Here is a 115,343-nt window from a genome sequence, read left to right on the forward strand (position 1 = left end):
TTCATCATTCCCCTTACTCGAATTCATCAAATCCAACGGATAACTTTGAATTATCTTCATTAATTCCGAAAAAAAGAGCAACCCGCCCACCGGATTGCTCTTCTCTCTCCCCGTCCCCCACTTATCCCCTACACCCGAAAATCCTTCCTCGGATGCTTAGCCATAAGTATATCCTTCTGCTTTTCCACCGCCACATGGGTATAAATCTCCGTAATATTAATAGAACTATGTCCCAGCATCTCCTGAATAAACCGTATATCAACATCCGCTTCCAACAAACTCGTCGCAAAGGTATGCCGGAACATATGAGGCGTAATATGTAATTCTATGGAGGCCAGTGCAGTATATTTATTAAGCATCCTCCGAACTGCCTGATCCGATAAAGCATTGCCGGCCTGATTGACGAAAAAGTTCCCGCAAGCCTGGATTTCTCTGAAAAAGCCATTTTTATACTTTTTCAAAATCTGAATCACAGACTCATTGCCGATCTGAATCCGCCGTTCCTTATGACCTTTTCCATAAATGAGTACTGTGCCGTCATGCAGATTCACATCAGTCACTTTCAGGGAACAGAGTTCCGATATTCTCATTCCGGTGGCAAATAACAATTCCACAACAGCGGCGTCCCGCAGGGCGTTTCTCTTTTGATATTCTGTTTTGGCGTGATGACACTGTTGATAAATGGCGGCCAGAAATAGTTCAACTGTGTGCAAGGGGATTGTTTTGGGTAAGATCATGGGTTCCCGAAAACGTATCTGCATTTTGCTAAAAGGATTTCTGTCAATAATTTCCTTGTATTCGAAATAATGGAACAGAGCCTTGACGGAGGCGATTTTACGTTTGGCAGTTCTGGGTTTATACTGTTTATGAAGTCCGGCAATATATTGTTCCAGTTCAGGCGGCGTAATTTCCGCCACTTCTGAGACAGTAAGGCCTTCAGAAAATTGCCTCAGATCAATCCCATAGGCTTTTAATGTTTTTTCATCCAAACGTTTCTGAGAATTGCAATAATTCAAGTAATTTTTGATGTGTGCTTGTAAATTGTGCATGGTATTTTCTCCTTTGTATGAATTTCCCTCTCAAGGATAATATTATACATAAATTTACCGATATGTCTGAAAATTTATTTCTGACTAAAATTGCTTGACTTCATCATCCTACAGATGTAATATTTAAAACAATAAAATCTTACATAAGTAATAATTTGAAACCATATAGAATTGAAAGGAACAGGTGATTGCCATGAAAAAAAGGAACAGCGTAAGCAAAATATTGTCTTTTGCAGTGTTTATTCTTCTGGCCGCTGGCTGCAAGGAGGAAGAACAGAAAATATCAAACCTTCCTCTTACAGTAGCAGAAACAGAGGAATCCGATTCTGATGAAATTGAGCATATAGCGGCAATTTACCGTGATATTTACACGGAGGCAGAAGAAACAGACACCATAGGTTCTTTGGATGCCATGCGCCGTATTCTTATACGGCTTGGAGAATACGGATATTCGGCTGTGGACAGTGAGAATCAGGTCAATATGACGAAACCGGAACAGGTGATGGATTTCTGTAAGGCGGCAGAAGAACAGAAATTTGCAGAGGTGACGATTCTTGTGGTTACTGATTCCGGATTGCGGAAATTTGATTTAAAAACAGAGGCGGGCAGGATCAATGTGTCCAGGGAATACTATCAATATGATGAAAACGGTTCTTTGCAAAGCATTGATACGGCAAGTTATCCTGCCGATATCTGGCAATTTACCGAAGAGGGATACTTCATTTTTGAAGGAAAATATTATTCAGATATCAATTATGTGCTTACCTTAAGCGATAAGCCGGAATATACGGTGCTGCGGGTATTGCCGTTGGATGAAGCATGCAGGGAATGGAATCGGAAATATATTTTGTCGGCAGGGTATGGGAAGAATAATATATTTCTTTCTGACTGGAGCGAAGAAGATTTCGGAGCTTTGGATTTGTATGATGTGTTTGATGTTTTTTATCCCAGTCTCTATCAGAAGCCGGTTCCCTATACTGCGGATGGGAATTTAAATGTGGGAGCAGTGTACCAGATACCGGAGGATGAATTTGAACCTGTTATTCTGGCCCATTTTAACATAGACAGAGAAATCCTTCGTACCAAAACCGTCTATCTTCCGGAAAATGCAGCTTATGAATACAGGCCCAGAGGATTTTATGAGGTTGATTATTCTGAACTTCCATATCCGGAGGTGGTGGACTATACGGAAAATCAGGACGGGACAATCACACTGCTTGTCAATGCAGTGTATCCCGATGGAAAAACGTCAAAATTATTTTCCCATCAAACGGTGATTCGCCCCTTCAGGAATGAGGGAGAGTTTGGAAGTGCAGATAATGCAGAAGTTTTACTGTCAGGTGAGGAACGCTTTTGTTATGTGTCAAATCAGGTGATTTTTTCCACCATGACGGAGGGAACAGGCAAAGGGCAGGAGAGGCTTTCCACAGAAAATGCTCATATTTTTTGGTGGCATTCCGATCGTTTGACTAAGGAAGAATGGGAAGAAATATACGGAGGAAAAGAGTAGGATAATGGAAAGAAAGGTACAGAAGAAAAGAACAGGAACTAAAAATATATGGGAGAAAAGAGCAGGAACAATGGAAAGAAAGGTACAAAAGAGAAAAATAAAAAGAGGCAGCCGAAAAAGAATAAAAGTGAAACGCCGCTTACTAATTGCTGGCGCATTGGCTGCGGCAATATTGCTGTTGATCAGCACAGGACGCATGTTTCAAATAAGTTCTGGCAGAATGGGGAAAGAAAAGCAAGTTTCAAAAATGCTTTGGGAACTTTCGGCGGAAATTTTAAGCAGCGCTTCCGCAAAAGAAGCTGCGTCAGAAAGCCAGACGGAAAGCAATATAGAAAGTCCGGCAGGCGGCCAACCAGAATCATCCTCCTGGCTGCTGCCTCAGGCGGCGCAATGCCTGTTTACCGAAGCGGAAAAGGAGAAATTGGAGAAAGACGCACTGGCGGCGGCAGAACAGGCGCAGGCAGTGTATCAAAACGTGGAATTTACCAATGATTCGCCCAACAGTTCCAAAATCAGAGATTTTACAAGAGAGAAGCGCAGACAAGCCGTGGCGCTTCTTGGAAAAGCAGGATTTGTCAGCGTCACAGAAAATACTAATATGGAAAATTACGGGGAAGTGGAGGAATTCTATGCCGCATATATGGAAAAGCGAGAGGCAATGGTAACTGTGTTTGAAGTGGATTTGGATGGAAGGATTGGAGCCACAACATTTCTCTGCAGAGACGGCAGCCTGCAGACATATTATGTTGGAATTGAGTGGCAGGCGGAAAATACGCCAGAGGATACTTTCAGGCCATATGGCAAAATTAGGGAAACCTCAGTGAGCAATATTGCGGAACTTAAGCTGACGGAAAAAGGATATTTGATTTATGCCTATGAAGATGTGATCGCCCATGCCAGTCTGCGCCAGTGCTGGCGGGTAAAACCTCTTTCTGACAAATGCAGGGAATTTACAGAGAAATTTATTTCCGGCTTAAGCTATGTGAATTACAATGTCCTTGTGACAAACTGGGACAGAAGCAACGCAGAAGATATTTTAATGCCGTGCATGTTTGAGGATATTTACCGCATGGATACCGGAGAAATCCTTAAGGCAGAAGACGGAAGGATACCGGCAGAATTATATGAGCGGATTATGACTGCTTATTTTCCGGTATCCAAAGAACAGGTGAGGGAAAAGTGCGGATATGAGGAAAGTTCCGGCAGTTATCCCTATGAGATGATTTATGCCGTTCCTTATCCGCCTTTTGGCGAGGTTGTGGATTATACGGAACATGAGGACGGAAGCATAACGCTGTTTGTGGACGGGGTATGGGCCGATTACAATTCGGATCTTGCATTTACAAATGAAATCCTTGTGGCGCCATTTTCTGACGGGATCTTTCGCTACCTTTCCAACCGGATCCAGCAAAAGGAATTGGAATTGCCGGCAGGAGGAAGCAAAATTCTGGGCAGCGGGCTCAGATTGATAGTATATTCAGACTTGTAGGTTTCCATATAATTGAAAAACGCTATATTCTCATAATGATGCGGCCGGAATATGATTTTCTGCGATCCAATTCCCGGTTGGGCAGCAGAATCATTTTGTTGGGTTTAGGAGGCAGTTACGCCTATGGGACAAGCAATGAAAACAGCGACATTGATTTCCGAGGAGTGACATTGCCGCTGCGTTCGGATTTGCTGGGGCTTACAGCCTTTGAACAATACGAGGATTCCGCTACCGATACGGTGATTTATTCTTTTAATAAAATGGTGAAGCTGTTGTTAGAGTGCAATCCCAATACCTGTGAAATTCTGGGGCTGGATGAGGAACAGTATCTGATTAAAACGTCCATTGGGCAGGAGTTAATTGACAACAGCAGCCTGTTTCTGTCACAGAGGGCTGCCAAGTCTTTTGGAGGATATGCCAGCGCACAGCTTCGCAGGCTTCAAAACGCCATTGCCGGGGAAGCTTTGCCTCAAGCGGAACGGGAGCGGCATATTTTAAATTCGGTTCAGAATACGCTGGAGGATTTTCAGAGCCGGTATGGAAATTTTGAATATGGAACGGTTCATCTCTATCTGGATCAGGCGGTAACTGCCGGGATGGACATGGAAATTTTTGTGGACGCCAGACAGACTCATATGCCTCTGCGGGATTTTTAGAAAATGTTCGGCGCATTGAATCATGTGGTTTGGGATTACGACAAGATTGGCAAACGCAATAAGAAAAAAGATGACAATCATCTGAATAAACACGCCATGCATTTGATACGCCTGTTTCTGATGGCAATTGATATTTTAGAGCAGGGGAAAATAAAAACCCATCGGGAGGATGATACGGAGCTTCTTTTGAAAATCCGATCCGGCGGTTTTTTAAAGGAAGGCGGAACCTTTGACGCAGAATTTTACCAGATTCTGGAGGACTATGAGGAGCGGCTGAAGCTGGCGGCGCAGCACAGCATTTTGCCCAAACAGCCGGATCTGGATCAAGTGGAGGCGTTTGTGGAGTCGGTAAATCAGCGGGCAATTGAGTTACAAAGCTGTTCCAATAACGGGAAAGGAGGCAGTCTGTGAGAAATATTTTAGAAGAAATTCAGGAGAAATTATCGGAAATAGAGAAAAAGAAAATGTGACGATTTTGCTTGCTGTGGAATCTGGCAGCAGGGCGTGGGGGTTTGCTTCTCCGGACAGTGATTATGATGTAAGGTTTATTTATGTCAGAAAGCCCAAGGATTATCTGAAGCTAAAGGAATTGAAGGATGTCATTGAATGGCAGCTGGATCATGTGTTGGATATCAACGGATGGGATTTGAAAAAAGCTTTGGTGCAGTTTCATCGGGGCAATGTGACGCTGTTTGAGTGGAGCAACTCACCGAACGTTTACAAAAAGACAGCTTTATGGGAAGAAATATATGAGAAAGCAAAGGCGTATTTTTCGAAAAAAGCAGCGGTATATCATTATTATGGAACAGCCCAAAGTACGTTCCAGGGATATCTGCAGGAAGAACAGGTCAGATATAAAAAATATTTTTATGCGCTGCGTCCTCTTCTGGCCTGCAGGTATGTGGAGGAGTACGGCACAGCGCCGCCGGTATTATTTGAGGATTTGCTGGGCCTTGCGCTGCCTGACGATTTGCGCCAAAGCATAGAGGAACTGTTGGAAATTAAGAAGAAAACAGACGAGAAGGAGCGTAAGCCCCAGATACCAGTGATTATAGAATTTATCCGGGAGGAAATAAAATGTCAGAAGCAAATTGCAGATGCAATGGAGGATGACAGAAGGATAGAGTAGGATACCCTGGATCGGATTTATCGGGAGCAGATTTTGTGTGACATGGCGTAATTTTGAATCTGTTCTGAAATCCAGCAGAGATTTTCGTGAATTCTCAACTATTTAGAAATTATTCAAAATGCTTATTGACTGTCAGAGAAAAAAGAAGTAAAATAGTATTTAGAAAATATTCTAAATACTGTGGGGTGATTTCTATGGGATTTGCAGAAACCTTTAAAGCGCTGTCAGACCCGGTCAGAAGGGACATTCTGACGCTTCTGAAGCAGAACCGCCTGTCTGCCGGTGAAATTGGCAGTAATTTCAATATGACAGGCGCAACCATTTCTTACCATCTGAATGTGTTAAAGAAGGCAGAACTGGTGTATGAGCAGCGGGAGAAGAATTATATCTACTATGAGTTGAATGCATCCGTGCTGGAAGAAATTCTAATGTGGCTGTCAGATCTGAAAGGAGAGAAGGATTATGAAGTTGTGGAAGGAAAATAAAGGATTTATTGTGATAACAAGCTTGATTACCTTACTTCCCATGGCAATAGGAATTCCGTTGTGGCAGGAGCTTCCGGATACGGTGGCTACTCATTTTGGATCAGGAAATGAACCAAATGGATGGAGCAGCAGGGAATTTGCTGTTTTTGGCCTGCCCTTGTTTTGCCTTGCGGCCCATTTAGTCAGTGCGGCTTTTACTGCAGTGGACCCGAAGAAGCAGGGAATCGGCAGGAAGGTATACCGTATGCTGATTCTTATATGTCCCGCCGCTTCTCTGGTGTGCGGGCTCAGCATTTACAGTTATGCTTTGTCCTGGGATATCAATATAGAATTTTGTGTGAAATTGTTTATGGGAATCCTGCTTATTATTGTGGGAAATTATCTTCCAAAAATCCGGCAGAATTATACCGTTGGATTAAAATTTCCGTGGGCGCTGCATAATGAAGAAAACTGGAATCGGACCCACAGGCTTGCCGGAGGGCTTTGGATGCTTGCCGGAGCGTTTTTTATCCTGGATGCCTGGTTGAACCTGAGAGGGATGTGGTTTATATTTGCAGGCATGGTTCTGGTTCCGGCAGTATATTCGCTGATTCTTTATCTCAGGAAACAAAGTCAGAGCAGCTAGAACAGACAGTCTGGTTTTCCTGTTGCCAGTCCCATTGTTTGGCGATATAATATACTTTGAAACATGCATATTTGCCAAATGATTTGCGATTTGTCCTGAAAGAATAAGGAGCTGCTGTCAATTCATTTGGTTCATGGGCATAACGACAGCTTTAAGGACAGGGAGCGCACAGGATGAACACTATTTACCGGGACATTTTCAGAGCTATTCATGAAGGAAAATGGCTCAGCATTGAATACCGCAATAAGGAAAACCAGATTTCAAAATACTGGATTGGCATTTACGACCTGAATCCGGCAAAACGCACGCTGAAAGTGGAAGGTCTGCACCTGGGCAGATACACCACGGAAACGTTTGATGTGATTTATATTGATTCCATTCTGTCTTCCAGCATTGTGGAAGGCTCTTATTGTCCTGTAAATCAGGAACTGGTCAAAGACATTTGTTTTAATCCCCATAAATATAAAGAACTGTTTGAGCATACGGTAAACCTGAAAATACTGAATTACCTGGAAATGTGCAACCGTATGGATACCGTTCCCTATCATTCGGATTTTGAACTGATCCGGCATTTGGATCGAGAGAGCTTCCACGGGGAGGATTATCCCCTGAACGAAGATCAGTTCCGTATGATTGTGAAGTATTTCCAGTATGGAACGAGAGAGAAAAAAGACGGTAAGCTGCGGCTGAAGCAGCTTGCCATGAATGTGCTCAGTATTCACACACCGAGAGGGTTGTATGTTTTGGCTTACCGGAATCTGCAGCTGGATGTGAAGCGCAGGCTTCTGCACCCTGAGGAGGACATAATCATCTGCACCGAATATACCCTGGAGGGCAGAAAGGAAAACATTCGGAAATATCTGGATGCAGAGGAATATGAGCTTTTGAAGGAGTTTGAACAGAACCAGGAACGGATCAAAGACTGCATTACAGATCATGGCAGACAGGATGTGGACGACATGCCTTATATGATTGGGCTGGGGATGGATATTCTGCTGGATCTGCATAAGGAATATGAGGCAATTATTGAGAGGTATCAGCAGGAGGAAGTAACTGCGCCTATCCGTGCTTTTTTCGGGGAAATGATAAGCCGGCCGGTGCGCAGGAAGGCATATCCCATTGTGCTGGCGGATCGGAAAGTGAATCTGGATCAGCTTCTGGCCATTAATAATGCCATGAAATATCCGGTGGCTTATATTCAGGGGCCGCCGGGAACCGGAAAGACCAGCACGATAATCAATACCATTATTACAGCCTTTTTTAATGAGAAAACGGTGCTGTTTGCATCTTATAATAATCACCCCATCAACGGCGTTGTGGAAAAGCTTCTGGGAATGCAATACCAAAAGAACAGTATTCCATTTCCGGTGCTGCGGTTAGGAAGTAATGAGAAGATGCAGGAAGCTTTGGAGCATATGAGAAATGCATACGAGCAAACCAGAAGAATCAAGGTCTATGAGTCCACGCTGGACAGGAACAGAGACGACAGGATCGAACGGGCAAAACGGTTGGCCGGCCTTCTGCGCAGATACGAAGAGCGGCTGGATCTGGAGGAACGTCAGGAAACAATCCACCGGGTGCTGGAGTATGAGAGCCAGCAGAAAATGTCTTTTCAAATGCTGCCTTTTCAGGCGGATTTGCAGGGAAGACAGATGGAGCAGGTGAAGCGCAGAATTGAAAAAACAGGTGATATTACAGAAGAAGAGGCGTTTTCTTTGTTGGATGACAATGTAGAAGAATTGAAAAAATACCTATATTATACATCAGCCCGTTATATTAAGAAAATTGATTTGCCCAGGCACGAGGAACTGAAAAATATCATATTTAACCAGAATAAAAAGGTGCAGCTGGAGGATTTTGCCAAATATCTCAGCAAAAAAGAAAATATCCGGAAGCTGCAGGAGATTTTTCCCATTGTGGCGACCACATGCATTTCCGCCCATAAGCTGGGAGAGCCGGCGCCTATGTTTGATATGGTGATTATGGATGAGGCCAGCCAGTGCAATCTGGCAGTTTCCTTAGTTCCCGTGATCCGGGGCAGCAGCCTGATGCTGGTAGGAGATCCCCAGCAATTAAATCCGGTGATTCAGTTAGAAGAAATGATCAATCAGAAATTAAGGAAAAAATACAATATTTCTGAGGAATACGATTACCGAAAAAATTCTATTTATAAAACATTTCTTGCCTGTGATGCGGTAAGCGATGAGATTCTTCTCCACTACCATTATCGCTGCCATGAGAAAATCATTGGGTTCAATAATAAGAAATACTACAATGAAAAGCTCTGTATCAAATCGAAAAGCGTGGAAGAAGAACCATTGCTGTACATGGATGTAAAAGACAGCCAGAGCAGCGGGAAAAATACTGCCCCTGCAGAGGTGGAGGCGATTATAAGCTATGCCGCTGCAAACAGAGATAAAACTATAGGAGTGATTACGCCTTTTGTCAATCAGCGAAGGCTGTTGGAGGAAGCTGTGAAGGAGGCGCGCCTGGCCAATGTAGACTGCGGAACTGTCCATGCATTTCAGGGAGATGAGAAGGATGTGGTGCTGTTTTCCACCGCCATTACCCAGCAAACCAGACAAGGCACTTATCAATGGCTGAAAAATAATAAAGAGCTGATTAACGTGGCCACCTCCCGGGCCAGGGACAAGCTGGTTGTGTTGGCTGATATGAAACATTTGGACAGGCTGCATCAGCAGGACAGAGAGGATGATTTTTATGAATTGGTGCAGTATACGAAACAAAACGGAATGTCCCAGGTGACTCAGAAAAAAGCCAATTCCAGAGCCCTTGGGGTAAAGCCCTTCAGTACGGAAACGGAGGAAGCTTTTCTGAAAAACTTAAATCATGCGCTGGAAAATATATGGCTGTCTCAAAACCGTTTTCAGGTGCAGGAAAAAGTGGATGTGGAAGAAATTTTTCCAGATGATTGGAGCCGAAGAGAATTATTTTACACAGATCAGTTTGATTTTGTGGTGTATGAGAAACAGGCGGCCGGGGAAGTTCCGGTGCTGGCAATTGAACTGGACGGCCGGGAACATCTGGAAGAGGAAATCCTGCAGCAGAGGGAGAAAAAGAGGCAGGAAATCTCCAGCGCCTTTGACCTGCAGGTGATCCGGGTGGAACATTCCTATGCCAGGCGATATAACCATATCAAAAAGATTTTGATGAATTTCTTTTCCAGGACACGTTAAGGGCAATTTAGTGTTGACAAGATGAAACTACTGTGATAGTCTAAAATCATAGACTACCACAGTAGTTTTTTGGAGGTTTGATATGGAGATTAAATTGTTTGATTCTGAATTAAAAGTCATGGATGTGCTTTGGAGAGAAGGGAACGCAACGGCCAAGTATATTTCAGATGTATTGAAGGAAGAGGTGGGATGGAACAAGAATACCACCTATACCTTAATCAAGAGATGCATGAAGAAGGGAGCTATTGAGCGTTCTGAGCCGAATTTTATGTGCCGTCCTCTGATCCCTAAGGAAAAGGTGCAGGAAGCGGAGACGGAGGAGCTGATCAATAAGATATACGATGGTTCTGCAGATAAATTGTTTGCCGCTTTGTTAAGCAGAAAGAATCTGTCTCCGGAGGAGATTCACAGGCTGAAGCGGTTGGTGGAAGAGTTGGAGTGAGGTGACGGCAGATGACATTGTGGGAGATGAGCATTTCCGGGGGAATTTTAATTTTGGTAATTCTGGTGGCCCGCAGGCTGTTTCAGAACAGGCTGCCCAGACGCACTTTTCTGGTATTGTGGGCGGTGGCTCTTTTGCGGCTTTTTATTCCCTGGACCATTGCGGCGCCTTTCAGCGTTTATTCGTTACTGGAGAGTTCTGGAATTACAGGCGGGATTGAGAAGATTGCAGGCAATACAGGATTAAAGAACAGGGTACAGAATGAAGAACAAAATAATGAAGAAACAAAGCATACCGCAAAAGAGGCTGGGAATGCAGCGATAAGCGAAGAACAGCTTTCTTTTAGCGGCAGTCCAGGGATTTCTCTGTGGAAGGTTCTTTATCTGTGCGGAGGATTGATTTGTGCAGGATTTCATTTGGCTGTATTCCTGAAATACCGCAGGATATTCCAGACTTCACTGCCGGCAGAAGATCCGGCTGCTTGGGAATGGGTGCGGTCTTTTCCGCTGATGCGTAAGGTACAGGTGCGCAGCCTGGATTTGATTGCAACACCCATGACTTACGGCGTGCTGCGCCCTGTGATTCTGCTTCCCAGAGGGATTCAATGGGAAGATTCCCGGCAGATGCAGTGTGTTTTGACCCACGAACTGATTCATGTCCGCCGGTTTGACACAGTCCGGAAGTTTTTGCTTATAATTGCCGTAAGTATCCACTGGTTCAATCCATTGGTGTGGGTAATGTATGTCCTGGCAAACCGGGATCTGGAACTGGCCTGTGATGAAAAGGTGATTGAATATTTCGGGCAGGATTCCAGAGCGGCCTATGCCATGTCTTTAATCAGCCTGGCAGAACAGAAAAGCAATTTGATTTCTTGGGGAAGCGGATTTAGTAAAGATGCAATGGAAGAAAGGATTGTTGCGATTATGAAAAAGAGAAAACCTACCATTGGCTCCCTGGCAGGAGCGGGAATCTTGGTGTTGCTTGCGGCTGTATTGTTTGCTGCCTCTGCGCTGCAGAAGGATACGGGAGAAAATGTTGCGGCAATGGAGGAAAATGGAACTGGGGCAGAACCAGAAGCGGCAGAAAATGATAACAGATTTCTGGCAGAAACGGAAACGGTGAACAATGATAAGGTGCCGGATTTGGAGCAATTCAATGATTCTGAAGGCATGGTTTTGCTTCCTCTGCCCAAGAAGAATCCGTCAGAGGTTTCAGAAGGAATGGATGCTGAGTCGGTATGGGAAGGAAATGCACAGGAAGAGGAACCATTTGTTCTTTTTCTTAGGAATGTTGCCCGAAGTGCAGAATTTTCGGATTATGAGAAATATGGTCTGTCTTATGAGAGTGAAAGCGCCCATTTTCTATACGATGGAGAAATTGTGGGATATTTCAAGGATGAAATGGGGCCGAATCTGTTTCGCAAATTTACAGATGAAGAGGGAACCATAGGGCTGACAGTGAAGCGGGACGCTTCCTGGAAGATGACTGGATTCACGGTAAAAAGTGTGGATGAAATGAAAAGGAGCGGACAGAATGAGACTGTGAGGGAAAGCGCAATTGATTGAAGCCAAGGCCTGGAATCAATGAAAGAACTGCTAATTCCGGGGTTTGTTTGAAAAATAATTTCAGCGGAATATGTTTTTGGGTTTGTAGGAAATTTAGCTGTATTGGTGGAAAAGGCTCCAGGTTTATGCTAGAATATGGAAAGCAAAAAATATTGTACCGGTTATTTTGGAAAGCTGAGCGCATAATAATATGGAGGAACGGCATATGGATAAAGTAATGGAGCATGAAATTTCGGAAGATAACGGAATTTCCATAGAAAATACAGAAGAATTGGACGAATTAAAATATTCCGGAGAAGAAGAAAAACCACTTTTTGAATCGGTCAGGGTAAGTAAAAAAGATTTTTCAATTTATGAACTTTACAGAAAATATCAAAAGGGGCAGTTAATTTTGGAAGTTTCCTTTCAACGGAAGGCAGTATGGGAAACAAAACAGAAATATGAATTGATCGAGAGTATTTTAATGGGGCTTCCGCTGCCAATTTTTTATTTCAAACAGCAGGACAACGCGACCTATGTGGTGGTGGATGGAAAACAAAGATTATCGGCATTGTTTGATTATTTGGATAATAAATTTGCCTTAAAATTTTTGAGAATATTACAATTTTTGAATGGGAAAAAATTTAAGGATTTAACAGGGGAATTGGGAATTTATCAATCCCAGTTAGAAGATTACCAGATTTATTCCCATGTGATTTTACCGCCGACTCCGGATAAAATTTTGTTTGATATTTTCGACAGGGTAAACAGAGGGGGAACTTTGCTGAATAAACAAGAAATCAGAAATGCGCTTATCTGATTACAAGATTTCTGGCTTTTTATTTGCTATTTCATGACAGGCTGAAGAAAGAGGGAAAGAAATTTGAGTATAATGGAGATATTGATGATTTGATTGAGACAACATTGCTGCAATTAAATCAGACTTCGGAAGAAGAACTGTCAAACTTGGGTGAAATGACAGTGGAGAGTCTGGAATTGGCAGAGAATATTTTGGGAGCGGGCGCATTTCGCAGGGAATTAAACAGATCTAAACCAATCAATATGAATATTTTTGAGGTAACATTGTATTTTATGTCACTGATATTGGAGAAAAATCAGTCAGTGGATGCACAGAAAATAGAAAGTGGTCTGCGGCGTGTAATCGTGAGCCCAGAGTTTTCAGATTACATTGGAAACAGCAGGGAGCAAAAAGAGAAAGTGTATGGGCGGTTTAATCTGATAGTAAGTTTATTTGAGGAGATTAGTAATGATTGAAAAGATTCACATAAGGGCGTTAAAATCTATTAAGGATTTAAGTGTGAAGTGTTCAGGGCTGAATTTGTTCGTTGGTACGAATTCTTCTGGTAAGTCAACTTTTTTGCAGGCGCTATTATTAATGGCACAGAATGGCAGGAGTGAAGATGGGCTGAATGGCAGGCTGGTTTCACTGGGAGAATTTCGTGAAGTTAGAAATCATTATATGCCCAAAGAGGCAATAAGGATAGAAATATGGGAAAAGGGAAGAGGAAAACCTGCCTGGATTGAATTTGAAGAGGATAAGGAGGAGGATGCTTACAAGGTAAATTCATATCAGCTACATAAAGAAGAGCTGCAGGCAGCTTGGGAAAACCTGCATGGAGCGGAAGAATCATGAATCAGATACTTATGATAATTATGGCAATCGGAGCCATAGTCGGCGGAATTGACAGAATTTTTGGGAATAAGCTGGGATATGGTGAAAAATTTGAGGAGGGATTTCATCTTTTAGGGTCAATGGCCTTATCTATGACGGGGATGATCTGCTTAGCCCCGGTGCTGGCAGACGCGTTGGGGCGGATAGTAATCCCTTTTTATCGGGTAATCGGCGCAGATCCCTCCATGTTCGGAAGCGTGCTTGCCATTGATATGGGCGGTTATCAGCTGGCAAAGGAATTGGCCGTAGACAGCAGGATCGGAAGTTATGCAGGAATCGTGGCGTCTGCGATTTTTGGATGTACATTAGTGTTTACGATTCCGGTAGGCATGGGAATGATAGAGCAGGAGGACCGGAAATTCTTTGCAAGAGGGATAATGCTGGGCCTGGCGGCCATGCCAGCCGGGCTTTTTGCCGGTGGACTTCTTTTGGGGTTATCTTTATGGGAATGCCTGCATCAGAATCTGCCTGTCTTTGCGGCGGCTCTGCTGCTGTTGGCGGGGTTGTGGAAAATGCCGGAGCAGATGGTGAAGGGATTTTATGTTTTGGCGGCAGGCATACGCAGCCTGGTTACAGCGGGACTGGTGCTGGCAGCCGCAGAATCTCTTTGCGGATGGCGCCTGCTGCCTGGGATGGCGCCTATTGAAGACGCCATGGAGGTGGTGTCTGCTATCGGTGTGGTGATGCTGGGGAGCCTTCCGGCAGCGAAGTTCTTAAGCCGTCTGCTGGAGAGGCCCTTTATTGGCCTGGGAGCAAAGATGGGAATGAAACCACAGGGCCTGACGGGAATGCTTTTAGGGCTGGTGAGCCCCGTTCCGGTTTTTGCCATGTATCGTGAGATGGACTCAAAAGGAAAAGTAGCTGTCGGGGCGTTTCTGGTAAGCGGTGCAAGCCTTTTGGCTGCCCATATGGGATTTACGATCAGTACAGAGCCGGAACTGCTTCCTGCGCTGATGGGAGGGAAGCTTTGCGGCGCGGCTGTTGCTGTTGCGCTGGTATTGTGTGTTCCAGAGAATAAGAAATCTTGAATTGCCGTAATTACGGTGATTAAGCTGAATTAGATATACTTTATAGCAAAACAAAGAAGGAGCGAATCTTTTCGAAGAAAATACAGAGAAAGGGGAGGAGCGTTACCGGAAATGGCTTTTTAGCCGATAATATATAAAATCAGAACAGAAAGGCAGGTATTCTTATGATTTCCATTGCGGTATGTGACGATGAAGTATTAGAGTGCAGCCAGATTGCAGGTACAATCAAATCAATATTGAATGAGATGCAGGTGCCGTGTATGGTGCGTCAATTTCACAGCGGAAAAGAGCTGCTCGGAGCCGCGAAGGAATTTGATCTTGTATTTTTGGATATTATTATGGAAGAGCTGGATGGAATGAAGACGGCAGAATTATTCCGGCAGAAAACAGCCGGGAAAATTCTTGTTTTTATTTCATCCAGTAAAGCATATGTATTTGACGCCTATGAGGTGGAGGCCTTCTGGTATTTGGTGAAGCCGATGGAGGAGGGAAAGCTGCAGAAGGTTCTGGAGCGGGCAGTCCGAAAGCTGGAGCGTCGGTCCGAAGAGTTTATTATAGTCAGCCGGCAGAGGGAGAAGAAAAAGCTGTTTCTGGCAGAGATCTCTTATTTTGAAATCAGAGGAAGGATGATTTACGCCCATCAGACGGAAGAAATATTTGATTTCTATGAACAAATTGGCATATTAGAGCAGAAGCTGCAGGGAAAAGGATTTTTCCGGTGCCACAAGAGTTATCTTGTGAATCTGAATTGTGTCAGAAGCTATAACAGACAGGAAGCAATGCTGGATTCCGGAGAGAAAATTCTGATTTCCAGGCGGAGGTATGAAGAGTTCTGTCAGGAAATGCTTCGGTTTATGAAAGAAAAGGGCGGAATGCGATAGAATCAGAATTATGGAAAAGAAGGGCAGGATATTGTGAAACAGGAAGCTTTGGAATTGTGGAGCATAGTGATATGCTCTGCAGGATTTACCGGTCTGGCACATTATTTCTGTAAAAGGTATCTGGCATGTGCCAAGAGAGCTGCTGTATTATTTGATATAGCAGTATTTTTCAATTATCTTATCGGAAATCTTATTTGCCAGAGAGGTTTTTATCTCGCCGGGGCAGCGCTGACACAGTTGGTTTTTGCAGGGGCGGTTGTGCTGCTGTTTCAGGCAGAATGGGAGAAAAAAATACTGGCTGCTGCAGTGTATCTATTCCTGACAAGACTTACCAGGAAGGCAGTTGGAAGCGTCTGTTCGATTCTGGCGCTGATATTTTTGAGACTGATAGGGCAGGAGCCATTGATCGTTCCGGGAAGCGGGGCAGAGCTTGGAATTATTTTTCTGGAATTTGCTGCGGCGACAGCAGCAGTGTGTCTGCTGGCGCAGCCGCTGCGTTCTGTTTTTGAATTAAAAATAAAAAGCTGGTATCGTTCTCTTTCATTTCCGCTGATTGTGCTGATTGTGCTGGAAGATATTCTGGAATGGGGCGCCACAAGGGGAATTTTGTTCCGGGGCGAGGAAAACCGGAGCCTGTATCAAAACCAGTTATTCAGTTTAGGCACAGATGCAGCGCTGGCGTTTTTGTGTATTTGCAGCGGAATTTTTTTTGTGTTCGGCATGGAGCGGATCTACCGGGAACAGAAGAAAAAAGAGCAGTATCAGGGACAGGTTGGGGCTTACCAAATGCTGGAAGAACAGTATGTGCGGATGGAGCGGCTCAGGCATGACATGAAGAATCACGTAATTAGCCTGCAGAGATTGCTGCAAAGCCGGGAATGGGAGAAGATGGAGCGGTATCTGCAGAAAATGACAGAAACCGGAGCGTTGGATGAGACAGAGGAAAATACGGGAAATCAGGTGGTGGATGCATTGCTTTACCAGAAACGGCAGAGGGCAGAGGAGGCAGGCATTTCCTGGAAATGCCAGATGCAGCTTGGGAAGCAATTGGAAGTGGAGGATTTTGATTTTTGTGTGATGCTTGGAAATATTCTGGATAACGCCATTGAAGCCTGTGAGAAATCAGAGGGAGAGCGGTGGATTGAGGTGCAGTCTGGAATCGTGAAGGATTTCTTTCTGATGGAAGTGAAAAACAGCACGGATGCAAAGGAGATTCCAGGCGTTTTAAAGGTGGTTCTGGAAGAACGGGGAATAGGGTTATATAATGTAAAGGAGACGGTAAAGAAGTACAATGGGGCAGTGAATATGGAAATTTTGGATCGGACATTTGCCATTTCGGTTCTGCTTCCAGCGCTGCGCCGGATATAACAGGCATTGAACCTCTTAAGACAAGATGCTAATACAGCCTTTTGCAGGCTCCGAGATAAGGAGTAGACACTGAATTCAGGATACAGAGACAGGAGGTTTGAATATGCATATTAAAACAATAGAAGGTCTAACCGGAGCCCATACGAATCATAATCTGCTGCAAACGCCCTTTAGAGTGTATAAGGACGCAAGGAGAAGGGGCGATATGGGAGTCATGGAACGGGCCATGGGCTACATGGAAGATTTTGAAGGAAAGGCCAAGGAATATCAGGTGGAAGCAGAAGAAGGCATGAAGGAAGATGCAAAAGAGGCGGCGGAGCGGGAACAGCGGGATCAGGAAAAGCTGATTGAGAAATGCCGGGAAGACCGGTTAGAACAGGAAGAAAGAATCCAGGAAGCTGCAAAGCAGACAGAGGAAGGAACAACAACGGAATGGGGAAGTCCGGGATCGGATACGCTGGAAATCAGCAAAGAAGGCCAGCAGCTTTCGGACGGCGGAATGAAACCGGTTCCGTTGAAGGGCACTGGAAATCATTCGGTATCAGAAGAAAAGCGCGGCCAGCTGCCAGAGCTGAAGCCAGTAGTTTATACCAGAGAAGGAAATTCCGGACTGGTGGTTTCCATGCAAGGAAATATCAATCTATCCGTATAAGAGGAGAATCCTGTACAGCAGGATTCTTTTTTCTTATTTTAAATGGATGAACAAACAGGTTGCGATATGAATTGAAATATGTTACAATAAAAACATTGATATTACAGAGAAAAAGGAGTTATTTTTATGAATCTACTTGATGAATTAAGAGAACTGGGCGTGAGCGTAGACGAGGGAGTAAAGCGTTTGGGAGGCAATACTGCCATTTATAAAAAGATGTTGGGAACTTTTACAAAAATGATGAAAAATTATTCTTTTGAGCCTGATTTTGATAACACAGACTATGAGGATATTATAGAAAAGGCGCATGCTATTAAGGGAGCTTCCGGGAATCTGTCTGTAACTCCGGTATATGAGGCGTACAGCGAGATTGTAAGGCTTTTGCGGAATGATCAGCCTGAGGAAGCCCGGGAGGTTCTTGTAAATGTATTGCCTGTCCAGGAGAAGATTATAAGCGCCATAGATAATTCATAATATGGAGGGGCCGATGGAGAAGAATATTAAGAACTTTTTAAGGAACAGCTTTGTCAGTGTAATCAGCGTATGCGTTGTAGTATTTATCGGGCTTGTTCTGATTATGGGCAAACGGACAGAAGATACGATTGATGAAATCAGCGAGATATATATGTCTGAGATGAATACGCAGCTGGGTCAGAAATTTACTACAGTGGTGGGACTCCGATTGGAACAGGTACAGGGGCTGATCCGGCAGGTGCCGCCGGAAACGGCAGCCTATGGGTCTGAGATGACAGAAGATCTTACCCTTTGCGGAGAAGTCAGGGAATTTAGCTTCCTTGGGCTGTATTCGGAAGACGGAACGCTGGAGACGATTTATGGAGAACCGGTGGAGGTTTCTCAGGAGGCTGTGCTTCGTTCCCTGAATAAAGATGGAAATATTGTGGCAATGGGAATGAACGAGAATGGCGAACGGATGCTCATCCTGGGAAAAAGAGCGGAATATCCCATGAAAGACGGCGGAACAAGCACTGCGTTGATTGCCGGAGTTCCCATGGAATATTTGAAAGAGGCTCTTTTTCTGGATTCTGAAGAGACGCTGGTCTATTCTCATATTATCGACGGTAATGGAAACTTTGTGATACGAAGCGGAGATGCGTTCCGGGAGAGTTATTTTGAACGGATTCTGGCAGAAGCGAAGGATCATAAGGGAAGCGCGGAGGAGTATGTGAAAGAGCTTAAGGAGGCAATGAAAACAGGAAGCTCTTATTCTAAGCTTGTAACCATTAATGGAGAGAAGCGGTATACTTACTGTACGCCTATTTCAGAAGCTCATGACTGGTATCTGGTTACCGTTATGAGAAGCGAAGCTATGGACGCGCCTATCAGCAGCCTGGATATTCAGCGCATCGGAATTATGGTTGGGTCTTCCGTTATGATTCTGGTGGCCATGTCCATTGTGTTTTTATTGTATTTCCGGTTCTCCATCCGTCAGATGGAAGAACTGAACGACGCTAAGCAGAAGGCTATTCAGTCGGATAAAGCGAAAAGTGAGTTCCTGTCCAGTATGAGCCATGATATTCGGACGCCTATGAATGCGATTATTGGAATGACGGAGATTGCATTGAAGAATATTAAGGACCCGGAGCGAGTGGTGGATTGTCTGAGTAAAGTCAAGCTGTCCAGTAAGCATTTGCTGGGATTGATTAATGATGTGCTTGACATGTCCAAGATTGAAAGCGGCAAGATGACGCTGAATATGAACCAGATGTCCCTGCGGGAAGCTATGGACGATATTGTAAATATTATGCAGCCTCAGGTGAAAGCCAAAAGTCAGTATTTCGATATTTTTATTCAGTCTATTTTGGCGGAAGATGTATTCTGTGATTCGGTACGTCTGAATCAGGTGCTTTTAAACCTTCTGTCAAACGCTGTGAAATTTACGCCGGAGGAAGGCAGGATTGATGTGCATTTGTATCAGGAGGAATCTCCGGAAGACGAAAATTACGTGCGCACCCATTTTATTGTGGAGGATACGGGAATTGGAATGTCTGAGGAATTCCAGAGGAAAATCTTCGACAGCTTTGAGCGGGAGAATTCCGATCAGGTGGCTAAGATTATGGGAACCGGATTGGGAATGTCTATTACTAAGGCCATTGTGGATTTGATGAAAGGCACCATTGTATTGACCAGTGAACAGGGGCGGGGAAGCAAATTCCATATCACTCTGGATTTGAAGAAGTCTGAGATAGATGAGAGGGATATGATGCTGCCGCATTGGGATGTGCTGGTGGTGGATGACAATGAACAGTTGTGTACCAGCGCAGTTGCCAATTTACAAGAGCTGGGCGTACATACAGAATGGTCGTTGGACGGCCGGCAGGCAGTCCGTATGATTGAGGATCGCCATTTGCAGAACAATGATTACGATTTTGTGCTGGTAGATTGGAAAATGCCGTATATGAACGGAATCGAAGTGATTCGTGAAATGCGGAACGTGACAGACGGCAATAAGATACCTGCATTTTTGATTTCTGCCTATGACTGGAGTGAGCTGAAGGAAGAGGTGGATGCATCAGAGATTGAAGGATTTATCTCCAAGCCGCTGTTTAAGTCTACGCTGTATCTGTATCTGAAGAAGTACATGGAAGGCGAAGCTTATGAGGATGAGAGCGAGGAAGCGGAAATAGATTTTGAAGGCAAGCATATTTTGCTGGCGGAAGATATTGATGTGAACTGGGAATTTATCAGCGAGATTTTAAGTTCTGTGGGACTGGTGCTGGAACGCGCCATCAATGGAAAGGAATGCCTGGAGAAATTTGAAGCTTCTGAGATTGGATTCTATGATGCAATTTTGATGGATATCCGTATGCCAGTGATGAACGGGTATGATGCTACAGTTGCTATCCGCAGCCTGGAGCGGAGCGATAACGGACTTCCGATTATCGCCATGACGGCGGATGCTTTTTCCGATGATGCACAGCATTGTCTGGAGGTAGGTATGGACGCGCATATTGCAAAACCAATTGATTTGAAAGAATGTATGCGGACGTTACAGAAGTATTTGAATGAATCATAAAAGATTGGCCGTATCGGAGATGAAAGTCGCCGATGCGGCCTTTTCTGTTACTAGGGGCACTGTGCCCGGCGCCTAAAGCAGCCAAGTCCCTGAGAATTGGGGAATTGAGGGAGCTGCTCCCGACTTGTCCGCTTTGTTTGATGGAACAGGCTTTCTGGGAATCCGGAAAAAATAATGTGAAAGTGATTGACAATTAGAAAATGCGGTAGTATAATCTAAAACATATTAATCCTAGTAGTAAAGTAGGAAATAAGAAAAAGATAATGGAGGCAGGAGTCATGAGTCAAATTAAAGAAAGCGCTTTGGAATTAATTGGAGGAACTCCGATACTGAAACTGAATGGATATATGAGAAAGGCAGGCATTACGGATGCAGTCGTACTTGCTAAGTTGGAATATCTCAATCCAGCCGGTTCCGTAAAAGACCGTATTGCGCTGGCAATGATAGAAGATGCTGAGAAGAAAGGGATCTTAAAAGAAGGAGCAACTATTATTGAGCCTACCAGCGGCAACACAGGCATTGGCCTTGCATCTGTGGCGGCATCTAAGGGATATCGGGCAATTCTGACCCTGCCGGAGACGATGAGCGTGGAACGGAGGAATCTGCTGAAAGCTTATGGAGCAGAGCTGGTGCTGACGGAAGGGTCCAAAGGCATGCAGGGGGCAGTCGACAAGGCAGAAGAACTGCGAAATGAAATCGAAGGTGCAGTGATTCTGGGTCAGTTTGTGAATCCGGCAAATCCGGCAGTTCACAAAGCCACAACGGGACCGGAAATCTGGCAGCAGACAGAGGGAAAGGTGGATATTTTTGTGGCAGGCGTCGGAACCGGAGGAACGATTACAGGCGTTGGGGGATATTTAAAGGAGCAAAATCCGAAGGTACAGGTTGTGGCAGTGGAACCTGCCGGAAGTCCAGTGCTTTCTAAAGGAAATTCAGGTCCGCACAAAATCCAGGGAATCGGCGCAGGATTTGTGCCGGAGGTTTTGAATACTGAGGTATATGATGAAGTGATTGCCATAGAGAACGAAGAGGCTTTTGCAGAGGGAAGGGCTTTTGCAGAAAGTGAAGGGATTCTGGTGGGCATCTCATCAGGAGCAGCTTTAAAAGCGGCGGCAATTTTAGCTGGAAGACCGGAAAATCATGGAAAGACAATCGTTGCATTGCTTCCGGATTCCGGAGACAGGTATTTATCTACTCCGTTGTTTCAAAATAGCTGATCAGCGCTTGTGCTGCAGCTGATGGCCAGCGTTCTGCTCGGGAGCATACTTATTTGTCCAATGATCTGCTGTTTTTCCTGAAACCTTGGGAATCGGTTGGCAAATCATTTGGCTCAAGGGCATAGTTCCATGTATCAGTATGGCTGTATCAGCATTGTTTAATATCTTTGTTTCCGGGCATGTCTGAGAATTGATTATGTAAAACGCCAGTTTTCTTCTTCAGATATGTCCGGTGAAACATCCCCCCAGGAGGCTTCCCTCCTTTTTTTTGTTGTGATAAAATATGAAATATTTTAAATGAAAGAAAAGAGCAAAAGAGAGGAAACTGAAAGATGAAGAGAAGCTGCGGAGTGTTTTGTGTGATAAATTTCTGGATGAAAAAAGCGTGTATTCTCTGCTGCCTTGCGCTGATATCGGCCGGAATGCTGGCAGGCTGCAATGGGAAAGGAAAAGAGAAAGAGAAAGAGAAAGATTCCGCTGACAGTATTGTGTGTTATGTGGGGCATGGATTCTGGGACAGCTCTCTGGACCCGGTGAAGGGCGGCTTTGCCTATGGATATGATTTCATTTACAACGCCCTGGTACGGGTAAATGCACAGTCGGAGTATGAAGGGGATCTGGCAGAAAGCTGGGAGATTTCTGAGGATGCGCTGACCTATACATACAAGCTGAAACAGGGAATCCATTTTCAGGACGGTTCTGGTTTGACGGCAGAGGATGTGGTGTTTACCTATGAAACGGTGATGGCAAATCAGGGACAAAATGAGAAGGTGGATTTGTCTCAGGTGGCTCAGGTGGAGGCTTTGGATGAGTATACGGTACAGTTTACCTTAAAGGAGCATTTTTCTCCATTTCTGGACAGTACCGCTCAGCTTGGGATTGTGCCTTCCGATGGGTATGACAGCGATTCCTACGACCGGACGCCGGTGGGAACAGGCCCTTTCCGAGTGGTTCAGTACGATATGGATCAGCAATTGATTGTGGAAGCAAACGAAGATTATTTTGAAGGGGCGCCGCAGATTCAAAGGGTGACTTTTGTGGATATGGACAATGAGGCTGCATTTTCCAATGCCAGATCCGGCCAATTGGATGTGGTAATGGTACAGCCTTCCTATGTAGCAGAAACAATAGAGGGAATGCATGCGGAGAGATTAGAGACTATGGATGTGAGGAATATAAGCCTTCCCTGCCGGGAGCCGGAGATGCTCACAGGGGCTGACGGAGAAGAGATAGCTGTTGGAAATCCAGTTACCTCTGATTTGTCAGTACGGAAAGCGTTATCTATTGGAGTGAACCGCCAGGAAGTCATTGACAATGCTTTTAACGGCGTAGGCAGGCCGGCAAAGGGATGGACGGATAATTTAATTTGGGGAAATACAAAAGAATATGAAGATTCCAAAACCGAAGAAGCCAGGCAAATCTTAGAAGAAAGCGGCTGGATTGACACGGATGGCGATGGAATCCGCGAAAAAGATGGAATACCATGCGCATTTGAGATTTACACGCCTTCAGACGAGCCGGATCGCTATCTGCTGGCAGCGGCAGTGGCGGAGGATGTACAGAAACTTGGGATTTCCATTGAGGTAAAGCAGACCACATGGGATGAGATTGCAGTGAAATCTTATACCCAGGGAGTGGTATGGGGGTTCGGCCAATACAGCCCCATGGTGATTGACAACCAGTTTCGGTCAGAGCATTTTATCACCCAAACTTATGGCAATCCCAGCGGCTATCAGAATGAAACAGCAGACAGGCTGATAGAAGAAGCCATTGCAGCCAATAGTCAGGCGGAAGCCGTTGCAGCATGGAAAGAAGTGCAGAATGTGTACGCCGGAGATTATCCTTATTTATATCTTGTGAATATTGAACATTGCTATTTCGTCAGTGACCGGCTGGATATTTCTGCGGATACTCAGATTCCCCATCCCCATGGACATGGGATACCGATTATCTGCAATCTGAAAGACTGGAAAATCAAAGAATAAAAGAAGGGAAATTCCATGAAGAAATTTATATTCCAGGCAGTCCGCATGGTTACTCTGCTGATTGCCATAAGCATCTTGTCATTTTTGATGATGGCAAAGTCGCCTGTGGACCCACTGACTGCTTATATCGGAACAAATTCCACAATTTCTGAAGAGGCGAAAGAAGAGATTGCAGAATATTGGGGCCTGAATGAACCGCCTCTGGAGCGGTTTCTGGCCTGGGCAGGCAATACTCTCAGGGGAGACTTTGGAGAATCCATTGTCTACAAACAGCCGGTGCTGACAGTAATCAAAGAAAGGTTTCGGTATTCCCTGGCCCTGATGCTGATTGCCTGGCTCAGTTCCGGGATTCTGGGATTTCTTTTGGGGATCGGGGCGGCCGTCTGTAAGGACAGCGTCTTAGATAAGACTTTGAAAATGGTCTGCCTGACGTTCCAGTCGGCTCCGACCTTTTGGGTGGGGCTTTTAATGCTCAGCATTTTTGCGGTAAATTTGGGCTGGTTTCCCATTGGACTGGCGGCGCCTATGGGAAAAGTAGCCTCCGAGGTAACGGTGGGAGAGCGGATTCACCATCTGGTGCTGCCTTCCGTTACCTTGAGTATTCTGGGAATTGGGAAAATAACATTGTATACAAGACAGAAATTGCTGGAGATTCTGGGCAGTGAATTTATTCTGTATGCCAGAGCCAGGGGAGAAAGTGTCTGGCAGATTGTGAAAGGCCATGGAATCAAAAATATTGCGATTCCTGCAATTACGGTGCAGTTTGCCTCCTTCAGTGAATTGTTCGGTGGAATTGCGTTGGCAGAGACGGTATTTTCCTATCCGGGAATCGGAAGTGCGGTGACTGCCGCAGGGCTTGGGGGAGATGTGCCGCTGCTTTTGGGAATTGCAATATTCAGCGCCATCTTTGTTTTTGCAGGAAATTTAATTGCAAATATCCTGTACGGCATCGTAGATCCCAGAATCAGGGAGGGAGTTTCTCATGAGTAGGAAATCAGTGAGTAGGAAACCAGAGATTTTTTGGAACCGGAGAAGAAAAATACTGTTTACTGTGGGAGCGGCATTTGTATATTTATTGGCGGTTCTGGCGGCGGGCATGCTGATGAGTCCGGAACGCTATGGAATTAATTACAGTGCGAAATTTACGGCGCCCTGTCTGGAGCATCCCTTTGGAACAGATTACATGGGCAGGGACATGTTTTTTAGAAGTATCAAAGGGCTCTCCAACAGTATAGCAGTGGGAGCTCTGGCTTCGGCAGTCAGTTCTTTGATTGCGCTGGCATTGGGGCTCACTGCAGCTTTAAAAGGAGGAATTGCAGATCGGTTTGTCAACTGGTGCGTGGATTTATGTATGGGGATCCCCCATTTGATTCTGCTGATTCTGATTTCTTTTATGATGGGAAGAGGAGGCAGGGGAGTCACCGCAGCGGTGGCTTTGACCCACTGGCCGGAATTAACCAGGCTGGTAAGGGCGGAGGCGCTTCAAATCCGCTCTGCCCGGTATGTGCAGGCATCTTACCGCATGGGAAAGACCTGGTTTCAGGTGGCCAAAGAGCATATGGTGCCTCAGGTGCTTCCCGTGTATCTGATTGGAGTGGTTCTTCTGTTTCCCCACGCCATTATGCATGAGGCGGCCGTTACCTTCCTGGGCTTCGGATTTCCAGCGGAGATTCCGGCAATCGGCGTGATTTTGTCAGAGTCCATGGATTATATCACCACCGGAAAATGGTGGATGGCGGTATTTCCAGGGCTGATGCTTCTGGCTGCAGTGATGCTGTTTGATGCGGCGGGAGAAAATCTGAAGCGGCTGCTGAATCCCAACAGCGGAAATGAATAATGGGGAAAAATAAAGATGGGTTCATGTGAAAGGCAGGAGACAGAGAATGAAAGACAAAGATAAGCCGGTGCTTGCAGTGAAGGATTTGAGTGTTTCTTTTACCATGTACGATGGCGGAATGCGAAGGCGCGAAAGGGAAATGGTGCATCAGCTTTCTCTTACGGTAAATGCCGGGGAGATTGTGGCGGTGGCAGGCTCCAGCGGTTCTGGGAAAAGCCTGCTGGCTCATGCAATTCTGGGAATTTTGCCGAAAAATGCGAATATGACGGGAACCCTGGAATTTTGCGGCCGGAGGCTGGATGAAAAGGCGCTGAAGCAATTGCGGGGGAAGGAGATTTCTTTTATCCCCCAGTCGGTGAAATATCTGGACCCGCTGATGAAGGTGGGCAGGCAGGTGATGGGCCCCTGCAGAAGGCGGGAAAGAAGGAGCAGGCAGGCGAAAATGAAACAGGCGTTTGCCCGTTACCAGCTGGAAGAATCTGTAGCAAAATTGTATCCTTACCAGCTCTCCGGCGGCATGGCAAGACGTGTGCTGATTTCCGGCGCAGTGATGAATCAGGCAAAATTGATTGTGGCAGATGAGCCTACGCCGGGGCTGCAGGAGACGCTGGCAAGGGAAACGATGAAGAATTTCCGGGAGCTGGCAGAGGAAGGCTGCGGCGTGCTTTTAATTACCCATGATATTGATCTGGCCCTTAAGATGGCGGATCGGATTGCTGTTTTTTATGAAGGGGACATACTGGAGACAGTTCCGGCAGAGGCATTTGCTGGAGATGGAGAGGCGCTTGGCCACCCTTACAGCAGGGCGTTTGTAAAGGCGCTGCCCCAAAATGAATTTTGCGCGCCGGAATCATTTGGCTCACGGGTATAAAAAGTGCAGATGACTGAAAAAAGGAAGAGGTGCATGTATGCAGAACAGAAAAGAAACGCCTGCGCTTTTGGCAGAACAGATTAGTTTTCGCTACCGAAAAAATTCTCCCTGGATCTTGCAGGGGGTTACTCTGCAGGTGAAGGCCAAAGAACGGGTGGCGCTGGTAGGTCCCTCCGGTTGTGGAAAAAGCACATTGGCAGGTGTTTTGGCGGGATATGAGATACCGGAGAGAGGAGAAGTTTTCTGGGAAGGAAAACCACTGCCGAGAAGCGGCTACTGCCCTGTCCAGATGATCGGACAGCATCCGGAGCAGGCAGTAAATCCCCGATGGAAGATGAATAAAATTCTTCGGGAATGCTGGAATCCAGAAGAAGGACTGCTTAAACGGATGGGAATCAAAGAGGAATGGATGACCCGGTGGCCCGTTGAATTGTCCGGCGGGGAGCTGCAGCGGTTTTGCATTGCACGGGTACTGGGGCCTGAGACGAAATTTTTGATTTGTGATGAAATCAGCACGATGCTGGATGTAATCACCCAGGCGCAGATTTGGCAGATTTTGTTGGAGGAAACCCAAAGCCGGGGAATGGGGCTCCTTGTTATTACCCATAACAGGGCGTTGGCAAAGCGGGTATGCACCAGGATTGTAGATTTGTCGGAGATTAATCAATGCTAGACTTGAAAAATGTTCCGGTTGATTCAGCAGGACTGTGGGCAATTGTTTTTCTCTCACAGGAAATGGGGAGCAGTTTTCTATAAGATAAAAAAATCCCTTGAAAACTTTCGTCTTCAAGGGATATTCTACGTGCGTGAGAAGATTCGAACTCCCGACACCTTGGTCCGTAGCCAAGTGCTCTATCCAGCTGAGCTACACACACATAACAAATGTTCGCTCGGAACGTTTATAATCTTACTCCAGTTTCCGGCATTTGTCAAGAGATTTTTTGAAAAAAATTTGGGAAATGTGGTGAAAAAAAGATCATAGTGTGATAGAATAACAGATAGTTGGAAAAATATCGGATAAAACAGAAAGCATACAGGTAGGAGAACGTCCATGACGAAAAAGGAATTTTTACATGAATTGCAGATTGCATTGCAAGGGGAGATGGATCAGGCGTCAGTAAATGAGAATCTGAGATTTTATGATAATTATATTATGGAAGAGTCCAGAAAAGGAAAGAGTGAGTCAGAAGTAACAGCTCAGCTGGGCAATCCCAGGCTGATAGCAAAGACACTGATTGATACCTCAGATAAGCCGGGAGCATCCCAGGGACAGTACTATTCGGAGGATTATAAGGCTGCAGGGCCGGGAACGGAGAAAGGATTCCGCGCAGACTATTCGGAACAGAATGGATGGGATGTGCGTTTGGGCAGGATGAAGCTGAACAGCTGGTATGGAAAATTACTCTTGATTCTGATTGCAGTTCTGGTGATTGTGATCGTGGCAAATGTGGTAGCTTTTCTGCTGCCGGTTATGGTGCCGATTATTTTGATATGGCTGTTGTATTCACTGTTTTTTGGGAATAGACGATAGATTGGAGCACAGGAGGAGACCATGGAAACGGTAAAAGTAAGTAAGGGACGACATTTTTTGAAAAAGGGAGACAGGCTTAAGGGTCTGTTTGTAATATTGCAGGGAAATGTCCGGGTAATTTCAGAGAATGATGAATTCCGCATGAATGCGGGGAGCATTGTGGGACTGGCGGAGAGCCTTTCGGACAGTTATGTATGTGATTATGTGGCGGAAACGGATTGTATGCTTTATGCATTTCCCTATCGGACGGTAGATGATTATAAGAGGATATTTACAGAGGAAGAGAAATATGTGGCGGTATTTGCCATGGGAGCGGTTCATCAGGCAGATATGATGATACGCCGGTATGATACATTTTATAAAAAGGCCAGAGAGTTCTATCGTTTTCTTGCAGAGAGCTTTGGAGAATATCAGAAGCTGTGCGGGGAGCTTGGAATGCCTCAGAAGCAGCTTGCAAGACTTAATTCTCTTGCCCCTGCTGACATCGAAGAACCGATACAACCCTGGGTGTGCGCATATTATGAACGTATGTCCGCCTTGCCTTTGCAGGCATTGGATCAGCAGCTTGCCAGAGATTATGTGCTGGGGACGGGGGCTGTTTCCAATGCAGTCTGCTGGATGAAGAAGTCTATGGAACTGGTGGGAGTGATAAAAGCTTATCTGAGGGAACATAAGGATCTTCTTTTGTCAGGAACTTCGGAAAACCTGTTCCGCATGTATTTTGAGCTGGCGAAAAAGGCGGCTTTTACCGGCGCTGATATCAGTGCTGTACAGCAGAAAATTGCTGAGTTAATGGAATTTGCACGGAAAATCGGTTTCTATCCGGAGCAGATGATAAACTCCAATTTGGCTGAATATGAGAATTATGATTTCACCCGGACTGTTCAGGCTGAAAACGGCGGCCAGGAGGAAGAAATTGCAGAGCCTTATGAAGAGGAAATTGATTATCTGTCACAGATTCTGGAATATTCTGAATATCAGGAAGAAAAAGCAAAGAGCTTCCGGTCTTCTCTCCAGGAATACAAAAATTTGCCGGATATCCTTGCCACGACAGATGATGTGCGCAGACTCCGCCGGAAGATTACGGATGATTTTTACGCTATATATGAATTGTGCTTTTTCCATTCGCTGAAGGGGGGATATATGCCCACTTCCGTGAAAATGTTCCTGAATTTTGGATTTATGGATGAAGAGATGGCGGGAAAGGAAAATACCCGCAGCCTGTTTGAAGCGGCAGGCCGAATAAGACGCTGCAAAGCGGCCAACGTGTATACCATATATGATTGGCTGCTGAGTGTTTATCGGGGAGAGAATGAACCCTCCAGAAATGAATTTGACATGGATTATACCGGTTATCTGAATGAGCAGAAAAAGACCGGAAAGATTACGGCCGCCCAGGTGCCGATTCTGGCAAAGGATAATCAGGAGAAATTAAAGTTCGAGCTGCAGAATATGTTCGTATCCACGAATCGCGCCACCTATGGAAAGATATCTACCTTCTGCCCGATTCTCTATAAAGACGATATTATCGGGTCGGTGGAGCATATGCTGATAACGGCAGAAAAGGCCAATGAAGCGTTAGATGAGATTCGTAAGATTGATTTCTCCCTGTTTTATCGGGAAGTTGGATTCTCAGATCCGGAGCATGAAGTCAATATGGAGATGATTCAGAAGGAAGTGATTCCTTATATTATTCTGATGCCCAATGCAGGAAGCAAGGCAATGATGTGGCAGGAGACGGCGGGAATCAAGAAGGATACCCAGGCAAGGTTTATTTTCCCCATACTGACTGTGACAGATGTAGGGGAACTGATGGTAGAGGTATGCGGCCGGTTCCGCTGGGAGATGTGCAGAAAGATTCAGGGCGTGCGCTGGAATGATATCACGGAGGCTTCTCTGACTTCCGAGTACAATGATTATATCCAGTATTATCGGAAGAATCATGACCTGTCTGCAGATGCAAAGGAAAAGGTGAAGAATGCCCTTTACAAGTCCAAGAATAATTATCGGGAGGTATTTGTAAAGGATTACCAGAGCTGGATTCGGTATGAATCTAAGGGAAGCTTCCGTCTGAATAAGGTATCAAGGGATATTATCTTCCGGTACTGCCCCTTTAATAAGGCAATCCGCACGGAATTGAAAGTAAATCCTATGTACCGTGAAATGTTTGAAAAATACGAGATATTAAAGGACAGGAAAGCCCGCCATATGCTGCTGTGGTATGACAGATATCAGAAGAAGGGCGGCACAATTACAGAAGAACTGCAGGCAAATAAAGATTTCTATGATCTATAAAGAAGAACTGTTATGGGGCTGTTATTTTCCGACAGCCCCATTGCTATGCTTCATTCTCTGAAAAACGTTTGAGATGAAGCAGTCTTTCTTCTGTCTCAGCCTCACCACAATGCTTCTTCCGTCTCAGAATCTGAAATTACGGTAACGCGTTCTGCCAGTCAAATTGTCATTAAGGTTAACGTGAAGGTAAGCGTAAGCTTATCAGAGGTTTTCTCGTCACAGAAGGCAGGAAAGGAGACGCCGGAGGCGTCAGGAATGCAGCTGGCAGTCAGAGAGCCTTTCATGGATTCGGCCAGAGATTTGGCAATGGCAAGGCCCAGCCCTGTGCCGCTTTTCGTCCTGGCAAAGTCCTGCATATAGAAACGTTCAAACAGATGGGGAACATCTTCCGGCCGAAGGGATTCGGCGCCGTTGGTAAATTGGATGCAGATGTTTCCCGGCTGTTCTTCCAATGAAATTTTCAAAAATCCAGTTCCATATCGTCCGGCGTTTTGAAACAGGTTGGCAAAGATCCGTTCCAGCGCCCAGGGATCTCCCAGCGCCATAACAGGATGTGTTGGCAGGGTGTGTTCTAAGACCATCTGTGAGCGCTCCAGAATCTGATAATGATCCAAAAGCGCTTCCCGAAGTATCCGGCCGGCGTCCACTTGCTGTAAGGTTATTTGGCAGTCGTGAGAGGACAGACGGGAGAAATCATAGAATTGAGATACCAGATGTTCCATGGCGTAGGTTTTTCTTTCGATGATTTCAAGAATTTCAGCGGCGTCAGAGCCATCTGCCTGTTTCAGGAATTTTAAGTAACCAAGAATTACGGTAAGAGGAGTCCGTAAGTCATGGCTGATTTGTTCTATCTGATGCTGGAATTGTTTTTCGCGTTTTTCATAATTCTGCCGTTCCCGGCGCAGATCTTCCAGCATACGGTTAGTGGCGCACAGAAGATGTTCCAAATCCTGATCCGGCGTAGCCAGGTGCAGGATTTGATTTTGGCTGAGATCTTTTTGGATTTCCTGCAATTCCCGGCAGGCTTCCTTCAGTGCGTGTTTGATGAGAAAGCAGCGGAGTGTGAAGTATCCGCCTGCAAAGAGCAGGACGGCAAAAAGCAAATAGATCATAACTCCTCCTTGCTGTGGATTTAAGTATCTTTTTTCCGAAGGGCAGCAATGGCCCAGAGACTAAACAGCAGAATTCCAATGCCTCCGGCAGTCAGGCATTTGCCCATACCGGCTCCGGTATCCCAGACGGTAATGCAGGTTTTTGTTGTGACCTGCATCCCAGGGTGCCCCAGATTTGTGAAAAAATTAGCAGGCATCCAAAGGGCGGCAGTTTGTAGAAACTCCAGCTTTATGCTCAAAAGAAAAATGATTTTCGGAATGCCGAACATAATGAAATACCATGCAAGAATGCTGTAAATGACCTGTCCAAACAGTTCCAGCATAAAAATTCCTAACACTACAGAAGAAGTGGCTACCAAAGAAACTGCGGGGATTTCCATGAATAGATCCCGCATAGTGACAGGGCCCTGCCGGGGCAGCAGCAGGGAAGCGCTGCTGGCATAAACGGCCATGGTGGGAATCAAAATTAAAAATGCGGTAAACAGGCTTATCAAGCATTTTCCCAGGAACAGGTTTGTGCGGCAAATTCCATAGGCGATGCTGTTTTTTCGGGTGCCGTTTCTATTTTCTCCTTCATATAAAATTGCTGCAATGAAAAAGGCGATCAGACAATACAGCATAGGCTGACTAACCAGATTGGAATAGGAAAAGGAAGTGGTGGCGTAGGAAAAGTCCGGGGCATAGCGGTGAAACAGCAAGAGAACCATATTAAACAAAAGGGTAAGGCCGGATAAAATCAGGGCGGTCAGGTATACGGGTTTGGTGTGGAAGACTCTGTAGCATTCGCTTTTGATGTAATTTGTCATTTGCTAACTCCTTTTAAATTAATGAAATATTCCTCCAGTGAAGCGTGACGCTGTTCTAAGCTTTTGATAAGAATTCCGTGTTCTGCGGCAAGCTGGCTGTAGAATTCTGGTTTTCTCATGGGATTGGTAATTTCAATGCTCTGATCCGGAAGTACCAGGCAGGAATCCTTTGGGGCGTGTTTTTCCAGCAGGACGGTATAGCTTTGAGGATCGGTTACTGTAATATTCAGATAATCATTGCATTGTTCCATTAGCTTTTCCGAAGATATTTCTTCCAGAATCCGTCCCTTGTGGAGGAATCCAAAGGTATCGGCAGTCTGCTGCAATTCTGTCAGGATGTGGCTGGAAAGCAGAATGGTGATATTTTTCTCCTGGTTCAGCCGATGGAACAGGTTTCTCAGTTCAATAATGCCGCTGGGGTCCAGCCCGTTGATAGGTTCATCCAGAATCAGAATCTGAGGTTCGCTGATTAGGGCAATGGCAAGGCCAAGTCGCTGTTTTTGCCCCAGGGAAAGGGTTTTGCACTTGCTTTTCCGTTTTTCCCAGATACCGGTAAGCTTTAAGATTTCTTCGATTTTTTCTTTGCCGGGCACGCCTTTTTGGATGCGGTAGTATTCCAGCATTTGCTCTGCGGTCATTCCTGGGAAAAATCCCGGCTGTTCAATGATGGTTCCTGTTTGCCTGCGGCAGCGTTCCAGCTCTTTTTCCCCAGTTTTTCCAAACAGCAGGATTTCACCGGAAGCTGCAAAGATATGGCCTGCCAGTAATTTTAAGAGGGTGGATTTACCGGCGCCGTTATCGCCGATCAGCCCGTAAATACTCCCTCGGGCTACATGGATGCTTACCCCATCCAGAGCCAGGAGAGAGCCGTAAGATTTTGTTACGGATTTTGTCTCTATGACGTATTCTCTGTTCATTGCATTTCCTCCCTGTTGGATTTGCTTATTAAATTGGTCTCCTGCACAGTCTGCCTTCCGGCGGGAGGAAGGCATGTCACTGCTGCGAAGGGCGAGGGTTTTTACCGTTATATCATAAGGGTTCAGGTTTTAATTAGTCATAAAGAACTTTTAAAGAAGTTATAAAGTTTCGCAAAGTTTAAAGCCGATTCCGTAGACTGTCTGGATGTATTCTTCTTTTGGGTCGGCGGACTTTAATTTTTTGCGCAGATTGCTGACATGGACGTTGACGGTGTTGTTTTCACCGTAATAACCGCCCTTCCAGACCAGTTCATAGAGGCGTTCTCTGGAATATACCTTTTCTGGCGTTTGCAGGAAGAGATGCAGCAGGTCAAATTCCCTTACGGTCAGAGAGAGCTCTGTGCCGTTGACCAGGACCTTCCGGGTATCAGGACAGAGGGTAAGGTTTTTGCAGGACAAAAGGGCGGGCGAATGTATGTTTCTTAAGGTTCGCCGGAGAGCAGCCTGAATTCGGGCGATAATCTCTTCTGGTTCAAAAGGTTTTGTGATGTAATCGTCAGCGCCGGATGTCAGCAGCGTTACTTTGTCATTCAAGGAGCTTTTGGCTGAGAGAACAAGCACGGGAATGCTGCTGCGCATGGTTTCCCGGATTTCAAACAACAGTTCTTGTCCGGACAGTCCCGGAAGCATAAGATCCAGCAGAATTAAATCCGGCTGTTCCCTTTCCAGCAAAAGCCTGGCCTCTGTGCCGGAATAAGCCTGGGCTGTGGTATAGCCGGCAGTTGTGAGGATTTTTGTTAGCAGGAGATTGATGTCCGGCTCATCTTCGATGATTAGTATGTTGTATGGCATAGCGACCTCCGTAATTGCAGAAATTATCCTTATTGGGAAGGATGGTGATAGGAAAGTTACGAACTTTAACATTTCACAGTAACACAGTCTTTCCCATAAGATAAAAATAGAAGAGACCAGCGGGGGAGCCACTGGTCTCTTCATGAGGGGAGTATAAATAATTAATAAGGGGTATAACTTAGTAAGAAAAATTTCAGAAGGTGAAATCCTCCTTACAAATGCTATTATAGTACAGCTTGTCATAAAATGCAAGAGGAAAATGAAAAAAATTTAAAAAAATTTTTGGCTTGAATTTTTGAATAAAAAAAGCGCCTTTATCAGATACTATGAAAGCAGTAAAGATTTAGGAGGAAAATAAAAATGGCAAAAAACAGCAATATGCAGAACAAAAGCACAAACGGAACCAATGAAGCCGGAAGCATGAAGAATACAACTTCTCAGAACAGCACAAAGAATGCATATTCTCAGAACAGCACAAAGAATGCATATTCTCAGAACAGCACAAAGAATTCTTCTTCTCAGAACAAGTCCAGCAATAAGGCAAGCAATGAGAGCGGCTCCAATTGCCATGATTCTTACGAGAGATAATTGACAAAAGGAAGAAAACTGCATAGTATAATAATGTAGAAACAGATTACCGGAAAGTGATTTCCGGTAATCTGTTTTATACTCTGTTTAAGGGGTGAGATTATGGAGTTTCAGACGATTGGTATCCGGGAATTTAATGAATACCGCAGACGTCCTGACGCCTGGGTGATAGATTTGCGCAGCAAAGAAGAATTTGAAGAGGTTCATGTGGAAGGAGCCAGAAATATACCTTATGAAGAACTGGAAATGTTTCGGAAATATCTGCCAAAAGATAAACTGTACCTCTTATATTGCGACAGGGGTTCCAGCAGCCTGATGGCGGCAAAGGAACTGAGCCGGGACGGCTACCGGACAGCAACGCTGGTAGGCGGAATGAATACTGTACTGCAAAAACAATAAAATGATTGACAGCCGGAAGGTGAGAAGATAATATATTCTTAGAACCTTCCGGCTATTTATTATGGAAGTGAAAGAAGCAAACGGAGACAGAAATGAAAACATTTGAATTGATTGCGCCCTGCCATTTTGGCCTGGAGGCGGTTTTAAAAAGAGAAATATATGATCTGGGATATGAAATTACTAAGGTAGAGGATGGAAGAGTGACTTTTGAGGGAGATGCGGAGGCCATATGCCGCGCCAATATTTTCCTTCGCACTGCAGAGCGGGTGCTGCTGAAGGTGGGGCAGTTCCATGCGGAAACATTTGAAGAGCTGTTTCAGGGAATCAAAAGCATCCCCTGGGAAGATTATATTCCGAAAGACGGCAGATTCTGGGTTGCCAAAGCGTCTTCCATTAAGAGTAAACTATTCAGTCCTTCTGACATACAGTCCATTGTGAAAAAGGCAATGGTGGAGCGGTTAAAGGGAAAATATCATGTGGAATGGTTTCCGGAGTCCGGTGCAGAATATCCACTGCGCCTGTTTCTGATGAAGAATGAAGTGACTCTGGGGATTGACGCCTCCGGGAACTCTCTCCACAAAAGAGGATACCGGCTTATGACAAGCAAAGCGCCTGTTGCGGAGACACTGGCGGCGGCATTAATTATGCTGACCCCCTGGAAGAAGGATCGGATTCTTGTAGATCCCTTTTGCGGCAGCGGAACTTTTCCCATCGAGGCGGCTATGATGGCGGCCAATATTGCGCCGGGAATGAACCGGGAGTTTAAAGCAGAGGGGTGGGAGAACCTGATACCGCATAAATTGTGGTATGAAGGAGTGGAAGAAGCAGAAGACCTGATCAACCGGCAAATCAAAGCGGATATTCAGGGATACGATATTGATAAGGAAGTGGTGAAAGCGGCCAGGGACAATGCCAGACGGGCAGGAGTGGAGGAATTGATACATTTTCAGCAACGTCCGGTTGACCAGCTGAACCATCCGAAAAAATATGGATTTGTCATCTGCAACCCGCCCTATGGAGAGCGGATGGAAGAGAAGGAGGCGCTTCCGGGACTTTACAGAGAAATCGGAGAAGCCGTTCGGCGGTTAGACAGCTGGTCCGCCTATCTGCTTACCAGTTATGAAGATACCGAGAAATGTATGGGAAGAAAAGCCGACAAGAACCGTAAAATTTATAATGGAATGCTGAAAACTTACTTTTACCAGTTCCAGGGACCCAAGCCGCCGAAACGAAACAGGCGTCCCCAGTCCGCAGAGGAAGAGGTGGACAGGTGAGAAAGTCAGGAAAATACATAGTGATGGCCGTAATTCTTATGCTTGCGGTGATTGTTCAGTTTGCCGGTTACAGCGGAAGGAGCGAGAAGGTGGAACGCTTTCGGGGCGCAAGGCTGGAGGAAGAAATATGGAACCCTCTGATTGCGGAAAGCATCAATAAGCAGACACTGACGCTTCTTGTGGATAACCGGGAACTGACCAATAAGGAGCATGGAATTTTTATGGATCAGAACCTGAACCTTATGCTCCCTCTTTCTGCCTTGGGAGACAGTTTTAACTGCAGCGCTCATTTATATGAGAAGCAGAAGCTGGTATTGGAGAAACGTTCCGATGTCATCGCTTTTCAGTTAGAAGATGAGAATGTAAAGGTGAATGGCAAAAAGGAAAAAATTGCATCGCCTATGATTTATGAGGATGGAGAATACTATGTAGCGGCAAAAACAGTGGCGGAAAAACTGAATTTTAATTATAATTGGAATATTGACAAAAACCAGGCTATAGCGATTGATACGGCAAAAGAAAGCGGCATCCTGCCTCTTCAGTATGATTTGCGGGACAGGCAGCGGGCGCCGAAAATAAAGAATCAGGGCCCTTATGGAACCTGCTGGGCTTTCGCGGCGCTATCCGCCATGGAGTCAATTCTGTTGCCTGAGGAAAACTGGGAGCTGTCGCCGGATCATATGACATTGCAGAACGGTTTTGTGCGCAAACAGGCGGAGGGCGGGGAATATACCATGGGAATGGCCTATCTTGCCGCCTGGCAGGGACCGGTAAATGAGAAGGATGATCCCTACGGGGACGGCATTTCAGCAGAAGGGCTTGAGCCGGTGAAGCATGTACAGGAAATCCAGCTTCTGGATGGTAAAGATTTTGAAAAGATCAAGGAATCTGTGTTTAAGTACGGTGGGGTGCAGACGGCTATTTACAGCGCCTTGGATGATTCCGGCTCCTATTCTCCTTATTATAACAGCGAAACCTATGCCTATTGCTATGCAGGTGCAGAGAAGCCCAACCATGAAATTATGATTATTGGCTGGGATGACACATATCCCAAAGAAAACTTTAATATGGAAGTGGAGGATGACGGAGCGTTTCTTTGCCAGAATAGCTGGGGAGAGGAATTTGGAGAGAAAGGCGTATTTTACGTTTCTTATTATGATGTAAACATCGGAACCCATGGCGTTATTTACACAGGAATTGAAGAGACAGATAATTATGACCAGATTTATCAGTCGGATTTATGCGGCTGGGTGGGGCAGCTGGGGTATAATAGAGAAAGTGTTTACGGGGCAAATGTATATACGGCCCGTTCAGCGGAAACGCTGCGTGCGGCAGGATTTTACGCTACCGGAAAAGAAACTTCTTATGAGCTGTATGTGGTAAATAATTTTGAAAATACAGATTCTTTGGAAGAACGAGTGAAGGTGGCAAGCGGAGTTCTGACAAATCCGGGTTATTATACGGTGAAATTTGAGAAGGAATGTCAGGTGGAACAGGGAGAAAAATTTGCGATAGTGCTCCGCATCACAACTCCAGGTTCGGTGCATCCCATGGCTATTGAATATGCAGCAGATGAAATGACAGAAAATGTGGATTTGTCAGACGGGCAGGGCTATATCAGTTCTGGAGGCAAGAAATGGGAAAGCGCAGAGGATAAGCAGGACTGTAATCTGTGCCTGAAGGTTTATTCCCAGAACGTCCAATAGCACTCATTGGTCTGTTTTACAGGGCGATGGAGATAACAGGCGGCGGGACCAGACAAAAGAGGCGATAAGAATAATGGAAGAAAAAATATGGAAGAAAAAATACTGAAGGCGTCATCAGCGGTTTTTACTCTGATGATAGCAGGAGCGGTTCTTATTTTAGGACAATTTTCTGTGGTGAATAAAAGAGAGGCGAAGCGGGAACAGATGTCAGAGCTTCAGATGCTTGCTTATTATACCGAGCAGGCGGAAGAAGAGGAGGACATTGCCTTCCGTCAGCAGCTTCGATTAGAGCTTCCGGCAGGAATGACGGAAGATAAGATTGTGATTGAAAATGATTATGTGAAGCAGCTGATCACCATTCAGATTCCGGAGGTGGAAAAAGATTATTTCCGGGAGCATCCTCTGTTGGGCAGAAGTGATTATATTAACGACCTGTATATGGAAAACGGTGTGATAGAGATTACTATGGATGCGGTTTATGAGGTGAATACTGTAGTGAAAAACGGCTATTTGTATGTGAATTTTCTGACGCCCAGACAGGTGTATGATAAGGTAGTGGTGATTGACGCCGGCCATGGCGGAGGCGCTCCAGGGGCAATCAAGCAGGGAATTATGGAGAAAGACATTAATTTGTCCATTGTGCTGGAACTGAAAAAGCTTCTGGACGAAAATGACAGGAACCTGGGCGTATATTATACCAGAACAGAAGACATTAATCCTACCTTTGAGCAGCGGGCGCAGCTTGGCGGGAAGGTCAGGGCAAATTTCTTCATCAGCGTTCACAGCAATTCTACCACAGACGGACAGATGTCTGATTATAATGGTACAGAGGTGATGTACGACGAGGAGAAAGACGGCGAGGGGTTCAGCAGCAAGCATCTTGCAGAGATCTGCCTTGAGGAAATTACTGGCTCTATGGGCAGCAAAAATAACGGGCTGACCCATGGCAACGGGATATATATTATCCGGAATAACGAAGTTCCGGCAGCCCTGATTGAAGTGGGATTTATGACAAATCAGGCGGAATTAAATAAGCTGAATTCCGCGGAGTATCAGAAACTTGCGGCTCAGGGAATCTACAATGCTATTATGCGGGCATTGGATGAAGGATATTAAGTGATGGAATAGAATCAGGGAGGAAAACGGAAGATGGAGAAAGTAATATTTGCTACAGGAAATCAGGAAAAAATACGGGAAATCCGGGAAATTTTGTCAGATTCCTGTATGGAAATTCTTTCTATGAAAGAAATAGGAATTGATCTTGACATTACAGAGGATGGAAATACCTTTGAGGAAAATGCTATGATTAAAGCCTCTGCGCTGGCAAAAGACCTTCAAGATGAAAATGCGGTGGTGCTGGCAGATGATTCCGGGCTGGAGGTGGACTATCTGAATAAAGAGCCAGGAATTTATTCCGCAAGGTATATGGGGGAAGACACCTCTTATGATATTAAAAATCAGAATATTATAGATCGGTTAGAAGGAGTGCCGAAGGAACAGCGGACTGCAAGGTTTGTCTGCGCAATTGCAGCAGTTTTTCCGGATGGATCTTCCTGCATTACCAGAGGAACCATAGAAGGATATATCGGTTGGGAGCCTGCCGGAAAAAATGGTTTCGGCTATGATCCTATTTTTTATGTAGATGAGTATCATTGTTCTACCGCTCAGTTGTCCAGGGAGAAAAAGAACCAGATGAGCCACCGGGGAAAAGCGCTTCGTGCCATGAGAGAAAAGTTAGCAGGCAGATAGGGATGGGTTATGAGAATATTGATTGTAAGCGACACACATAAGAAGCATGACAATTTGAAAAGAATTCTGGAACGGGAAACGGATATCGACCTGATGATACATTTGGGGGATTCTGAAGGATACGAAGACTATCTGGCAGAACTGGCAGGATGTCCTATGGAAATTGTTTTGGGAAATAATGATTTTTTTTCTGATCTGGATCGGGAAAAAGAGCTTCAGATCGGAAAGTATAAGGCGCTGATTACCCATGGGCATTATTATTATGTTTCTATGGGCGTGGAGGATCTGAAAAAAGAAGCTGTGGGAAGAGGAATGGATGTTGTGATGTTCGGGCATACACACCGTCCGCTTTTGGATTACAGCAGGGGAATTGTCACTTTAAATCCCGGAAGTGTGTCCTATCCAAGGCAGGAGGGCCGGCGCCCTTCTTATGCCATCATGGAGATTGATGGGAAAGGAGAGGCCCATTATTATATTGAATATCTGCAGTAAAGGGATTTTAGGGCAGCAGGCAGGAAATCAGATTTCAGGAAGGCGCTTTCCTGTATCGAATATCTGCAGTAAATTGGGTGTGAAAAACATTAATAGAAAAAAAGGGAAAAAAGTTGTTGACATTTGGAAATGTTTCGCATATAATATAACTTGCGTTACGGTTGACGCAGAGATTGACCGCCGGGGTGTGGCTCAGCTTGGCTAGAGCGCCTGGTTTGGGACCAGGAGGTCGCAGGTTCGAATCCTGTCACCCCGATCTCTGTGCGGGTGTAGTTCAATGGTAGAACACCAGCCTTCCAAGCTGGATACGTGGGTTCGATTCCCATCACCCGCTTCGTGTGTTCGTAGCTCAGCTGGATAGAGCAACGGCCTTCTAAGCCGTGGGTCGGGGGTTCGAATCCCTTCGAGCACATTTTACAGATTCTCAGATGAATCTGTTGAATATATGGTGGGTATAGCGCAGTTGGTTAGCGCGCCAGATTGTGGCTCTGGAGGCCCAGGGTTCGAATCCCTGTATCCACCTTTTCTTAATTTAGGGGCTGTCTGCAGAGTACGCGCCCAAATTGATGGGCTATCGCCAAGCGGTAAGGCACAGGACTTTGACTCCTGCATTCGCTGGTTCGAATCCAGCTAGCCCAGTTACATATGGGATATTAGCTCAGATGGTAGAGCACTTGACTTTTAATCAAGTTGTCCGGGGTTCGAATCCCCGATGTCTCATTGAACTATGAATGGGAATTCCTGTTTTCAGGGATTCCCGATTTTCTCTATGAATACAGGCGGATGTGGCGGAACTGGCAGACGCGCCAGACTTAGGATCTGGTGGGAGACCGTGCAGGTTCGATTCCTGTCATCCGCATGGAACCAGGGCTTCTGAGGGGTTAGGATACCTCGGAAGCCCTGGCTTTTTTGTGTTTGGCAGCAATTTTTACAGCAACGGGCAGAACTGTGGAAAAATCAGGTTGCTAAAATAATAGCTAAAGGATAATTTGCAGTTTTGCTAGAAATGATAGAGCGTTTCATGCAGCCTGAAACTGAAGAAAAAAGGGATTTTTTTAACCGTGGAGATGATGGGATTATGCTCAATATAAAAGGGCATGATATCTTACTGGTTATTAAGGAAGATTAGTGAATTCTTAGACACGAAATAACATAAAAGTAGCAGGAATATGGCCAGCAGTCCAAAAAGCATGCGTATCAATTTACGGGAAGTCAACGCGAGTGCACGTTTGTGCTGATGGGTTCTTACCTCAGCAAATTTCTTGTCATAAAAAGCTTTGTATTCCGGGCAGTGCTGTATCACGCTCCCGGCGGCTTCGAATGCTCTTCTTTGTCCAGCATGGCAAATTCACTGAACTTAAGGAAAATGTTGTTGAGCATGTAGGTCTTCTCCCTGGCTATACATTCCGTGATGTGGAGCCTGTGTCTGGTAAGCCGCTGAGGGCAAGGTATTGCGCGCCCCGCCAGGGTTCGGTATGTATATGCCCGACCCTTGCGAAATCAGCGATGATAAAGGAATCAATGCCATCGTTCTTGTCAAGGGAATTGAAGGATTTTTTGCACTGATTTACCTCATAGGGGTTGAGGCAGTAGACCTTTGTGGAAAAAGGGGCCAGCTTTTCGGAGATGGAGAGGTAATTGGCGATATGGACGCCGTAAAAACCTGTGGATTCCAGGCCGATGACAACAGCCCGGAATTCGTGGTGCTGTGAAAGCGCCTGGGCAATCATTTCCTTCATCTGCACTGCGCCGCCCTGTGCGTTAGCCACGGGAACCATCCTGATCAGGAAATCCTGGTCAAAGTTAAGTGCAGAGATAACGTTCGTGTGGGAACCGATATCAATCCCCACAAAAAGCGTTGACAGGTAATCGATTTTTATCTTCTTCATGTGTAATCACCACCTTTCCGGTAAGGATTGGGAACAGGGGCCAAAGCTTATCCCGGCCCGGGGCACCAGCTGCAACCTTGCGTTATCAGCGCTGGTCCAGGAGAAATACCCTGCTGGGGGCTAGACCTGGCGGTGCAGCATTTGTGTAAGCAGTCAAGGTGGCGGTGCGGGCTGCATGCTTTCTAAGCGATAGCGGATGCTTTGCAGGAGGGACGAAGCAGTGCCTTAGCCCAGGTTCCACTGGGAACCATTATAGCGCGGGACGCTCTGGTAAAAAGTAGTAAGTGACAAGCTTATAGATGAGACAGGATGCGCCAGCATTATGGGAGAAAGGGAGAACCCTTCCAGACCTCCATCAGAATATCCTCACATCTATGTAGAAAGAGCTGAGACTGGTGGCTATTAACTGTATAGATGGGAAGGGATGGGGAGGGAGTCCTCCTAGAAATCATCCTGCATCCATATCACAAAAAAAGAATAAGTCTATAGCCTGTCCTAACTGGCTATAAACTTATTATACGAGGATGGAAAGCTATGGATAAAATGGAAAGGGACAGATTTTACGATTGTTGTAATTTGCCGGATTACTGTGTATAATAGAACCAAAGAATGCTGCAGGGTTTACAGGATATGCAGGGCTTTCCAGCAAAAGTGGAAGAAGGCAGGTAAAAGGAGATAAAAAGTATGAGGACAGAACAAATAGGGAATATAGAAACAACACAAACAAATTGGGAAGAATTAAGCATATCTAATGATTTCCTGTTTGGGAAGGTCATGCAGAACCCGGAACTGTGCAAAGAATTATTGCAAAGGATTCTGCCAGGTTTGGAGATAGACCGCGTTGAATATCCAGAATTGCAGAAAAATATTAAGCCAAATATGGATGCCCATGGTGTTAGGCTGGATGTGTATGTAAAGGATGATAAAGAGGATAACAGCGTTTCAATGGGAGATAAAGCAGTAAAGATATTCCTGAATGCAAAAGGAACATTGGATGATGTCAGTAAAGAGTTAAAAGCATTTCTGGATTATGTGGCGGGAAAGGAAGCAGGAGATTCTTATGTAAAGAAATTGGAAGAAGCCGTAGAAGAAGCAAAGAAAAACAGGGGATGGAGGCATGAGTATATGACGTTACCAGGAGAACCAGAAAATTGGAGAAAAACGTGGAGAAGAAAAAATGATAGTCAATGCACTCAAAACTACAAAAAGCATTAAGCAAACATCAATTATTTTGCAGTTATCAGAACAGGAAGTTAGAGAAATTGCGGAAGAAAAGAATCTTTTGATAAATGATTAAGACTTATATAACAGGCAGAACATAACATGTGTTCTGTCTTATCTTTAAGGATGTAATATTTTGGGTAATTTACGCATTTAGGCATGTTATGGATAGCCATATCAAAAATGAATACGAGTGTTATTGACAAACCGATATAGGAATTCGCAGGATAGTGTATGAAAGACCATCCTGCGGATTTTTTATTGTAATGAAAATGCTCTAAATATTTTTATTTTTTAAAGTTCGTGATTTAGTGGATTTATTACGGTTTTGCATCTGTATGGGAGACAACGATAAAATATATGTCAAAGGGAAAATGGGGATTTGAAATGCAGCCCTTTGTGGCGGATGCAGATTGGGCTTTTTATGATGCCGGAAAGACAACGGCGGAAATTATCAGAGGATAGTGTGAAAGAGAGTAAATTAAGCCAAAAACGTGAAATAGACACAAAAACAAGGCTCACACCGTGAACCTAAATAAGAGTATTCCCACCTTGATAAAAGGGGCGCACCTGCACATCAACAACAAATGGGTGGGTGCATCTGACATTGATGCCGGGAATGCCTTATAAAATTGAATCTATTATAACACGAAAACTTGAAGGTGTGAACCACTTTCATTACTATTTGTGCCGCCAACTGAAAGGCGGCGGAATGGAGATTTTTTATGAAAGAATATATAGTGTGGCAAAAGAGTATGGATGTTTGATTTTGGGTTGTAATACAATTGGGCATCTTGGCGCAGGAATGATGCATTTGCATCGGACAGGAGACGATACAAGCGGATTGCATTGGGACTTAACAAGGCGCAATGGAGTAAACGCTTTAGCATTCCGGATGCCGCAGCATGGGATTTTCTTTGATATAGATGCGGATTGTGTTGGGTTCACGGAAAAGATAGGATGGAAATGGAACCGTCAGTGGACAAAATTGTTGGCACATAGCGGCACGTCGTTGTTTCTTTCTGTAGAGCCGGGACTTCCGTCAGAGGAGGAAGAGGAAGAATTAAAGTCTTATATGAAAACAGCCGCTGAATATCATGAACCGGCAAAACCATTAGACTGGGAAGATACGGCGTGTCCGGCATGCTGGGAAATTGATGGGGAACAAAAGAAGTTTGAGTGGTATACGCCAAAAGGCATTCTTTATGGAGATTTTTGACGGAGCGTTAGTACTCTAAGGAGAAAGATATGCATAAATTTAGATATGTGATTAAGGGGAAAAAGGGAATTCATTTGAAACCGGCAGGGCGTTTGGCAAAAGAAGCATGGAAATATGAAAGCGAAATCAAGATGGCAAAGGATTCGAAATCTGTGACAGTAACAGAGCCGCTGGCTGTTATTGGGCTTAGGGTGAAATGCGGTGATTCAGTGGAAATAGAAATAAATGGCGCGGATGAGGTGATTGCATGTGAAGGAATAAAAGATTTTTTTGAAAATAATTTGTAAATATATGAAAAGTTCTTGGGAGCTGAGGGAAGTGATTGTGCTTCCATTGTCCTATCAGAAAGGGGAAGAGAAGCAGAATTAATAGCATGAAAATTTTACGACTGTTATCTTTATGGAGCCAGGGTTTTTGAAAGTTTGAATCCTTTCAAAAGCCCTGGTTTTTTACTTGACACGAAAAATTGAAGAAAGTATACTAAAAATAAAGAAAAATGGCAAAGGAGCCATGGGGAAGGAGCAGAAGCTATGGAACAGGAGACGCTTCGGAAAGAGGATTCTTTTCGATTTGCAGATGTGGCTTTAGAGATCATATTGAAATTTGATCGGGATGGGAAGATATTGTACGGCAATAGTCGGGCTAAGACCGATTTGGGATATGGGGAAGAATTGACGCAGGTTAGCCTTCCTGCCCTGTTTCCCGCAGAATTGCAGCAGGAGAAGTACGAGGAAGGGATGCTGCTGGATGCAATGTCTGCCATGAGAGACGGCATGATGTACCGGAAGAACGGCACATGTTTTCCAGTACGTATGACCACAATTGTAGAAGGGGAGCAGAATCTGCTTTTTGCAATTAATATTGCCAAAAGGATTGAAACAGAGCGGAAGCTGGTTCGGATGAAAGAAGAGATGGAAGAAACCATCAAGGTACGGAATGAATTTGTGGCGAATGTTACCCATGAACTGCGCACGCCGGTGAACGGAATTCGAGGGCATGTGACGAATTTGCTGGAGGCGGGCGTTACCGGGGAGCAGAAGCGGACACTGGATATTATTCTTCGCTGCTGTGAGAATATGTCGGCCATTATCAATAATATTTTGGATTTTTCCAAGCTGGAGGCGGGAAAATTTACACTGGAGCAGAAGGAATTTAATTTTTACCAGATGATTAATCATACCGTAGAGACGAATATTACTGCAATTGATGCGAAAGGCTTACATATTATGGTAAATATTGATAAGTCAATTCCTGAATTTTTGATTGGAGATGAACTGCGCCTGACACAGATTCTCAACAATCTTTTATCTAATGCGGTAAAGTTTACCAGTGTAGGATACATTAATATAGAAGTAACGAAGACAGTGCAATTTGACGATGAAATCGAATTGTTCTTTGTGGTTTCCGATACAGGGATTGGAATTTCCCAAGAGGAAAAAGACAAGTTGTTTAAGAGTTTTTCTCAGGTGGACGCCTCGATAACCAGAAAATACGGCGGCACCGGATTGGGGCTTTCTATCACCAAGCAGCTGGTGGAATTGATGCAGGGCAGCATCCATCTGGACAGTGAGAAAGGGAAGGGAAGCAGCTTTTCGTACTCTGTGCGGCTTCATGTGGCTCAGAATAAGAAAGAAGAGCATAGTGTCCGAGAACAGTTTGAATTTATCAACCAGAATCAAGATATATCTCAGCCTGATGAAATTGGAGAGATCTTCCATTTCGGAACGGAGGAAAATGAAAAAGAACTGCGCAGCAAGATGGAGAAGCTGATTATCTGCATGGAGGTAGGGGCATGGGATAAGGCGGAAACTTTTTCGCATAATATCAAGGCGCTGCTGGAGGAAGCCCCTCAGGAGGTGAAAAAAGCAGCGTTTCGGCTTGAAATGAACGTCCGGAAGGAAAAATATGACAAGGCGGTAGAGCAATATAATAACCTGAAAAAGATATTTGAGGAAAACATCGGAGGAATGTGAGTATGGAAAGTATGGAAAGAGCCGGTACAGTGCCCCAGATTTTGATTGTGGATGATGTAGATGCAAATCTGATGATTCTGGAGAATATTATTTTGGAAATGGGATATGAACCAAGATGTGCAGGCAGCGCCGGTGAAGCTGCAAAGCTGATCACAGAGCGGCTGCCCCAGTTGATTCTTCTGGATGTGTTTATGCCGGAAATGGACGGATATGAATTCTGTGAACGGTTAAAGGAAAATCCCATTACCAGGGATATTCCAATTATTTTTATTTCAGCGGCCGATTCCAGTGAAGATAAGGTAAGGGGCTTTAAGCTGGGCGCAGTGGATTATATTGGAAAACCCTTTGAAGTAACGGAAGTTACCATGCGTGTAAAGAACCACTTGAAGCTTTATGAGATGCAGCAGGAACTGGAATTAAGCAACCGCCGGCTGCACAGTGTAATCAGCAGCCAGGCCAGAAGAATAGAGGAAGAACAGAAAAATATTCTTTACGCCCTGGCTGCTTTGAGTGAAGAAAAGGGAGCAAGTTCAGTCCATCATCTGGAAAATGTGGCGTATAATTGTCGTTTGCTGGCTCAAAGTCTTCAGTTTAGCCCGGGATATTCCGAAGAAATATCAGAGGCTTTTATTGATACCATTGAGGTGGCTTCCCGGCTGCACGATATTGGAAAGATTCAGACTCCCTGCAGGATTCAGGTGGAAGGAGATTCTTTCGAGCCTGAAAGAGCGGATATTTTAGAGCGTCATGTGCAGCAGGGAACGGCAATTTTAGAGAAAGTGTATGCCAGTACATCTGAAAACAGCTTTTTGCCTATGGCAATTGAAATTGCCCGTTTCCGTTATGCGAAATGGGATGGAACTGGATATCCGAAAGGAATTCATGGGAAAAATATACCATTATCGGCAAGAATTACCGCCATTGTAGATGTTTATGATGATTTGCTGGAAAAAAAACATGGAGAAGACAGCGGAAACAAGGCAGAAATTCTTAGAATTATGGAAGAAGGCAGCGGAACCTTTTTTGATCCGGAGATTGTAGATGTCTTTTTAAAGGTTCAGAAACAGCTTCATCATGAAGAAGGATAGCGGTAACGGAATTGACAAATAAAGGCGAATATAGTACCATAGATAATATGGAGTAAATATCTGATAGAAGTTTATGTGATAGGAGTAAGTTACTATGATTACGGAACAGGAATTTCATCGGATCGCAGTTTATGTAAAGCAAAAGTATGGAATAGATCTCAGCGGAAAGCAAATCCTGGTAAATGGGAGAATGGAAAATTATCTTTTGCGGAATGGCTACAGCGGATATGATGATTACATGACAAAGGTGGAGAATAATCCAAAAGGAGAGGAAGCGCGGAACCTGATTAATGTACTGACCACCAACCATACATATTTTATGCGTGAGTTTGAACATTTGGATTATATGAAGAAAGTGATACTTCCGCAGATTAAGGTGAAAGAGGCGTCTGCCAGGGACGTAAGAATTTGGTCGGCTGCGTCGTCCACAGGAGAAGAGCCATATACCATAGCCATGGTGCTGAGAGATTATTTTGGACCAGAACCCAATCGATGGGATACCAGAGTGCTTGCCACCGATATTTCCACCAAAGTTCTGGAAAAAGCCCAGCGAGGGAAATATTTGAAGGAACAGATAGAACCTTTGCCTGAGAGCTGGAAGAAGCGCTATTTTAAAAAGGTGAATGATCTGGAATATCAGGTCACGAAGGAATTAAGGGGGGAAGTGATTTTTCGGCAGTTTAATTTGATGAATAAATTTCCTTTCCATAAGAAATTTCATGTGGTTTTCATGAGAAATGTAATGATTTACTTTGATGAGGCCACCAAGCGCCAGCTTCTCTCCAGAGTGTATGATTTCCTGGAGCCGGGAGGATATCTGTTTGTGGGAACAACGGAAGCTGTTGATAGGAAAGGGTTGAAGTTTCAATATGTAGAGCCGTCTATCTATCGGAAATAAGTATGAAGAAAGCAGGTAAACAGGATGCGCAAAATCAGAGTGTTAGTGGTAGATGATTCATTGCTGTTTCGTAATCTGTTGGTGCAGAGCCTGAGTGAAGATCCAAGTATCGAAGTAGTTGCCCAGGCAGGAGACGCCTATGCAGCCCGGGATGCGATTTTGAAGTACCGTCCAGATGTAATGACCTTGGATGTGGAGATGCCCAGAATGGGCGGAATTGAATTTTTAAGAAAATTGCTGCCCCAGTATCCGCTGCCGGTGGTTGTAATCAGCGCAATGGATGAGAAAGTTTTTGACGCAATGGAAGCGGGCGCAGTGGATTTTGTATGTAAGCCCAATACAGTGGAACGGGACAAAGTCAGTTCTTTTTTGCGGAAGGAACTGGGAACAAAGATAAAGATTGCGTCAACGGTGAAGGTTGGAAGGCTGAAACGGGCGGAAGCATTTCCAGTAAACGGCGCGTCCAGCGTAAAGAGCAATATGGTGATTGCCATTGGGGCTTCTACTGGCGGAACGGAAGCCATATATGATGTGGTGCGCCAGTTCCGGAAAGATATTCCGGGAGTTGTGATTGTGCAGCATATGCCGCCGGGCTTCACACAGATGTATGCCAACAGGCTGAATAATCAGTGCCAGGTGGTAGTAAAGGAAGCGTCAACGGGAGACCGGGTTTTGCCGGGGCAGGTATTGATTGCGCCGGGGGATAAGCAGATGCGTCTGGTGAAAGTAAATGGAATGTATCAGGTAGAATGCAAGCATGGAGCGAAAGTCAGCGGGCATTGTCCGTCCGTGGATGTGCTGTTTCAGTCTGTGGCCAAAGCGGCCGGGAAAGAGGCAGTGGGCGTGATTCTGACCGGAATGGGCGGAGACGGCGCCAAAGGGCTTTTGGAGATGCGCAAAGCCGGAGCAATTACCATCGGCCAGGATGAAGCAAGCTGTGTTGTGTATGGTATGCCTAAAGTTGCGTTTGATATTGGAGCAGTGAAGTATCAGACGGAGCTTTCAAATATAGCAAATAAAGTATACAGTGTATTAAAGGCAAACTAGAAAGGAGAACAGGGATATGAAAATATTACTGGCAGAGGATGATTTCGCCAGCCGTAAATTTATGACAAATTATCTGGAGAAATACGGAGACTGTGACATAACCGTGGATGGAGAAGAAGCGGTGGATGCCTTTTTGATGGCATTGGAGGATGGAGAACCTTATGATTTGATTTGTCTGGATGTTATGATGCCGGTGCTGGATGGTTATCAGGCGCTGAAAGCAATCCGTGACATTGAGAAGGAACGGGGAATCCAGGGAAAAGACAGCGCAAAAATTATTATGACCACTGCATTGAATGAAGAAAGAAATGTGAAAAAAGCATTTGAAATGGGCTGTACGGTGTACTCCGGTAAACCGATAGACCTGGAAAAATTTGAAATGATTCTGAAGAAATTGGAATTGATATGATGACAATGGCTGAACATATTTACAAAAAGTACTACCAGGAAGAAGGGAGGCAGGAAAATGGCAGAAGATTTTAATACAGACAGTATGCTGGATATGTTTCTGTATGAGAGTGAACAGCTGCTTGAGACATTACAGAATACTGTGTTGGAAAAGAAAGATGAAGATTGCTTTGATGAAACCTCTATCAATGAAATCTTCCGTGTCATGCATACCATAAAGGGCTCTTCCGGGATTATGATGTATGAAAACATCACGAAGGTAGCCCACAAATTAGAAGACGTATTTTATTATTTAAGAGAGTCACATCCGGAGAATGTTCCGCATCTGGAACTGGTGGATCATGTCCTTGATGTAGCTGATTTTATTACAGGAGAGCTGGATAAGATTAAGGACGGTGAGACGCCGGACGGAGACGAGACGAAGATTGTGGAGGAAATTGATAAATTTCTGAAAAGAATCAAGTCAGGCATTGAAGAAAAGGGGAATGAGCTTCCGCCGGAAAATACTTATGTGGAGCCCAGTCAGTTCTATATTGCGCCTACCGGCAGCGAAAGCTATAAATATTATAAAGCGTCCATTTACTACAGAAGCGATACCCAGATGTGCAATATCCGGGCATATACAGCAGTATATTCTCTGAAAGAGATTACCGACGATATGGAATATATGCCGGACGACATTATTTCCAATGAGGACAGCGGAACAGTCATCCTGGAGGATGGGTTCCATATGCTGATTAAGTGCCAGTGCAGCAGAGAGGAAATTTTAAGTGCCATTGGCGATACTTCCGGCATGGAACGGGTGGAAATCAATGACTGCACCCAGCAGGAATTTGAAATGGGTTTCCATGATCACGGGCCGGAACCGATTATCATTGAAATGGATGATAAGGAGAAAAAGGACGCCGGCAAGAAGGAAGAGAAAAAGGAACCTGCGCCGGGAGATTATGTCATCAAAGGAAAAGAAACCGGCAAGGGAAAGAAACTGGTAAAAAATCAGCCCAAACCTTCTCCCAAGCAGACTTATATCAGTGTCAATGTGGAAAAAATGGATGCATTGATGGATATGATTGGAGAGCTTGTTATTTCCGAGGCGGTGGTGCTGCAGAATCCGGATTTGAAGGTTCCGGGACTGGATTTGACCAATTTCCAGAAGGCGTCCGGTCAGCTTGCCAAGATTACCACAGAGTTGCAGGACGTAATTATGTCCATGCGTATGATGCCGCTGACCAATACCTTCCAGAAAATGAACCGTATTGTATTCGATGTTTCCAGAAAGCTTGGAAAAGATATTGAACTGGAAGTGATCGGTGAGAATACGGAAGTGGATAAAAATATTATTGAACATATTTCCGATCCTCTGATGCATTTAATCCGTAATTCCGTGGATCATGGAATTGAAGAAAAAGAGGACCGTATTGCCGCAGGCAAGAATCCCCGGGGCAAAATTACTCTGGAAGCCAAGAATGAAGGCGGCAAGGTATATATTATCGTAAGAGACGACGGAAAAGGTCTGAATAAAGAAGTCCTTTATAACAAAGCCAGAAATAACGGGCTGATCGGCAATCGTCCCATGTCTGATTTTACAGATAAGGAGATCTATCAGTTCATCACGTTTGCAGGATTTTCCACCAAGGAGCAGGTGACGGAGTATTCCGGCCGCGGCGTGGGAATGGATGTGGTAGTGAAGAATATACAGGCAATCGGCGGCAAGCTGGAAATTGACAGTATGGAAGGCGCCGGTTCTGAAATGATTATGAAGATTCCTCTGACGCTGGCAATTATCAATGGAATTGTAATGCAGGTGGGGAATTCCACATTTGTGATTGAGACAAATGCGGTAAAAGAATTCGTAAGAATCAATAAAGATACAATCGTAAGAGAGCCGGACGGAGAAGAGTATGTGATGCTCCGGGGCGAGTGCTATCCGTTTATCAGGCTGAATGAAATGTATCATCTGCCAGGCTCCAATACAGATATTGAAGAAGGTATTGTAGTGGTACTGGAACATGAGAATAAATATATCGGTGTATTTATTGACCAGCTAATTGCAGAACAGGAGATTGTAGTAAAACCGATTCCTTCCTACATCAAAAAGGTGCAGGGACTTTCCGGATGCACCCAGCTTGGGGATGGAAGCATTGCGTTGATTCTGGATATTGCAGGGTTGATTGCCGGACAGGAAAGGAGTAGTTAGGCCATGGCAGAAGAATTGATGGATGTATTGGATGAACTGGATGATCTGGAAGAAGATGATTCACAAAAAGGTATGTTTATGACATTCCGGATTGGGGATGAGTGTTATGGGATTGCTATTGAGTATGTAAATGAGATTATCAGTACCCAGGTGATTACCCCGGTTCCGGAAGTGGAAGATTATATTAAAGGTCTGATTAATATCCGGGGAAAAATTATACCGGTAATTGACGTAAAAATACGTTTTAAGCAGGAGCCATTTGAGTACATGGACCGTACCTGCATTATTGTGATTGATGTAAAGGGAACAATGGTAGGACTGATCGTAGAGCAGATTGCGGATGTGATTACCATTGATGAGAAAGATATTATTCCGCCTCCATCGTTGAATCAAACCAGTTATGGAAAAGACAAATATGTGATCGGCCTGGTAAGGGTGGCAGATGAGGTGAAGTTATTATTAAGCCCGGAAAAACTTATCAGCGATGAAGAACCGGCTGCAATGGAATAAAATCTGTAACAGGTGGATACATGAAGGAGGACTTGAAGAATGAAAAATGTAAAAATAAGAACACGGCTGTATGTAGGATTTGGAATTATTTTCCTGCTGATTCTGACATTGGGAGTGATAAGCTACCGGCTTTTGGCCGGTATGGGTACTGGCACTGAGACGTTGATTCAGGAAGTGATTGTACTGGGGCTGACAGTGGTTTCACTGATTTTCAGTGTGACTATGTCTGTTACCATTATGCGGGATATCCGCAAATCTCTGGATCTTCTGATCAATGCGGCCAGAGAAATTGCGGCAGGAAATGCCAATTATACATTAACCAAATATAAAGACGATGAATTCGGCGAAGTAGTGGATGAATTCCAGAATATTATCGACAATATCAAATACCAGGGTGAAATTTCCAAGATGATTGCTCAGGGAGATTTGACAGCGGATGTGAAAGTTAATGGCGAAAAAGACGTACTGGGCAATGCATTGGATGATATTATCAGAGAAAACAACAGAATGCTTTCTGATATCCGGGAATCCACCATGCAGGTAACAGTAGGCTCTGAACAGGTATCGGATGCAAGCCAGGCTCTTGCGCAGGGAGCAACCGAGCAGGCAAGCGCTACCCAGGAAATTACGGCTTCCATGAATGAGATTGCAGAGAGAACCAAGGTAAATACCGAACAGATTAATGAAGCCAATGATTTGGTAGAGCACATGGGCAAAGAAGCTGTTGTCATCAATGACAGTATGACGGAAATGATGGGAGCGATGACAGATATCAACGAATCCTCCGAAAATATTTCCAAGATTATCAAGGTTATTGACGATATCGCATTCCAGACAAATATTCTTGCATTGAATGCAGCAGTTGAGGCGGCAAGAGCAGGTATCCACGGCAAAGGCTTTGCAGTAGTGGCAGAAGAAGTAAGAAATCTTGCAGGAAAGAGTGCATCTGCAGCCAGCGAAACAGCAGAAATGATTGAAGATTCTATTCATAAGGTTGTGCTTGGTTCAAAACTGGCAGAAGAGACCAGCGGTTCTCTGTCTGAAATTATGAACAAGATTGAGCAGGTGGTGGAATTAACCCACAGTATTGCAGTAGCTTCCAATGACCAGGCTACCGCGGTAACCCAGATTGATCAGGCGATTAACCAGGTATCCCAGGTAACCCAGACCAACTCAGCAACCAGTGAGGAATGTGCGGCTGCCAGCGAAGAATTGTCAAATCAGGCAGCGACATTGCGTCGTTTGGTAGGCAATTACAAGCTGAAGAATTCTGATAATTCATTTGGCAGCATGTCGGATGCCAATAGCTATCATGAGCCGGAAGAGAATGAGAAGATTATCTCTTTGGAAGGTGATTTTGGAAAATATTAAAAGAAGAATATCAGTGACGACAGAAAAACTGCCCCAGGAAGAAGATTTCTTTCCAGGGGCAGTTTTTTTATAAGGGGGTTGCCAGGAAATGAAATTTATACACAATATATGGTTGCGACCTAGAGAGAATCACAATATATATTGTGGAAAATCTTCCGTTTCCTGATTATACAGGAGTTCCAACTTCAATCAGATTACCATCCGGATCATAGAACCGAACCACCTTCTGACCCCAGCTGTGTTCCATCAGTTTATTGACATAGGTGACCGTTGGATAGAGTTCTTCCAGCTTTTGTACAAAAGCTTCAATATCACGTTCTTCGAAATACAATTCGCAGGAATTGTTCTGTGGGATAATTTCTTTTTCAATGAAATTTTTCCAGATAGATTCCTCCTGGAGGACAAGGCCCTCTGTCAGAATCATATTTCCATCATTGTCAAGGATAGGAGTAAGTCCGAACAGGTCATAATAAAATTGTTTTGATTTTTCTATATCTTTCACCACGATCAGGATATTTTTCAGTTTCATTTACATCCTCCTCAAGATTATTTGGCAGATCATCAGTTACTTCCTATGTATTGTTTGATAATTGAGCTTCTGAAAATTAATAATTAGTATTATATCAAAGGATGAGATAGGTGTAAAGATGAACTGTGGCATAAATCATGCATGCTTTTACAACTTTTATATAAAATTAATATTTTTTCCATTGTATACCAGCCGTACTTTGGATATAATGATATTCAGGGTTTAGAGGAGGAAAGAAGGAGACAAGATGACGCGAAGACTCAGCAGGGTACAGACCATTGCCCTGGGATTTTTATTGATTATTGCGGCGGGAACAATTTTGCTGCTGCTGCCGGCTGCTTCCAGAAACGGGGAAAGCGTAGGATTTTTAAATGCGCTGTTTACGGCCACCAGCAGCACCTGCGTAACGGGATTGGTGACAGTGGATACTTATACCAACTGGACGCTGTTTGGGCAGATAGTGATTCTTCTGCTGATACAGGTGGGCGGATTGGGGTTTATCAGTATCGGGGTGTTTTTCGCCATTTTTCTGAAGCGGAGAATCGGGCTGAAGGAACGGAATCTGATTCAGGAAAGCGTCAATACGCTTCAGATTGGCGGAACCGTGCGTCTGGTAAGGAAAATAGTCTGCTACAGTATCGTTATTGAGGGAACAGGCGCTTTGCTTTTAATGATACGTTTTATCCCGGAATTTGGTTGGGCAAAGGGAATCTGGTACGGAATTTTCCATTCGGTTTCCGCATTCTGCAACGCCGGATTTGATCTGATGGGGCAGTTTGAACCTTATGGTTCCCTGATCAGATATTATGATGACATGCTGGTAAATGTTGTAATCATGCTGTTGATTATTATCGGGGGAATCGGCTTTATTGTGTGGGATGATATTTCCGTTCATAAATGGAAAGTGAACAAATATTTGCTGCATACAAAGATTGTCCTTATGATGACGTTGGCGCTGATTCTGGGGGGAAGCCTATGCTTCTATCTGTTTGAGCGGGAAAATCTTCTGGCAGGCATGGATGCGAAAGGGCAGATCCTTTCCTCTGTTTTCGGTGCAGTAACTCCCCGGACGGCTGGGTTCAACACTGTGGATACCGGGGCGTATTCGGAAGGGACAAGGCTTTTGACAGTGGTTTTGATGTTTATCGGAGGAAGCCCGGGCTCCACAGCGGGAGGAGTGAAAACCACTACGATGATGGTGATACTTCTGTATATATGGTCTAATCTGAGGAATAAGCGGGGACTTAATATTTTTGGAAGAAGGCTGGATGAGGATTCCGTTAAAAAAGCCAGCACCGTATTTTTTATCAATTTGCTGCTGGCCGCTGTTTCAGCTTTACTGATGAGCGGATTGGAACAAAGCTTGCCGCTGTCAGATATTTTGATGGAGACGTTTTCCGCAATCGGGACAGTGGGAATTTCAACGGGAATTACCAGAGACATTACAATATGGTCCAAATATCTGCTGATTTTACTGATGTATAGCGGGAGAATTGGAAGTATGTCATTTGCCCTGTCATTTACGGAGAAAAAACAGGGGTCGCTGGTGCAATTACCCATAGAGCGGATTACAATCGGATAGGAGGAAGAGGATGAAATCAATTCTGGTAATCGGAATCGGAAGATTCGGGAAGCATTTATGTGAAAATCTGGTAAAAAACGGCAACGATGTGATGGCGGTAGATCAGGTGGAAGAAAAACTGGAGGATATTCTGCCCATTGTCACCAGTGCGAAAATTGCAGACTGTACCAAAGAAGAGGTATTGCGCAGCTTCGGCGTCGGCAACTTTGATATCTGCTTCGTGTGTATTGGGACGAATTTTCAGAGCAGCCTGGAAATTACCAGTTTGTTGAAAGAGTTAGGCGCAGCCTGTGTAATCAGCAAGGCCACCAGAGATATTCAGGCGAAATTCCTTCTGAGAAACGGAGCGGACGAGGTAGTTTATCCTGACAGAGATATTGCAAAGCGCATGGCAGTGAAGGTCAGCGCAAATCATGTGTATGATTATCTGGAGTTTGGAGAGTATTCCATTTATGAGATACAACCCTTGGATGAGTGGATTGGAAAATCTATCAAAGAAATGAATTTCCGCGTGAAATACAATGCCAATATTCTGAGCATTAAGCAGAATGGGAAGAGTAGTCTGCTCCCAAGTGCAGATCATGTGTTCCAGAAGGACGAACATTTGATGATCATTGGTGAGAATAAAGACATCAAAGGGATCTTGAAGCGTTTGTAAAGGACTAATCTGCCAGAATTTGTCATATAATATACGAAGGATAAAGGAAGAAAAAGGATGTTGCAATTTATTGCGGAGCTTGACGGCAGGATTTTGCTGTTTATCCAGGAATTTTTACGTTTTGAATGGCTGAACCCCATTGTTTTGTTTCTCACCAGCCTTGGAAATGCAGGAGCTGTATGGATACTGCTTACGGCGCTGCTTATGATACAGAAGAAATATCAGAAAGCCGGAATTTCCATGGCAATCTCGCTGCTGTTGGGATTTCTTTTGACAAACGTGCTGCTGAAGAACTGGGTATGCCGCCCAAGACCCTATGTTATGATACCAGAGCTGGATGCGCTGGTAACGGCTATGGATTGGTCGTTCCCCTCCGGACATTCCACCAGTTCCATGGCGGCTGCTGCAGTGATGTTTTGCAGGACGCCGCGGAAAATGGGGATTCCTGCAATGGCGCTGGCGGTGCTGATTTGCCTGTCCAGACTGTATGTGGGCGTCCACTATCCCTCGGATGTGATCTGCGGTGCAGGGATAGGGGTACTGGCTGCGGTCTGCGCTCTGCGGCTTACCAGGGATAAGAATGAGAAACTGACAATATCATAAGCGCAGCTGTTCTGATTTCAGAACAGCGATAGCGGAATTAAGAAAAGAGGAAAAGCTATGCCCCAGGGAAATCCCAGACCGGGAGAATTTTATTTACATTTTAAAGAGAAATTATATCAGGTGCTTACTGTTGCAAAGCACTCGGAAACAGGGGAGGAACTAGTCATTTATCAGGCACTGTACGGTGAATTCCAGACGTATGCAAGGCCCCTTGAAATGTTTGTCAGTCCGGTAGATAAAGAAAAGTATCCGGACGCCCGGCAGGATTACCGCTTTCAGCTGGCGGAACTGACTAAGACAAAGGCGCAGGAAAATGTCCCAAAAGAACAGAAAAAGTTTTTGGCGCCGGAGCGTACGGCGGAAGAGAAAATGATGGCCTTTTTTGACGCAGGAACCATGGAAGAAAAGTATGAGATTTTATTGGATATGCGTCAGGACGTTACAGATAGGATGATTAATAACATGGCGGTTGTGTTGGATGTGGTCATTGAAGAGGGGCCGTTAGATCAACGTTATGAGGAACTGAAAACCTGTGTGTGCACCTTTCAGAAATATGAGGTAGAACGAACGTCCCGATAACAAGAAAAGGAGGTTGCCCCTCCTTTTTTTCTATGCTAAAATAGAGATACAAAAGAAGGTTCAGATGAATTATAATTCAGAAAGGATTCGATACAGGTATGTTGCTTTTAATTAAAAATGGAACGGTAATTAATCCGGGAGACAGGACGGAAGTAAAAGCAGATGTTCTTGTGGAAGACGGAGTGATTAAAAAAATCGCTCCAAAGCAGACAATTAAGGCTGACCGCATGATTGATGCAAAGAATTGCTATGTAATGCCGGGATTTATAGATATGCACGTGCACCTGCGTGATCCGGGAATGGAGCATAAAGAGACCGTGGATACGGGCGTAAGGGCGGCAGTGCACGGCGGTTTTACCACTGTGGTGGCAATGCCAAATACCAAGCCCGTCGTGGATAATGCAGATGTGGTGAACTATGTGCATAATAAGGCGAAAAATATAGGACTGGCCCAGGTGCTTCAGGCAGGCGCTGTCACCAAAGGCCAGCGGGGGGAAGAACTGTCAGATATTGAGGGAATGGTGGAAGCAGGAATTCCTGCCATCAGTGAAGACGGGAAATCTGTGATGGACGCACAATTGTACCGGGAGGCAATGACCATTGCTGTGAAGTATGATATTCCGGTGCTTGCCCATTGTGAGGATATTAATCTGGTAAACGGCGGAGTGGTGAATGCGGATGATGTCACAGAGAAGATGCGGCTGAAAGGCATCAGCAATGCGGTGGAGGATACGATTGCAGCCAGGGATATTCTGCTGTCGAAGGAGACCGGCGCGGCCCTTCATCTGTGTCACTGTTCCACAAAGGACAGTGTGAAAATGGTGGAAATGGCGAAGAAAGCAGGAATCCGCGTGACGGCGGAGGTCTGTCCGCATCATTTTATATTGACAAGCAGCGATATGAAAGAAAATGACGCCAATTATAAAATGAATCCTCCTTTGCGCACCAGGGAGGATGTGGAAGCTTTACGAAAAGGGCTGAAAGCAGATATTATGGATGTGATTGCCACAGATCATGCCCCCCATACGGCCATTGAAAAAGGAGTGGGAATCAAAAAAGCGCCTTTTGGGATTGTGGGCCTGGAGACGGCAGCAGCGTTAACCATGACAGAGTTAGTGGACAAGGGATGGCTTACCATTATGCAGATGGCTGAGAAAATGAGTTATAATCCGGCTCAGATTCTGGGTCTTGACAAAGGCATGGTAGAAGAGGGAAAAGCAGCGGATCTTGTAATTTTTGATCCAAGCAGAGAATCCATGATTGACCCGGCAGATTTCCGTTCAAAAGGAAAAAACACGCCTTTTACAGGAATGAAAGTGAAAGGAATGGTTATGGCAACGATTGTGGCAGGCAAAATAGTATACGAAAAAACAGAAAAGTGATAATTTAATTCAAATAAAAGAGAGGACCGACATGATTAACAAATTAACAGTGAAGATTCAGAAAACGCATGCTCCCATTGTGGTAGGCTTGGACCCTATGTTGGATTATATTCCGGAGCATATTCAGAAAAAAGCATTTCAGGAGAAAGGAGAGACTCTGGAGGGAGCGGCAGAAGCGATCTGGCAGTTTAACAAAGAAATTGTGGATTATACCTGGGATTTGATTCCTGCCGTAAAGCCTCAAATTGCAATGTATGAGCAGTTTGGAATTCCCGGTCTTGCGGCTTTTAAAAAGACTGTGGATTACTGCCATGAAAAAGATCTGGTGGTAATCGGAGATGTAAAACGGGGAGATATCGGTTCCACTTCTGCAGCGTATGCCGCAGGGCATATCGGAACCGTAACAGTGGGAAGCCAGGCATATCATCCTTTTGATGAAGATTTTATTACGGTGAATCCTTATCTGGGAACAGATGGGGTGAAACCTTTTGCAGAAGTGTGCCGTAAGGAACAAAAGGGATTATTTATTCTGGTGAAAACCTCCAATCCTTCCAGTGGGGAATTTCAGGACAGGCTCATTGACGGAAGACCCTTGTATGAGCATGTAGGGGAAAAAGTAGCTCAGTGGAGTGCAGAGTGTATGGGAGAATCTTACAGTTATATAGGGGCTGTAGTAGGGGCGACTTATCCCGAAATGGGTAAAGTATTAAGAAAAATTATGCCGAAAAGTTATATTCTGGTGCCCGGATACGGTGCACAGGGCGGAAAAGGGGCTGATTTGGTGCACTTTTTTAATGAGGATGGTCTGGGAGCAATTGTAAATTCTTCCAGAGGAATCATTGCGGCCTATAAACAGGAAGCGTATGCCAAATTCGGGCCGGAACACTTTGGAGAAGCGTCCAGGGCGGCAGTGGAAGATATGAGAAAGGATATAGACGGAGCATTGCAGAGCGCACTTTGAGTTGTTTTGCAGCAGAATTAGATTCAGGAGAAGGTTATGGCAGACAAATTTAAAGAACAGGCAGTTATTATCCGTCAGGAAGAAATTTCCAGCGGAATTTACAGTATGTGGCTGAAAACAGATAAAATTGCAGGACAGGCAAAACCGGGGCAGTTTTTGTCTGTGTATTGCCGTGAAGGGAGCAGGCTTTTGCCACGTCCCATCAGTTTGTGTGAAATAGACCAAGAGGATCAGGCGGTTCGGATTGTATACCGTGTTGCAGGAAAAGGAACTGAGGAATTGTCAGAGATGAGAACCGGAGGAAGCTTGGAGGTGGTAGGGCCACTGGGCAACGGGTTTCCGCTAAAAGAGAAAAAAGCATTTTTGATTGGGGGCGGCATTGGGATTCCGCCTATGCTGCAATTGGCAAAAGAGCTGCAATGTGAGAAGCAGATAATTTTGGGATATCGGGATTCCCTGTTTTTGCAGAAGGAATTTAAAAGACAGGGAAAATTGTATGTGGCAACGGAAGACGGAAGCTTTGGCGTTGAGGGGAATGTGCTGGACGCCATTCGGGAAAACGGACTGGATGCGGAGATTATTTATGCCTGCGGGCCCGCGCCTATGTTGCGGGCAGTGAAAGCTTACGCCAGGGAAAAGAAAATCGAATGCTGGGTTTCTCTGGAAGAGCGGATGGCTTGCGGAATCGGCGCATGTCTGGGGTGCGTCTGTCAGTCCAGAGAAAAGGACAGCCATACCAATGTAAATAACAAAAGGATTTGCAAGGAAGGCCCGGTATTCCGTGCAGAGGAGGTGGAGTTTTAATGAACACAAAAGTGAATTTGGCAGGCGTTACATTGAAAAATCCCGTAATGACAGCTTCAGGAACTTTTGGATCCGGAGCGGAATATGCGGAATTTGTGGATTTGAATAAGCTGGGGGCGGTGGTGACAAAAGGTGTTGCCAATGTGCCCTGGGAGGGCAATCCCACGCCCAGGATTGCAGAGACCTACGGCGGAATGCTCAATGCAGTGGGACTTCAGAATCCGGGCATTGATATGTTTGTGGCGCGAGATATTCCTTTTTTGACCAAATATGACACAAAAATTATCGTAAATGTATGCGGCAGAACCGCGGAGGATTACTGCGAGGTGGTAAGGCGTCTGGCAGAACAGCCGGTGGATATGCTGGAAATCAATATTTCCTGCCCTAATGTGGAAGCGGGAGGCATTGCTTTTGGACAGAATCCGAAAACCGTAGAGGCTATCACAAAAGAAGTGAAAAAATATGCCAAACAGCCGATTATTATGAAATTAAGCCCCAATGTCACTGATATTACTGAGATGGCAAGGGCGGCGGAAGCAGGAGGGGCAGATGCGGTTTCCTTAATCAATACTATTACCGGCATGAAGATAGATATTCATCGAAGAACCTTTGCCCTTGCCAATAAGACCGGAGGGCTCTCCGGCCCTGCCATTCATCCTGTTGCGGTGCGTATGGTATACCAGACCGCCCAGGCAGTAAAGATTCCCATTATCGGCATGGGCGGAATTGCTGCGGCAGAAGATGCGCTGGAAATGATTCTGGCCGGGGCTACCGCTGTGTCTGTTGGAACAGCTAATTTCCATAATCCTTTGGTCACCATGGAGATTGTCAAAGGTATTCGGGATTATATGGAGCATTATGGGGTAAAGGATATTACGGAGCTGATTGGCGGTGTGAGGTAGAAAATTTTTTGGAAATATCAGAAAAAAAGCATAGGAATTATGGAAAGAGGATAAAATGATTGAAAATTTCAGGTATATCAGCCCATGGAATGATTTTGAAGATGCAATTAAGGAAATGAAAGATGTACTGAAAAAGAAGCAGGCATATTGGGCAGTTGGGTTTATAGATGAATTTGATTTGTATATTGATAATGCAGCGGCAGAAAAAATGGAAAAAAAAACATTGGACATTATATATGATGAAATTCTATATTTGCTGAAATGGAAGTTAGAAAAAAGAAAATTCAGGGAAGATGATATCCGTATGGCAATTTCTGCAGCAGATGATGAAATATCCGAAGAAGAAGAGGATTTACTGGTAAAGGCTGTATATAATAAATTTGAGCTGGTTCAGGATGCATTTGAGATAGATAGACTGATGGCGCGCTATAATCTGAAACAGAATACGGTAAGTCCCAAATTGTCTGATTTGAGATATGATATTGGCGCTTATTATATGCCAGATGGTTCCAGTGTTAATTGTGCACATGTAAATATGGCATGTAAGAAAAAGCTGAATGGAACTGACAGGGAAAATGGGGAAATTACATTTATCTGTGATGAGGAGGATATTGACTTCTGGATTGGGCATTTGGAAGAAATGAAACAGAAGATAAGGGAGTGTAAAAATGGAGATATCGCAAAACAAATTAAATAATACATATTTTGTAGATCAGGAAAGCTTTTTCAAAAGCGCTATTATGATGAAGATGGACAGCTTGGAAGAGCAGATTCTGGATTTGAACAATGAAATAAATAATATGAAGGATTTGGTTTTCTTGGAAAAGGGTGAAAAAAATAAACGTTTTTCTTTAGAAAACAAAAGAAAAAAGGAAAATAATATCATTTCCTGTGTACCAAATGATTGGAAGGAGGCACAGAAAATAGTCGCTCGCGCAATTGAGATATTATCAGAATGGGGAGAAACGGAAGATATGAGAATGCAGGTTCAGTATGCGGCGCTTGTTGTAGGAAAAATAGATAATTTAAAAAAATAGAAATCATACGTTTTGATGAGGTCAGAAATAAGGTTTGCACTTTGTTAAAAAATGTTATCCGATTGAATATTGCGGATAAAATGTTTTCAAGGGAGCAAGTACAGTTGTTAAAAGATGGATTTTTATTGATATCGGAAGAAAAGCTGCAGAAAGAGGATCTGCTTCAATTAAACAGAAAGCTGCGAACAGAAGGCTTGCAGACTATGCCTGCATGGGAATAGGTTATGGATTTACTATTGGATACAACGATACAAATTGATCGGATTACCGGCTCAAAAGAACGGAAAGAAGCAGTAGAGAAAATCTTGAAAGATAACAAACTATACTGTACTACTTATGTTTTAGGAGAGTATTATTCAAATATTGTCAATGATTTGGTGACGTTGTATAGTCTGTTCTTGGTGGATAAAGATATCGGAGAGACTGGTAAACGTATTACAGAAAAGGTGTTTGGGAGAAGTCAGTCGCGAGTGTCAAAATTGTATGCAAATATTTTGGATATGTGTAATTTTGATGTCGATGAAGTGGAAGATACATTTCAATTGTATATGGATTTGATACAGGATGAATTTTATCTAAATCTGGAAGAAGTGCTGAATAAAACGAAATGCGTACGTGCAGAAAGAAAAATTGCATATGAAGATGGAAGGCCTGTTCTTTCCAATGCCAGATGTAGGAAAGGTGAGGAAAATTGTGATATCTGTCTTTTGTGGAAAGAAGCAGAACAGGAGACAGAGCAGATTTTGATGTCGGAGGAAATGGATGAGAAGATTCTGAAAATACTTCGTGCCGCAAAAGAAAATTCTCGGGAATATCGGGGAAATAACTGTAAAACGTTAGGAGATACCGTTATTTCTCTGGAAGCGAAGAAAAGTGAATATGAATTGAGAATTTGCAGCAGTAACAGAAAGGATTTTCAGCCAATCTGCCAAGCAATAGGGTTACAGTTAGTGGCTCCGGATTATTCTGGTAACAAGTAATTTTAGATTGCAGATGATGTAAAGAAAAGGCATTTCATCAACGAACAAAAGGGGAGGAGTAAAATGGAAAAAATACGAGAAAAATTTAAGTTCAGGTTTCTAATATGGGCAGCAGTGGCATTACTGTCCGTCAGCGGCACAATCTATAGTGACGCCAGCATTGTGCAGGCAGAGACGATGGTGTATGTGACGCCCACAGGTTCCAAATATCATGCCTACAAATGCGGGAACGGCACTTATACGCTGACTACGCTTTCCAATGCGTTGTCCAGAGGGTTGACGCCCTGCAGTAAATGCTTTGGCAGTAATTATTCCCCGGCGCCGGAACCAGCGCCTGCACCAGAGCCAGCGCCTGCACCGGAACCGACTCCTGCACCAAAGCCGATGAAAATTAATAAAACGTCTATCATTCTGGTAAAAGGGCAGAGCTCCAAACTAAAGGTCAGCAATGCAGCAGGGCCGGTAACCTGGAGTTCTTCTAAGAAGTCAGTGGCATCTGTTTCCGGAAGCGGAAAAGTGACAGCAAAGAAAAAGGGCAGTGCAGTAATTACGGCGAAGGCAAATGCCGGGACGAAGAAATGCAAAGTGACCGTGGAAGAGCCCAGATTGAATGCAAAAAGCATTACCCTGGATTTAAAGCAAAGCAGAAAGCTTAAATTGTCCGGCTGTAAACACTCTGTCAAATGGACTTCCAGTAATTCTTCCGTAGCCAAAGTCAGCAAAGGAAAAGTAACCGCTAGGCGGGTGGGATCTGCTAAAATCACGGCAAAAGTCCATGGGAAAAAATTTACCTGCAAGGTTACAGTGAAGAAGCCTCAGGTACAGGAGATTGCGCTGAGCGCGTCTTCTTTGCAAATGGAATACGAAAGCGAAAAAGAGTTAAAAATCCGTACCGTGCCCTCAAATGTTACGGAATATTACGATATTTCTGTGAAATCTTCGGATACGTCTCTTGTGGATGTTTTTCTGGATGATTATGATAATACAATTTTATTGAGTAGCAAAGAAAAAGAAGGGAACGCTGAGATTTCTGTTTCCATTGGCGCTGTGACAGCGAAGTGTCGTGTGACAGTAACAAAACCTGCGGTAACAGAACTGACACTGGATGAAAGAAATTTAAGCTTGAAGCCGGATGAAAGTGCAACACTTTCTTATTATGTCAGCCCGAACGATGCGGGAAGATACTATGAAGCTATATGGAAAAGCGGCAATGAGCGGGTGGCGACAGTGGAAAGCTTTTCAACGGGAAGCGGATATGCCACAGTAGAAGCGGTAGGGGAAGGAGAAACCGACATTACATTGACATTAGGAGATAAGACAGTTACCTGCCACGTGATAGTACAGCGGTGAGGGAATGTTTACAATAAAAAATTACAATAAAAGATCAATTGACGAATCTGCTTGAATTTGTTAAGATGTTACCATATTTAATCAGGCGGAGGTATGCTATGGAAAATAATAAGAGACCAGAGAATATGGAGCGTATCACAACAACGACCCTGGCGGAGCCGTTTATTGAAGAGCAGGTAGCTGCAATCCGCAGGCAGGTGGGTGAGAAAAAGGTGCTGCTGGCATTGTCAGGCGGAGTGGATTCATCCGTTGTAGCGGCGCTTCTTATTAAAGCAATTGGAAAGCAGCTTGTCTGCGTGCATGTGAATCATGGTTTGCTGCGAAAGGGCGAGCCGGAGCAGGTAATAGAGGTGTTCCGCAATCAGATGGATGCAAATTTAATCTATGTGGATGCGGTTGACCGTTTTCTGGACAAGCTGGCAGATGTGGCTGAACCGGAGAAAAAGCGTAAGATTATCGGTGCGGAATTTATTCGTGTGTTTGAGGAAGAAGCCCGTAAGCAGGAAGGGATTGAATTCTTAGCGCAGGGAACCATCTATCCGGATATCATCGAAAGTGATGGCGTGAAGGCTCACCACAACGTGGGAGGATTGCCGGAGGATCTGAAGTTTGAGCTGGTGGAACCGCTGAAGTTTTTGTATAAAGATGAAGTGCGTGTGGTAGGGAAAGCCCTTGGACTGCCAGACGGCATGGTTTATCGTCAGCCGTTTCCAGGACCGGGACTGGGTGTGCGCTGCCTTGGCGCAATTACTCGTGAACGTTTGGAAATCGTACGTGAATCTGACGCAATATTGCGCGAGGAATTTGCGAAGAACGGGCTGGAAGGAAAAGTATGGCAGTACTTTACGGCAGTGCCGGATTTCCGTTCCGTTGGAGTGAAAGACGGTGCAAGAACCTTTGCCTATCCAGTAATCCTGCGTGCAGTGAATACAGTAGATGCAATGACAGCAACGGTGGAAAATGTACCCTTTGAGCTGTTGGAGCATATAACAGAGAGAATTACAGCAGAGGTGCCAGGTGTGAACCGTGTTTTGTATGATTTGACGCCGAAGCCTTGCGGAACAATTGAGTGGGAATAATTCGATGAATTAAGAAAACCCAGTATTTATGCTGATTGTAAACAAAATAGTTTAGTGACTGGCAACGATTTGGCAACACTTTTTTCTTATTCAGAGAATGATTTATATATTTCAATACAGCGCATGAGGAAACCTTACTGATTTTCAGAATTGAAAACTGAATATCAGCAAGGTTTTTCGTATTGCATTTTCTTCAATTTCTTTTCAAATTTCTTGACGAGGCAATCGCTCATTTCTTGGGAAGGCGTCTTTGTCTAATGCTGGCTGGTGTCCAGTTCGGGGTATCTCTGTTCGCCGAACTGTTTTTGCGTCAGGTTCTTCCTGTTGCGTCTGCATTGGAGAACTGCGACAAAGAGGAGCAGGGATTTGTGTATGACATCATCCGTCAGAATTTTCTTATAGGGAACAGTGGTTCCATGACAGAGGAGGACGGCAGGCGAATATCTTGCTCGGCATGAAGAAGGCAGAATATGCGGCGGAGAACTTTGTTCCGGAGGAAAGCAGGAAATCATTTCTGGAGGCAATGAACTCCATTGCGAAACTGGCAAGTGCGGGAAAAGCAGACAGCAGCGGCAATATGGGCTACGGAGTGGCGAAAGGAAGGTATTTAGGGCATGGAAGCGGACTTGTAAGGACTACGAGTGCGCTTGATATGATGCGGACCATGGATCAGGACGCATATGCAGAGTACCAAAAGATTGGGAAAAACGATGACGGCGGACTTAGTGCATTGAAATACCTTACAAACTGGTATGCAGATGCGGTAAAGAAGAATCCCTTGCTGGTCGACAATTATGAAAAGCAGTCGGAGAAATATGTGGAGAAAAACGTAAAAGATCAGAAGCTGGATAAGACTTTTGCGGATTTAAAGACGGGAAGCAAAGCGGCTTTCTTTGAAAGCCTGAAAAAGTTCCGGCTTTTCCTTGAATAATGTTTGACAATGTTCTCTCCAAAGTCCCGCCTTTGATTTTATAACTGTTTGCCTGGAGCAGCTCAAGCAGTCCTTGTAAGTTTTCCACGTTTTTCCCGCAGAAGCCTTAAATTATTTTTTTCGATATTCTCTGGGAAGAACTTTAAAATATGATTTAAATGCAGTGGCAAACTTACTTTGACTATCATAGCCGACAGCTTGTGCAATCTCTGCGATATTCCGATTAGATTCTATTAACATACGGGCAGCCTGCCGCATACGGTGTTCCTTGATATGTGCCGCAATGGAGGTTCCATAGACGGACTTAAAAGCATTTTTCAAAGTTGTTGGATTGATGAGGTATTGTTTGGAGAGCTCCTCTATGGTAATTCTCTGCTCCATGTGCTGCAAAAGCTGGTCATGAATTTTCCGGATCGTTTCCGTCAGCTCGAATTGATATTCCGCCAGCTTGTTTTGGGGAGTAAACTCCATTTTGGCAAGGTAAAGTAACAATTCCAAAATTTTGATTTTTTGGTATGGAAGCATAAGTGTTTCAGGCTGGTTATAAAATGCAGAAAAAATACTTTCTGTCTGTTCATTTCCGGCAAGAAAGGCAGGACTGTCATCTTTGCAGAATTTTTCAGGTAATATGGTTTCAAAAATACCAAAGTTTTTTATTAATTCGGGCGGATTGTCAGAGGCTTCCTGCAAGTCAATATAGATGCTGAGTCCCTGATACATACCATTTGGAAAAGTGAGTACAGAATCCGTACAGGCATTCATAGTATGCAGGGAGAAATCTCCCGGATTCAGGTAGATGCGGCTTCCGTTATTCATTTCCCAAATAATCTGTCCGGCTTTGCAGTAGTTAATCTGAATAATGTGTGAGATAGCCTTATGCTGCACAGAAAAAGAATCAGTCGAAAAAGCAAGATAACATAACTCTATACCAGGATAAAGGGGAATGACAGCATTTCCCGCTTTTTGATGAAATCTTTCCACATCTTTTTGTATTTTTATCAATTCCTCATTCATAAGACACACCTCACAATTTAGGGCAGGTGATTTCCATAACCTGCTCAATCATCTGATGCAGCAGACGTCCTTGTTCCGTATCTGCGGCACGGTAATATACTTCTTTTCCTTCACGTCGGCAAATAATCAGACCGCTGTTTTTCAATGGTCTGAGATGATGTGAAACGGCCGGGCTTGACATATGAAGCATGGCTGATATATTGAGGACACATTCTTCCTGGTGGCATAGGAGCCAGAAAATTCGGATTCTGGTGGTATCGCCAAGCTGTTTGAAGACTTCCGCTACGGTTTGAAAATAGTCTACCTGGTCTAATTGTTTCTGGATTCGTGCGGTTTGCGGTCCTTCTCCATGTTGGTGTGGTAATTTTATATTTTCCATATTGTTTTTCCTTTCTTTTTCATTCAATAAGCTGGCTTGCAAAGCGTGACAGCGTTTGATGTGCATTTCGCCCAAACGGAAATACTTTTCGCCCATTTGGGAAGGAATGCCCGAGGGGTATTGACGCGGGCCTTTCTCTGTATTATACTACGGCCATGATGATTAAACAAGTACTTAATCGCTGAATTTTAAAATAACAAGGAGGACGTTACAATGAAAAAGACTTACAAAATCGAGGTAGACTGTGCCAACTGTGCAAATCTGATGGAGGATGCAGCCCGTAAAACAGCGGGTGTCCAGAGCGCAACAGTCAATTTCATGACTCAGAAGATGATTGTGGAATTTGGCGAGGGGCGGGAGCCGAAAGACGTTATGAAGAACGTGCTGGATGCCTGCAAGAAAGTGGAGCCGGACTGTGAGATTTTCCTGTAAGCCAGAGCTGCCCAGACACATTGACACCCTGAAAATGCTCAGCTGCAGTTTTGGGGTGTCTTTTTTAACAGAAAGGATTAAACAATTAAGTATATTTTGAAAGGAGATTTTACCATGCAGGAATTCGTAATCAGCATATTGCTGACAGTTGTTATAATAATGGCTGCTGTACTTCTTATTTCTGTCGGCAGCCGTAAGGATGGCATGACAAAAAAACAAAGGGTTATGATGATCCGTATTTTGCTCAGTGCCGGAATTTTACTGGCGCTCCAGTTTGTTTCCGCAGAGATGTTTGATACCGCTGACAAATATTTATTTCCGTTCGCAGGAAGGTGGATTCGTTTTGCATGCTATTTGATTAATTATTTTATTATCGGATATGACATTTTAAGGAAAGCGGCAAAAGGAATCAGAAACCGTCAGGTATTTGACGAGAGTTTTCTGATGGCAGTGGCTACCATCGGGGCGATGGCGCTGGCTATTTATGAGAACGGTGATTATTTGGAAGCGATTGCCGTCATGCTGTTTTACCAGATTGGGGAATGGTTTCAGGGCTATGCGGTGGGCAAGAGCCGCCGTAATATCAGTAATCTGATGGACATTCGTCCTGATTATGCAAATGTTGAGAGAAATGGGAAATTAGAGCAGGTTGATCCGGATGAAGTGGAGATTGGCAGCATGATTGTTGTACAGCCTGGGGAGAAAGTGCCGATTGACGGGATGATTGTCGAGGGCGCTTCCAGTCTGAACGCCAGCGCATTGACCGGGGAAAGTCTGCCGAGGGAGGCAAAAGTCGGTGATGAAGTAATCAGCGGATGTATCAGTATGACAGGAGTATTGAAGATACAGACCACAAAGGAATTCGGAGAATCTACGGTTTCTAAGATTTTGGATTTGGTGGAAAATGCAAGCTCCCGCAAATCAAAATCAGAGGATTTTATTTCAAAGTTTGCGAAAGTCTATACTCCGGCTGTCTGCTATGCGGCATTGGCGCTGGCGCTGCTTCCCCCAGTTGTCAGAATGCTTTTTATGGGACTGTCTGCAGACTGGGGCGTCTGGATTTACCGGGCATTGACGTTCCTTGTAATCAGCTGCCCTTGTGCCTTAGTAATCAGTATTCCATTAAGTTTCTTTGCGGGAATTGGAGGCGCAAGCAAAGAGGGGGTGCTGGTAAAGGGGTCCAACTATCTGGAAATCCTCTCGCAGACCAGGTATGTTGTTTTTGACAAAACTGGAACGATGACAAAGGGCGTCTTTGAAGTAAATGGGATTCATCACTCTACCATCGAGAATGAAAAACTGTTAGAATATGCGGCTCTTGCGGAGAGCGCTTCTTCCCATCCAATCAGCAAGAGCTTACAGCGGGCATATGGAAAAGAAATTGACAGAACCCGTGTAAGGGATATACAGGAGATCAGCGGAAATGGCGTGACTGCAAAAGTAGACGGTATGGAGGTTGCCGCCGGCAATGACAAATTGATGAAGCACTTAAACATTCCGTATCAGGACTGTCATCAGACAGGTACGATTATTCACATGGCAATAGGCGGGAAATATGCGGGGCATATCGTGATTTCCGATATTATAAAACCTCATTCCAAGGCGGCGATTGCGGAATTAAAGAAAGCCGGGGTAGAAAGATCAGTTATGCTGACCGGGGATGCAAAGAAAGTGGCAGACCAGGTTGCTGCCTCCCTTGGAATTGACGAGGTTTACAGCGAGCTTCTTCCGGCTGACAAGGTGGAAAAAGTAGAAGAACTTCTGCAGGTGAAGTCAGGCAAAGGAAAGCTGGCATTTGTGGGCGACGGCGTCAATGATGCACCTGTGCTTTCCAGAGCGGACATTGGGATTGCCATGGGCGCAATGGGTTCGGATGCAGCAATCGAAGCGGCAGACATTGTTCTGATGGATGATGATCCGATTAAGATTGCAAAGGCAATCAAAATTTCAAGGAAATGTCTGCGGATTGTTTACCAGAATATTTCAATGGCGCTTGTGGTGAAATTTGCCTGCCTTGCTTTAGGAGCTGTGGGAATCGCAAATATGTATCTGGCTATTTTTGCAGATGTAGGCGTTATGATTCTTGCGGTACTGAATGCGATCCGCTGTTTGTTTGTAAAAAAGCTGTAACTAATGAAGAATTCATGCTATTATCAATTAGAAATGTGCAGAAAAATAGGATGTAAAATACTTTTGACACGGTAGATCTGCTTGCTGCATTACGCCAATATGAAGGTATTGCTCCATCGACATTTAACCGCCAAAGTAATATTTAGTGTGAATTATGCCAATTTAAAGGCGTTAACGGGAAATAATCGTTAGCGCCTTTTTCCATGGCCGCCTGGCAAAAATGATTGACACAGCGTATTGCCAAAAGTTATAATAGTCTGTAAATGCAAGAAAAAGACGGCAGAACTATGCCTGTATCAACAGCAGAAAAACGATTGCGTCTGCATCAGCAGCGGCAAAAGGAAAAGTCTGTTTGTATCAGACGGCAGCAAAATGAAGGAGGAAGTGAAAATGGCATTGGCAAAAAAGCCTGTAAACGGCATGAAAGATATTTTACCGGAAGAAATGCAGATCCGGGATTATGTAATGAATGTAATCAAAGACACTTACCGCAGTTTTGGGTTCACTCCCATCGAGACCCCCTGCATGGAAAACATTGGAAATCTCAGCAATAAGCAGGGGGGAGAAAATGAGAAACTGATTTTCAAGGTGCTCAAAAGAGGAGAAAAGCTGAAACTGGAAACAGCCCAGACGGAAAATGATGTGGTGGATTACGGAATGCGCTACGATTTGACTGTGCCTTTGGCAAGGTTTTATTCCAACAATTCCAACAATCTGCCTGCGCCCTTTAAAGCATTGCAGATGGGAAATGTCTGGCGGGCAGATCGTCCCCAGCGGGGCAGATACCGTCAGTTTATGCAATGCGACATTGATATCCTGGGAGAACCCAGCAATCTTGCAGAAATTGAATTGATTCTTGCAACCACCACCACAATTGGCAGGTTAGGCTTCAAAAATTTCCAGATTCGTATCAATGAAAGGCGAATTTTGAAAGCTATGGCAGCTTACAGTGGATTTTCTGAGGATTCTTACGATACAGTTTTCATTATTTTAGATAAGATGGACAAGATCGGCCTTAATGGGGTTGCAGAAGAATTGGAAAAGAGCGGATTTGAAAAGGCATCCATAGAAAAATATCTGGAACTGTTTCAGAATATTCAGGGGAAAGAAGATGTGGCAGAGGGCGTTTCCTATCTGGCCGAGAAGCTGGGGAATTTTCTGGAAAAGGATGCGGCGGACAATCTAAAAGAGATTGCGGCATGCATAAATGACACCAAAGAGGCGGAATTTGATTTGGTTTTTGACCCTACGCTGGTGCGGGGTATGTCTTATTATACCGGGACAATTTTTGAGATTGCCATGCCGGAATTTGGCGGAAGCTGCGGCGGAGGCGGGCGTTATGATAAGATGATCGGCAAATTTACTGGAAATGACGTGCCTGCATGCGGATTTTCTATTGGGTTTGAGCGGATTATCCTGCTGCTTTTGGAAAGCGGATTCCAGGTGCCCGGTCAGTCAGAGCGAATTGTCTATCTGATCGAGAAAAATTATCCGGGAGAGAAGCTGGCCCAGGTGATTGCCCAGGCCCAGGAACAGCGGAAAGCCGGAAAGCAGGTGTTGGTGGCCCGGATGAATAAGAATAAGAAATTCCAGAAGGAAAAGCTGACAGCGGAAGGGTATACGGAAATCAAGGAATTTTTTAATAGGGAATAAGGATAAGAGAAAAGGTTTCTTATTACATTAGAGAGGGATTTTGATATTTATAGTATAAGAGAAAAGACAAATTAATTTTAGGAGGAAGAATTATGGCAGAGTCAATGAAAGGACTGCACAGAACCCACAGATGCACAGAAGTTTCAAACAGCAACATCGGCCAGCAGGTAACGGTTATGGGTTGGGTACAGAAGAGGAGAAATTTAGGAAGTTTGATTTTTATAGATTTGCGGGATCGGTCCGGCCTGCTTCAGATCGTATTTGACGAGCCCAAGGTGGGAAGCGAAGGCTTTGCCAAGGCAGAAGCTCTGCGGAGCGAATTTGTAATAGCAGTAACAGGAACCGTGGAAAAAAGGTCGGCAGCGGTGAATGAGAATCTGAAAACCGGAGATATTGAAGTGATTGCAGAAAGCATCCGCATTTTGTCAGAATCCGAAACGCCGCCGTTCCCAATTGAAGAAAATTCCCAGACCAAAGAGGATATGCGGCTTCGTTACCGGTATCTGGATTTGCGCAGGCCGGACATTCAGCGGAATATGATGATGAAAAGCAAGGTGGCAATGCTTTTGCGCAATTTTATGGAGCAGGAAGGATTTCTGGAAATTGAGACGCCGATTCTCACCAAATCCACACCGGAGGGGGCCAGGGATTATCTGGTGCCCAGCCGGGTGCATCCGGGAACGTTTTATGCCCTGCCCCAGTCTCCCCAGTTGTTTAAGCAGCTTTTGATGTGCTCTGGTTATGATCGGTATTTCCAGATTGCAAGGTGTTTCCGGGACGAGGATTTGCGGGCAGACCGCCAGCCGGAATTTACCCAGGCGGATATGGAGCTGTCTTTTGTAGATGTGGATGATGTGATTGATGTCAATGAACGGCTGCTGCAATATGTATTTAAAGAAGCCATTGGCATAGAGATTGCTCTGCCCATTCCCCGAATGAGCTGGCAGGAAGCGATGGATCGTTATGGCAGCGACAAGCCGGATACCCGTTTCGGCATGGAGCTTGCAGATGTTTCGGAAGTTGTAAAAGGCTGTGGATTCGGTGTATTTACCACAGCTTTAGACCAGGGCGGTTCTGTCCGGGGAATCAATGCCAAAGGACAGGGCGCTATGCCCCGGAAAAAAATTGACAAGCTGGTGGAGTTTGCCAAGGGATATGGAGCCAAAGGGCTGGCTTACCTTGCAGTCAATGAAGACGGTTCCTATAAGTCCTCTTTTGCAAAATTTATGACAGAGGAAGAGTTAAAATCTCTGGTGGAAAAGATGCAGGGAGAGCCGGGGGATTTACTGCTGTTTGCTGCAGATAAGAATAAAATAGTCTGGGATGTGTTAGGCGCCCTTCGTCTGGAACTTGCCAGAGAATTGGGCCTGATGGACAAAAATCAGTATAATTTCCTGTGGGTGACGGAATTCCCGCTGCTGGAGTGGTCTGAGGAAGAGAATCGTTTTATGGCGATGCATCATCCCTTTACCATGCCTATGGAAGAGGACTGGGATAAAATTGACTCTGATCCGGGGGCAGTGCGCGCCAAGGCATACGATATTGTGCTGAATGGCACAGAGTTGGGCGGCGGTTCTGTCCGTATCCATCAGAATGATATTCAGGAAAAAATGCTGGAGGCGCTGGGCTTTACCAAAGAGCGTGCCTATGAGCAGTTTGGATTTTTGCTGGATGCGTTTAAATATGGAGTTCCCCCTCATGCAGGGCTTGCCTATGGGTTGGACCGTATGGTGATGCTGATGATGCAGTGCGACTCCATCCGTGATGTGATTGCATTCCCCAAGGTGAAGGATGCTTCCTGTCTGATGACGGCTGCGCCGGGAGCTGTGGAGGAGAAACAGCTGGAAGAACTGGCCTTGGCCATTACGAAGGAAGAAACGGCTGGGGAAGAATAGGAAATCAGTCCCAAATCAGCCCAATGCAACCGCAGCTTTACATCAAAATCTCCAAAAGCAACAGGAAAGATGCAGACTTTACATGGGTGTTATTGTACGATAAGTTCACCGGAAGCGCAGAAGGAAAAAGCCGAAAGGCGTCATAGAAGAAAGGTGAATGAAAATGAGTGTATTTGGAGAAAACCTGCAATTTTACAGAAAACAGAAAAGTATGACCCAGGAGCAGTTTGCAGAACAGTTTGATGTGTCCCGCCAGACTATTTCAAAATGGGAGGCCGGAATCACTTATCCGGAAATGGAAAAGATTCTGCAGCTCTGTGATTTCTTTTCCTGTGATATGGACACGCTGCTTCGGAAAAATGCGGCGGAACTGGAAGTCTTTGACAGCCAGGGATATGAAAACCATATGGAAAAGCGCAGAAGAAGCATTTCTGTGGGGGTAGCAGCCCTGATCTTTGCGCCGGCAGCGTATGAGCTGCTGGAGGGATTTGGAAGAACGCCGGAGGCGTTCATGAATACATTATTCTTTTCTATCATAATTGCTGCAGTTCTGATTCTTGTGACAGCGGGGATTCAGGATGAAATTTACCGGAAAAACCATTCGATAATTGGTGATTTCTATACAAAAGAGGAAAAAGATAAATTTGCGGAGAAATTTCCCCACCGGATTGCAGCAGGCCTGGGAATGATTCTGATAGGCTTGTTAATTGCAATGAACGGCGCTGAGCTGCCCATGAGGGCAGGAATGAAAGAGGAATTTTATGATGGGATATTCCTGTTTTTGGCAGCCTTGGGCATCGGGCTGCTGGTGCATACCGGGCTTGGAAAGGCCAAATATGACGTGGCCGGTTATAATAAGGAAAATCTTCTGGAAGAGGAATTGAAAAAACGCGACCCCCAAATCGGCGTATGGTGCGGATGCATTATGATTCTGGCGACAATTCTGTTTTTTGTGGGCGGGTTTGTCTTTGATTTGTGGGATATTTGCTGGGTGGCATTTCCGGTGGGCGGAATGTTTTGCGGAATGGCTGCGCTGATTTTGAATGGAAAAAGAGCATAAAGTCTGTAATATCTGCTGTATTTTCTTTTTTAGGACGGATGCCATATGGACTTTAGACAGAAAACGTGATAGAATAGGTCAGAATGTTTAGATAGATGGCTGGCGCCAAAGGAGGAGAAATGAAGAAAGGTATTATATTTGATTTGGATGGAACTCTATGGGATTCATCTGAAGGAGTAGCGGCATCTTGGGAAAAGGCTTTAGAAGAGCATTTTGATATAGAGAAAGTAATTACAGCAGATATGATTCAGGAAGTAATGGGGAAGAGTATGTACGAGATTGCAGACATACTTTTTTCCGAATTTCCGTTGAAAGAACGGCGGGAAATGCTGACTTACTGCTGTAAGAGAGAGAATGAATATATCAGAAGCCATGGAGGAACACTGATGCCGGGACTGGAGGAGACCCTTCAGAATTTAAAGGACAAGGGGTATCATCTGTTTATTGTAAGCAATTGTCAGGCAGGGTACATTGAAGTTTTTCTGGAATATCACAAACTGGAGAAATATTTTGATGATTTTGAGTCCTTTGGCAGGACAGGCAGAGAGAAAGGACGCAACATCCGCACTGTGATAGAACGGAATCAACTGGAGCAGTCTATTTATGTAGGGGACATCCAGGGAGATTATTACGCTGCAGTAGAGGCGGAAGTTCCTTTTATCCATGCCAGAACCGGATATGGAGCAGTTCAGGAAAAAGTGCCTTATATCACGGAATTGTCCCAGCTTCCAGTTTTAGTGGAAGAGATCCTGGGGGAGTAACGCAGGGGAAGGCACAGGAGGATGCAGCGGTTGGCAGTATAAGGATTGAATGGCGCAAATGAGCGTACGGAATGGAGTGCAGAATGGAAAAGATAGCAAGTTTTACCATAGATCATATAAAATTAGAGCCGGGAATCTATGTGTCCCGGAAGGATTATATCGGCAGTGAAGCAGTAACGACCTTTGATTTGCGGATGACGTCGCCGAATGACGAACCAGTGATGAATACGGCAGAGGTACATACCATAGAGCATCTGGCAGCTACCTATCTGCGTAACGATCCAGAGTATAAAGAGAAGATTGTGTACTTCGGCCCTATGGGTTGCCGGACAGGCTTTTACCTTCTTCTGGCAGGAGATTATGAATCGGCGGATGTGGTGAAGCTGGTGACAGAGATGTTTGAATTTATTCGTGACTATAAAGGGGAAGTGCCAGGGGCCAGTCCCAAAGACTGCGGCAATTATCTGGATATGAATCTCGGAATGGCCAATTATCTTGCAGACCGTTATTTAAAGAATACATTATATGGCATTGATGAAAAGCATCTGACGTATCCAGAATAGGAGAAGAGAATGAAAAAAGTAGGAATTATCGGCGCCATGGAGCTGGAAGTGGAAGCGCTGAAAGGGAAAATGGAAATTTGCCAAAAGACAGAGAAGGCTTCTATGGAGTTTCTGGAGGGAACATTAAATAACACTCAGGCAGTGATAGTAAGAAGCGGGATCGGGAAAGTAAACGCAGCGGTTTGCGCACAGATTTTGTGTGATCTCTTTGAGGTATCTCATATCATCAATACAGGCGTTGCAGGATCTTTGAAAAATGAAATCAATATTGGGGATATTGTGGTGTCTACCGACGCTCTTCATCATGATATGGATGTACGGGTCTTCGGCTATCCTTTGGGGGAGGTGCCCCAGATGGGATGTCTGGCATTTCGGGCAGATCAGCATCTTTCTCAGCTTGCGGTATCCTGCTGTAAGGAAGTGAATCCTGAAATCAGTGTTTACCGGGGAAGAATTGTCAGCGGAGATCAGTTTATCAGCGATAAGCAGGTAAAAGAAGGAATTATTCGGAATTTCCAGGGATTTTGTGTGGAAATGGAGGGCGCTTCCATTGCCCATACCGCCTATTTGAATCACGTGCCTTTTGTCATTATCCGTGCGATTTCTGATAAAGCGGATGACAGTGCCCAGATGGACTATCCCTCTTTTGAAAAGGCGGCGGCAGCCCATTCCGCCAAGCTGGTAGAACATATGCTGCCGGAAATTTAGTGAAATGGGACGAATGGAACAAGATGCGCTTGAGTATCGTTGTTTTTCTATGCTTTACAAGAAGGATAGCAGGAAATCAGGCGTATAAAATCAGGAAGGAATGCAGAAAAGTGCTGTGTTCCTTCTTTTTATTTCCAATATTTTCCGTCAGAATTTATAAGAATTTCTTAATTCGGCAAAAATTCATTGTTTCCGATGATTTCCTGTGCTATAATCCAGTGAGATATTAAGATAGATATGAAAGTAAAAGGGTGGGTTTCATGAAAGTGACATTGAAAGATTTTTTGTATCGTTATCGGCATGGATGGATTTTATCCTATTTGTTGATTTATCTGGCATGGTTTGCATATCTGGAGCAGACGGTCACCAGGCGGTTTCATGTGATACATATGCCGATTGATGATTATATTCCATTTATAGAGGTATTTGTGGTACCCTATCTTCTGTGGTTCGGCTATGTGGCGTTGGCAATTGCATATTTTTTCTTTCAGGATGTGCAAGACTATTATAAGCTCTGTATTTTCCTGTTTGTAGGTATGACAGTATTTCTAGTGGCGTCTACGGTTTATCCACATGGACATTATCTGCGTCCCCGGGTATTTGAGCGGGATAATATTTTTGTCACACTGGTGAAGGGACTGTATATGGTGGATACGCCAACGAATTTGTTTCCCAGCATTCATGTGTATAATTCCATCGGAGTGCATCTTTCCATTATGCACAGTGAGAAGCTGAAGGAAAAAAAGTGGATTCGAAGGATATCTTTTGTGCTTATGATGTCTATTATTGCATCCACGATGTTTTTGAAGCAGCATTCTGTTTTTGATGTGATTACCGGATGCATTATGGCAATTGTGATGTATACTCTGGTGTACGGCGGAGAATTGCTGGCCGGCAGGAAACGTGTGTACCGCCGGTATCCGGAAATAAATGGTTAGAACGGAGGGGACTTCTGAAGTATTTTGATACGGCAGAGGTTCCTTTTATTCACTAGTGTAAAAACCGTCTGAAACTGCAGCAGCTAAACTGCTATTGTTCCAGACGGTTCTGAACAGTCATGCTGTACCGCATGAAATAAAAGAATCGGGGTAACAGGATTCGAACCTGCGACCTCACGGCCCCCAGCCGTGCGCTCTAGCCAAGCTGAGCCATACCCCGAATACTTATCCATTATAACACAGGAAAAAAGAAAAATCAACTGTTAAATTTTGAATATTGAAATCAATTGACTTTATGAAAAATAGAACTATAATGATACTTAGGGTGTGTTTGAAAATTCCGTCTGTTACAGGGACTTTACACATAAGAAAAACAAGAAAGAGACAGAATAATGAGAGAGGCAGAATATATGAGTACAGCAAAGAAAAACAACAGGAAACAAAAAGGACTGATGATAGCCGGATTTATTTTTCTGGCGCTGGTAACGGCGTATCTGGGAATCGCAGTGTTTTTCAGCAAACACTTTCTTCCGGGAACCATAATCAATGGCGTTTCAGCATCCGGCAAAACGATAAAGGCAGTGGAACGGCTGATTACACAGGAAATTGACGGATATCAGATTGAATTAGAGCCGAGAGAAGGAAAAACAGAAATTATCGAGGGAACTGCAATCAGCCTGAAACCGGTATTTGACGGCAGGCTGGAGATAGAATTGAAGAACCAGAAGGAATTTTTCTGGCCGGTTTCTCTCTTTCAGCCTTCTGAAATAGAAGTAGACACTATGGTAGAATATGACAAAGAGGCTTTGCATCAGGAGGCAGAGAAACTGGAAATTATGGATGAGTCTCAGATGCAGAAGGAAGAAAATGCGGTTCTTTCAGAGTATTCCGAGAAGAACGGATACACCATTATTCCGGAGCAGGAAGGAACTGTCGTAGATGAAGAGAAATTTTATGAAGCGCTGGAGAAATCTGTGCTGAATCTGCAGGAACGGATTTCCCTGGCAGAAGAAGAATGTTACGTGAAGCCGGAATACACCAGCGAATCGGAAGAGGTAGTGAAGCTGGCGGAAACCATGAATAAATATGTACAGACTTCGGTAACCTATGATTTTGGAGATAAGAAAGAAGTTCTGAACGGAACAACCATTCATCAGTGGATTTCGGCAACGAAAAAGTACAAGGCAAAGATTTCTCAGGAAAAAATTGAAGAATATATTTCGAATCTTGCAGATACATATAATACTGCAGGCAGATCCAAGTCTCTGAAATCTTCTTACGGAACAGAGGTAACGGTAAGCGGCGGGGATTATGGATGGAAAATGGATCAGGAAGCAGAAGCGGAGGCATTAAAACAGCACATCAAGCAAGGAGAAACCGTGACCAAAGAACCGGCCTATTCCCAGACGGCCAATAGCAGAGCAGGCAATGATTATGGAAATACTTATGTGGAAGTAAATCTGACAGCCCAGCATATGTACTATTATAAAGACGGGACGTTGGTGCTGGAGACAGATTTTGTATCCGGAAATGATGCAAAGGGATGGAGCACGCCGCCCGGAGCCTTTGGCCTGTATTATAAGCAGCGGGATAAGACCTTAAGAGGTGAGGGATATGCTACGCCCGTATCCTTCTGGATGCCTTTTAACGGAGGCGTAGGCTTCCATGACGCCAACTGGCGCAGGGATTTCGGCGGAAATTATTATAAACGGAATGGCTCTCACGGCTGTGTCAATATGCCCTACAGCGCTGCTCAAACCTTGTTTGATAATATTGAAGCAGGCTGTGCCGTGCTGGTGTATCAACTGTCCGGAACAGAAAGCGCGAAAGCAAAGGCACAGGATGCAGCAGCAGTGGTCATACAGCTGATTGACAGTCTGGGCGATGTTACTTTAGAGAGCAGGGACGCCGTTGTAAATGCCAGAAATCAGTACAATGGGCTGGATGGAACAGCCAAAGGCTATGTCAGCAACTATGGCACGCTGGAGGCGGCGGAAGCCAGAATTGCGCAGTTGGAAGCAGAAGCGGCAGCAGATCAGCAGGCCCAGGCGGAAGCCCAGCCTGTAATTGACGCCATCAATCAGCTGGCGGGACAGGAAATTACCTTAGATATGAAAGGAACCATAGAGAACATAAGGAAACAGTACAACAGCCTGTCAGAAGCGGCCAGGGCGAAGGTGGGGAATTACAATGTGCTGACCGATGCAGAGAAGAAAATTCAGGAACTGAAGAAAGAAGACAAGGAAAAAGAAGAAACGTAACAGTAACGGTGGGGTGATGTTATGGGTCATACAAAAGAACATGAGAAGAAACTGACAATCACAGATGTAGCAAAAGCCCTGGGGGTGTCAAAAACAACTGTTTCCAGAGCAATTTCCGGGAAGGGAAGGATTGGAAGCGAGACAAAAGAGAGGGTTCTTGAGTATATACAGGAGCATAATTATAAGCCCAATGTTCTTGCCAAAGGGCTTGCCCAGCTGAAGACCTTTAATATTGGAATTCTGCTGCCGGAGGACTATACGGTGGTGGATTTGCCTTTTTTTCAGACCTGCCTGATTGGAGTGCAGGAAACGGCTGTCAGTATGGATTATGATGTATTGCTTACTATGGGAAAAGAAAATGACTGTACCCAGTTGGCGCGGATGGTAGAAAATCATAAAGTAGATGGTGTGATATTGATGCGCACCTTTACGAAAGATCCTCACATTGAATACCTGAAATCCCAGGGAATTCCCTTTCTGACAGTGGGAAGCACCTACTATCAGGGAGTTGTCCAGGTGGATAATGATCATCAGAGCGCCTGCCGGGAATTGATTTCCATACTGCTGCTGAAGGGCATGAAGAGGATAGGCCTGATAGGAGGAATTGAATCCCATGTAGTGACCCAGAGCCGGCTGCAGGGGTATGTAGACGCCTGTAAAATGGCAGGAGTGCCCATAGATAAAAGTATCATCCATGTAAATGTGGAAAAGGATATGATGATAGAATTGGGCGTGGAAAAGCTGTTGGAAAATGGGGTAGACTGTATTGTATGTCTGGATGATGCAGTGTGCATCCATGTTTTGAATAAACTGAGAAAAGAAAGCATCAGCGTCCCAAAGGAGATGAAGGTGGCTTCTTTTTATGACAGTTCCATTTTGGAAAATAACCTTCCTTCGATCACATCCCTTTACTTTGACGCCAGGGAGCTTGGAAATGTAGCTTGCAAAACGTTACTGGAAATCATTGAGGGAAATCAGGTGAAGATGCGCACATTGTTAGGATATGAAGTGATTTTGAAGGAATCTACAAAATAGTGTGGAAGAGCTGTCGGTTAATACCGATTTTTAACTTTCTAAAGAAAAAATAAGAATATCCTGTGGAATTTTGTGCTTTATAGCACGAAGCTTTCCGCGGGATATTCTTATTTTGGGTTTTATATTTATTTTTAGGCGCAAAAAGAAAGCCTTGTTTTCCGGCTGTCTATCTTATAGTATGATTTGAAATTTAATCTATTAGGAGGACATACAAATGAAAAAAGATGTAACAGGTAGTAGACTTGTGAAACAGGGATAATTGAGTATGAGACGAGTTATGAAGAGAATAATTCAATGCCAAAAGGACAAGAACAAGTTACTAGAAAAGGTGAGAACAGGGAAAAAGAAGTGTCTTATAAGGTTACTTATGTGGATGCGTTGAGGAATCCAGAGAAGTGACAGGGGAAACGGTTACGAAGGAACCAGTAAATAAAGTGATTCAAGTGGGAACGAAAGAGGAACCAGCCCCTGTCAGCCCTCCTGAGAGAACCGTGGTATCAAAAAAGGCATTCTATGATTGCAATGGCTCTGGACATGGGTATTATGAAATAACATATTCAGACGGCAGTGCGGAGTATGAAGAATTTTAAAAATAAAATAATCCCATCTGCTGTCAGTTTTATGGTAACGTTTTCAGTAAAAAATATGCACATAAAATATGTGAAAAACACAGGAAATACAAGGTGGACAAACGGTTGCGCAACGAAAAAATATGGTAAAATTGACGAAAAAATATTGGGCAGATTGTACAAAAAAAGGGGTATAATTATGGAAAGTGTTGACATTGACAACAAAGCCTTACTCTGTTAAACTATTAAACATAGAACAACCGATTGCGCAATGGACGGTTGCTCTAAAAAATAATGTTTTTCAAAATGGGAGGGAAACAATATGAAGAAAAAATTTATAACTGCATTGCTCTGTGCGGCAATGACTGCAAGTATGTTGGCTGGCTGCGGCAGCAATAACGGCGGAAATAGCGGCGGCAATGACGCCAATGCAGACGCGAATGCTGATGCAGGCGATGACGCTAATGCAGATGCGAATGCTGATGCAGGCGATGACGCGGAAGGAGCAAGCGGAGATGAGAACACCCTGACCGTATGGTGCTGGGACCCGAAGTTTAACATTTATGCAATGGAACAGGCTGGTAAGGTTTATCAGGCAGAGCATCCGGAGTTTAATGTTAATGTAGTAGAGACTCCCTGGGACGATGTTCAGAAGAAGCTGACAACAGCAGCAACTGGCGGCGCAATGGATACTTTACCAGATATTATGCTGGTACAGGACAATGCTTTCCAGAAGAACGTAATTTCTTTCCCGGAAGCATTTACTGATTTGACGGACAGCGGCATTGATTTTACACAGTTTGGTGAAGCAAAGACTGCTTATTCTGTAGTAGACGGCAAGAACTATGGAGTTCCTTTTGATAATGGCGCTGTTGTAGCATGCTACAGGACAGATATTCTGGAAGAAGCAGGATTCACTCTGGATGATTTCACAGATATCACTTGGGATGAATATCTGGAAAAAGGAAAGGTTGTTCTGGAAAAGACCGGCAAGCCTTTACTTTCCTGCCAGTCCACTGAGTCTGACGTTATCATGATGATGCTTCAGTCCTGCGGCGCTTCTCTGTTTGATGATAGCGGAAATCCCGCAATGGTTGGCAATGAATCTCTGAAGAAAGTTATGGAAACTTATCAGCAGTTAGTGGAAACCGGCGTTTGCAAGCTGGTGAACAGCTGGGATGAATATGTTCAGACACTTACCACTGAGACAGTGGCAGGAACCATCAATGGATGCTGGATTATGGCTTCCATCCAGTCCGCAGCAGATCAGAGCGGAAAATGGGGTCTGACCAATATGCCAAGCTTAGTTGGCGTTGATGGAGCAACCAACTACTCCAACAACGGAGGATCTTCCTGGGCGATTACAAGCAACTGCAAGAACATGGAACTGGCAAAGGATTTCCTGAAATCCACATTTGCAGGAAGCGTTGAATTATATGAAACCATTCTTCCGGACTCCGGCGCTTTAGCTACTTATCTGCCGGCAGGTGATTCTGACGTATATGCAGAGCCTTCTGAATTCTATGGTGGAGATGCTGTATTTAAGAAGATTACCGAGTATGCAAGCAAATGCCCAAGCAACAACACAGGCGTTTATTACTATGAAGGAAGAGACGCTATCGCAACAGCTATTCAGAATGTGGTAGGAGGATCTGACATTGACACTGAGCTTGAAATTGCACAGAGCACAGTGGAAGGACTTATGGAACAGTAAGAATTAGAAATGGTATGATTTAGTTACATAAAAACAGTCACGGGGGTCAGCATTTGCGGCCCCCGGCTGAAACTAAAGGGGGTAAATATGTGAGTCAGGCAAGCGAACCCAAAAAGAAAAAAATGTCGTTAAGCAAACGGCACAACCTGACCGGCTGGGCTTTTTTAACGCCGGCAACGCTCATGATAGCAGCTATGAGTTTCTGGCCTATGATACAGGCTTTTATCCTGTCATTCCAGAAAGGAAAAGCAAATGATCTGAGGTTTGGCGGAATTGACAATTATGTCAGGATGTTTAAAGACAAGGTCTTTATGACGTCTCTTGGAAACACATTTTTCTATCTGATTATCCAGGTGCCTATTATGCTGATTCTGGCATTGATTCTGGCACAGATGCTGAATAATAAGAATCTTCGGTTCAAAGGATTATTCCGTACTGCGATTTTCCTGCCGTGTGCAACGTCACTGGTATCTTATGCAATCATTTTCCGTTCCCTGTTTGGCGTGGATGGATTTATCAATTCTGTTTTGATTAAATTGGGAATTTTAAATACAGGATATAATTTCCTGGGAAATGCAGGCAGCGCAAAAGCTGTCATTATCATAGCCTTAATATGGAGATGGACCGGATATAATATGGTATTTTATCTTTCCGGATTACAGAATATAGAGTATTCCGTATATGAAGCAGCCAAAATTGACGGGGCGAGCCCCCTGCAGACTTTCTTCAAGATTACGGTTCCGCTGCTGAAGCCTACGATTCTTCTGACAGCGATTATGTCAACAAACGGGACGCTGCAGTTGTTTGATGAGTCTTTCAACCTGACAAAGGGAGGACCTTCCAACGCTACGATTACAATGTCCCACTACATATATAATGTATCCTTTAAATATGTGCCGAACTTTGGCTATGCAGCAGCCATGTCCTTCCTGATCTTTATTCTGGTGGCAATTCTGGCATTTATACAGATGAAAGTAGGTGATAAGCGTGACTAAAACAAAAAGAGCCAATGCGTTAATGTATGTTGTTTTGATCATTGTATCACTGATATCAGTATTTCCTCTTTATTGGATGCTGATAGCAGCCACCAATATGAGTGTGGATGTAACCAGAGGAAAACTGCTGCCCGGAACAGCTTTTATGGAGAACTGGAAAGCGTTGTTTGCGAATTCGCCGGTGCAGCAAGCGATGTTGAATTCCTTTAAATATGCAATCTTATTGACGATCTGTGCTTTGGTGATTTGTTCTCTTGCAGGTTACGGATTTGAAATTTACTATGATAAAGGAAAAGATGCAGTATTCTCAGTTTTGCTTTTGGCAATGATGGTTCCTTTTGTGGCAACGATGATTCCTCTGTTTCGTATGGTTTCTGCAGTAGGGCTTTTGAATTCCACATTGGGATTTATTCTGCCGACGATTTCTACGCCTATGATTATCATGATGTTTAGGCAGAGCGCCCGAAGTTTTCCTCATGATATCATTGAAGCAGCCAGAATTGACGGCTTAAACGAACTGCAGATATTTTTCAGGATGTTTATCCCTACCATGCGTTCTACCTATGCGGCGGCTATGACAATTACTTTTATGAATGCATGGAATAACTATTTGTGGCCGAAGGTAATTATGTTGGATGATAAGAGTATTACCATGCCGATGTTGGTTGCCAACCTGACAGAAGGATATGTAACGGATTACGGAGTGCTGATGTTGGCCGTTCTGCTCTGCAGTCTGCCGACGATTATCGTGTTCTTCGTATTGCAGAAGAGTTTTGCAGAAGGTATTACAGGTGCAGTGAAATAATTGAATATGAGTTAAGGTATACAGGAAGTATGATATTTGTATACTGATACAGCAGAGATGGAATCTTTGCTGAATAGAGTATGGCTGTCGCATAAAGCGTGAAATATACAGGATGTGGTGTTTTGAAGGAAAAGTTGATACGTCAGTATCCTGCAGATGTTCCCTTGGTGCTGCAGCCATTCTTATAAAAAATGGAGGTAAGATATGCCGCAGTTTAATTATGATAAAGTAAAAGATCCCCTTATTTTTAAAGAGAATACGCTTGAGGCTCATTCCGATCATATCTGCTACGGCTCCATGGAGGAATTGGAAGCAGGAAACAGCAGCTTTCGATATTCTTTGGATGGACTTTGGAAATTTGCATATGCCAGGAATTACGATTCTGTAATCCGGGATTTTGAAAAGGAAGAATATGATTGTAAATCCTGGGAGGATATCAGGGTTCCCGCTCATATCCAGATGGAAGGATATGACAGCCCCCAATATGCCAATGTGCAGTATCCCTGGGATGGCAGAGAACAGATTGAGCCGGGGGATATCCCTTCTTTTTTCAATCCTGTTGCAAGCTATGTGAAGTATTTCACTGTTCCGAAGCAGATGCAGGATAAGCCCCTGTATATTTCTTTTCAGGGCGTGGAAAGCGGCATGGCGCTGTGGCTGAACGGAATCTATGTGGGATACAGCGAGGACAGCTTTACTCCCTCTGAATTTGAATTGACTCCTTTTTTGCGGGAAGGGGAAAATAAACTGGCAGTTCAGGTATTTAAGTGGACAGCCGGAAGTTGGTGCGAAGACCAGGATTTCTTCCGTTTTTCTGGAATTTACCGAAGTGTATTCCTGTATACAGTGCCCAAAGCCCATATACAGGATATCAGGGTTAAGACGCTTTTAGACGATCAGTATCAGAATGCGGATCTGGAAATTTGTCTGAAAGGAGCAGGGGAAGGAAAGGTCTCCTTGACATTGCAAGACGGGGAAAGCACGATAGCCTTGCAGAGCGCAGATTTGGGAACGGATGTTATAGTTACAATACCGGTAGAGCGTCCGGCGCTTTGGAGCGCGGAAGAGCCCAATCTTTATGAATTGCTGCTGGAAGTGCAGGATGTCCAGGGCAAAACCGTGGAAGTGATTTCCCAGACAGTGGGATTCCGCAGGTTTGAGATGATTGACCATATCATGTGCATCAATGGGAAGCGGATTGTATTTAAGGGAGTGAACCGCCATGAATTCAGCTCCAAAACAGGACGCGCCGTGTCAGATGAAGAAATTATTCAGGATATTATAACCATGAAACGGAATAATATCAATGCCATCCGAACCTGCCATTATCCGGATGATTCCAGAATCTATGCACTTTGCGATCAATACGGCCTGTATATGATTGCGGAAAATAATCTGGAAAGCCATGGCACCTGGGACCCGATTATCAGAGGGAAGGCAGGCATGGAGGCTGCAGTGCCCGGAGACCATGCAGAATGGCAGCCTATGATGCTGGATCGGGTAAATTCCTGCTATCAGAGAGATAAGAATCATCCGGCCATTGTGATTTGGTCCTGCGGAAATGAATCCTTCGGCGGTTCTGTCATATATGAAATGTCTCAGTTGTTCCGAAAGTTGGACGATACCAGGTTGGTGCATTATGAAGGGCTGTTCCATGACAGGCGGTTTAACGATACCAGTGATATGGAGAGCCAGATGTATCCGTCTGTGGCCAGCATTCAGGAGTTTCTTGCGAAAGACAGAAGCAAACCTTTTATTTGCTGCGAATATACTCATGCCATGGGCAATTCCTGCGGGGCAATGCATAAATATACGGATTTGACCGATACGGAGCCCTTGTATCAGGGCGGATTTATCTGGGATTATATTGATCAGTCCATTGAGAAAAAGGATCGTTATGGAAAGAAATTTCAGGCATACGGCGGAGATTTCGGTGAACGTCCCTGTGATTATAATTTCAGCGGAAATGGTATTGTATACGGAGGTGAGCGGGAGGAATCTCCCAAGATGCAGGAGGTAAAATTCAATTATCAGAACATCACTGCAGAAGTATCTGAGCATAAAGTGCTGGTAAAAAATAAGAACTTATTTATCAATACAGATCAATTCGACTGTATGGTTTTTTTGGAAAAGGAAGGGAAAATATTAAAGCAATTTAAGCTTTTTACCAGTGTAGAGCCATTAAGTGAGAAAGATTACGAGCTTCCGGTAAAATTGCCAAAACAACCAGGGGAATATGTCATTACCGTTTCCTTCCAGTTAAAGGAAGAGGAAGACTGGGCGCCTGCCGGTCATGAGGTTGCATTTGGGCAGGGCATATTCCGCCAAGGATCAGGCGGGAGGTCTGCCGATTCTGAATCCCCATTGGAACAGAGCATATTATGTGGCAAAGAAAGCTGTAAGATAACAGATGAAATTACAGTTATGAAAGGCAAATTAAATATTGGCGTCCGCGGAAAGAACTTTGAGTGCATGTTCAGTGAATTAAAGAGCGGGCTGGTGTCTTATCGTTATGGCGGAAAGGAAATGATCGAGCAGATTCCTATGCCGAACTTCTGGCGTGCGCCCGTTGACAATGACTGGGGCAATCATATGCCGGGAAGGTATGGACAGTGGAAGTTAGCCAGTTTGTATCTGCAGCCGGATGAAGAAGCCAAGGAGAATCCTGTTCTGGAGGAAAAAGAGCGCAGCGCAGTGATTACTTATTATTACACGATGGCAACGGTTCCGGTAAGCAGGTGCAGCCTTTCCTATGAAGTGTTCGGAGACGGAACCATCACCGTAACTCTTTCTTATAATCCGGTGAAGGAACTGGGAGATATGCCGGAATTCGGTGTATTGTTTAAATTTAATGCTGATTATGAAAACGTGGAATGGTATGGAAACGGCCCGGCAGAAACCTACGCAGATCGGAAGCGCGGGGCAAAATTAGGAGTATACCGGAACAAAGTTACCGATAACCTTGCAAAATATTTGGTACCTCAGGAATGCGGCAATAAAACAGATGTGCGTTGGGCGAAAATTACCGATCATAGAGGAAAAGGAATGCTCTTTGCCGGAGATAACATGAATTTCTCTGCGCTGCCCTATACTCCCCATGAGATGGAGTCTGCCATGCATCCTTACGAGCTGCCCCAGGTTCATTATACCGTAGTGCGCGTCTCTTTGGGCCAGATGGGAGTGGGAGGCGACGATAGCTGGGGTTCTCAGGTGCATCCGGAATATCTAATGGATGTAAGCGCCCCAATGAAATTTGCATTTAGTTTTAGAGGCTTACCATGAGGAGGGACCCAGCCCCAAAAGATTAGAACAATCACAGGGAAAAAGGCTGGGAGGAGACCTGATGGTTCCCCGATTATTTCATAATTTGTTAGGAGGAAGACAAATGGACAAATTTGTGGTAAATATTATCCACCGCCCAGAACTGGTGCCAGAATATGCAGAAAAAGTAACTGGTCACGGCAAAGCGGAGGATATCGGAAGAAAAGCATTGCTGACAGAGTCTTTGGACATTTTCAAAACCCAGCAGCGTCTGGCTCATGAAAATGGCTTAAAAACAACGATTCAGATGACATATGCAAGTTTATTTAATGAGGAAGCAGTGGCTCTTGCCAAGGCAGATCACGAGAAATACGGAGATGAAATCGCTCTTTCTTTGCTGGGACTGCCCTGTAAGGAATTTCGTGAGAAATACAAGACCAAGGATTTCTGTATCTGGATGTTTTCTATGGAGGATAAAAAATCAATTGTAGATGATATTTTTGCAAAATTCCATGATATCTTTGGGTTTTATCCGGAATCTACCGGTTCCTATTATCTGGATGCAGACTTAACAAATTATATTAAGGAGGCTTATCCTTCCGTAAAATGTGCAGTGGCAACCTGCTGGGAGGAAGGTCCCAAGGCATACCATACCTGCAACAATTCCTGGTATACCCTCTTTGACGGGGGCCCCTGGGCGCCCTGGATTCCTTCCAAACAGAATACCCATGCGCCGGCGGCAAATGAGACGGAGGACAGCGGAATTGTGGCTATTCCCCATCTTTCCAGAGATTTGATTGCCTGCTATGACGGAAACGGCTCCAACTTCGGAACCCATCCCCAGAATGTGCTCCGGGGCATGATTTATGACAGCCAGACCTGGGAATACCCCTATATGTACAATTTGATTGATCAGTACCGTTCTCTGGAGAAATATAATAATGGCTATGCGTATAACATGATGTTTGTAGGGCCTGCATGGATGAATAAAATGGGACGCTGGGAGGCTCCCTATGAGTTGTTGGAAAAATCCTATTCTGATGGCTGCGCTTATTACGGTAAACTGAAAAAAGAAGGAAAACTTATTGACATGACTATGTCGGAGTTTGCAGATTATTACCGGAAGAAAAAGAGCTATACAGAACCGGAATGCGCCTTGTGGCGCGATATCCTTTATGGCTCAGACAAGCAGCTGTTCTGGTACTGCGATCCTTATATGAGAGTCTGCGTGAATATGGATCAGGGCGGAGCCATTGTGGATCTGCGTCCCTATGCAGCAAAGCTTGAGTGGCCGGTGGGAATCGGAACAAAGCATGTACAGGACGCCTCCTATCCGTTTCTGATTCAGGAAAAATACCGGGCCGGTTACTTTACCCACTATGCGGGGGAGGGAACCGTAAGAAGCGCAAAACTTTCTTATCACGGAGAAGAAGTGGATTTGTGTTTGTGCCGCACCAAAGCGCATTTTTCACAGGAAGGAAACGTCAGAATTCTGACCCTTGATCCAGTGGAAATAGAATTCTATGACCTGACGGTGAAGCTGCAGACCAAGATTTCTTTTGAAGAAGGAAGCTCTAATATTAAGATAGAACGTACCATTCTGGAAATGAGCAATCCTGAGGCGGAAGTGGAATTAAATGAATATATGGTGGCCTGCTACGGAACTACCGAATACCCGGAAGACATGACCGGCATCACCCTGAAATGCGAAGGAGCTCAGGAGAAATCCATTTCCTATGAGTATAAATGCAGGGAAGAGCAGCTTGCTGGAGCGGATGCGGTAAGCGCAGTCATTCCGGCCATTGAGACGAAGGTTTCTATGACGCCGTCCAATAAAGAAGCGGTTGGATATGTGAAGGAAGGCTACGCGTTCTCCCCAATGTTTACCTTAGGCTATGCCAAAACAGTGTCAGATAAGGAGGTATTTGCAACATGGCTCAATCTGGAAAAGGCAAATTAAACTACAGATGCCCCTCCTGCTTTATGCGGGATTTGGACATTGATATGTTTTACGATAAAGAGAAGGATGAATATTACTGCATCCGCTGCCAGTACACGGGAAACGAGAAGGATGTGCTGGAGAAAAATGAAATGGTGCGGTTCCGCTACCGTGCCATGACAGAGCGCATAACAAAATTTGATTTTGACTGATCGCAGGTATCTCAGGGTTTATCATTATCATTTAAGAGGAAGTCAGTATGGGAAGTATTTCAGACAAAAAATTTATCAAGGGAATGGATGTATCCTCCCTGCCGGAATTGGAAAAGCTGGGAGCAGTCTTTTACGACAAAGACGGGGATGAAAGGAATCTCCTTTCGGTTCTGAGAGAGTACGGAACCAACGCTGTCCGACTCCGTCTCTGGAACAATCCCTATTCTGCAGAGGGAGAGCCCTACGGGGCGGGAACTAATGATTTAGAAACTGTAATGGAGATGGCAAAGCGGGTGCAGGAGCATGGCATGGACATTCTTTTAAATCTGCATTACAGTGATTTCTGGGCAGATCCAGGCAAGCAGATTAAGCCGAAGGCATGGGCGGATTTTACCGGGAAGCGTCTGGAATCTGCAGTGTATGATTATACTGTGGCCGTATTGCGGGAATTCCAGCGGGAAGGGATAGTCCTGAACATGGTGCAGGTGGGCAATGAATTGTCTAATGGGCTTTTATGGCCGGATGGAAAACGGCCCAATTACGAAACCATTGCACTGTTGGTAAATGCCGGAATCCACGGGGTACGGGACATAGATCCGGATATTCCAATTATGATTCATCTGGACAATGGAGGAAACAATGAACTGTACCAGGATTGGTTTGACAATTATTTTGCCAATGACGGAGAAGATTTTGATGTTATTGGATTATCCTATTATCCTTTCTGGCACGGTTCTCTGGCAGATTTGGAGTATAACATGTGTGATCTTGCGGTCCGTTACGGCAAAGAACTGGTGGTGGCGGAGGTTTCCATGGGGTATACTATGGAAGACTATGCATCCTATGAAAAACTGAAGCCTTCCAGACGCAAGGGAATGGCAACCAAACCGGAGCTGGCGGCAGGGATTGAATATCCCATGACAAAACAGGGGCAGTCAGATTTTATGGAAGATTTCATGAAACGGGTGTCCAGGGTGCCAAATGGCCTGGGAAAAGGATTTTTCTATTGGGAACCAGCGTGGATTCCGGTGCCGGGAAGCGGCTGGGCCACAGAAGCCTCTCTCAAATATATGAAAGATCCGGGGCCCTGCGGCAATGAGTGGGCCAACCAGGCTTTGTTTGACTATGAAGGCAGGCCTTTGCCAGCGCTGGATGTAATTAAAAAATTCTGAATTCAGGGGGTGTCCCGTTAAGGAGTTAAAATAGATTCTTAATGCGATACCCCTTTTTTTTTGCAGTTATTAATGATAGAATAAAAAACGGCTGCGATTTTAAACAGTAACGCAGTAAAGGAGGAGATACCTATGATTTCGAAGCAGATGCAGCAGGAAATAGCGGGAAGTTCCGCCATCCGCGCCATGTTTCTGGAAGGAAAGGAAATGGCGAAACAGGTGGGAGCGGAAAATGTATATGATTTTAGTCTTGGAAACCCTATGACGCCTGTGCCGGAACAATATAACCAGGCAATTATAGATGCAGTCCGGACGGAGAATTCTTTGGAGCTTCATGGATATATGGATAATGCAGGTTATCTGGAAACACGGCAGGCAGTGGCAGAGAATTTGAATCAGCGGTTTGGAACAGAGTTTGAAGGAAGCCATATTGTGATGACTGTGGGAGCAGCAGGCGCATTAAACGTAGTGTTTAAGACTATTTTAGATCCGGGAGACGAGGTGCTGGCGCTGGCTCCTTATTTTGGGGAATATCGGGGATATGTTGCCAACCATCAGGGGATTTTGCGGGAGGTCAAGCCGGATACCGCCACATTTCAGCCGGATTTGGAGGATTTACAAGCAAAGATTACGCCCCGGACCAAAGGACTCATTATCAATAATCCGGTAAATCCTACCGGCGTCATTTACTCAGAAGCAACGATTCAGAATATTGCTTCTATTTTAGAAGAAAAACAGAAGGAATATGGACATGAGATTTATCTGGTGTCGGATGAGCCTTACCGGGAGTTGGTTTATGACGGAAATACCGTTCCATTTCTGACAAAATATTATGACAATACCTTTGTGACTTATTCTTTCAGTAAATCGCTGTCTATTCCGGGAGAAAGAATTGGTTATATTGCAGTCAGCCCTTGTATGGCAGACTGCAGTCAGGCAGTGCAGGGATTGTCCGTGGCAAACAGGATTTTAGGATTTGTCAATGCCCCTTCCCTGATGCAGAAAGCCCTGGTGAAATCCATGGACGCCAGAACAGATGTGGATTATTATGACAGAAACCGCAGGCTGATTTATGGAAAGCTGACAGAACTTGGATTTACCTGCGTCAAGCCCCAGGGCGCTTTTTATCTGTTTATCCAATCACCGGAGCCAGAGGAGAAGAAGTTTGTGGAAGCGGCCAAAAAGCATCACATTCTGTTGGTGGGCGGAAGCTCCTTCTCCTGTCCGGGATATGTGAGACTTGCGTATTGTGTTTCTTATGAGATGATCGAACGTTCCCTGCCTGCTTTTGAGAAGCTGGCAGAAGAGTATCGGAGGAATTAATATGGCTGCATGGGAAAAAAATGTGCGAAAGACGATCCCCTATACCCCTGGGGAACAGCCCGACCGCCCCAATATGATAAAGTTAAATACCAATGAGAATCCATATCCTCCGGCCCCTGGCGTGACAAAGGCATTGCAGGAATTGGATGCGGACAGGCTGCGGAGATATCCCGACCCTGCGGCGAGAGTCCTGGTTCAGGCTCTGGCTGATTATTATGGCGTGACAAATCAGCAGGTGTTTGTGGGGGTTGGTTCCGATGATGTGCTGGCTATGAGTTTTCTGACCTTTTTTAACAGTGAAAAGCCCATTCTGTTTCCGGATATTACGTATTCTTTTTACGACGTGTGGGCGGAATTATTCAGAATTCCCTATGAGCGCCCGCCGCTGGATTCAGAGTTTAAAATTCGTACCAAAGATTACTTAAGGGAGTGCGGCGGAATTGTGATTCCCAATCCTAATGCGCCCACCGGGATAGAAAAGAATCTGGCGGAGCTGGAGGAGATGATTGCAGGAAATCCGGAAGTAATTGTAATAATTGATGAAGCATATATTGACTTTGGAGGGACTTCTGCGTTATCATTACTCCCGAAGTATGAAAATCTGCTGGTGGTTCAGACTTTTTCCAAGTCCAGAAGCCTTGCAGGCATGAGAATCGGATATGCCATTGGAAATGAAAGGCTGATAGGATATCTGAACGAAGCCAAATATTCCTTTAATTCTTATACTATGAATGGGGCGGCTCTGGCTGCGGGAACAGAAGCCATCAAAGATGATGCATATTTCAGAGAAACCTTACAGAAAATAATCAATACCAGAGAATGGACCAAACAAGAGCTGCACAGGCTTGGATTCTCCTTTTTGGATTCCAAAAGCAACTTCATTTTTGCATCCCATCCGAAATGTCCGGCAGAGGAGTTGTTCCAGGCGCTGAAACAGGCAGATATTTATGTGCGCTTTTTCAACAAGCCCAGAATCAATAATTATCTGAGAATTTCCATTGGGACAGAGCAGGAGATGGGGGCACTGATCCGTTTTCTGGAACACTATTTAGGAGAGAACTTATGATTCGATTGATTTTAAAAGGCGTCATGATTGGAATTGCCAACATTATTCCAGGCGTCAGCGGCGGCACCATGGCGGTATCCATGGGCATTTACGATAAGATGATTCATGCAGCAACCCATCTTTTGTCTGAATTTAAAAAGAGTATGCAGGTGCTGATTCCCATTGTAATTGGGGCAGGCATTGGTGTGGTGGCATTGGCACGGATTATTGAGATTATGTTTGAAAAGGCGCCCTTTCAGACGAATCTTCTGTTTATCGGCCTGATTGTAGGCGGACTGCCTGCCATGGCGAAGAAAGTGAAGGGAAAAACCATAAGGCTCAGCCATCTGGCAGCGTTTTTGCTTTTTTTTGTAATTGTAGCTGGGCTTGCCCTAATGGGAGAACAGGAGGGAGCGGCGGCAGATTTAAGCTTTAGTCTGCTGAATGTGATAAAGCTTCTGGGGGTAGGAATTGTGGCGTCTGCCACCATGGTGATTCCCGGGGTCAGCGGCTCCATGATGCTGATGCTGATGGGATATTACAATCCTATTTTAACAGAAATTAACCGGTTCATCGACAATCTTCTGGACTTCAATGTGCAGGGGCTTTTGGAAGGATGTCTGGTTCTGGTGCCTTTTGGAATCGGAGTGGTAGTGGGAATTTTTGCCATTGCCAAGATGATTGAAATTGTATTTGAGAAGTTTCCGGAACATGCGTACTGGGGAATTATCGGGTTGATTGTGGCGTCTCCCGTTGCAATTTTGTTAATGAATCGTTTTGGGACCATTAATGTTACGGCAGTTCTCACAGGGATTGCCGCATTGGCGGCAGGGATTGTGATAGCTTTAAAGCTGGGGGAAGAGTAGGAAGAAGTGGAAATCAAAGTGGAATATGGGCTGATTCTTTATCTGGTTGTGGTAAATCTGATAGGATTTTCTCTGATGGGGCTGGATAAATGGAAAGCCAAACATAAGAAATGGCGGATTGCAGAACGGACATTCTTCGGCATAGCTATTGTTGGCGGAAGCCTTGGCACCTGGGCAGGAATGTACGCTTTTTGCCATAAAACCAGGCACTGGTATTTTGTAGTGGGAATGCCGCTGATTCTGGCAATTCAGGCGGCAGTCTGGCTATTGACATTTGGAAAGTAACATAATATTATAAATAGCATGATACAACAAAAGAAAGGAAAGAACCTATGTATTCATTTGATGATGTAAAGAAAACAGATCCTCAGGTGGCGGACGCCATTACTGCAGAGATGGAGAGACAGAACAGCCACATTGAACTGATTGCTTCTGAAAATTGGGTCAGCAAAGCAGTTATGGCGGCAATGGGAAGCCCTATGACGAATAAATATGCAGAAGGATATCCGGGAAAACGCTATTACGGCGGATGTGAATGCGTGGATGTGGTGGAGAATCTGGCCATAGAGCGGGCGAAAGAGCTGTTTGGCTGCGAATACGCCAACGTACAGCCCCATTCCGGCGCACAGGCCAATATGGCAGTGCAGTTTGCCATGCTCAAGCCTGGCGATACGGTGATGGGAATGAATCTGGATCACGGCGGACATCTGACGCACGGAAGTCCGGTGAACTTTTCCGGCACATATTTTAATATTGTTCCTTATGGTGTGAATGATGAGGGATATATTGATTATGATAAAGTAAGAGAGACTGCATTGGAATGTAAGCCTAAATTAATCATTGCAGGAGCCAGCGCTTATGCAAGAACCATTGATTTTAAACGGTTCCGGGAAATTGCAGATGAGACTGGGGCTTATCTGATGGTGGATATGGCCCATATTGCCGGCCTTGTGGCGGCAGGACTTCATCCAAGCCCCATTCCTTACGCGCATGTAGTAACTACCACCACCCATAAAACATTGCGGGGGCCGCGAGGCGGTATGATTCTGGCAAGCCAGGAAATGGCAGAGCAATTTAATTTCAACAAAGCCATTTTCCCGGGAACCCAGGGAGGCCCGCTGATGCATGTTATTGCTGCTAAAGCAGTATGTTTCAAAGAAGCGTTGGAAGACAGTTTTAAGGAATATCAGCAGAATATTGTGAAAAATGCACAGGCGTTGGCAAAGGGGCTGATGAACCGGGAAATCAAGCTGGTGTCCGGCGGAACAGACAATCATCTGATGCTGGTGGATTTGACGCCCTATGATTTGACCGGAAAGGCAGTGGAGAAGCTGCTGGATTCTGTCAATATTACCAGCAATAAGAATACTATTCCAAATGATCCCAAATCTCCGTTTGTCACCAGCGGTATCCGTCTTGGAACGCCGGCAATTACCTCCAGAGGCTTTGGAGAGGCTGATATGGACAAGACCGCAGAGTGCATTGCCAAAATGATTAAGGACGGGGAAGCGGCCTCCGCAGAAGTGCGTGGAATGGTAAAAGAGTTAACAGACAAATATCCTTTGATTTAGAAGAAAGCGGACAGATCAGAAGCCAATGGGCTTAATTCCATCAGGAGGAGTGCCCTATGGTGATATGAAAGGGGCTGCCGGGAAATGAATTTCCGCAATATATGCTGTGATTATTCTGCGTCACACGCAAATATTGCATATATTGCGGAAATTCATTTCCTGACAGCCCTTTTTGTATCTGGCAGTTATCTGTGGTTCTTCAGACGGAACTTATGTACAGAGACTTTTAATTCCTCAGACTGGTTCTGCAGCTCTTTGGCAGAAGCGGCAGACTTCTCAGCAGTGCTTGCATTGGTCTGAACAACGCCGGCAATTTGTTCCATTCCGGCTGTAAGCTGGTGCAGCGCCTGGGACTGCTGGGTTGCAGAGCCGGCAATTTGTTCAATCAGGTCTGTAGCCTGTTTAGCGCCAACCATAACGTCCGCCAGGGAGTTGGTGGTATCCATAGTCAGTGAGGTTCCCTGTTTAATCATCTTGATGGAATTCTCAATTAGTTCTGTAATGTCCTTAGCGGAAGAAGAACTCTTGTTAGCCAGGTTTTGTACCTCCTCTGCAACTACAGCAAAGCCTTTTCCTGCTTCTCCGGCACGGGCAGCTTCCACAGCAGCGTTCAGGGCCAGAATATTTGTCTGGAATGAAATATCTTCAATGGTTTTGATAATTCCGCCGATTTCCTGGGAAGCATTGGAAATATTCTCCATTGCAGAAGCCAAATCGGACATTTTGTCATTGCTTGCCATAAGAAGAGAAGCTGCGTCGGTAGAACATTTCTGGGCGGTGTCAGCATCTTCCGAGGTGCGGTCCACCTGGGTGGATAATTCCTGGATGCTGGAGGATAATTCCTGAACGGCGGAAGCCTGGGCTACAGCGCCGCTGGAAAGGATCTGTGCGTCTGAAGCCATGCGGCGGGATTCCTTTGATACTTGTTCGGCAGTCAGATTAATCCGGGACAGCGCAGCATTGAGAGAATCTACAATCTGACGCATTGCATTCTGAATAGGTAAAAATTCTCCTCTGTAATCATCTCCAATGACAAGATCCATGTTGCCGTCTGCCATTTCAGAGAGCTTGGAATCAATGTCATGGATATATTTCTTTAATTCCTGCTTAGTCTCGTGGATGGAGGCCACCAGCATTCCGATTTCAGAAGTGCTGGGTGTTAAAGGAAATTCGGCAGAAAGATTTCCCTGGGAAATTTCGCTCATCTGATCCCGCACTGAAATTATCGGACGCAATACCCGCACCTTCATTGTCACTATATTAATAAGCTGTATGATGATAACGAAAAGCAGTGCAACGAACATGGCAGTTTCGATGGATCTGGCGTTCCGTTCCAGTGTTTCCACACGCGCCAGCGTCCGGGTATCCAAAGCAGCAAGAAAATCTTCTTTTATTGTATTAATCTGGGCGATGGAAGAGCTGTAGTCTGTGCCGTAGACATAATCCAGGGCTGCCTGCATATTTCCCGCCTGGACATTTTTCATGGCTTCATCCTCTAGGGGAACCAGGGTGTTGGATAGTTCTGACATGTTGTCGATCATCTTCTGCTCTTCAGAAGTAATGCCGATTTCCTGCATAGCGGCCACGCCTTTGTCTCGGTTCTTCAGATTGTCTATTTCGTTCCAGTAATTGTCATAATGTTCCTGTTGTCCGGTGGCGGCGAATGCCCGCACTTCGTTGGTAAGATAGGCGGAGCCATTCATGAAACGGTTGGCGTTATAGGTCAGGCCGAACCGCTGTTCATTGGCAGTGGTTAATTTCCTGCTCACGCTGCCGTAGAACAGGAGTGAGATCATCAGGAACAATAGCGTAAGAATAGAAATTCCGTTTAAAATAAAAGATAGCATGGACTGACTGATAGTTTTCTTCATAATTGTGTTCCTCCCGGTATATACCGAATGTTATACAGTGCCTGTTTTTCAGTATTTTAGTTTATAAGTACCAGTTTACAGAAACAGAGAAGAAATTTCAACCCATAAATATAAATTTTTAATGGAAATAAAAGGCCGAAGAAATTGCTTTTAAGAAAAATTTAAGAATTTTTATTAGGAATTATCAATCTTTTGTGATAAGATAATTGCGGGACAGAAGACAAAAACATGATACATATATTTTAGGAGGACGAATATGAACAAAAAGAAAGTGGGCATGATTGCCGCTGCGGCGGCAGTGGTACTGGCGGCCGCCGGGGGAGGCGTGTGGTATTACCTAAGGCAGAACGGCGGCGGGGGAAACAGCGCAGATAAAGTATATGTGGAGACGGTATCCTCACTGACTTCTGCCAATTCGGGAAGTCAAAGCCGCTATTCTGGCATTGTGGAGGCTCAGGAAACCTGGGATGTGAATAAGGATTCTGAACGGGAGATTAAGGAAGTTTTTGTAAAAGAAGGAGATACAGTAGAAGAAGGAACTCCGCTGTTTGAATATGACATGGATGAAGTTCAGGGAGAGATTCAGCAGGCTCAGCTTGAGCTGGAAGGAATGCAGAATGACATCAGCAATCTGCAGAGCCAGATTAACCAGTTATCCCGGGAAAAAAGCGCCGCTCCGGAATCGGAGAGATTTGAGTATACGGCAGACATCCAGGAAAAGCAGAATACCATTAAGCAGACTGAGTACAATATTGAAAGTAAGAAAGTAGAGATACAGAAGAAACAGGAATCATTGGAAAAGGCAGTGGTTACCAGTAAGATTGCTGGAGTGGTGAAGGCTATCAATGAATCCGGTACGGATATGTCAGGAGAGAGCGCCGCATATATGACAGTGCTTGCCGTAGGCGATTACCGGGTAAAGGGTACTGTCAGCGAGACAAATGTACAGTTCCTTTCTGAGGAACAGCCGGTGATTCTTCGTTCCAGAATAGATGAAGAACAGACCTGGAATGGAACAATTACCAAGATTGACACTCAGAATGAAGAAAAAAGCAATAATGATATGTATATGGATGATGGAAACGGTACAGAGAAGGCAACGAAATATCCGTTTTATGTCTCTTTGGAGTCCACAGATGGACTTATGATGGGCCAGCATATTTTTATTGAGCTGGATGAAGGACAGACTGAGACAAAGGAAGGAATCTGGCTGTTTGAAGGATATATCGTCCAGGAAGAAGGAGAAGCTTATGTATGGGCTGCCAATGACAGAAACAGGCTGGAAAAGAGAATGGTAGAGCTGGGAGAATACGATGAAAACCTGGGAGCCTATGAGATTACCGGAGGGCTGACAGAAGAGGACGCCATTGCATTTCCTATGGATGGACTGTACGAAGGCGTAGCTACAGTGACAGACATTTCAGAAGTGGATTACTCTTCTCCGCTGTATAACCAGGAAGGAGAAGAAGGAGATGAAATGTCGGAAGACGGTGAAATGTCAGATGACGGTGAAATGCTGGAAGACGGTGAAATGTTAGATGACAGCGATATAACAGATGCTTTATCCGATGACAGAACAGAGGAATTGCTGGACGGTTTATCAGACGGAGAAGAAACTGACGGAGAGGATTCCTCCGAAGAAGAGTCTGTGGAGGGTGAATCAGATTCCGGGGAGGCAGAACCTAAAGAATCAGAGGATACGGACGGAGAGAGTGAAGAATAGAACCGGAGGGAAGAACAGGAATGATATTGGATTTACAGAATATATTTAAAGATTATCAGCAGGATAAGCTGGTGGTTCCGGTATTGAAAGATGTGTCCCTGCAGGTGGAAGAAGGGGAATATGTGGCAATTATGGGACCCTCCGGATCGGGAAAGACAACTCTGATGAATATTATCGGCTGTCTGGACCGCCCTACCTCCGGGACCTATCAGCTTGCTGGGGAAGATGTTCTGAAGTGTAAGGACAAGGATATGTCGGATCTGCGGCTGCGCAGCATCGGGTTTGTGTTTCAGAGCTTTCAGCTTCTTGCCAGGCAGTCTGCCCTGGAAAACGTGGCGCTGCCGTTAAGCTATGCCGGGATTAAGAAAAAAGAGAGAAAAGAGCGGGCAGCTCAGGCTCTGGAAAGGGTTGGACTGGGGGATCGTGTAACCTTTAAGCCCACCCAGTTATCCGGCGGTCAGAAGCAGCGTGTAGCCATTGCAAGAGCTATGGTAAACCATCCCAAGATTCTGTTGGCAGACGAGCCTACCGGAGCGCTGGATTCCAAATCAGGCGAGCAGATTATGGAGTTGTTCCAGAAGCTGAATGAGGAGGGGGTAACTATTGTAATGATTACCCATGATCCAAAGATAGCCTCCAGAGCGAAACGGATTGTACATATTATTGACGGCATGATTACAGAAGGAGACAGCAAGGAGGAAGAGAATGAGTAAGAAAGTAATTATCATTACAGTGATATCTCTTGGCGTTGCTGGTGCCGCGGCTTTTGGTGGAATCAAAGCATATCAGAATTATCAGAATAATAATCAGAAGGCAGAGGTTCAGTATGTGTCAGAGGTGAATATGTCCTACTATGAGAGTGAGATGACAAGCTCCGGTATTGTGACAAATGATTCCTCTCAGGATGTATATGCACTGGAAGACAAGACCATTTTGGAGGTGCATGTGGAAGAGGGACAGGAGGTAAAGGCAGGCGATCCTCTGATATCTTATGATATGACGATGTCAAATCTGGAGCTGGAAATGAAAGAACTGGATGTGGCAACGATAAACAGCAGGCTGGAGGCGGCCAAACAGCAGCTGACAAAGTTAAGGTCCACTACGCCTGTGGCGCCAAGAGTGGAAGAGCCAGATCCGGAACCGGAAGAGCCGGAGGCGCCGGAACCAGAGCCTACGCCGCTGCCGCCGCAGAAGACGAAAAACGCTTATAATTATATCACCAGCAGTTCCAAGCCTAACAAGGGAAAAGGAACCGAGGAAAAGCCGTATATTTATCTGTGCACGCAGGAATGCTATGTATTGGGAGAATTTATTAACAGCCTTTCGGAAGATGAAGATGATCCCATTTATGTAAGCCTGGAAATACATAAAAATAATGAATTTGCAGGAAAATTAATTACTTCCTGGGAGATCAGCGGCGAAAGCGGATTTCCCAGGCTGGAGGCTGACTCCAAATGGTCAGTCCGTACCCGCTCTCAGATGATAGAGCAGGAACCAGAAGAACCAGAGGAACCGGAAGAGCCGGAGGAAATAGAGGAACCGGAAGAGCCAGAGGAACCGGAGGGATACACAGCAGAAGAATTATCTTCCATGATAAAGGAAAAAGAAGAAGAGATTCGTGATTTAGATTTAAGCAAACGAAAAGAAGAGCTGGAACTGGAACAGATGAAGAAAGTTTCCGGGGATGGCGTGGTAAAAGCATCCATCAATGGCATTGTGAAAGGAGTTGCAGACAAGGATGATCCGCCCTCTGGGGAACCGTTTTTAACGGTGGCAGGGTCGGAAGGCCTGTATGTCAGCGGTTCTTTAAGTGAATTGCAGCTTGAAGAGATTCAGGTGGGGCAGAAGGTATACGCCAATTCCTGGGAAAGCGGGCAGAACTTTGAAGCCGAAATCACAGAGATTTCCAGTTATCCTTTAGAAAGCAGCAATGCATGGGGGGAAGGGAATCCCAATGTGTCTTTTTATCCTTACACGGCTTACATTGAAGATACGGAAGGGCTGCGCAATGGCGAATATGTGGATCTGACCATGGCGGCTTCTCAGGAAAGCGATGGCATTTATCTGGATAAGGCGTATGTCCGTGAAGAGGATGGCAGGAAGTATGTATTGAAAGCGGATGAGAATGATCGTCTGGTAAAACAGTATATCCAGACAGGAAGGACAATCTGGGGACAGGCGGTGGAGATTTTGTCAGGCCTCACGTTAGAAGACAGAATTGCATTTCCCTATGGCAAGACTGCAAAGGAAGGCGTGAAGGTGGCAGAGTCTGAGTAGCTGGAACGGATAAAGAATGAAGGAGAAAACAGATGTTAGAGAATATCAGATTGTCCCTTCAGGGACTATGGTCGCATAAAATGCGGTCCTTTCTGACCATGTTAGGCATTATTATCGGTATTGCAGCCATTATAGCCATAGTTTCAACCATCAAGGGGACCAATGAACAGATTAAGGAAAATCTGATTGGTTCTGGAGACAATACCGTGAATGTGCAGCTTTATCAGGGTGATAATATTTATGAGATAGACTATTACGGAATTCCGGACGGCGTACCGGTAATTTCAGAAGAAATCAGGAAGCAGATTCTGGAGTTGGATCATATTGAAAATGCTTCCCTGTACACTTCCAGAGAAACCTATAATGCAGTATATTATCAGAATACCGGAATGTCCGGCGGAAAAGTGTGCGGCATAGACCGGAATTATTTGGATACCTGCAATTACATTATAAAACAAGGCAGAGGTTTTACGGATTCTGATTATAAATTGTTTCGGAAGGTGGCGGTTTTAGATGAAAGTTCTGCAGAAACGTTATTCCAGGGGGCAGATCCTATTGGAAAAACAGTGGAAATTCAGAGGGAGCCATTTATTGTAATTGGCGTGATTGCTAAATCCAGCAAATTTGAACCGGTCATTAATACGATAGAAGAATATTATACCTATGCAGAATCCAGCAGCGGTGCAGTATATGTTCCGGATACTACATGGCCCATCCTGTATGGCTATGATGAGCCCCAGTCTTTGACGTTGAAGCTGGATAAGGTGGACAATATGACGGTTGCTGGAAAAGAAGCGTCTGCGATTCTGAATGCAGGTCTGAATGTTTCAGATGAAACGATGAAGTATAAGGCGGCAGACCTTTTGAAGCAGGCGGAGGATATTCAGAAGTTAAGCCAGTCCACCAATACGATGCTGATCTGGATTGCTGGAATTTCATTGTTGGTAGGCGGTATCGGCGTTATGAATATTATGCTGGTGTCTGTGACAGAGCGTACCCAGGAAATTGGATTGAAAAAGGCAATTGGAGCCAGAAAGGGCAAAATTCTGGGGCAGTTTCTGACCGAGGCAGCCGTATTAACCAGTTTGGGAGGGCTGATAGGGGTGATTGTTGGAATTGTGCTGGCTGAGGTTATTTCCAGGGTTACCAGTACATTGGTGTCCATCAGTGTTCCGGCCTCCATTCTGGCTGTAGTATTTTCCATGGCGATTGGGATTATTTTCGGGCTTTTGCCATCCTATAAGGCGGCAAACCTGAACCCCATTGATGCGTTGAGACATGAATAAGCTTGAAATGTTAGATCAGATTTGAGTAGTTGATAGGATTTTCAGATAATAAGGGCAGAGAATCTGTTTTCGGGATTCTTTGCCTTTCGTATATGGTTGATTCTGCTTTTCTTTCGGAAAGTTTTTGATATTCTTAATATATAGATGGTGATATTTCTTTGCCCTAAACCCTCAGAACTCTACCTACAATAGTATAGTGCAGAACTACCAGAATTATGCTATAAAATTTAGCTTATTCTCTCTGTCCAACTAACCCTACCAGATACTTGCCTGTTCAACCAAACTATTTTCCTGGATAGGGTAATGCTGTTCCGTTTACATCATTAGTCTGGTATTCTCTTTGAAAAAATAGAGGAGGTACTATTATGAAGTTAAAGAAGTTATCTAAGATAGTTTCGTTGGTATTGGTAATGGCTTGTGCGGTGAGCATAGTTAACCCTTTGACAGCGAGTGCAGCAACTAATAAGACGGACACCACTAAGAAGTACAGTGATGTTAAGACGACAATTACGTCCACGTCGAGGACAGCGAATAATACTGTTAAGGTCAAAGTTATACTCACATTACCGAAGGGTAAGACGCTTGTGGTGACTGATACACGGAAAAGATTTATTATAATCAAGGGATATTTTAATAGAAGTGCATTGAAATGCCCCTTTTTCTATTCTAGGGGTGCTTCTGCCGGGAATCCGCTCTGTAAACTCCCACTTGCTCTACAAGTGCCATCCGGTAAAGGGGCCCGCAGGATCATTAGCTCTTTTGTGTCTGGCAGGGGTGGAAAAACAGATTGCCGGATAATCTAAGGTATGCCATAATCTGCCTAAGGAGCAGACGCGTTACAAGGTGGTGAGCCTCCCTCATTTGAAAAAGATGGGAGGTGGTGCAGATGGAATATACATATGATATTTTAAGCCTGTTATTTTTAGGCGGTAACTTACTGATTGCATTGCTTGCCTATATTGATAGGAACAACAAGCGAACGCAATCACTTTCCGCAAGCAGGAAAGTAGTTACTAACAATAAAAAAGCGTACCTTGTACTTGGCTGGGTTCTTTCTGAACTTTGGGTATGGCAGACAAAAATTAAAGGTTGGAATCAGATACGGTTCCAACCTAAATTTTTGCCTATATAAGATTGGATAATTCAAAGCCTTCTACTTTGGGCATAAATGCAAGCAAACACTTTTTTGAAAGGTTGACTAATTTTGAGTTTCCATATACCATACGTTTGAAAAGTTGAATTTGTTGTTGTTTCCTTCAATAAATCCTGAACTTACTTTTAAGGATACCGCATTTTTGACTGGGGTAACAGGTATCCATCATTTTCATGGAATGGATTTTTTCTTTCCAGGAAAATGATTCTGGCTTATACATGACAGATTAAACTATAGGGTGGTTGAGGGATCCTTGATCCCTATGTGCCGCAGATAAAAATATATTGTATCATCTGTATGCCCATCACTTAATCAAAATAAATACAAAAGAGCCACAGCATAACAGACAGCAGAGCAAGGCAAAGCGAGGGAGGAAGAAATTTAATGTGAAATTTATTGTAAACAAGAGCTTTTTGTATAATTGAGATGTGGCAGGAAGAATCTATATCACATATCTTGCCGCAGATTTTAAGAAATTGAGGTGATAAGGTGCAGGACGATACAAAACACACGCAGGAAGTCTGGCAAAGCGTACTGCAAAAAAACAGTGTATTCCTTGAACTTTTTCAAAATAAAAGTTATTTGCTAAAACTGTATAAAACGCTTCATCCAGAGGAAGCCTCAGCGACAGAGGATTCACTAACGGATGTAACGATAGAAAATGTGTTGACCGATAATCTGTATAATGACTTAGGCTTTATTGTCAACAATAAGCTGATGATCCTCATAGAAGCACAGTCTACATGGACAATGAATATTTTGGTAAGAGTTCTGCTGTATTTGGCACAAAGTTACCACGAATATTTCCAGCATACCAGCCAAAACTATTACAAAAGTAAGAAAGTGAAAATGCCGAAGCCGAACTCTATGTGATATTCACAGGTGGGGAGGTGAACACCAGTGGAACTTAAGTAGTGAACTGACTGGAACAATCGGCGAGAAAGGTACAAATTCCATTGAAAATAGAAATTGTATCACGAAGTGTCCGTATTCAGTTTACTTAAAAAGGAATATTGTATAATAATTTTGTCATTTGTATACAGATGGAGTTGGGAATTAAAAAAATTATCGGCAGAGAAACAATTCTTCGCCGATAATTTTTTTATGAAAGGTTACCATTTTTGGAACAACTTAAAGATACGGTTTTTGTAATGGTCTGGCTGAACAAAGAGTTTTTGTTTAATGTACCAGTTGCAGTAGCATGAGCAGTGTTTCCTGATTTGCTGCTGCTTTTATTGGATATTGTCCAATTCTTGTCATAGGAAATTGCCGATACGGATGCTGAGGTACAACGAGAGCTGTTTCCATTGTATGAAAAAGTTCCAGATACTTTTACATACTACAAAGTTGTTCCTTTGCTATTCTGATATTTAACAGTTTTACTTCCCGATTTTGTTTTAGATGAACGAGTAGCAGTAATATATTCATCTAAGTTGTTATTTAATGTTGATTCGATTGTTGTAATGCAATATAAATCATCCGCAATTTTTTCTATACTTACATCTTGAGTTGATGTAGATATATCAGCTGCTTGTACTGTTTTTGTGTAATTGGCTGTAACAAGTATAAGAGTAATTGCTAATATTGTTGCAATATGAAAGAGTTTCGTTGTTTTACATTGTTTCATTTGTTGTTATCCTCTTCTATTATTGTTATTTCTCTGGAAATGTAGGATGTGTGTGCATGGTAATAGAAGAGATATTGAAACATTATAGCAATAGCAAGAGACACGATAATGGCACCTATTGAAAATATTGAAATTAATTTAATTCGGTGTGAATAGCGAATTTCCCTGCTTAAATGTTCAGCATCTGCTTCTAGTAAATAGTTTGCAACTAAATCCTTTGGAGAACCAAAGTGGTTAATCAATTCATTGTATGTAAATTCTTTGGTTTCATTTGAAAAGTCCATAATGGCATTTTGCAAATCATTAATAAATTTTTTTTCCTCCGATTTGTAAATTGGAAGATGATGTTTTATTTCTTTAATATAAGAACAAATGATTTGTTCGTTGCTAATCATCTATAATATCTCCATTTTTAGGTTTGTAATTTAAAACTTGTTGTACAGCAGCGACTGTAGAATTATAATCTTCAATCAGCGTACTCAAACGTTGTATTCCAGAATCTTCAATGTGGTAATATACTCGAATTAGTCGGCGTCCCACCTGTTTCTTATAATCAGAAATATAACCTGAGTCAATCAGCTTGTATAGTGCTGGATATAGGGAGCCAACAGGTATATTTAATACAGAATCCGATTGCTCCTTGATTGTTTGTGAAAGCTCGTATCCATAATAATCTTTCTGATTTAATAAGTGAAGTACTAAAAGTTCTACGGAACCACGTCTAAAATTGCTTTTATTATCCATAATAACTCCCTTTTTTATATTTATAACACATATAATATAAGAAGTCAATATTTAGAAAAACTAAAATATTATTGACAAATATTTTTTTAAAGATATAATTATTATGTAGTAGATAAAAGTATCTCTATACAATTTGTTACTGTTGATATGCGTTATTAAAAAAATATCGTATCTGATGTGATACGCAATAATGGAAAGGCGGTGATAATTAATGAAGTGACTTATCAGATAGACCATAATTAGAAATTTTGGTGTATGCTTTTGCATGTAGATTTTAATTCTATCAGAAAAATAACTAAAATACAATTTAAGGAGTATGAATGAATTATGAAATTAAAGAGAAAAGAATTTTCGGGTCTTTTATCAATGGTTATTTGCCTTTCATTATTAGGCAATATTCCATTATATGCGGCTGGAAAAACAGTGGAGGCGTTTAAAAAATAATAGTTATACAGGAACATCCGATTGTAAGAAATTTGTTAATGGCATAAAGGGACAAGTTCCATCTTATAAAAGCACGCTGAAACAAAAAACAGGGATAACGTTAACGGATTTTAAAAGAAGGACAAAAGCAATAAAATATTGGGCAAGCCATGGAAGTAAAGCTGGGAGATTATGGGGGAGTGCAAGCGGCGTGGATTTTAATGTTCATGATATTGCAAATTTTAAATGGTCAGGCTCCTGGGGGCAGGACCAAATAAAGATGGCGCAGTGGTAGACAAATTTATGAAATATGCCAAAACAGGCGAGTCAGTCAAAAGTTCCTGAATTCTTGCGAATAAAGAATACGGAAATAATAATTATCTGGTTTTAACACATAAAGGGAATGTACAATATTCCAGATTTGAAGGATTTCCAGGAAATACATATTCTCGTCCTGGAGCTGGCTCAACTACAATACCAAATTATGCAATCAAAGCTACAGATGTTGATGTCAGCGTTAAAGAAGATATGGATGTAACTGTCTTATCAGATGACAGCGGGACGACAACCTTAAGTGGAGAAGTTAAGGATCAAAGTGTGGAAATTACCGCAGATGAAGCAGAAAATAAATCCGCTGAATGGCTCAATGAGGCATTTGAAGGTGTAGATTTCACAGATTTTAACATTGGCGATTTAGAATTGAGGGAAATTGTGGCAGCAGAGGTAGATCTGGATGGAAATTCCCAGAATGAAGTTGAAGAAACGGTGGCGTATGACGTAACATATAATTACACGTTTGAGGGCATTCCAGTAAAGGGCGATTTCTATAGTGCAATTGTAGATGATACAGGTGTTGTTTCAAGCCTGGTGAATCACAACGAATATGAAATTATTCCATCTCAAAGATCGGCACAATTGTCGTTGGAAGATGCCTTAAAAGCGCTGGAAAATGAGGTGAAAGACAGCGAGGTATTGAGGACGGAGACACGGGGTGCATCAATGGAAGCTGTAATACCAGATGTTTCAGATGTCGATGTTGCGTTTTGTGATAGTGACAATGATGGGATATTTGAATCATCCTATATTTTTGAATTAACAGATGGCAATTCCTATCAGGTAAATAGCCTGACTGGTGAATGTTTAAGCAATGATTAGAGCATTTATGGAGGGTAGATATGAAAGTGCAGAAAAAAGTTTTGTTTTTGGCAATATTTTTAATTCTGAGTGTTTCTCTGTATGCATGTAAGGAAGATAATCCGTCTTTGTCGCAGGAAGATATAGAAATGGTGAATCCTGAGAAAGAAGATGGGGAAAACACGCAGGAAGATTTCACAGAGAAAGAAGACAAGGGGGAAGACAGCCAGAAACAACTTGCGGGAGATACACCGGAATTTCTGGAAAACTACTTTGAATTTGGGACATATTCAAAAAAGATAAGAATTCCAAATGCGGACAATATGGAATATGTTTCGATTACTGAGGGAAACCGGATGGAGATACCGGAATGTAATGTACTTTCAGTACTTTTAAATACTCTTTATAATGAGATTGTTTTATATGAAGGGGCCCCCGAAGAAATTAAAGATTTCTTCGAGGAAATCCAAAAATTAGAGTTTCAGAAGGAAAAGGAATATGTAGACACTTTGCCATTGGATGCAGATTGTGTATTTGAGGCGGACAACATTATGGTAAAAAGAAATGTTCCAAGCAATTTTAAAAGATAAAGTAAAAAAGATAAAGAACTATTCTGGTGGATGTCCTTTTGACTACAGATTAAAAGCAACATTGCATGATGGTGAAATAGTGGATATTTATTATGCATCGGATAGCTGCGGCATATTGGTATTCGGAGATTCTACTTATGAAGTGGAATTAGCGGAGGAAGAAGAATTTAAATATAGGGATCAGTTGACAGATTTTTTTAGCAAGCCTTAAATTAAGAATGTTAATAAGGGAAACTAATTTATGCAGAATTTCATAGATGCGTTTTGGTTTGTATATTTTTCAGGTGCATTTCTGGCGGATGTCCTCATTCTCTAATCCGATTTTTCAGAAAATATTTAAATTAGAGAGAAGCCGAGGAAAAAATATTGCGGGAACATGGCATTGATGAAAACACCACCCCGCAAATCCGCACAGACGACAGGGCAGATTTCAATTCCAACAGGCGGTTTTACCATTGGACAAGCGACTTCGGCGAATACCTTGAGGGAATGGCAGACAGGGAGCGGAATACCGAGGTAAAGACCGTTGCCGATTTACTGGATGAAATTGAGGACGAAACCCTGTATCGGGCATTGCTTACGGTGGACAGGCGTACCCTGCAAATTATCCTGTTGAAAATGCAGGGCTATTCCACAAAGGAAATTGCCCCGCTTGTTGGATTGACAACAGGGGCTATTTATGCAAGGCTAAACCATCTGCGTAAAAAGCTGCGGAAGATTTTATAACTATCTAAGATAGACGTTTTTTCAGCGGGCTATTGGATGGGGATAAAACTCTCCCATCCAATTTAAAATTAAATGAATAAAAATTCCGTCCACAGGGAATGCTAAAAAGTTTACCCAAAATCTTGACATGGGTGCAGCCGCTGCGGTATTCTGGAATACCCATAAGGGAATTGGAAGATTGAAAATTAAACAAGCACATAAATGGAAGAATGGAATGTCAGCCAATGGATAAGGCTGACCGCCGTCGAATGTATGCTGCCCTTTTCGGCTGGCGTATGGCAGCATGGTTTTGAATCTCAAAGCCGTTACATAGCATTGCGAATTCGAGCAGGAGAAAACACTCCCGTTATTCGTGGTGCAGTGTAGCGGCTTTTTCATTTATCCGGAAGTTAAGAGAAACCGAATCCTGAACGGAGGTGCAGGGACATAGGATTCTCTTTTTGGCGGGTAAGACAGATATGGAAGAATGCTGCTGCACAGGAAATAGTGTTCCCGAAAAGTCGCTAGACTTTTTGGGAGAAGGAGCAGTGAAGTGAGTGATTTTCCGTGCCTGTACGGAAATGAGCGATACGGAACTTGTGACGATGCGTCCACAGAGATAGCGAGCATCGGAGTGTGTCAGCCACAATCCCGCCCACACAAAACAAGTGGGCGTAACTTACCCGGGGGACAGCCCCTGTCTACCCCGAAAAAAGAAATTTAAGACTGGAGGATTGAGGAAAATGAGCAGAGAAAAATCAGAAAAGGACATGCGGAATGTCCCGATTACCGTCAGATTGAACGAGGAAGAACATGAAAAATTAAAGCAGTGCGCCGCCGAAATCTGTAAGGAGATTGAGGATTTTATCTTAGAATTGCAGCAGAAAGCAACTCTCCCACAACGATTTAGCTTAGAAGAATTGACAGAACAGGGGGCGGTCTGATATGGCGGTAACAAGCCTATGGCATGTCAAAGGGAGCATAAAAAATGTGATTGACTATATAAAAAATCCAGAAAAGACCGTGCCGAATCAAGATTTGCAGGACTTCTTTGACGTGTTCTCCTATGTGAAGAATCCGTTAAAAACAAATGAGGGCGAGTACGTTTCCGCTGTCAACTGTCTGAAAGAAACCGCCTTACAGCAGATGATTTTGATGAAAAAACAGTACCAGAAGGCAGGCGGGGATATCGCATGGCACGGCTGCCAGAGCTTCAAGCCAGACGAAGTAACACCCGAACAGTGCCACGAAATTGGATTGAAACTGGCAAGGGAGATGTGGGGCGGCAAGTGCCAGATAATCGTTGCCACCCACCTTGACAAAGAACATCTGCACAATCATTTTTGTTTCAATTCTGTTTCTTTCATAAACGGACAGAAATATAATTACTCAAAATCAGAACAGGTTGAGGGAAGTGTCCGACCGCTTATGCCGAGAGTACGGTTTATCGGTGATTGAAAACCCGAAGAAAGCCTCGTCCAGACCTCTGTATCTGGACGAAAAGAGCGGCAAACTGACACGCTACAATGTTTATCGGGAAGATTTAAGGGAAGCAATCAATGGGAGCAGGGATTTACGGCACATGATGAAATACCTTGCCGACAAGGGAAAGCCGACAAGCCCGCTGATGAAAGAAGAATTGCGGAAACTGGGCGAGATTACCGCACAGGCAAGGTATATGTCAAAGCAGGGCATCTCTATCCTCTCCGATTTACACACCGACAGGGAGAAAAACCAGAATGAAATGAATAAACTGATTGACTACCGCCAGCATTTGCGGAATAAGGTATGCCGTGCCACGCCAGCCGAAAAAGAAACACTCCGAGCCAAAAAACAGGGCGTGACGGAGCAGATAACGGAGCTTAGAAAGCGGCTGAAATATGCAGACGGGATTGAAAAACGCTCTGCCCATATTGACGGTTGCTTAAACCAAATCCACGACACGATTGAAAATCAGCGTCCGAACCGACAGAAAGAGCCAGTTAGGACAGACCGCAGGAGGGAGGGATTTTTACGGTAAAACAGTTATTTGACAGGATGACACTGTCGGGAATACAGCCAAAAGAGAAAGGAATCCCAACGGGATATTTCATAGAAAAGGACGGTCAGACTTAAAAAGGCAGAGTGATAATTATACCTATGGAGGTTTTCTGTTTATCGGTCTGCTGCTCAGTCTGCTGTTTATGATTTTTCTGGCTTTGGTTATTTATTATAAGCAGATCACAGAGGGATACAGTGACAGATACAATTTTGAAGTCATGCAGAAAGTAGGGCTTGACCGGAATGAAGTGTCGGCCATAGTCCACAAAGAAATTCGGACTATGTTTTTCTTACCGCTGCTTATTGCGGTTATCCATCTGGCTGTTTCACTTTATGCAGTCGCCATGCTGCTTGCCGTGTTTGGGCTGACAAATGTTCTGGCGCTTCTGCTCTGTGCGAGTACAATATCCTTGTTGTTTGCCTTTATCTATGTAGTAATGTATTTTAGTACCGCAAAAACTTATTGCAAAATAGTGATGCGCTGATGGAAAGGAGTAAATATGAGTTTTAATTTTGGAATTATTTTTGCTGTTATCTGCATGATAGGCGGTTTGCTTATGATTATCTTGTATAAGCCTTTTTGGTGGCTGATGAAGAAACAGGAAATGCCTGGCCATTACAAATGGTATCTGCGGATACCAGGCATTCTGATGATATTGTTTGGCATTGGGATCATCGTCATAAGTATTGTTAACGACTTTGCGTTTTGATTGAAGGGGCGATCTTCCGATAAATGGTGTGGGAAAATGAGAAAATGGTTGATTAAAAAGGCACGGATAATGTTATGCGTCATAGGTACAATATTTTTTACTTTGTTTATTTGGACGGTATGGGGCAATAAGGCATTGATGGCGAATACAGTTGCAATTTCAAGCGGCCGTATCCCTGCCGCATTTTCAGGCTTCCGGATAGCGCAGGTATCAGACCTGCATAATGCTGAATTTGGCGATGGCAATGCGGAATTATTAAAACTACTGTCCGAAAGTAAGCCGGATATCATCGTGATAACAGGAGACCTCATAGATGCCAATCACACGGATGTAGGGATAGCGTTAGGCTTTGCGCAGGAATCCGTCAGGATTGCCCCGACCTATTATGTGACGGGAAACCATGAAGCAGCAAGCCCGCAATATGACACTTTGAAAGCCGGGCTTGAATGCTCATGTACGGTAAAGAAGCAAGCAACCGAAAACAAGAGATAGACCGCCAGCACCACACTATTCCGAAACAAAACCCAAAAGACAAGCATTATGGAAAAATCAAAACTTTTGGATTTTTCCACAATGCCGACTGCTACGAAATTCCTCTCATACATAACCTTTTCATAGCATTTTTCTAATATCTGGCATAATGGAGAAAACTATTCTTTGTCTTTTTTCTCAAAATGTATTGACTATTCCCCTGGGGGTTAGTTTATCATATTTGTGGAGGTGAAAATTATGCTTATCAATGCTGTATGCAAAGAATGCTCTGTCACGAAAAAAGCCGTTGAATACTATATCGAGCAAGGGCTTGTTTCTCCAACAGTGCAGGAAAATGGGTATCGTGATTTTTCGGAGGAAGATATACGCCGTTTGAAAAAAATTTCCATTTTAAGAAATCTTGGGTTATCAGTTACGGATATACAAGATGTTCTGTTCGGCGAGACCGCTGCGTCTGTGCTGAATGAGATTTACCACAGGAGAAATTTACAAATGACCGTTTTACAAGAGAAACAGAAATTGATTCAGGAACTTGCATCAACTCATGATTGGGAACAGGTACAGAACAGGTTGTGCCAGCTCCAAAAAGAGCAGACCATATTGGAACGCTTGATGAATGCTTTTCCGGGTTATTACGGGAAATTTCTCTGTCTACA

At 44.2% G+C, this 115,343-nt stretch carries 116 protein-coding genes, 9 tRNA genes and 2 pseudogenes (1 of these 127 running past the window's edge); 112 read left to right on the plus strand and 15 right to left on the minus strand.

Annotation, left to right across the window (positions count from 1 at the left end; translation table 11 throughout):
- Nucleotides 1-128 precede the first annotated feature (128 nt).
- On the minus strand, nt 129-1,049 hold the full coding sequence (locus tag E5329_RS06190) for a tyrosine-type recombinase/integrase (protein WP_135988718.1): 921 nt from the start codon (nt 1,047-1,049) through the stop codon (nt 129-131).
- 193 nt (nt 1,050-1,242) lie between these two features.
- Between E5329_RS06190 and E5329_RS06195 the strand changes: the two genes are divergently transcribed.
- The 24 genes and pseudogenes from E5329_RS06195 to E5329_RS06305 all read left to right on the plus strand — a co-directional run bounded on the left by E5329_RS06195 (nt 1,243) and on the right by E5329_RS06305 (nt 27,365).
- Nucleotides 1,243-2,559, plus strand: a complete 1,317-nt coding sequence (locus E5329_RS06195; RefSeq protein ID WP_135988719.1) for a DUF6070 family protein — start codon at nt 1,243-1,245, stop codon at nt 2,557-2,559.
- 70 nt (nt 2,560-2,629) lie between these two features.
- Nucleotides 2,630-4,048, plus strand: coding sequence for a DUF6070 family protein (locus tag E5329_RS06200; protein ID WP_275443070.1), 1,419 nt, complete (start codon nt 2,630-2,632; stop codon nt 4,046-4,048).
- Nucleotides 4,049-4,083: 35 nt separating this feature from the next.
- A pseudogene (locus E5329_RS32105) lies at nt 4,084-5,115 on the plus strand (nucleotidyltransferase domain-containing protein).
- Complete coding sequence (locus E5329_RS06210; RefSeq protein WP_275443071.1) at nt 5,069-5,833, plus strand: nucleotidyltransferase domain-containing protein; 765 nt, start codon at nt 5,069-5,071, stop codon at nt 5,831-5,833. Before E5329_RS32105 ends, E5329_RS06210 begins: the two are co-directional and overlap by 47 nt.
- Nucleotides 5,834-6,027: 194 nt before the next feature.
- Nucleotides 6,028-6,318 carry an autorepressor SdpR family transcription factor gene (locus E5329_RS06215; protein WP_135988720.1) on the plus strand — a complete coding sequence of 97 codons (291 nt, stop codon included), beginning with the start codon at nt 6,028-6,030 and terminating at the stop codon, nt 6,316-6,318.
- Nucleotides 6,296-6,943, plus strand: coding sequence for an SdpI family protein (locus E5329_RS06220; protein WP_135988721.1), 648 nt, complete (start codon nt 6,296-6,298; stop codon nt 6,941-6,943). The genes E5329_RS06215 and E5329_RS06220 overlap by 23 nt, the downstream gene beginning before the upstream one ends.
- Before the next feature lie 173 nt (nt 6,944-7,116).
- Nucleotides 7,117-10,140: a DEAD/DEAH box helicase gene (locus E5329_RS06225; protein WP_135988722.1), complete on the plus strand. Its 3,024-nt coding sequence runs from the start codon at nt 7,117-7,119 to the stop codon at nt 10,138-10,140.
- A gap of 82 nt (nt 10,141-10,222) precedes the next feature.
- On the plus strand, nt 10,223-10,582 hold the full coding sequence (locus E5329_RS06230) for a BlaI/MecI/CopY family transcriptional regulator (protein ID WP_135988723.1): 360 nt from the start codon (nt 10,223-10,225) through the stop codon (nt 10,580-10,582).
- Between the two features lie 11 nt (nt 10,583-10,593).
- The gene (locus E5329_RS06235) at nt 10,594-12,147 is read left to right on the plus strand and encodes a M56 family metallopeptidase (protein ID WP_135988724.1); all 1,554 of its coding nucleotides are present in this window, start codon (nt 10,594-10,596) and stop codon (nt 12,145-12,147) included.
- 205 nt (nt 12,148-12,352) lie between these two features.
- Entirely contained in the window at nt 12,353-12,946 is a 594-nt protein-coding gene (locus E5329_RS30500) for a DUF262 domain-containing protein (protein WP_275443072.1), read from the plus strand.
- 89 nt (nt 12,947-13,035) lie between these two features.
- Nucleotides 13,036-13,401 carry a hypothetical protein gene (locus tag E5329_RS30505; protein WP_275443073.1) on the plus strand — a complete coding sequence of 122 codons (366 nt, stop codon included), beginning with the start codon at nt 13,036-13,038 and terminating at the stop codon, nt 13,399-13,401.
- The gene (locus E5329_RS06245) at nt 13,394-13,780 is read left to right on the plus strand and encodes an AAA family ATPase (protein ID WP_135988725.1); all 387 of its coding nucleotides are present in this window, start codon (nt 13,394-13,396) and stop codon (nt 13,778-13,780) included. Before E5329_RS30505 ends, E5329_RS06245 begins: the two co-directional genes overlap by 8 nt.
- Nucleotides 13,777-14,847 (plus strand): ethanolamine utilization protein EutH, encoded by a 1,071-nt coding sequence (locus E5329_RS06250; protein WP_168356541.1) that lies wholly within the window; start codon nt 13,777-13,779, stop codon nt 14,845-14,847. The genes E5329_RS06245 and E5329_RS06250 overlap by 4 nt, the downstream gene beginning before the upstream one ends.
- Before the next feature lie 164 nt (nt 14,848-15,011).
- Complete coding sequence (locus E5329_RS06255; RefSeq protein WP_135988726.1) at nt 15,012-15,728, plus strand: LytR/AlgR family response regulator transcription factor; 717 nt, start codon at nt 15,012-15,014, stop codon at nt 15,726-15,728.
- A gap of 33 nt (nt 15,729-15,761) precedes the next feature.
- Complete coding sequence (locus tag E5329_RS06260; RefSeq protein ID WP_135988727.1) at nt 15,762-17,096, plus strand: sensor histidine kinase; 1,335 nt, start codon at nt 15,762-15,764, stop codon at nt 17,094-17,096.
- Between the two features lie 103 nt (nt 17,097-17,199).
- Nucleotides 17,200-17,748, plus strand: coding sequence for a hypothetical protein (locus tag E5329_RS06265; RefSeq protein WP_135988728.1), 549 nt, complete (start codon nt 17,200-17,202; stop codon nt 17,746-17,748).
- Between the two features lie 126 nt (nt 17,749-17,874).
- Complete coding sequence (locus E5329_RS06270; RefSeq protein ID WP_135988729.1) at nt 17,875-18,222, plus strand: Hpt domain-containing protein; 348 nt, start codon at nt 17,875-17,877, stop codon at nt 18,220-18,222.
- A gap of 13 nt (nt 18,223-18,235) precedes the next feature.
- Complete coding sequence (locus tag E5329_RS06275; protein WP_135988730.1) at nt 18,236-20,782, plus strand: response regulator; 2,547 nt, start codon at nt 18,236-18,238, stop codon at nt 20,780-20,782.
- A 278-nt stretch (nt 20,783-21,060) separates the two neighbouring features.
- On the plus strand, nt 21,061-21,999 hold the full coding sequence (gene cysK, locus E5329_RS06280; protein WP_135988731.1) for a cysteine synthase A: 939 nt from the start codon (nt 21,061-21,063) through the stop codon (nt 21,997-21,999).
- 332 nt (nt 22,000-22,331) lie between these two features.
- A complete protein-coding gene (locus E5329_RS06285) occupies nt 22,332-23,984 on the plus strand; it encodes an ABC transporter substrate-binding protein (protein ID WP_275443075.1) in 1,653 nt (550 codons plus the stop codon).
- Between the two features lie 15 nt (nt 23,985-23,999).
- Complete coding sequence (locus tag E5329_RS06290; RefSeq protein WP_135988732.1) at nt 24,000-24,974, plus strand: ABC transporter permease; 975 nt, start codon at nt 24,000-24,002, stop codon at nt 24,972-24,974.
- Nucleotides 24,967-25,821, plus strand: a complete 855-nt coding sequence (locus E5329_RS06295; RefSeq protein WP_135988733.1) for an ABC transporter permease — start codon at nt 24,967-24,969, stop codon at nt 25,819-25,821. The genes E5329_RS06290 and E5329_RS06295 overlap by 8 nt, the downstream gene beginning before the upstream one ends.
- Before the next feature lie 46 nt (nt 25,822-25,867).
- Entirely contained in the window at nt 25,868-26,692 is an 825-nt protein-coding gene (locus tag E5329_RS06300; protein ID WP_135988734.1) for an ATP-binding cassette domain-containing protein, read from the plus strand.
- Between the two features lie 37 nt (nt 26,693-26,729).
- A complete protein-coding gene (locus E5329_RS06305; RefSeq protein WP_135988735.1) occupies nt 26,730-27,365 on the plus strand; it encodes an ABC transporter ATP-binding protein in 636 nt (211 codons plus the stop codon).
- Between the two features lie 128 nt (nt 27,366-27,493).
- Here E5329_RS06305 and E5329_RS06310 read toward each other — a convergent pair.
- A tRNA-Arg gene (locus E5329_RS06310) sits at nt 27,494-27,567 on the minus strand.
- A 176-nt stretch (nt 27,568-27,743) separates the two neighbouring features.
- On the opposite strand from E5329_RS06310, the gene E5329_RS06315 reads away from it, so the two are divergent.
- Together E5329_RS06315 and E5329_RS06320 are read left to right on the plus strand one after the other, a co-directional pair.
- The gene (locus E5329_RS06315; RefSeq protein ID WP_135988736.1) at nt 27,744-28,223 is read left to right on the plus strand and encodes a DUF1700 domain-containing protein; all 480 of its coding nucleotides are present in this window, start codon (nt 27,744-27,746) and stop codon (nt 28,221-28,223) included.
- Between the two features lie 21 nt (nt 28,224-28,244).
- Nucleotides 28,245-30,518 (plus strand): Crp/Fnr family transcriptional regulator, encoded by a 2,274-nt coding sequence (locus E5329_RS06320; RefSeq protein WP_135988737.1) that lies wholly within the window; start codon nt 28,245-28,247, stop codon nt 30,516-30,518.
- A gap of 158 nt (nt 30,519-30,676) precedes the next feature.
- On the opposite strand, the gene E5329_RS06325 is transcribed toward E5329_RS06320, so the two are convergent.
- The 4 genes from E5329_RS06325 to E5329_RS06340 all read right to left on the minus strand — a co-directional run bounded on the left by E5329_RS06325 (nt 30,677) and on the right by E5329_RS06340 (nt 34,205).
- Entirely contained in the window at nt 30,677-31,630 is a 954-nt protein-coding gene (locus E5329_RS06325) for a sensor histidine kinase (protein WP_135988738.1), read from the minus strand.
- A 20-nt stretch (nt 31,631-31,650) separates the two neighbouring features.
- A complete protein-coding gene (locus E5329_RS06330) occupies nt 31,651-32,436 on the minus strand; it encodes an ABC transporter permease (protein WP_135988739.1) in 786 nt (261 codons plus the stop codon).
- The gene (locus tag E5329_RS06335; protein WP_135988740.1) at nt 32,433-33,353 is read right to left on the minus strand and encodes an ABC transporter ATP-binding protein; all 921 of its coding nucleotides are present in this window, start codon (nt 33,351-33,353) and stop codon (nt 32,433-32,435) included. The genes E5329_RS06330 and E5329_RS06335 overlap by 4 nt, the downstream gene beginning before the upstream one ends.
- Before the next feature lie 159 nt (nt 33,354-33,512).
- Nucleotides 33,513-34,205 carry a response regulator transcription factor gene (locus E5329_RS06340; RefSeq protein ID WP_135988741.1) on the minus strand — a complete coding sequence of 231 codons (693 nt, stop codon included), beginning with the start codon at nt 34,203-34,205 and terminating at the stop codon, nt 33,513-33,515.
- A 360-nt stretch (nt 34,206-34,565) separates the two neighbouring features.
- On the opposite strand from E5329_RS06340, the gene E5329_RS06345 reads away from it, so the two are divergent.
- The 14 genes from E5329_RS06345 (at nt 34,566) to E5329_RS06410 (ending at nt 41,272) form a co-directional block, all read left to right on the plus strand.
- On the plus strand, nt 34,566-34,793 hold the full coding sequence (locus E5329_RS06345) for a hypothetical protein (protein ID WP_135988742.1): 228 nt from the start codon (nt 34,566-34,568) through the stop codon (nt 34,791-34,793).
- Between the two features lie 102 nt (nt 34,794-34,895).
- Nucleotides 34,896-35,192, plus strand: coding sequence for a rhodanese-like domain-containing protein (locus E5329_RS06350; protein WP_135988743.1), 297 nt, complete (start codon nt 34,896-34,898; stop codon nt 35,190-35,192).
- A gap of 92 nt (nt 35,193-35,284) precedes the next feature.
- A complete protein-coding gene (locus tag E5329_RS06355; RefSeq protein WP_135988744.1) occupies nt 35,285-36,466 on the plus strand; it encodes a THUMP domain-containing class I SAM-dependent RNA methyltransferase in 1,182 nt (393 codons plus the stop codon).
- Complete coding sequence (locus E5329_RS06360) at nt 36,463-38,172, plus strand: lectin like domain-containing protein (protein ID WP_275443076.1); 1,710 nt, start codon at nt 36,463-36,465, stop codon at nt 38,170-38,172. The genes E5329_RS06355 and E5329_RS06360 overlap by 4 nt, the downstream gene beginning before the upstream one ends.
- Nucleotides 38,173-38,259: 87 nt before the next feature.
- Nucleotides 38,260-39,288 carry an N-acetylmuramoyl-L-alanine amidase gene (locus tag E5329_RS06365; protein WP_135988745.1) on the plus strand — a complete coding sequence of 343 codons (1,029 nt, stop codon included), beginning with the start codon at nt 38,260-38,262 and terminating at the stop codon, nt 39,286-39,288.
- A 33-nt stretch (nt 39,289-39,321) separates the two neighbouring features.
- Nucleotides 39,322-39,921: an XTP/dITP diphosphatase gene (locus tag E5329_RS06370; RefSeq protein WP_135988746.1), complete on the plus strand. Its 600-nt coding sequence runs from the start codon at nt 39,322-39,324 to the stop codon at nt 39,919-39,921.
- 9 nt (nt 39,922-39,930) lie between these two features.
- Entirely contained in the window at nt 39,931-40,413 is a 483-nt protein-coding gene (locus tag E5329_RS06375; protein ID WP_135988747.1) for a metallophosphoesterase family protein, read from the plus strand.
- Between the two features lie 181 nt (nt 40,414-40,594).
- Nucleotides 40,595-40,669 (plus strand) — tRNA-Pro (locus E5329_RS06380).
- Between the two features lie 7 nt (nt 40,670-40,676).
- Nucleotides 40,677-40,747 (plus strand) — tRNA-Gly (locus E5329_RS06385).
- Nucleotides 40,748-40,751: 4 nt separating this feature from the next.
- Nucleotides 40,752-40,825: transfer RNA gene (locus E5329_RS06390), tRNA-Arg, on the plus strand.
- Between the two features lie 36 nt (nt 40,826-40,861).
- Nucleotides 40,862-40,935 (plus strand) — tRNA-His (locus E5329_RS06395).
- A 45-nt stretch (nt 40,936-40,980) separates the two neighbouring features.
- Nucleotides 40,981-41,052: transfer RNA gene (locus tag E5329_RS06400), tRNA-Gln, on the plus strand.
- An 8-nt stretch (nt 41,053-41,060) separates the two neighbouring features.
- Nucleotides 41,061-41,133 (plus strand) — tRNA-Lys (locus E5329_RS06405).
- 59 nt (nt 41,134-41,192) lie between these two features.
- Nucleotides 41,193-41,272, plus strand: a tRNA-Leu gene (locus E5329_RS06410).
- 538 nt (nt 41,273-41,810) lie between these two features.
- Here E5329_RS06410 and E5329_RS06415 read toward each other — a convergent pair.
- A complete protein-coding gene (locus E5329_RS06415) occupies nt 41,811-42,302 on the minus strand; it encodes an IS110 family transposase (protein WP_275443077.1) in 492 nt (163 codons plus the stop codon).
- Nucleotides 42,303-42,986: 684 nt separating this feature from the next.
- Between E5329_RS06415 and E5329_RS06420 the strand changes: the two genes are divergently transcribed.
- The 11 genes from E5329_RS06420 to E5329_RS06470 all read left to right on the plus strand — a co-directional run bounded on the left by E5329_RS06420 (nt 42,987) and on the right by E5329_RS06470 (nt 54,234).
- The gene (locus tag E5329_RS06420; RefSeq protein WP_275443078.1) at nt 42,987-43,517 is read left to right on the plus strand and encodes a hypothetical protein; all 531 of its coding nucleotides are present in this window, start codon (nt 42,987-42,989) and stop codon (nt 43,515-43,517) included.
- Between the two features lie 718 nt (nt 43,518-44,235).
- The gene (locus tag E5329_RS06425; RefSeq protein ID WP_135988748.1) at nt 44,236-44,742 is read left to right on the plus strand and encodes a hypothetical protein; all 507 of its coding nucleotides are present in this window, start codon (nt 44,236-44,238) and stop codon (nt 44,740-44,742) included.
- A 29-nt stretch (nt 44,743-44,771) separates the two neighbouring features.
- Nucleotides 44,772-45,029 (plus strand): HPr family phosphocarrier protein, encoded by a 258-nt coding sequence (locus E5329_RS06430; protein WP_135988749.1) that lies wholly within the window; start codon nt 44,772-44,774, stop codon nt 45,027-45,029.
- A gap of 243 nt (nt 45,030-45,272) precedes the next feature.
- Nucleotides 45,273-46,715 (plus strand): ATP-binding protein, encoded by a 1,443-nt coding sequence (locus E5329_RS06435; protein ID WP_135988750.1) that lies wholly within the window; start codon nt 45,273-45,275, stop codon nt 46,713-46,715.
- 2 nt (nt 46,716-46,717) lie between these two features.
- Nucleotides 46,718-47,803: a response regulator gene (locus tag E5329_RS06440; RefSeq protein WP_135988751.1), complete on the plus strand. Its 1,086-nt coding sequence runs from the start codon at nt 46,718-46,720 to the stop codon at nt 47,801-47,803.
- Between the two features lie 94 nt (nt 47,804-47,897).
- Nucleotides 47,898-48,701, plus strand: a complete 804-nt coding sequence (locus E5329_RS06445) for a CheR family methyltransferase (protein ID WP_135988752.1) — start codon at nt 47,898-47,900, stop codon at nt 48,699-48,701.
- Between the two features lie 24 nt (nt 48,702-48,725).
- Entirely contained in the window at nt 48,726-49,748 is a 1,023-nt protein-coding gene (locus E5329_RS06450) for a protein-glutamate methylesterase/protein-glutamine glutaminase (protein WP_135988753.1), read from the plus strand.
- Nucleotides 49,749-49,764: 16 nt separating this feature from the next.
- Complete coding sequence (locus E5329_RS06455) at nt 49,765-50,157, plus strand: response regulator (RefSeq protein ID WP_135988754.1); 393 nt, start codon at nt 49,765-49,767, stop codon at nt 50,155-50,157.
- Nucleotides 50,158-50,214: 57 nt separating this feature from the next.
- The gene (locus E5329_RS06460; protein ID WP_135988755.1) at nt 50,215-52,353 is read left to right on the plus strand and encodes a chemotaxis protein CheA; all 2,139 of its coding nucleotides are present in this window, start codon (nt 50,215-50,217) and stop codon (nt 52,351-52,353) included.
- Between the two features lie 3 nt (nt 52,354-52,356).
- Complete coding sequence (locus E5329_RS06465) at nt 52,357-52,863, plus strand: chemotaxis protein CheW (protein ID WP_135988756.1); 507 nt, start codon at nt 52,357-52,359, stop codon at nt 52,861-52,863.
- Nucleotides 52,864-52,902: 39 nt separating this feature from the next.
- On the plus strand, nt 52,903-54,234 hold the full coding sequence (locus E5329_RS06470) for a methyl-accepting chemotaxis protein (RefSeq protein WP_135988757.1): 1,332 nt from the start codon (nt 52,903-52,905) through the stop codon (nt 54,232-54,234).
- A gap of 166 nt (nt 54,235-54,400) precedes the next feature.
- Here the strand turns inward: E5329_RS06470 and E5329_RS06475 are convergent, their stop codons facing one another.
- On the minus strand, nt 54,401-54,763 hold the full coding sequence (locus tag E5329_RS06475; RefSeq protein WP_135988758.1) for a VOC family protein: 363 nt from the start codon (nt 54,761-54,763) through the stop codon (nt 54,401-54,403).
- Between the two features lie 247 nt (nt 54,764-55,010).
- On the opposite strand from E5329_RS06475, the gene E5329_RS06480 reads away from it, so the two are divergent.
- The 16 genes from E5329_RS06480 (at nt 55,011) to E5329_RS06545 (ending at nt 67,611) form a co-directional block, all read left to right on the plus strand.
- Complete coding sequence (locus tag E5329_RS06480; RefSeq protein WP_135988759.1) at nt 55,011-56,345, plus strand: TrkH family potassium uptake protein; 1,335 nt, start codon at nt 55,011-55,013, stop codon at nt 56,343-56,345.
- Between the two features lie 10 nt (nt 56,346-56,355).
- A complete protein-coding gene (locus E5329_RS06485; RefSeq protein ID WP_135988760.1) occupies nt 56,356-57,003 on the plus strand; it encodes a potassium channel family protein in 648 nt (215 codons plus the stop codon).
- Nucleotides 57,004-57,060: 57 nt separating this feature from the next.
- Nucleotides 57,061-57,606 carry a phosphatase PAP2 family protein gene (locus E5329_RS06490; protein ID WP_135988761.1) on the plus strand — a complete coding sequence of 182 codons (546 nt, stop codon included), beginning with the start codon at nt 57,061-57,063 and terminating at the stop codon, nt 57,604-57,606.
- 57 nt (nt 57,607-57,663) lie between these two features.
- A complete protein-coding gene (locus tag E5329_RS06495) occupies nt 57,664-58,185 on the plus strand; it encodes a DUF1653 domain-containing protein (protein ID WP_135988762.1) in 522 nt (173 codons plus the stop codon).
- A gap of 98 nt (nt 58,186-58,283) precedes the next feature.
- Complete coding sequence (locus E5329_RS06500) at nt 58,284-59,567, plus strand: dihydroorotase (protein WP_135988763.1); 1,284 nt, start codon at nt 58,284-58,286, stop codon at nt 59,565-59,567.
- Nucleotides 59,568-59,598: 31 nt separating this feature from the next.
- Nucleotides 59,599-60,528: an orotidine-5'-phosphate decarboxylase gene (gene pyrF, locus E5329_RS06505; RefSeq protein ID WP_135988764.1), complete on the plus strand. Its 930-nt coding sequence runs from the start codon at nt 59,599-59,601 to the stop codon at nt 60,526-60,528.
- 36 nt (nt 60,529-60,564) lie between these two features.
- Nucleotides 60,565-61,332: a dihydroorotate dehydrogenase electron transfer subunit gene (locus E5329_RS06510; RefSeq protein WP_135988765.1), complete on the plus strand. Its 768-nt coding sequence runs from the start codon at nt 60,565-60,567 to the stop codon at nt 61,330-61,332.
- Complete coding sequence (locus E5329_RS06515; protein ID WP_135988766.1) at nt 61,332-62,234, plus strand: dihydroorotate dehydrogenase; 903 nt, start codon at nt 61,332-61,334, stop codon at nt 62,232-62,234. The genes E5329_RS06510 and E5329_RS06515 overlap by 1 nt, the downstream gene beginning before the upstream one ends.
- 55 nt (nt 62,235-62,289) lie before the next feature.
- Complete coding sequence (locus E5329_RS06520) at nt 62,290-62,931, plus strand: hypothetical protein (protein ID WP_135988767.1); 642 nt, start codon at nt 62,290-62,292, stop codon at nt 62,929-62,931.
- A 43-nt stretch (nt 62,932-62,974) separates the two neighbouring features.
- Nucleotides 62,975-63,271, plus strand: coding sequence for a hypothetical protein (locus E5329_RS06525; protein ID WP_135988768.1), 297 nt, complete (start codon nt 62,975-62,977; stop codon nt 63,269-63,271).
- 41 nt (nt 63,272-63,312) lie between these two features.
- On the plus strand, nt 63,313-63,492 hold the full coding sequence (locus E5329_RS29650) for a hypothetical protein (RefSeq protein WP_168356542.1): 180 nt from the start codon (nt 63,313-63,315) through the stop codon (nt 63,490-63,492).
- A 3-nt stretch (nt 63,493-63,495) separates the two neighbouring features.
- A complete protein-coding gene (locus tag E5329_RS06530) occupies nt 63,496-64,251 on the plus strand; it encodes a hypothetical protein (RefSeq protein ID WP_135988769.1) in 756 nt (251 codons plus the stop codon).
- A 63-nt stretch (nt 64,252-64,314) separates the two neighbouring features.
- A complete protein-coding gene (locus E5329_RS06535) occupies nt 64,315-65,601 on the plus strand; it encodes an Ig-like domain-containing protein (protein WP_135988770.1) in 1,287 nt (428 codons plus the stop codon).
- A 125-nt stretch (nt 65,602-65,726) separates the two neighbouring features.
- Nucleotides 65,727-66,680 (plus strand): glutamine-hydrolyzing GMP synthase, encoded by a 954-nt coding sequence (guaA, locus tag E5329_RS06540; RefSeq protein WP_408634647.1) that lies wholly within the window; start codon nt 65,727-65,729, stop codon nt 66,678-66,680.
- A gap of 257 nt (nt 66,681-66,937) precedes the next feature.
- On the plus strand, nt 66,938-67,138 hold the full coding sequence (locus E5329_RS30510) for a hypothetical protein (RefSeq protein WP_275443079.1): 201 nt from the start codon (nt 66,938-66,940) through the stop codon (nt 67,136-67,138).
- A complete protein-coding gene (locus tag E5329_RS06545) occupies nt 67,135-67,611 on the plus strand; it encodes a hypothetical protein (protein WP_275443080.1) in 477 nt (158 codons plus the stop codon). Before E5329_RS30510 ends, E5329_RS06545 begins: the two co-directional genes overlap by 4 nt.
- Before the next feature lie 111 nt (nt 67,612-67,722).
- Here E5329_RS06545 and E5329_RS06550 read toward each other — a convergent pair whose 3' ends face one another.
- Nucleotides 67,723-68,625: a helix-turn-helix transcriptional regulator gene (locus E5329_RS06550; protein ID WP_135988772.1), complete on the minus strand. Its 903-nt coding sequence runs from the start codon at nt 68,623-68,625 to the stop codon at nt 67,723-67,725.
- Nucleotides 68,626-68,635: 10 nt separating this feature from the next.
- Nucleotides 68,636-69,004 (minus strand): ArsR/SmtB family transcription factor, encoded by a 369-nt coding sequence (locus E5329_RS06555; RefSeq protein WP_135988773.1) that lies wholly within the window; start codon nt 69,002-69,004, stop codon nt 68,636-68,638.
- A 213-nt stretch (nt 69,005-69,217) separates the two neighbouring features.
- Between E5329_RS06555 and E5329_RS06560 the strand changes: the two genes are divergently transcribed.
- From E5329_RS06560 to E5329_RS06600, 9 genes are all read left to right on the plus strand, one after another.
- Nucleotides 69,218-69,436: a cation transporter gene (locus tag E5329_RS06560; RefSeq protein ID WP_135988774.1), complete on the plus strand. Its 219-nt coding sequence runs from the start codon at nt 69,218-69,220 to the stop codon at nt 69,434-69,436.
- 204 nt (nt 69,437-69,640) lie between these two features.
- Nucleotides 69,641-71,566: a heavy metal translocating P-type ATPase gene (locus E5329_RS06565; RefSeq protein ID WP_135988821.1), complete on the plus strand. Its 1,926-nt coding sequence runs from the start codon at nt 69,641-69,643 to the stop codon at nt 71,564-71,566.
- Between the two features lie 390 nt (nt 71,567-71,956).
- A complete protein-coding gene (hisS, locus tag E5329_RS06570; protein ID WP_135988775.1) occupies nt 71,957-73,219 on the plus strand; it encodes a histidine--tRNA ligase in 1,263 nt (420 codons plus the stop codon).
- A 92-nt stretch (nt 73,220-73,311) separates the two neighbouring features.
- Nucleotides 73,312-75,114 carry an aspartate--tRNA ligase gene (aspS, locus tag E5329_RS06575; protein WP_135988776.1) on the plus strand — a complete coding sequence of 601 codons (1,803 nt, stop codon included), beginning with the start codon at nt 73,312-73,314 and terminating at the stop codon, nt 75,112-75,114.
- Between the two features lie 163 nt (nt 75,115-75,277).
- Nucleotides 75,278-76,174 carry a helix-turn-helix domain-containing protein gene (locus tag E5329_RS06580; RefSeq protein WP_168356543.1) on the plus strand — a complete coding sequence of 299 codons (897 nt, stop codon included), beginning with the start codon at nt 75,278-75,280 and terminating at the stop codon, nt 76,172-76,174.
- Nucleotides 76,175-76,293: 119 nt separating this feature from the next.
- Entirely contained in the window at nt 76,294-76,935 is a 642-nt protein-coding gene (locus E5329_RS06585) for an HAD family hydrolase (protein WP_135988778.1), read from the plus strand.
- 83 nt (nt 76,936-77,018) lie between these two features.
- Nucleotides 77,019-77,498, plus strand: a complete 480-nt coding sequence (locus E5329_RS06590; protein ID WP_135988779.1) for an S-ribosylhomocysteine lyase — start codon at nt 77,019-77,021, stop codon at nt 77,496-77,498.
- Nucleotides 77,499-77,507: 9 nt separating this feature from the next.
- On the plus strand, nt 77,508-78,206 hold the full coding sequence (locus tag E5329_RS06595) for a 5'-methylthioadenosine/adenosylhomocysteine nucleosidase (RefSeq protein WP_135988780.1): 699 nt from the start codon (nt 77,508-77,510) through the stop codon (nt 78,204-78,206).
- 260 nt (nt 78,207-78,466) lie between these two features.
- A complete protein-coding gene (locus E5329_RS06600; protein ID WP_135988781.1) occupies nt 78,467-79,144 on the plus strand; it encodes a phosphatase PAP2 family protein in 678 nt (225 codons plus the stop codon).
- Between the two features lie 145 nt (nt 79,145-79,289).
- Here the strand turns inward: E5329_RS06600 and E5329_RS06605 are convergent.
- A tRNA-Pro gene (locus E5329_RS06605) sits at nt 79,290-79,364 on the minus strand.
- A gap of 190 nt (nt 79,365-79,554) precedes the next feature.
- Here E5329_RS06605 and E5329_RS06610 point away from each other — a divergent pair.
- The 17 genes from E5329_RS06610 to glyA all read left to right on the plus strand — a co-directional run bounded on the left by E5329_RS06610 (nt 79,555) and on the right by glyA (nt 97,912).
- Nucleotides 79,555-81,405 carry a L,D-transpeptidase family protein gene (locus E5329_RS06610; RefSeq protein WP_168356544.1) on the plus strand — a complete coding sequence of 617 codons (1,851 nt, stop codon included), beginning with the start codon at nt 79,555-79,557 and terminating at the stop codon, nt 81,403-81,405.
- Between the two features lie 21 nt (nt 81,406-81,426).
- The gene (locus tag E5329_RS06615) at nt 81,427-82,440 is read left to right on the plus strand and encodes a LacI family DNA-binding transcriptional regulator (RefSeq protein ID WP_135988783.1); all 1,014 of its coding nucleotides are present in this window, start codon (nt 81,427-81,429) and stop codon (nt 82,438-82,440) included.
- Between the two features lie 258 nt (nt 82,441-82,698).
- Nucleotides 82,699-82,839 carry a G5 domain-containing protein gene (locus E5329_RS06620; RefSeq protein WP_275443085.1) on the plus strand — a complete coding sequence of 47 codons (141 nt, stop codon included), beginning with the start codon at nt 82,699-82,701 and terminating at the stop codon, nt 82,837-82,839.
- Nucleotides 82,836-83,030 (plus strand): hypothetical protein, encoded by a 195-nt coding sequence (locus E5329_RS06625; protein ID WP_135988785.1) that lies wholly within the window; start codon nt 82,836-82,838, stop codon nt 83,028-83,030. The genes E5329_RS06620 and E5329_RS06625 overlap by 4 nt, the downstream gene beginning before the upstream one ends.
- Nucleotides 83,017-83,250, plus strand: a complete 234-nt coding sequence (locus E5329_RS06630; RefSeq protein ID WP_135988786.1) for a hypothetical protein — start codon at nt 83,017-83,019, stop codon at nt 83,248-83,250. The genes E5329_RS06625 and E5329_RS06630 overlap by 14 nt, the downstream gene beginning before the upstream one ends.
- A gap of 81 nt (nt 83,251-83,331) precedes the next feature.
- Nucleotides 83,332-84,723 (plus strand): ABC transporter substrate-binding protein, encoded by a 1,392-nt coding sequence (locus E5329_RS06635; RefSeq protein WP_135988787.1) that lies wholly within the window; start codon nt 83,332-83,334, stop codon nt 84,721-84,723.
- A gap of 122 nt (nt 84,724-84,845) precedes the next feature.
- On the plus strand, nt 84,846-85,718 hold the full coding sequence (locus E5329_RS06640) for a carbohydrate ABC transporter permease (RefSeq protein ID WP_135988823.1): 873 nt from the start codon (nt 84,846-84,848) through the stop codon (nt 85,716-85,718).
- Between the two features lie 22 nt (nt 85,719-85,740).
- Entirely contained in the window at nt 85,741-86,523 is a 783-nt protein-coding gene (locus E5329_RS06645; RefSeq protein WP_135988822.1) for a carbohydrate ABC transporter permease, read from the plus strand.
- A gap of 204 nt (nt 86,524-86,727) precedes the next feature.
- Complete coding sequence (locus tag E5329_RS06650; protein WP_135988788.1) at nt 86,728-89,805, plus strand: glycoside hydrolase family 2 TIM barrel-domain containing protein; 3,078 nt, start codon at nt 86,728-86,730, stop codon at nt 89,803-89,805.
- Nucleotides 89,806-89,908: 103 nt separating this feature from the next.
- Nucleotides 89,909-91,744 (plus strand): hypothetical protein, encoded by a 1,836-nt coding sequence (locus E5329_RS06655; RefSeq protein WP_135988789.1) that lies wholly within the window; start codon nt 89,909-89,911, stop codon nt 91,742-91,744.
- On the plus strand, nt 91,717-91,935 hold the full coding sequence (locus E5329_RS06660) for a hypothetical protein (protein ID WP_135988790.1): 219 nt from the start codon (nt 91,717-91,719) through the stop codon (nt 91,933-91,935). The genes E5329_RS06655 and E5329_RS06660 overlap by 28 nt, the downstream gene beginning before the upstream one ends.
- Before the next feature lie 47 nt (nt 91,936-91,982).
- A complete protein-coding gene (locus tag E5329_RS06665) occupies nt 91,983-93,107 on the plus strand; it encodes a glycoside hydrolase family 53 protein (protein WP_135988791.1) in 1,125 nt (374 codons plus the stop codon).
- A gap of 132 nt (nt 93,108-93,239) precedes the next feature.
- A complete protein-coding gene (locus E5329_RS06670; protein ID WP_135988792.1) occupies nt 93,240-94,430 on the plus strand; it encodes a pyridoxal phosphate-dependent aminotransferase in 1,191 nt (396 codons plus the stop codon).
- Nucleotide 94,431: 1 nt separating this feature from the next.
- Entirely contained in the window at nt 94,432-95,496 is a 1,065-nt protein-coding gene (gene hisC / locus E5329_RS06675; protein WP_135988793.1) for a histidinol-phosphate transaminase, read from the plus strand.
- On the plus strand, nt 95,493-96,341 hold the full coding sequence (locus tag E5329_RS06680) for a DUF368 domain-containing protein (RefSeq protein WP_135988794.1): 849 nt from the start codon (nt 95,493-95,495) through the stop codon (nt 96,339-96,341). Before hisC ends, E5329_RS06680 begins: the two co-directional genes overlap by 4 nt.
- 6 nt (nt 96,342-96,347) lie before the next feature.
- Nucleotides 96,348-96,626, plus strand: coding sequence for a DUF1294 domain-containing protein (locus E5329_RS06685; RefSeq protein ID WP_330571999.1), 279 nt, complete (start codon nt 96,348-96,350; stop codon nt 96,624-96,626).
- Nucleotides 96,627-96,673: 47 nt separating this feature from the next.
- Nucleotides 96,674-97,912 (plus strand): serine hydroxymethyltransferase, encoded by a 1,239-nt coding sequence (gene glyA, locus E5329_RS06690; RefSeq protein ID WP_135988795.1) that lies wholly within the window; start codon nt 96,674-96,676, stop codon nt 97,910-97,912.
- A gap of 185 nt (nt 97,913-98,097) precedes the next feature.
- On the opposite strand, the gene E5329_RS06695 is transcribed toward glyA, so the two are convergent.
- Nucleotides 98,098-99,783 (minus strand): methyl-accepting chemotaxis protein, encoded by a 1,686-nt coding sequence (locus E5329_RS06695; protein WP_135988796.1) that lies wholly within the window; start codon nt 99,781-99,783, stop codon nt 98,098-98,100.
- 256 nt (nt 99,784-100,039) lie between these two features.
- Between E5329_RS06695 and E5329_RS06700 the strand changes: the two genes are divergently transcribed.
- The 7 genes from E5329_RS06700 (at nt 100,040) to E5329_RS06735 (ending at nt 107,095) form a co-directional block, all read left to right on the plus strand.
- Nucleotides 100,040-101,506, plus strand: a complete 1,467-nt coding sequence (locus tag E5329_RS06700; RefSeq protein WP_135988797.1) for an efflux RND transporter periplasmic adaptor subunit — start codon at nt 100,040-100,042, stop codon at nt 101,504-101,506.
- Nucleotides 101,507-101,526: 20 nt separating this feature from the next.
- Complete coding sequence (locus tag E5329_RS06705; RefSeq protein WP_135988798.1) at nt 101,527-102,219, plus strand: ABC transporter ATP-binding protein; 693 nt, start codon at nt 101,527-101,529, stop codon at nt 102,217-102,219.
- On the plus strand, nt 102,212-103,783 hold the full coding sequence (locus E5329_RS06710) for an HlyD family secretion protein (RefSeq protein ID WP_135988799.1): 1,572 nt from the start codon (nt 102,212-102,214) through the stop codon (nt 103,781-103,783). The genes E5329_RS06705 and E5329_RS06710 overlap by 8 nt, the downstream gene beginning before the upstream one ends.
- Before the next feature lie 32 nt (nt 103,784-103,815).
- Entirely contained in the window at nt 103,816-105,069 is a 1,254-nt protein-coding gene (locus tag E5329_RS06715; RefSeq protein WP_135988800.1) for an ABC transporter permease, read from the plus strand.
- 365 nt (nt 105,070-105,434) lie between these two features.
- Entirely contained in the window at nt 105,435-105,872 is a 438-nt protein-coding gene (locus tag E5329_RS06720) for a hypothetical protein (protein ID WP_135988801.1), read from the plus strand.
- 83 nt (nt 105,873-105,955) lie between these two features.
- Nucleotides 105,956-106,201 carry a putative holin-like toxin gene (locus tag E5329_RS06725; protein ID WP_135988802.1) on the plus strand — a complete coding sequence of 82 codons (246 nt, stop codon included), beginning with the start codon at nt 105,956-105,958 and terminating at the stop codon, nt 106,199-106,201.
- Nucleotides 106,202-106,711: 510 nt separating this feature from the next.
- Nucleotides 106,712-107,095 carry a hypothetical protein gene (locus tag E5329_RS06735; protein ID WP_275443082.1) on the plus strand — a complete coding sequence of 128 codons (384 nt, stop codon included), beginning with the start codon at nt 106,712-106,714 and terminating at the stop codon, nt 107,093-107,095.
- Nucleotides 107,096-107,561: 466 nt separating this feature from the next.
- Here the strand turns inward: E5329_RS06735 and E5329_RS06740 are convergent, their stop codons facing one another.
- From E5329_RS06740 to E5329_RS06750, 3 genes are read right to left on the minus strand one after another with little or no spacing between them, the layout of a single operon-like run.
- A complete protein-coding gene (locus E5329_RS06740; RefSeq protein WP_135988803.1) occupies nt 107,562-107,849 on the minus strand; it encodes a hypothetical protein in 288 nt (95 codons plus the stop codon).
- Nucleotides 107,846-108,244: a DUF6120 family protein gene (locus tag E5329_RS06745; protein ID WP_135988804.1), complete on the minus strand. Its 399-nt coding sequence runs from the start codon at nt 108,242-108,244 to the stop codon at nt 107,846-107,848. The genes E5329_RS06740 and E5329_RS06745 overlap by 4 nt, the downstream gene beginning before the upstream one ends.
- Nucleotides 108,237-108,593 (minus strand): PadR family transcriptional regulator, encoded by a 357-nt coding sequence (locus E5329_RS06750; protein ID WP_135988805.1) that lies wholly within the window; start codon nt 108,591-108,593, stop codon nt 108,237-108,239. The genes E5329_RS06745 and E5329_RS06750 overlap by 8 nt, the downstream gene beginning before the upstream one ends.
- A 406-nt stretch (nt 108,594-108,999) precedes the next feature.
- On the opposite strand from E5329_RS06750, the gene E5329_RS06755 reads away from it, so the two are divergent.
- The 12 genes and pseudogenes from E5329_RS06755 to E5329_RS06810 all read left to right on the plus strand — a co-directional run.
- Nucleotides 109,000-109,311, plus strand: a complete 312-nt coding sequence (locus E5329_RS06755; protein ID WP_135988806.1) for a hypothetical protein — start codon at nt 109,000-109,002, stop codon at nt 109,309-109,311.
- 179 nt (nt 109,312-109,490) lie between these two features.
- Entirely contained in the window at nt 109,491-110,171 is a 681-nt protein-coding gene (locus E5329_RS06760) for a G1 family glutamic endopeptidase (protein ID WP_275443087.1), read from the plus strand.
- 20 nt (nt 110,172-110,191) lie between these two features.
- Nucleotides 110,192-110,740, plus strand: a complete 549-nt coding sequence (locus tag E5329_RS06765) for a BAR domain-containing protein (RefSeq protein WP_135988808.1) — start codon at nt 110,192-110,194, stop codon at nt 110,738-110,740.
- Nucleotides 110,715-110,951 carry a hypothetical protein gene (locus E5329_RS06770; RefSeq protein WP_135988809.1) on the plus strand — a complete coding sequence of 79 codons (237 nt, stop codon included), beginning with the start codon at nt 110,715-110,717 and terminating at the stop codon, nt 110,949-110,951. Before E5329_RS06765 ends, E5329_RS06770 begins: the two co-directional genes overlap by 26 nt.
- A gap of 134 nt (nt 110,952-111,085) precedes the next feature.
- Nucleotides 111,086-111,466 (plus strand): annotated as a pseudogene (locus E5329_RS06775) (RNA polymerase sigma factor); the annotation flags it as partial.
- A gap of 722 nt (nt 111,467-112,188) precedes the next feature.
- The gene (locus E5329_RS06780) at nt 112,189-112,389 is read left to right on the plus strand and encodes a hypothetical protein (protein WP_135988810.1); all 201 of its coding nucleotides are present in this window, start codon (nt 112,189-112,191) and stop codon (nt 112,387-112,389) included.
- 1 nt (nt 112,390) lies between these two features.
- Entirely contained in the window at nt 112,391-112,903 is a 513-nt protein-coding gene (locus E5329_RS30515) for a relaxase/mobilization nuclease domain-containing protein (protein WP_275443083.1), read from the plus strand.
- The gene (locus E5329_RS30520) at nt 112,860-113,465 is read left to right on the plus strand and encodes a hypothetical protein (RefSeq protein ID WP_275443084.1); all 606 of its coding nucleotides are present in this window, start codon (nt 112,860-112,862) and stop codon (nt 113,463-113,465) included. Before E5329_RS30515 ends, E5329_RS30520 begins: the two co-directional genes overlap by 44 nt.
- A 178-nt stretch (nt 113,466-113,643) precedes the next feature.
- Nucleotides 113,644-113,970: a hypothetical protein gene (locus E5329_RS06790; protein ID WP_135988811.1), complete on the plus strand. Its 327-nt coding sequence runs from the start codon at nt 113,644-113,646 to the stop codon at nt 113,968-113,970.
- A 15-nt stretch (nt 113,971-113,985) separates the two neighbouring features.
- Nucleotides 113,986-114,195, plus strand: a complete 210-nt coding sequence (locus E5329_RS06795; protein ID WP_135988812.1) for a hypothetical protein — start codon at nt 113,986-113,988, stop codon at nt 114,193-114,195.
- A gap of 138 nt (nt 114,196-114,333) precedes the next feature.
- Complete coding sequence (locus E5329_RS06800) at nt 114,334-114,687, plus strand: metallophosphoesterase (RefSeq protein WP_330572002.1); 354 nt, start codon at nt 114,334-114,336, stop codon at nt 114,685-114,687.
- 237 nt (nt 114,688-114,924) lie between these two features.
- Nucleotides 114,925-115,343, plus strand: the 5' end (the start) of a protein-coding gene (locus E5329_RS06810) for a MerR family transcriptional regulator (protein WP_135988814.1). Its footprint extends 445 nt past the window's final position; only the first 419 of its 864 coding nucleotides appear in the window; its start codon is at nt 114,925-114,927; its stop codon lies beyond the right edge, outside the window.

The sequence above is a fragment of the Petralouisia muris genome, from assembly GCF_004793545.1.
GTDB classification, from domain to species: Bacteria; Bacillota; Clostridia; order Lachnospirales; family Lachnospiraceae; genus Petralouisia; species Petralouisia muris.

Bases quoted from the DNA above. Each gene is read 5' to 3' on its own strand.
- E5329_RS06700 (WP_135988797.1), top strand. From the start codon at position 100,040: ATGAACAAAAAGAAAGTGGGCATGATTGCCGCTGCGGCGGCAGTGGTA.
- E5329_RS30515 (WP_275443083.1), top strand. From the start codon at position 112,391: ATGGCGGTAACAAGCCTATGGCATGTCAAAGGGAGCATAAAAAATGTG.
- hisC (WP_135988793.1), top strand. From the start codon at position 94,432: ATGGCTGCATGGGAAAAAAATGTGCGAAAGACGATCCCCTATACCCCT.
- E5329_RS06510 (WP_135988765.1), top strand. From the start codon at position 60,565: ATGGCAGACAAATTTAAAGAACAGGCAGTTATTATCCGTCAGGAAGAA.
- E5329_RS06580 (WP_168356543.1), top strand. From the start codon at position 75,278: ATGAGTGTATTTGGAGAAAACCTGCAATTTTACAGAAAACAGAAAAGT.
- E5329_RS06465 (WP_135988756.1), top strand. From the start codon at position 52,357: ATGGCAGAAGAATTGATGGATGTATTGGATGAACTGGATGATCTGGAA.
- E5329_RS06715 (WP_135988800.1), top strand. From the start codon at position 103,816: ATGTTAGAGAATATCAGATTGTCCCTTCAGGGACTATGGTCGCATAAA.
- E5329_RS06585 (WP_135988778.1), top strand. From the start codon at position 76,294: ATGAAGAAAGGTATTATATTTGATTTGGATGGAACTCTATGGGATTCA.
- E5329_RS06370 (WP_135988746.1), top strand. From the start codon at position 39,322: ATGGAGAAAGTAATATTTGCTACAGGAAATCAGGAAAAAATACGGGAA.
- hisS (WP_135988775.1), top strand. From the start codon at position 71,957: ATGGCATTGGCAAAAAAGCCTGTAAACGGCATGAAAGATATTTTACCG.
- aspS (WP_135988776.1), top strand. From the start codon at position 73,312: ATGGCAGAGTCAATGAAAGGACTGCACAGAACCCACAGATGCACAGAA.
- E5329_RS06220 (WP_135988721.1), top strand. From the start codon at position 6,296: ATGAAGTTGTGGAAGGAAAATAAAGGATTTATTGTGATAACAAGCTTG.
- E5329_RS06525 (WP_135988768.1), top strand. From the start codon at position 62,975: ATGATGAAGATGGACAGCTTGGAAGAGCAGATTCTGGATTTGAACAAT.
- cysK (WP_135988731.1), top strand. From the start codon at position 21,061: ATGAGTCAAATTAAAGAAAGCGCTTTGGAATTAATTGGAGGAACTCCG.
- E5329_RS06780 (WP_135988810.1), top strand. From the start codon at position 112,189: ATGAGCAGAGAAAAATCAGAAAAGGACATGCGGAATGTCCCGATTACC.
- E5329_RS06225 (WP_135988722.1), top strand. From the start codon at position 7,117: ATGAACACTATTTACCGGGACATTTTCAGAGCTATTCATGAAGGAAAA.
- E5329_RS06235 (WP_135988724.1), top strand. From the start codon at position 10,594: ATGACATTGTGGGAGATGAGCATTTCCGGGGGAATTTTAATTTTGGTA.
- E5329_RS06365 (WP_135988745.1), top strand. From the start codon at position 38,260: ATGGAAGAAAAAATACTGAAGGCGTCATCAGCGGTTTTTACTCTGATG.
- E5329_RS06375 (WP_135988747.1), top strand. From the start codon at position 39,931: ATGAGAATATTGATTGTAAGCGACACACATAAGAAGCATGACAATTTG.
- E5329_RS06290 (WP_135988732.1), top strand. From the start codon at position 24,000: ATGAAGAAATTTATATTCCAGGCAGTCCGCATGGTTACTCTGCTGATT.
- E5329_RS06230 (WP_135988723.1), top strand. From the start codon at position 10,223: ATGGAGATTAAATTGTTTGATTCTGAATTAAAAGTCATGGATGTGCTT.
- E5329_RS06285 (WP_275443075.1), top strand. From the start codon at position 22,332: ATGAAGAGAAGCTGCGGAGTGTTTTGTGTGATAAATTTCTGGATGAAA.
- E5329_RS06550 (WP_135988772.1), bottom strand. From the start codon at position 68,625: ATGAATGAGGAATTGATAAAAATACAAAAAGATGTGGAAAGATTTCAT.
- E5329_RS06245 (WP_135988725.1), top strand. From the start codon at position 13,394: ATGATTGAAAAGATTCACATAAGGGCGTTAAAATCTATTAAGGATTTA.
- E5329_RS06345 (WP_135988742.1), top strand. From the start codon at position 34,566: ATGGCAAAAAACAGCAATATGCAGAACAAAAGCACAAACGGAACCAAT.
- E5329_RS06555 (WP_135988773.1), bottom strand. From the start codon at position 69,004: ATGGAAAATATAAAATTACCACACCAACATGGAGAAGGACCGCAAACC.
- E5329_RS06515 (WP_135988766.1), top strand. From the start codon at position 61,332: ATGAACACAAAAGTGAATTTGGCAGGCGTTACATTGAAAAATCCCGTA.
- E5329_RS06565 (WP_135988821.1), top strand. From the start codon at position 69,641: ATGACAAAAAAACAAAGGGTTATGATGATCCGTATTTTGCTCAGTGCC.
- E5329_RS06750 (WP_135988805.1), bottom strand. From the start codon at position 108,593: ATGGATAATAAAAGCAATTTTAGACGTGGTTCCGTAGAACTTTTAGTA.
- E5329_RS06350 (WP_135988743.1), top strand. From the start codon at position 34,896: ATGGAGTTTCAGACGATTGGTATCCGGGAATTTAATGAATACCGCAGA.
- E5329_RS06595 (WP_135988780.1), top strand. From the start codon at position 77,508: ATGAAAAAAGTAGGAATTATCGGCGCCATGGAGCTGGAAGTGGAAGCG.
- E5329_RS06630 (WP_135988786.1), top strand. From the start codon at position 83,017: ATGAAGAATTTTAAAAATAAAATAATCCCATCTGCTGTCAGTTTTATG.
- E5329_RS06635 (WP_135988787.1), top strand. From the start codon at position 83,332: ATGAAGAAAAAATTTATAACTGCATTGCTCTGTGCGGCAATGACTGCA.
- E5329_RS06475 (WP_135988758.1), bottom strand. From the start codon at position 54,763: ATGAAACTGAAAAATATCCTGATCGTGGTGAAAGATATAGAAAAATCA.
- E5329_RS06335 (WP_135988740.1), bottom strand. From the start codon at position 33,353: ATGAACAGAGAATACGTCATAGAGACAAAATCCGTAACAAAATCTTAC.
- E5329_RS06680 (WP_135988794.1), top strand. From the start codon at position 95,493: ATGATTCGATTGATTTTAAAAGGCGTCATGATTGGAATTGCCAACATT.
- E5329_RS06695 (WP_135988796.1), bottom strand. From the start codon at position 99,783: ATGAAGAAAACTATCAGTCAGTCCATGCTATCTTTTATTTTAAACGGA.
- E5329_RS06755 (WP_135988806.1), top strand. From the start codon at position 109,000: ATGCGGCTGGAAAAACAGTGGAGGCGTTTAAAAAATAATAGTTATACA.
- E5329_RS06315 (WP_135988736.1), top strand. From the start codon at position 27,744: ATGACGAAAAAGGAATTTTTACATGAATTGCAGATTGCATTGCAAGGG.
- glyA (WP_135988795.1), top strand. From the start codon at position 96,674: ATGTATTCATTTGATGATGTAAAGAAAACAGATCCTCAGGTGGCGGAC.
- E5329_RS06355 (WP_135988744.1), top strand. From the start codon at position 35,285: ATGAAAACATTTGAATTGATTGCGCCCTGCCATTTTGGCCTGGAGGCG.
- E5329_RS06500 (WP_135988763.1), top strand. From the start codon at position 58,284: ATGTTGCTTTTAATTAAAAATGGAACGGTAATTAATCCGGGAGACAGG.
- E5329_RS06560 (WP_135988774.1), top strand. From the start codon at position 69,218: ATGAAAAAGACTTACAAAATCGAGGTAGACTGTGCCAACTGTGCAAAT.
- E5329_RS06415 (WP_275443077.1), bottom strand. From the start codon at position 42,302: ATGAAGAAGATAAAAATCGATTACCTGTCAACGCTTTTTGTGGGGATT.
- E5329_RS06255 (WP_135988726.1), top strand. From the start codon at position 15,012: ATGATTTCCATTGCGGTATGTGACGATGAAGTATTAGAGTGCAGCCAG.
- E5329_RS06340 (WP_135988741.1), bottom strand. From the start codon at position 34,205: ATGCCATACAACATACTAATCATCGAAGATGAGCCGGACATCAATCTC.
- E5329_RS06640 (WP_135988823.1), top strand. From the start codon at position 84,846: ATGTCGTTAAGCAAACGGCACAACCTGACCGGCTGGGCTTTTTTAACG.
- E5329_RS06615 (WP_135988783.1), top strand. From the start codon at position 81,427: ATGGGTCATACAAAAGAACATGAGAAGAAACTGACAATCACAGATGTA.
- E5329_RS06250 (WP_168356541.1), top strand. From the start codon at position 13,777: ATGAATCAGATACTTATGATAATTATGGCAATCGGAGCCATAGTCGGC.
- E5329_RS06275 (WP_135988730.1), top strand. From the start codon at position 18,236: ATGGAGAAGAATATTAAGAACTTTTTAAGGAACAGCTTTGTCAGTGTA.
- pyrF (WP_135988764.1), top strand. From the start codon at position 59,599: ATGATTAACAAATTAACAGTGAAGATTCAGAAAACGCATGCTCCCATT.
- E5329_RS06770 (WP_135988809.1), top strand. From the start codon at position 110,715: ATGTTCCAAGCAATTTTAAAAGATAAAGTAAAAAAGATAAAGAACTAT.
- E5329_RS06705 (WP_135988798.1), top strand. From the start codon at position 101,527: ATGATATTGGATTTACAGAATATATTTAAAGATTATCAGCAGGATAAG.
- E5329_RS06425 (WP_135988748.1), top strand. From the start codon at position 44,236: ATGGAGATTTTTTATGAAAGAATATATAGTGTGGCAAAAGAGTATGGA.
- E5329_RS06460 (WP_135988755.1), top strand. From the start codon at position 50,215: ATGGCAGAAGATTTTAATACAGACAGTATGCTGGATATGTTTCTGTAT.
- E5329_RS06445 (WP_135988752.1), top strand. From the start codon at position 47,898: ATGATTACGGAACAGGAATTTCATCGGATCGCAGTTTATGTAAAGCAA.
- E5329_RS06435 (WP_135988750.1), top strand. From the start codon at position 45,273: ATGGAACAGGAGACGCTTCGGAAAGAGGATTCTTTTCGATTTGCAGAT.
- E5329_RS06520 (WP_135988767.1), top strand. From the start codon at position 62,290: ATGATTGAAAATTTCAGGTATATCAGCCCATGGAATGATTTTGAAGAT.
- E5329_RS30510 (WP_275443079.1), top strand. From the start codon at position 66,938: ATGCTGGCTGGTGTCCAGTTCGGGGTATCTCTGTTCGCCGAACTGTTT.
- E5329_RS06270 (WP_135988729.1), top strand. From the start codon at position 17,875: ATGAATCTACTTGATGAATTAAGAGAACTGGGCGTGAGCGTAGACGAG.
- E5329_RS06610 (WP_168356544.1), top strand. From the start codon at position 79,555: ATGAGTACAGCAAAGAAAAACAACAGGAAACAAAAAGGACTGATGATA.
- E5329_RS06650 (WP_135988788.1), top strand. From the start codon at position 86,728: ATGCCGCAGTTTAATTATGATAAAGTAAAAGATCCCCTTATTTTTAAA.
- E5329_RS06330 (WP_135988739.1), bottom strand. From the start codon at position 32,436: ATGACAAATTACATCAAAAGCGAATGCTACAGAGTCTTCCACACCAAA.
- E5329_RS06320 (WP_135988737.1), top strand. From the start codon at position 28,245: ATGGAAACGGTAAAAGTAAGTAAGGGACGACATTTTTTGAAAAAGGGA.
- E5329_RS06800 (WP_330572002.1), top strand. From the start codon at position 114,334: ATGGCGAATACAGTTGCAATTTCAAGCGGCCGTATCCCTGCCGCATTT.
- E5329_RS06495 (WP_135988762.1), top strand. From the start codon at position 57,664: ATGCCCCAGGGAAATCCCAGACCGGGAGAATTTTATTTACATTTTAAA.
- E5329_RS06195 (WP_135988719.1), top strand. From the start codon at position 1,243: ATGAAAAAAAGGAACAGCGTAAGCAAAATATTGTCTTTTGCAGTGTTT.
- E5329_RS06200 (WP_275443070.1), top strand. From the start codon at position 2,630: ATGGAAAGAAAGGTACAAAAGAGAAAAATAAAAAGAGGCAGCCGAAAA.
- E5329_RS06660 (WP_135988790.1), top strand. From the start codon at position 91,717: ATGGCTCAATCTGGAAAAGGCAAATTAAACTACAGATGCCCCTCCTGC.
- E5329_RS06305 (WP_135988735.1), top strand. From the start codon at position 26,730: ATGCAGAACAGAAAAGAAACGCCTGCGCTTTTGGCAGAACAGATTAGT.
- E5329_RS06215 (WP_135988720.1), top strand. From the start codon at position 6,028: ATGGGATTTGCAGAAACCTTTAAAGCGCTGTCAGACCCGGTCAGAAGG.
- E5329_RS06455 (WP_135988754.1), top strand. From the start codon at position 49,765: ATGAAAATATTACTGGCAGAGGATGATTTCGCCAGCCGTAAATTTATG.
- E5329_RS06490 (WP_135988761.1), top strand. From the start codon at position 57,061: ATGTTGCAATTTATTGCGGAGCTTGACGGCAGGATTTTGCTGTTTATC.
- E5329_RS06440 (WP_135988751.1), top strand. From the start codon at position 46,718: ATGGAAAGTATGGAAAGAGCCGGTACAGTGCCCCAGATTTTGATTGTG.
- E5329_RS30500 (WP_275443072.1), top strand. From the start codon at position 12,353: ATGGATAAAGTAATGGAGCATGAAATTTCGGAAGATAACGGAATTTCC.
- E5329_RS06450 (WP_135988753.1), top strand. From the start codon at position 48,726: ATGCGCAAAATCAGAGTGTTAGTGGTAGATGATTCATTGCTGTTTCGT.
- E5329_RS06295 (WP_135988733.1), top strand. From the start codon at position 24,967: ATGAGTAGGAAATCAGTGAGTAGGAAACCAGAGATTTTTTGGAACCGG.
- E5329_RS06420 (WP_275443078.1), top strand. From the start codon at position 42,987: ATGAGGACAGAACAAATAGGGAATATAGAAACAACACAAACAAATTGG.
- E5329_RS06190 (WP_135988718.1), bottom strand. From the start codon at position 1,049: ATGCACAATTTACAAGCACACATCAAAAATTACTTGAATTATTGCAAT.
- E5329_RS06765 (WP_135988808.1), top strand. From the start codon at position 110,192: ATGAAAGTGCAGAAAAAAGTTTTGTTTTTGGCAATATTTTTAATTCTG.
- E5329_RS06545 (WP_275443080.1), top strand. From the start codon at position 67,135: ATGAAGAAGGCAGAATATGCGGCGGAGAACTTTGTTCCGGAGGAAAGC.
- E5329_RS06655 (WP_135988789.1), top strand. From the start codon at position 89,909: ATGGACAAATTTGTGGTAAATATTATCCACCGCCCAGAACTGGTGCCA.
- E5329_RS06740 (WP_135988803.1), bottom strand. From the start codon at position 107,849: ATGAAACAATGTAAAACAACGAAACTCTTTCATATTGCAACAATATTA.
- E5329_RS06665 (WP_135988791.1), top strand. From the start codon at position 91,983: ATGGGAAGTATTTCAGACAAAAAATTTATCAAGGGAATGGATGTATCC.
- E5329_RS06710 (WP_135988799.1), top strand. From the start codon at position 102,212: ATGAGTAAGAAAGTAATTATCATTACAGTGATATCTCTTGGCGTTGCT.
- E5329_RS06265 (WP_135988728.1), top strand. From the start codon at position 17,200: ATGCATATTAAAACAATAGAAGGTCTAACCGGAGCCCATACGAATCAT.
- E5329_RS06535 (WP_135988770.1), top strand. From the start codon at position 64,315: ATGGAAAAAATACGAGAAAAATTTAAGTTCAGGTTTCTAATATGGGCA.
- E5329_RS06480 (WP_135988759.1), top strand. From the start codon at position 55,011: ATGACGCGAAGACTCAGCAGGGTACAGACCATTGCCCTGGGATTTTTA.
- E5329_RS06745 (WP_135988804.1), bottom strand. From the start codon at position 108,244: ATGATTAGCAACGAACAAATCATTTGTTCTTATATTAAAGAAATAAAA.
- E5329_RS06670 (WP_135988792.1), top strand. From the start codon at position 93,240: ATGATTTCGAAGCAGATGCAGCAGGAAATAGCGGGAAGTTCCGCCATC.
- E5329_RS06645 (WP_135988822.1), top strand. From the start codon at position 85,741: ATGTATGTTGTTTTGATCATTGTATCACTGATATCAGTATTTCCTCTT.
- E5329_RS06590 (WP_135988779.1), top strand. From the start codon at position 77,019: ATGGAAAAGATAGCAAGTTTTACCATAGATCATATAAAATTAGAGCCG.
- E5329_RS06725 (WP_135988802.1), top strand. From the start codon at position 105,956: ATGGAATATACATATGATATTTTAAGCCTGTTATTTTTAGGCGGTAAC.
- E5329_RS06485 (WP_135988760.1), top strand. From the start codon at position 56,356: ATGAAATCAATTCTGGTAATCGGAATCGGAAGATTCGGGAAGCATTTA.
- E5329_RS06470 (WP_135988757.1), top strand. From the start codon at position 52,903: ATGAAAAATGTAAAAATAAGAACACGGCTGTATGTAGGATTTGGAATT.
- E5329_RS06300 (WP_135988734.1), top strand. From the start codon at position 25,868: ATGAAAGACAAAGATAAGCCGGTGCTTGCAGTGAAGGATTTGAGTGTT.
- E5329_RS06325 (WP_135988738.1), bottom strand. From the start codon at position 31,630: ATGATCTATTTGCTTTTTGCCGTCCTGCTCTTTGCAGGCGGATACTTC.
- E5329_RS06530 (WP_135988769.1), top strand. From the start codon at position 63,496: ATGGATTTACTATTGGATACAACGATACAAATTGATCGGATTACCGGC.
- E5329_RS06795 (WP_135988812.1), top strand. From the start codon at position 113,986: ATGAGTTTTAATTTTGGAATTATTTTTGCTGTTATCTGCATGATAGGC.
- E5329_RS06430 (WP_135988749.1), top strand. From the start codon at position 44,772: ATGCATAAATTTAGATATGTGATTAAGGGGAAAAAGGGAATTCATTTG.
- E5329_RS06600 (WP_135988781.1), top strand. From the start codon at position 78,467: ATGAAAGTGACATTGAAAGATTTTTTGTATCGTTATCGGCATGGATGG.
- E5329_RS06720 (WP_135988801.1), top strand. From the start codon at position 105,435: ATGAAGTTAAAGAAGTTATCTAAGATAGTTTCGTTGGTATTGGTAATG.
- guaA (WP_408634647.1), top strand. From the start codon at position 65,727: ATGGAGCGTATCACAACAACGACCCTGGCGGAGCCGTTTATTGAAGAG.